This window comes from Alcaligenes sp. RM2 (assembly GCF_052931795.1).
The window spans coordinates 916,465-1,031,807 of sequence record NZ_JBRFIO010000002.1 but is presented as its reverse complement, the minus strand read 5'-3'; the positions used below and the strand labels follow the sequence as shown (position 1 = coordinate 1,031,807).

The window sequence follows — 115,343 nt, the reverse complement described above, 5'->3', positions numbered from 1 at the left end:
ACCGTGTCTATATCCCGCAAGACCTGCTGGCCCAATATGATCTGGATGATGATTACATCCAGGCCCGTACCCAGCTGCTGCGTCAGCCCGAGGCCGATGCCCGCTGGCAGGAAATGATGCAGTTGCTGGTTACCGATGCCCGTCAACGCCTGCAAGCCGGGCTGCTGCTGTCCAGCTATCTGTCCGGGCGCATCAGCCTGGAACTGAAAATGATGGTATTGGGCGGCCTGCGTATTCTGGAACGCCTGGAAGCGGTAAAGTTTGATGTCTTCAGCCATCGTCCCACCCTGTCCCGCCTGGACTGGCTACGCCTGATTACCCGCGGCTTGAGCCGTACCCCTTACCGACCCTGAACGTCCATGAGCCCAGACGAGTATTGTCAGAACAAGGCAGCCCAGAGCGGCTCCAGTTTTTACTACGCCTTTTTGTTTCTGCCGCCTGAACGCCGCCGTGCCATCACGGCGCTGTACGCGTTTTGCCGCGAGGTGGACGACGTGGTGGACGAGGTTCACGAGGAATCGGTTGCCCGCATGAAGCTGGTCTGGTGGCGCACGCAAGTGGCCGATCTGTACGAAGGCCGTGCCCATCACCCGGTCATGCAGGCTCTGGCGCCCCATATCAAAGCGTTCGACCTGCCTCAGGACGAACTGCTGGCCGTGATTGACGGCATGGAAATGGATCTGGACCAGGTGCGCTACCAAAGCTGGAGCGAGCTGGAACGCTACTGTTGGCACGCCGCCAGCGTGGTGGGACTGCTATCGGCGCGTATTTTTGGCCAAACCCAGGAACAGACCAGCGATTATGCCCAAAAACTGGGCCTGGCTTTTCAGTTGACCAATATCATCCGTGATGTGGGCGATGACGCTCGTCGTGGCCGCATCTACCTTCCCCAGGAAGATCTGGACAAGTTCGGTGTGTCACCTCACGAGATCCTGGATCAACAGCATTCGGAGCGCTTCGAGGCCCTGATGGCCTTTCAAACCGAACGCGCCCAGGACTTGTACCGCCAGGCCATGCGTGCCCTGCCCGCTGTGGATCGCCGGGCACAACGCCCAGGCCTGTTGATGGCCGCCATCTACCATGCCCTGCTGGTGGAAATTGCCAATGATCGTTGGCATGTACTGGAACAGCGCATTTCGCTGACACCCATTCGCAAATTCTGGTTGGCCTGGAAAACCTGGGTATCGGGCGGCCGCAGCTTGCAACGCAAACTGGGCCGATGAAAGTCGCGGTTATCGGGGCGGGCTGGGCGGGCTGTGCTGCCGCCTGGCGGCTGAAGACGCAAGGCCATCAGGTCAGTGTCTTTGAAGCCTCGCGCCATATAGGCGGGCGTGCCCGCCGCATCCACAGCCCCAATCTGGGGCGTGATACTGATAATGGCCAGCACATCATGCTGGGCGCCTACTCCGTCATTCTGGGGTTAATGGGGGAAATCGGACTGGACGAAGCATCCCGCCTGGAACGCAAGGATCTGGACGTGATCTCGGCCGATGGGCGCTTTCGCCTGCGCAATCGCCCCTTGCCTGCCCCCTTCCATTTATTGACTGGCCTGCTGGGCGCCCAGGGCCTGAGCTGGTCGCAGAAAATCAAGCTGGCACGTTTTTGCCGCTGGCTGATGAAACAGCAATGGCGCACCCCGGATGGTCTGACGGTTTTGCAGCTCCTGGAGCAGCATCAGCAAGACAGCCAGGTCATCCGTTTGTTCTGGCAGCCGCTCTGCGTGGCGGCCATGAACACGCCCATTGAGCAAGCCTGCGCCCAACTATTTACCCATGTCTTGCGCGACAGCCTGGGCGGTCCCCGGCAAGCCAGCCAAACCTTGATTCCCTTGATGGATTTAAGCCAGCTCTGGTGCGAGCCCGCCCTGCGTGACATTCAGCTACAGCTGGGCCACAGAGTACAAAGACTGGAACTGACAGAGTCAGGTGTACAAATTGACGGCCTGCAGTTTGATGCAGCCATTGTGGCCTGCCCTCCCGTCCAGGCTGCGCGCCTGCTGCATAGCCTACCCAGCAGCCCGGCCAGCGAACAACTGCTGGCCGATCTGGAAGCCTTCAGCTACATCCCTATTGCCACCCTGTATCTGGAATTGGAACAGGCCTGGAATCTGCCCCATTCCATGTTGATGCTGGACGATAAAAGCGGCAGTGGTGGCCAATGGCTATTTGATCACAGCGCCCTGAAACCGGGCAGCGGTGAAACGCTGGTGGGGATCGTCATCAGCGATGCTGTGCGCCTGCAAGCGCTGGACCGCGAGCAAGCCATTGCCGCGATCATCGAGCAGGTACGCTGCCAGACCCGGCACCTGAAAGCCATGCCTGCCATACGGGCCAGCGAGCTGATTATCGAAAAACGGGCCACGTTTGCGGCTGTGCCCGGTCTGCGTCGCCCTTCGGTAGCGACACCTTGGCCAGCTATTCGCCTGGCAGGCGACTGGACCGATACCGGCTACCCCGGTGTGCTGGAAGGCGCTGTGCGCAGCGGTCTGAAAGCGGCACATCTATAAGCACCAGCTCTGAGCGCATCACAGCTGGAAAGAATCTGCCGAGTAACCGTCTTCCCTGCCACCCGTTTATCCAGCTCTTGCTCTACCGCCGACTTAGCTCTGCTTGGCGTAGCCTGGCTTGAACCGTAGGCTCGGCTTTGGCAGCTATTCTGACTAGTACGGCATCCGCCCTTTGCAAAGCGGTCCTGCACAAACCAGCAAACGCTCACTACGCATCAAGGCAATCAAACAGAGTCATGCCCAGAAACCCGGCCATCAGCGAAGGCCTCGTTTAAGACACTCTAAACACAAGCGCTATTGAGGCAAAACACTATTGTGCCGACGGTGTCAGCAAAGTCTGCGCAGGCTTATGAGCGGCCAGAAACTCCGATTGAAACAGGCACATGCGCACCACATCCCGATATTGGCCGTTAATGAAGAACTCGTGCTTGAGCTCGCCTTCCACCTGAAAACCAAACTTCTGATAAATGTGAATGGCCTTGTGGTTTTCCTTGTCCACAATCAGCACGATCTTGTACAGGTTCAGCACTCCAAAGCCGTACTCGATAGCCAGCTTGGTCGCCCGCGAGGCAATGCCCTTGCCCTGGAACTCCGGCGCAATAATGATCTGGAACTCTGCCCGGCGGTGTACATAATCAATTTCCACCAGTTCCACCACGCCGGACGGCTGCCCTTCCCACTCCACAACGAAACGACGTTCACGCTGATCGTGAATATGCTCATCGTACAGAGCCGCCAGCTCGCCATAGGTTTCGTAAGGTTCCTCGAACCAGTAGCGCATCACGCTGGCGTTATTGTCCAGCAAATGCACAAAGCGCAAGTCTTCGCGCTCCAGCGGGCGTAATTTAACGTGAGTCGTTTTACTCATGATTTTTCTATCCTTTCTCTATGTTCGATAGACGAGCCGCCTATCTGCCTATACCAAAGGCCATAGACATCATGCCCGCATATCGTGTGTTTTTGATGAAGGCCTGATAGAAAAAGTTCAGTTGGCTGCAAAACCGCAGCCCGACCAGTCTTGCGGCAAAACCGGCCAAAAACGCAAAAACCCCGATTTCTGCTTTCCTGCATAGCAAACTGAACATCAGTCAGGCCAGCAGGAATATCAAAATCGGGGTTTGAAACTACTACCTAGCCGCTATGGCTGCGCCAGCCCGGAGCTAGCGCAGGTAGCGGGCATCAGGTTGGGGCGTGTTCCTCGATGTAGCGACGTACTTGAGCTACATCCGAATCCATCACCACCACCTTCTGTGGCAAGTCTGCCAGACCGGTCAGGTGCGCAGGCACCGGAGCGGGCTGACCAATCGCTTCTTCGATTGTCTCGGAGAACTTGGCAGGCAGCGCGGTTTCCAGCACCAGCATGGGGATGCCTTCTTCGCGGAAGTTCTGAGCCACCTTGACGGCGTCTGCCGTGTGCGGGTCGATCAGAGTCTGGTACTGCTTGTTCACCTGAGCAATGGTGTTCAGACGATCCTGGTGCGAGCTGGCACCAGCCACAAAGCCGAACTCTTCCTGGAAGCGTGGCAGATGCTCGCTCAGGTCGAATTGGCCTTCTTTGGCCAGCTGCTCCCACAATGCCTTGACCTTGCTACCATCACGGCCCAGCAGATCAAACACAAAGCGCTCGAAGTTGGAGGCGCGGGAAATGTCCATGGATGGGCTGGACGTGGCGTAAGTTTGCTCGGAACCACGGGGACGATAAATACCGGTGCGGAAGAATTCTTCCAGCACGTTGTTTTCGTTGGTGGCCAGAACCAGCTTGGCGATAGGCAGCCCCATCTGACGAGCAATGTGGCCCGACAGAATATTGCCGAAGTTACCCGAAGGAACGGCAAAAGAGACTTTCTGACCCGCCTGGTTCGTGCTGCGCAGCCAGCCCCAGAAGTAGTACACCACCTGAGCGGAAATACGTGCCCAGTTAATGGAGTTCACGGCGCCCAAATGCCATTTGGACTTGAACTCCAGATCACCCGCCAAGGCCTTGACGATGTCCTGGCAATCATCGAACACACCTTTCACCGACAGGTTATGGATGTTTTCGTCTTGCAAGGAGTACATCTGAGCGCGTTGGAAAGCACTCATGCGACCGTAAGGCGAGAGCATGAACACGCTGACGCCACGCTTGCCGCGCAAGGCGTATTCAGCCGCCGAACCCGTGTCGCCGGACGTGGCACCCACAATGTTCAAGGTGCTGTTGCGCTGTGTCAGCACGTATTCGAAAACCTGGCCCAGGAACTGCATGGCCATGTCTTTAAAAGCCAGAGTTGGGCCTTGGGACAAGCCCAGCAAGGAGAAACCGGGTTCCAGTTCCTTGACCGGTACCACCTGCTCGCTGTCGAACACGCCGGGGGCATAAGCACGTGCCGTCAAGGCGGACAGTTCATCAGCCGGAATATCGGTGACGAACAGGCCCAGCACTTTGGCGGCCAGTTCGGGGTAGCTCAGGGCGCGCCAGGACTCCAGCGTTTCTGCACTGACTTGAGGGTAGCTCTCTGGCATGGCCAAACCGCCATCCGGAGCCAGGCCTTCCAGCAAGATGTCCGAAAATGGCTGGGCCTTCATGCCGCCACGAGTAGAGATGTAATTCATTACAGGTTCTCCACGCGCAGACGGGTCACGGCAGACTGAACAAAAGGCAGATTCTGAATCTGGCTGATCGCACCATTGATGGCACCTTCACGCGCTTCATGCGTCAGGAAGATGATGTCAGCCTGTTCACCGGCTGGCTCCTGGAACATGGAACCGATCGAGATCGAGGCTTGCGCCAGAATGCGAGCCACATCAGCCAGAACACCAGGACGGTCATCCACACGCAAACGCAGGTAGTACGAGGACACCACTTCATCCATAGGCAGGATGGGCGTATCGGACATGGCGTTGTGCTGGAAGGCCAGGTAAGGCACGCGATGTTCCGGTTCTGCCGTTTGCAGACGGGTCACATCCACAAGGTCGGCCACCACCGCCGAGGCGGTGGGCAAGGCGCCGGCACCGGCACCGTAGTACACGGTCTGGCCCACGGCATCGCCATGCACCAGCACCGCGTTCATGGCACCTTGGACATTGGCCAGCATGCTTTGCAGTGGAACCAGTGTGGGGTGTACGCGCAGTTCGATACCTTCTTCACGGGCGCGGGTAATACCCAGCAGCTTGATGTTGTAGCCCAGGCGTTGTGCGTGTTGCAGGTCTTCCAGTGCCAGGCTGGTAATGCCTTCCACGTGAGCCTTGCTAAATTGCACGGGGATACCAAAGGCCAGGGAGGCCAGCAGGCTCAGCTTGTGCGCAGCATCCACACCTTCAATGTCGAAAGTAGGATCGGCTTCGGCGTAACCCAGACGCTGGGCATCGGCCAGGGCTTCAGCAAAGCTGACACCACGGTTGCGCATTTCGGACAGGATGTAGTTGGTGGTGCCGTTGATAATGCCGGCCAGCCACTGAATACGGTTGGCCGTCAGGCCTTCGCGAATTGCCTTGATGATAGGAATACCACCGGCCACAGCGGCTTCGAAGGCCACCATGACGCTACGCTCGTGAGCAGCGGCAAAAATCTTGTTGCCATGCTTGGCCAGCAGCGCCTTGTTGGCGGTGACCACGTGCTTGCCCTGGGCAATGGCTTCCATGACCCACTCGCGTGCCAGGGTGTCGCCACCCACCAGCTCGACCACAATATCGATCTCGGGGTTGCGCACCACATCCATGCCGTCTGTGGTCAGGGTCACCTCGTCCCCCACCAGCGCGCGTGCCTTTTCCAGGTCACGCACAGCAATAGCGACCACCTCAATACGGCGACCGGCGCGGCGAGCGATTTCATCTGCATTGCGTTTCAATACGTTCCAGGTGCCGCTGCCAACCACACCCAAACCCAGCAAACCTACTTTGATAGGACTCATTGAACAAATCCGTCCTTACGGAACATTTCTTTGATGCCGCGTACCGCCTGACGGGTACGTTGCTCGTTTTCGATCAGCGCAAAGCGCACATAGTTGTCGCCATACTCACCAAAGCCGATGCCGGGGGATACGGCTACTTTGGCATCGCTCAGTAAGCGCTTGGCAAACTCCAGCGAACCGATGTCCTTGTAGAACTCGGGAATCTTGGCCCAGATATACATTGATGCCTTGGGGACATCGACCATCCAGCCTGCTTCATGCAGGCCCTTGGCCAATACGTCGCGACGGCGGCGGTACTGCTCCACCACCTCGCTGACACAATCTTGTGGTCCTTCCAGCGCCGCAATGGCGGCCACCTGAATCGGTGTGAAGGTACCGTAGTCGTGATAGCTCTTGATACGTGCCAGGGCATTGACCAAGGACTCGTTCCCCACCATGAAGCCAATACGCCAGCCGGCCATATTGTAGCTTTTGCTCATGGTAAAAAACTCGACTGCGACATCGCGCGCACCTTCCACCTGCATGATGGAGGGGGCCACGTAGCCGTCAAAGGTAATGTCGGCATAGGCCAGATCGTGTACCACCAGAATATTGTGCTCGCGTGCCAGCGCCACAATACGCTCAAAAAAGGACAGTTCCACACACTGGGCCGTCGGATTGCTGGGAAAACCCAGAATCATCATTTTGGGCTTGGGAATGGACTCCCGCACGGCTTTTTCGATTTCCTCGAAAAAGTCCACGCCGGGGACCATGGGCACCGAACGGATATTCGCGCCGGCAATGACGGCACCATATATATGAATCGGGTAGCTGGGGTTGGGCACCAGAACGGTGTCGCCCTTGTCCAGGGTTGCCAGCATCAAGTGGGCCAGACCTTCTTTGGAACCGATGGTAACGATCGCTTCACTATCAGGATCCAAGTGCACATTGTAGCGGCGCTCGTACCAATTGGTCACGGCTCGGCGCAGACGCGGAATGCCTTTGGAGACAGAATAACCATGAGTGTCCGGGCGGGTGGCCGCCTCGACCAGCTTTTCCACGATGTGCGCCGGTGTCGCGCCGTCCGGGTTCCCCATGGACATGTCGATAATGTCCTCGCCACGACGGCGGGCGGCCATTTTCAGCTCGCCTGTAATGTTGAACACGTAAGGCGGCAAACGCTCGATGCGCGGAAAGCGAATCATGACATTCCTTGAGAAGAAAACAGCGAAGACCCAAACCAAAAGGTGCGAAGTAAATCAAAGAGTTTAATCCATGATTGACTTACTGAGAATCACTGCAAACAGATCAGGTGCCGCATCGTCCCTGACTCTTTGCGCTATCATCGACCCTGTAACGGGAGAGACTCATCGTGCAACTGCAACGCGAACACAATCCAGCCATGAATGCCATCACCGCTTACGGTGAGGACTATGTGGCAATCAACTTTCAAAACCACGATCATTCCATCTTCTTTAGCCCTGAAGGTCCTGTGCAGGACCTGGCCATTCAAAGCGCAACCGAGCTGACAGCCCCGTTGCTGCGCCGGATTGCCGGACTGGAATCGGTCAAGCAAGACCCCATGGCCTTTCTGGACGACGCCCCACCGGCGCGCCCTGACAACGCCCCCGAATTGATCTTGATTGGGACTGGCCAGCGCCAACACTTTCTGCACCCGGCTGTCACGCAGGAAATGCTGCAGTGGGGCATAGGTGTGGAAATCATGGATACCCAGGCCGCCGCCAGAACTTACAATATCCTCATGTCCGAAGGCCGCAAAGTTGTCGCCGCCTTACTCATACAGGAAAAAGCATGACAGCCCTACAAATTGGTGCCCCCATCCCCGACTTTTCCGTGCCCTCCACCCAGGGCGAGTTCAGCGCCGCTGACCTGAAAGGAAAAATGACAGTGTTGTACTTTTACCCCAAAGACAACACGCCAGGCTGCACCACCGAGTCCCAGAATTTCCGCGATGCCCTGCCCGAATTTCAGGCTGCAGGCGCACAAATCATTGGCGTTTCGCGCGACTCGCTCAGTTCGCACGAACGTTTTATCGACAAGCAAGCCCTGACTTTCCCTTTGCTTGCCGACACCGAAGAGCGCTTGTGCGAACTGTTTGGGGTCATGAAAATGAAAAACATGTACGGTAAACAGGTACGTGGCATCGAGCGCAGCACCTTTTTGATCGACGCCCAAGGTGTGTTGATTCAAGAATGGCGTGGCATCAAAGTGCCCGGCCACGTCCAAGCTGTATTACAGGCTGTTCAGCAAGCCGCCTGAAACCTTACCGTGCCGACTTGCAGGTCGGCACACAACCAGGAGTACGTGTTATATGCCGCTACCAACGTTGCCCACCAAGCTGGGAACCCTGCTTAGCGAAAAAGATGACAGTGTCATCCTTGCCGATCCACCCGTACCACTAGACGAACCCGACACTCCCCCCGCCAGCCCCAAAGCCGCCACCAGCAAAGCGGCTGCTACGCCACGCTCCAAAAAGCCTGCGCCCGTCAAAACGGCGCCCGCGGCCCCCGCAGCAGCGCCTGCGCCCGCCAGTGTGGCCAAAGCAGCTCCCAGCAAAAGCGCTGCCGCCAGCCCTGCCCAGCCCCCCAAGCCTGTCGCCGGCGCAGCCAGCAAACGCACCCGTCTGGCCCCCACCCAGCGCAAATTGTTTGTGCTGGATACCAACGTCTTGCTGCACGACTCCAATTCGCTGTTCAAGTTTGAAGAGCACGACATCTTCCTGCCCATGATGGTGCTGGAAGAACTGGATCACCAGAAAAAGGGCCTGTCTGAAGTGGCTCGCAATGCGCGTCAGGTCAGCCGCTCCCTGGAAGGTCTGGTGGGCGATCATGGTCTGGACAAGCCCATCAATCTGGATGGCATCGGCAATACCGAAGCGCGTGGCGCCGTCACCTTCCAGACCAGCGCTCTGGATACCACCCTGCCTATCCAGCTGCCGCTGGGCAAGGCGGACAACGCCATTTTGGCCGTGGTCAATGCCCTGACCCAGAGCATGCCCAAACGCGAAGTGGTGCTGGTGTCCAAAGACATCAATATGCGTCTGAAGGCCAAGGCACTGGGCCTGCTGGCCGAAGACTACCGCCACGATCACGTTCTGGATGACTCCGACCTGCTGTATGACGGTGTCATGCCCTTGCCGGACAATTTCTGGACCAAGCACGGCAAGAACATGGAGTCCTGGCAACAGGGTGGCACCACCTTCTACCGCATCAGCGGGCCGCTGTGCAGCCAGTTCATGGTCAACCAGTTCGTATTTACCGAAGGCGACGATCCCTTGTACGCCCAGGTACGCGAAACCGCTGGCAATACCGCCGTACTGGCCACCTTGCGCGACTACAGTCACGGCAAGAACAACGTCTGGGGCATTACGGCTCGCAACCGCGAACAGAACTTTGCCCTGAATCTGTTGATGAACCCGGATTTTGATTTCGTCTCCCTGCTGGGCCATGCCGGTACGGGTAAAACGCTGCTGGCCCTGGCCAGTGCGTTGACCCAAACCCTGGAGACCAAGCGCTACAACGAGATCATCATCACCCGTGCCACCGTGCCTGTCGGAGATGACATTGGCTTCCTGCCCGGTACCGAGGAAGAAAAAATGCAGCCCTGGATGGGTGCGCTGGAAGACAACCTGGAAGTCCTGCACCTGGGCACCGGCAAGTCCTCCAGCAACCTGAACAACCCACAAGGCACCGAGGCTCCGCGCAACTCCACCATGGAACTGGTGCGCTCCAAGATCAAGGTCAAATCCCTGAGCTTCATGCGCGGTCGTACCTTCATGAACAAGTTCCTGATCATCGACGAGGCGCAGAACCTGACGCCCAAGCAGATGAAAACACTGGTGACGCGCGCCGGTCCAGGAACTAAAATTGTCTGCTTGGGCAATATTGCCCAGATCGACACGCCCTACCTGACCGAGGGCAGTTCGGGGCTGACCTACGTAGTAGACCGATTCAAAGGCTGGCCGCATGCAGGCCACATTACCTTGCAACGTGGTGAGCGCTCCCGTCTGGCCGACTACGCCAGCGACGCACTCTAAACCGAATCGCTACTCACTCAAACCGGGTCCAGGACCCGGTTTTTTTTTACCGCCAGGCTGCATCAAGGCCAACAAGCACAGCAAAGACGCAGCGTGGGGGATTTTTATTGACTGTTATGAAACGTACTGCACAGCCCATCGGGCTTACCATGGGCGATGCCGCTGGCATAGGCCCGGAAATTATTGCCCGCCTGATTGTTGAAGGCCTGCCCCACCCCGCCGTAGTCTATGGCGATGCGGGTGCGCTGCGCCGTGCCCTGACACTGATTGGCGCCGACCAGGACTGGCACGTCGAGGAGGTGGAGCAGCCTGTTTGCACACCCAAGGGGCTCATTGCCGTCCTGAATCGCTGGCAAGCCCTGCCCGACGATCTGCCCTATGGCGAAGTTAACGCTCAGGCCGGACGCGGCGCCTACGAATACCTGTGCCACGCTATTGATGATGCCCAAGCCGGTCTGATCCGTGCCATCGTCACCGCCCCACTGAACAAGCTGGCCATGCAAAAAGGCGGTATCGATGCCCCTGGCCACACCGAGATTCTGGCCGAGCGCAGCCACACCGAGCACTACGCCATGATGCTGGCTAACGAACACTTGCGCTCCATTCTGGTCACCATTCACGAACCGCTGGCCCGTGTCCCCTCCCTGATTACTAAAGAACGCGTCTTGCAAACCATCCGGCTGGCACAGTTGGCCTGCACCCAGGCCGGGATCGCCAAGCCCCGTGTGGCGGTGGCAGGCTTGAACCCCCATGCCGGTGAGAGTGGCAAATTCGGCTCTGAAGATATTGAGCAGATCACACCGGCCATTGAACAAGCCTGCGCCGAAGGCATCCAGGCCAGCGGCCCCTGGCCCGGCGACACGATCTTCATGCGGGCTCGCCAAGGGGAGTTCGATATTGTGGTGGCCCAGTACCATGACCAAGGGCTGATTCCCATCAAGCTGCTGGGTCTGGACGAAGGCGTGAACGTGACAGTGGGCCTGCCCTTTATCCGCACCAGTGTCGACCACGGCACCGCGTACGACATTGCCGGACAGGGCAAGGCTGATGCCTCCTCCCTGGGCTATGCCTACCGTATGGCTCTTTCCATGAGCGCGCATCAAGCATGATCAAGCGCTTACCGATTGACCCGTTTTTGCTGAAGCTGTTTGCCACGGTTGCACTTGCCAGTCTGCTGCCTGCCCAAGGTTGGGGCGTGCCTCTGTTCCAACACATCACGCAGATCGCGATTGCCCTGCTGTTCTTTCTGCATGGTGCCCGCCTGTCTCGTGAGGCTATCTGGGGCGGCCTGTCCCACTGGCGTTTGCACCTGTTGATTCTGTCCGTCACCTTTGTGCTCTTCCCTATTCTGGGCAGCGGCGTGGCGGCTGTGCTGCGTCCCTGGCTAACCGACAATCTGTACCTGGGAATACTGTTTCTGGCTTGCCTGCCCAGCACCGTGCAGTCTGCCGTGGCGCTGACCGCAATGGCCAGAGGGAATGTGCCGGTGTCGATTTGCAGCGCCTCGGCCTCCACCTTGCTGGGCGTGTTCATCACTCCCTTGCTGGTCGGCATCATGCTGGCGGGTGCCACCAGCGCCCAGGCCACCGTGTCGCTGGAGGCGGTGGGCAAGATCATGCTGCAGCTATTTTTCCCCTTTGTCTTCGGGCATATGCTGCGTCCCGTGATCGGGGCCTGGGTCATGAAGCGTCAGCAACTACTGAAAGTCGTGGATCAAGGCTCGATTCTGCTGGTGGTGTATACGGCTTTTTCAGGCGCGGTGGTGGGCGGTCTGTGGTCCTCCACCCCATTGAGTGCCTTGGGACTGATTGTGCTGTCCAACGCCGTTCTGCTGACCTTGGCGCAAGTGCTGGCCTGGAACCTGGGGCGCTGGCTGGGCTTTTCTTTTGAGGACCGTGTCAGCCTGCTGATGTGTGGTTCCAATAAAAGCCTGAGCAGCGGCATCCCGATTGCCAATGTCATTTTCCCCAGTGCCATGGTCGGGCCTATCATCTTGCCGATCATGTTGTTTCACCAGTGGCAGCTACTGGTGTGTGCATGGCTGGCGAAACGGCTGGCGGCCCGGAGTGAAAACTAAGAGAACGACAAACCTCCTCGCCTGACTACCCATACACGCTGAACGATGAATAAAAAAGAGGCATACCAAGGTATGCCTCTTTTTTGTCCTGACATCTGGCAAACGGCCTCACAAGCCCGCGCACTGAAGCAGCCACTGTGCTTTTTAATTGGGCATGTAATCCAGAAAGCGCGTGCTGGCTCCGGCGAAGGTCAAGCGAACCGAACCAATAGGACCGTTACGCTGTTTACCAATAATAATTTCAGCCGTGCCTTTATCGGGCGAGTCCGGGTTGTAGACCTCGTCACGGTAAATAAACAAGATCAAGTCAGCATCCTGCTCAATAGCGCCGGATTCGCGCAAGTCACTCATCACTGGGCGCTTGTTGGGCCGTTGCTCCAGGCTTCGGTTCAACTGCGACAAAGCAATCAAGGGACAATTCAATTCTTTGGCCAGACCTTTCAAGGAACGACTGATTTCAGAAATTTCCGTTGCCCGGTTCTCGCCACCGCTTGAGGACATCAGCTGCAAGTAGTCGATGATGATCAAGCCCAGTTGGCCACACTGTCGTGCCAGACGTCGAGCCCGTGCACGCACTTCCATGGACGACAGGCCGGGCGTTTCATCAATGTAAATCTGGGCCTCCTGCACCTGCTGCACGGCATGTGTCAGACGTGGCCAATCGTCGGCTGTCAGCTTGCCGGTACGCATACGGTGCTGGTCCAGCAAACCGACCGAACCGACCATACGCATGGCCAACTGTACCGCGCCCATTTCCATGGAGAACACGGCAACGGGCAAACCCTGGGCAATCGCAACGTGCTCGCCAATATTCATGGAGAACGAAGTTTTACCCATGGAAGGACGACCCGCCACAATCACCAGGTCGCCTGGCTGCAAGCCTGACGTCATCTTGTCCAGGTCAATAAAGCCAGTTGGCACCCCGGTTACTTCCGAGTCGCCTTCGCGGTGATACAGCTCGTCAATACGTTCCACCACCTGGCTTAGCAGGGGCTGGATTTCCAGAAAGCCTTGCGAGCCACGCGCCCCTTCCTGGGCAATCTGAAACACACGGGTTTCCGCCTCGTCCAGAATCTGCCGGGCCTCCTTGCCCTGCGGATTGAAGGCGGCCGAGGAAATATCATCAGCCACGGTGACCAGCTTGCGCAGAGTGGAACGCTCGCGCACGATTTCGGCGTAGCGACGAATGTTAGCAGCCGATGGCGTGTTGTGAGCCAGCGCATTCAAATAGGCCAGCCCACCCACCTCTTCCTGCTTGCCTGCAACCGACAGGGACTCAAAGACCGTGACGACGTCAGCAGGACGGGCCAGACCAATCAAGCGGGTAATGTGTTGCCAGATCAGCTTGTGATCAAACCGATAAAAATCCTCGTCGGTGACAATATCGGCCACCCGGTCAAACGCGGCATTATCGAGCAACAAGCCACCGAGCACCGACTGCTCCGCCTCAATGGAATGAGGCGGGACCCTGAGGTAATCCAGCGTTGAATCGGATTTGGCTGACTTGCTTTCCATGCATATACCTTCAAATCAAGGAAAAAAATCGACGCCGCAGCCAACAGAATGTGTTGTGCGGGCTTGAACAGTATGTGTATCTGGGGTCAGAACAGTCAGGCTCAACAGCGTGCTGGGCTGACAGGACCGAATGCGGCAATACAGTCACGCCGCAGGCGTGCTGGCTCTCTTCAAACAGAATGAAGAGAAAACAAAAAAGCCGGCTTGCACCGGCTTTTTTGAGCTTGGCAGATACACTCCATGAAAGAATGTACCATGCGTCAACGCGCTAGTCTTAGGCTACGTCGCCTTGAACCACAACGTTGATTTCAGCGATCACGTCAGGGTGCAGAACAACCTGAACGGGGTACTCGCCAATGGCTTTCAGGTGACCGTCTGGCAGACGAACCTGAGTCTTGACCAGGTCGGCAAAGCCGGCATTTTGCAATGCATTGGCGATGTCCATGGTGGTCACGGAACCAAACAAACGACCGTCCACGCCGGCTTTTTGAACCAGGGTGAAAGCTTGGCCGTTCAACTTTTCGTTCTGAGCCTGAGCAGCGGCCAGCTTTTCAGCTTGCAGCTTTTCCAGTTCGGCACGGCGTGCTTCGAACTCTTGCAGAGCGGCAGCCGTAGCACGGCGAGCAACTTTGCGTGGCAGCAGGAAATTACGGGCGTAACCATCACGTACGCGCACAACGTCACCCAGATTACCCAGGTTGGCGACTTTTTCGAGCAAAATAACTTGCATGACTAAGGTTCCTCTGGATTATTTGTGGTTGTCGGTGTACGGCAACAGAGCCAGGAAACGAGCGCGCTTGACAGCGGTGTCCAGCTGACGCTGGTAGTGAGCTTTGGTGCCCGTCAAACGTGCAGGGATGATCTTGCCATTTTCCTGGATGAAATCACGCAGGGTGTCCAGATCTTTGTAATCAATTTCTTCAACGCCAGCGACGGTGAAGCGGCAGAATTTGCGGCGCTTGAACAGTGGGTTCTGTTGTGCAAATTTGCGTTTTTTGTCTTTGCCTCTACGGAAAGCCATTTTGTGCCTCGTTAGTAACCGGGCTATACCCGGAAGAATTCAGTGTGAAGCGAGGTGTTGAACACTTCGCGACGATCGAGCCAGACCAGTCAAACCGTAACAGAGCCTTGTCCCGGAAAGTGACGCTGATATTGCTGTACATGCAGCACCAGACGCGTCGAACCTTTACGGGCTGGGGCAATAAAACCTTGTAGCTGCAAACGGGCTCCCAAAGGAGTGTCTGCCAGACCCAATGCATTATTTCCCAAAGCCACTACCTGCATCGTCAAAGCGATTTGCCGGGAGTGACCGGCTTCCATTACGGAAGATTCGTGTTCCAGGACCAATTCCAGAGCTGGGACACCAGCCGGCGTATAACGCAAGGGCTTAATGTCGACAAGCTGACCGGCAAGAGAGAACTGGTTCACGTAGTCGGAGCTATTACTCTTCAGCTTGAGCTTCGGCTTCAGCGGCTGCAGGAGCGCTGGCTTCAGTACTTGCTTTACGTGCTTCTTCGCGTTCGACGGACTTCATCATGACCGAAGCGCCTTCAGGGGCTTTCTTCGTGCCAGCGATGAGGTAACGCAAGATAGCGTCGTTGTAGCGGAAGGAATGCTCCAGCTCGTCCAGGGTGGACTGACCGCATTCGATGTTCAGGCACACGTAGTGAGCCTTGACCAGTTTCTGGATTGGGTAAGCCAGTTGACGGCGGCCCCAGTCTTCCAGACGATGAATAGCACCGCCTTCGGAAGTAACAATCGCCGAATAGCGCTCGATCATGGCGGGCACTTGCTCGCTTTGATCGGGATGCACAATGAACACTACTTCGTAGTGACGCATGGAACAACTCCTTGTGGATATCGCCTACTACCCGCTGTAAAACCAGTCAGGCACCAAGCGCGACAGCCCGCCCATTCAATCCGGGTCGAGCAAGAAACCATAGATACTAGCACCAAGAAAGGCTGACTGACAAGCCAAAAGCCTTAGCCCTGCACGCTTGCGTAGGCAGAGTGATTATGAATCGACTCAAAATTCTCGGCTTCGATGCTATAACGCAACACTCCGGGCAAGCTGCGCACGCTGACGGCTACATCACGCACCAGATCTTCGACGAATTTGGGATTGTCGTACGCGTATTCGGTAACGTACTTTTCGTCAGTGCGCTTGAGCAAGCCCCACAGCTGACAGGACGCCTGCTCTTCAACCGATTTGATCAGCGTAGGCAAGTCCAGCGTAGCCGGATCCGCAAACACGGCCTGCACGGTAACGTGCGAGCGCTGATTATGCGCACCGTACTCCGAAATGGCCTTGGAGCACGGGCACAGGCTGGTAACCGGAACCAGTACGGACAACTCAAATTCGGGCTGGGCATCCACACCGACACGTGCTGTCCAGCTGACGGTGTAATCCATCAGGCTGGCCACACCGGATACGGGCGCCACTTTTTCCAGGAAAACGGGGAAGGTGGCTGTCATGTCGCCACGTCCGGCATTGAGCAAAGGCAACATGGCCTGGGCCATCTGCACAAAACCGGCGGGCGTCATGGCTTGACGGCGGTACTCTTCCAGCAAAGCGACAAAGCGCGACATATGGGTGCCTTTTTCTTCGGGCGGCAAGGCCACCGTCAACTCCCATTGCGCCACGGTGGGCACGGCCTGCCCCTGCAGGTCCAGCATCATCGGATGCCGCACCCCGCGCACACCCACGCGCTGAATCGCAACACGGCGTGTATCCGTGCTGCTTTGCACATCTGGCATGGCCAAAGGCGATTCCGACACTGTATTCATATCCATCAGGTTCAGCTACGACAGAGCCGCAACCGTAAATAAAAACAATAATGAATTATTATCTTACGCTTATCGCACACGAGGTTCGATAACCTTAATAAGAACGCGCATATTGGGGTATTTAAACCCTAAACTGTGCAGAAATTGCCTCACGCCTCAAGCAAACTTGAGAAACGTGCACGAATGGAGCGCTCGATGCCGGCGGCATCCAGACCCAGATCCTGAGCAATTTTCTTCTGATCGCCGTGGTCGATGAATTCGTCGGGGTAGCCCAGTTGCAATACCGGCATCACCAGCGCTTCACGACTGACAAACTCCAGCACCGCACTGCCTGCGCCCCCCATCAAACAGCCCTCTTCCACGGTAACAAATGCCTGATGGCCTTGTGCCAGCTCTTGCAGCAAGGCTTCGTCCATAGGTTTTACAAAACGCATGTCTACCACGGTGGCATCCAGAACCTCGGCTGCTTTCAGCGCCTCGTGCAACACGGGACCAAAAGCCAGAATGGCCAGATTCTTGCCCTGACGGCGCAGATTGGCCTTGCCCAGCGGCACGGTATGGAGCTCCTGATCCACTTCAGCACCGATACCCGCTCCGCGCGGATAGCGCACCGAGCTGGGCCCTGGGTGCTGATAGCAACAGGTCAGCAACAAGCGGGTTTCGTTTTCGTCCGACGGCGTGGCCACCACCATGTTCGGAATGCAGCGCAGAAAGGCGATGTCGTAATTACCGGCATGCGTTGCCCCGTCTGCGCCCACAATACCGGCGCGATCCAGCGCAAAAGTGACATCCAGATTCTGCAGGGCTACATCATGAATCAGTTGATCGTAGCCGCGCTGCAAAAAGGTAGAGTAAATCGCCACAACCGGCTTCTGCCCTTCACAGGCCAAGCCACCGGCAAAGGTCACGGCGTGCTGTTCGGCAATGCCCACATCAAAATAACGACGGGGGAATTGTTGCTCGAACTCCACCATGCCACTGCCTTCACGCATGGCGGGAGTAATACCGTACAGACGTTGATCCTGCCTGGCCATATCGCACAACCACTGACCGAAAATCTGTGTAAAGGTAGGGCGCGGCTTGGTCGTAGGCGTGACCAAACCCACAGAAGGATCGAATTTGCCTGGACCGTGGTAGAGCACCGGATCGGCTTCAGCCAGCTTGTAGCCCTGCCCTTTACGGGTCACCACATGCAGGAACTGCAAACCACCCAGATCACGCAGATTGCTCAAGGTAGAGACCAGCGCATCCAGATCGTGACCATCAATCGGGCCCACGTAGTTAAAACCCAGCTCTTCAAACAGCGTGGCCGGAGACAGAATCCCCTTGGCGTGGCCTTCAAACTTGCGCGCCAGTTCCAGCACAGGCGGGACATGCTGCAAGACAGTACGGCCTACATTCTTGGCAGCGGCGTAGAACCGGCCCGACATCAGGCGAGCCAGATAATGATTCAAGGCGCCCACCGGCGGCGAGATCGACATGTCGTTGTCGTTCAACACCACCAGCACATTTACATCGGGCGTTACACCAGCATTGTTCAGGGCTTCAAACGCCATACCGGCCGTCATCGCGCCATCACCGATCACGGCAATGTGCTGACGCTCGATCCCGGCATTGCGCGAGGCCACGGCCATCCCCAGTACCGCGGAAATCGAGGTTGAGGAATGCGCCGTACCAAAGTCGTCGTACTCGGACTCGGAGCGCTTGGGAAAACCGGAGATGCCATCTTGCTGACGCAAACCACTCATCTGATCGCGGCGGCCTGTCAGAATCTTGTGCGGATAGGACTGGTGACCCACATCCCACACGATACGGTCGTGGGGAGTCTCGAACACATAGTGCAAGGCAGTGGTCAATTCAACCGTGCCCAGATTGGACGACAAATGCCCACCGGTTTTGGATACGGATTGCAGAACAAACTCGCGCAGTTGTCGTGCCAGCTCGGGAAGATCACGTTGATCAAGCTGGCGCAAGTCGGCGGGAGACTGGATCTGCTCTAGGGAAACGGTTGTCATACTAAAGACGTCTATCCGGGCAAATAAGTGAAACGACTGTCTAAAAACAATCGCCAATCGGCTATTGTAAAACGCTTCGCGGCCTGTGCCAAAGTAGCACAGGCCCGCGTCGCTTAATGATTGCGACCCACGATGTAATCAGCCAGTTGTGTCAGACGTGCCGCAGCAGGTCCCAAAGGACGCAAGGCCAACTGGGCCTGCTCATTCAGAGCACCGAGCAACTCGCGCGATCCGTCCATACCCAGGATGGAGACATAGGTGGGCTTGTTATCGGCGGCGTCTTTGCCAGCCGTCTTGCCCAGCGTGGCGGTATCAGCCGTCACATCCAGAATATCGTCCACGACCTGGAAGGCCAGACCCACAGCCTGGGCGTACTCTTCCAAACCATTACGCACGGTAGAGGAAGCACCCGCCACAATACCACCCAGCAAAACGCTGGCTTGCAACATGGCGCCGGTTTTCATGCTGTGCATCTCTTGCAACTGATCACGGTCCAGGGCAATGCCCACGCTGGCGCAATCAATAGCCTGACCACCGGCCATACCGGCACTGCCAGCGGCCTGCGCCAACTGGGTAATGGCTTGCACAATCAGCGCAGGGGCAATCGGCATTTGTGCCAATAACTCAAAGGCCAAGGGTTGCAAGGCATCGCCAGCCAGCATGGCGCACGCTTCATCAAACTGAACATGAGTGGTTGGGCGACCACGACGCAATTTGTCGTCATCCATGCACGGCAAGTCGTCGTGAACCAGCGAGTAGGCGTGGATCAATTCCACCGCCGCCGCTGCCAACTCCAATGCTTTCAATTGGGCAGCGGCCATAGGCTTGCCTTGCAAGGCAGCCTCACCGGCGGCATACACCAAGGCAGCGCGCACGCGCTTGCCACCACCCAGCACGGAGTAGCGCATGGCTTCGTGCAAACGAGCAGGTTCCTGGCTGACAGGGGGCAGCAATTGTTCCAGTACGGTCTCAGTCTGCTCAACCCGCGCCTGCAGCCAATCAGAAAAACTGGTAGAACTCATCTTAACTATCTCCAACAGCTTCATCCCCGGACAAGGGGCGCAGCAGATTGCCTTGCAATACGCTGACTTGTTCTTGTGCAAGGTCCAGCTTGCGCTGACACAATTGGGCTAACTCCACGCCCTGCTCGTAAGCTTGCAAAGCCTGCTCAAGCGGCAATGCCCCGCTTTCCATGCGAGCGACCAGCGCTTCCAGTTGTGCCAGAGCGGACTCGAAATCCTGCTGGGCTGGCGCCTGGGCGCTTTGATTATCATCGCGAGATTTAACCATAACTATTCCTGATCAATGAGGGCCGTCAGGACTGGCTGAGACCCAATTGGAAGTGGCATTGTACGGGAGGCGGCGGCTTGCTGCCCTTCCCAAGGAGTACTTTCTACTTTGGGACCGCTCCACAGCAAAAAAGCCGCTCCGGAGCGGCTTTCTCAGCACCAGAAACTCAGGGCATTGAACTAGCTGCGCGCAACAGGTCGGCTGGCGTCACTCACCCATTCACTCCAGGAGCCGGGATAAATGCTGGAGCCAGACAGACCGGCCAACTCCATGGCAAAAAGATTGTGACAAGCTGTAATACCGGAACCACACTGGTGCACAACCATCTCTGCCGAAATCGCTCCCAGCAAGTCCTGAAACTCCTGGCGCAGCTGATCGGCCGGTTTGAAACGCCCCTGTTCACCCAGATTATTCAGATGCGACCGATTAAGCGCATCGGGGATATGACCTGCGACCGGGTCCATCGGTTCCACGTCACCGCGATATCGCTCGGCAGCACGTGCGTCCAATACGGTAAAGATAGGTTTGGACAGGTTTTTCAGTACCTGCTCGGTCTGCACAGTAGGCATGGCAGCCTGCTCAGGCACACTCAATTTAGCAGCTGCTGGTACAGGCTTGGCCGGGCCGCTTTCTTCGGCTCCGCCCAACTGCTGCCAGGCCTGCCAGCCCCCATCCAGAATGGCGACTTGAGGATGCCCCAACCAGCGCAGCATCCACCACATATGGCTGGCGAATACAGAACCTTGGGCGTCGTAGACCACGACCTGCATACCATCACGCAAGCCGTTTTTCTGCAAAAGCTGCGCCAGCTCCTGACGGCTGGGCAAAGGATGACGGCCATTCAGACCCGTCTTGGGTGCCGCCAGATCCAGCTCGTGATCCAGAAACATGGCACCCGGAATATGCCCCTGTTCGTAAGCGCGTCGTCCTGCCTGATGGTCGGCCAAATCATGGCGTACATCCAGAATCAGCCACTCCGAATTATTCAGATTGGCCTGGACTTGCTCTGCGCTAATCAGAAATTCAAACACGTTCTGCCTCCTTGACGGGAGCCTGCTCCGCTGTCGCGGCCTGACCTCGCAAGATACGATCCTCGCTGTAGGTACGCCAGGCCGACAACAGACCAGACCCAATAATCAATGCCATACCTGCCCAGGCTAACCAGTCAGGCACATCACCCCAGAAAGCAATGCCAATCAGGGCGGCGAAAATAATGGTGGTGTATTGCAAGGCTGCGGTCAACAAGGCCGAGCCCAAGCCAAAAGCGCGCGTCATGGTCAATTGCCCGAACAAACCGGACAGGCCCACGCCCAGCAAGGCCAGCCACGCGCGCCAGCTCAGCTCGCGCCAGCCTTCCCACAAAAGTCCAACCAGGCTGGAACAGACGACAAAACAGGAGAACAGCAGCACGGTGCGCCATTCCGGCTCGCCAGAGCGCCCCAGGGCACGTACCTGCATCATGGCCACCGCGCTCAAGGCGCCGGCACACAGGCCCAGCATGGCGGCCCACCATTGGTCTGGCGTAATGCTGGGGCGCAGGACACCGATCACGCCCATAAAGCCCAGCAACACGGCAATCAGACGCACAGGGTCACGCTGGGTGCCACCCCAGGCAAGCATCCAGAAAGCAATAAACAAGGGAGCGGTGTAGTTCAGGCTGACCGCGGTGGACAAGGGCAGATTAGCCAGAGCCAGAAAGCCCAGCCACATGGAACTGACCCCGGAGACATTACGCCGGATATGCAGTTTCCAGCTTTGAGGAGCCAGCCTCAAACCACGGCTTTTAGCCCAGAACACCAGAAGAAGAACCGAGGGCACACCCCGGAACAAAACAATTTGCGCCATCGACGCCCCGGCATCGGCGGACACTTTGACACAGGCCCCCATAATGGCAAACATGGCGCAGGCTACCAGCATCCATAATGACTGCATGTGATCAAACCAGGTTCAGTAATAAGGGAAAGCCACTACTATACTCCCCACCTTGTAAAAGTGGACCGGTAACCCCATATCCAGACCACTTACGCAACAGCAAGAACCTCGGCGCAAGAAACTATCTTGCCCGAAAGCTGACTAAAAGCTGAATATTTTATTTTAACGCCTGGAATCAAGGCTAAAATTCGCGCAGATCGTGTTCTCACGATCACGATTTTTTCTGTTACACCGGAATCCGCATTCATGAAACGAATTGTCCTTTTCTTAATCACCAACCTGGCCGTCATGCTGGTGCTCAGCGCCTCCATGAATATTTTGGGTGTGGGACGTTACCTGAACGCGCAAGGTCTGGACCTGACTCAATTGCTGATCTTCTCGGCTTTGGTCGGTTTTACCGGCGCCATTATCTCCTTGCTGATGAGCAAATGGATGGCCAAGCAAAGCGTGAACGCCCGTGTCATTGACCCGAATGCCCCCGCCAATGCCGAAGAGGCCTGGCTGGTCGATACCGTGCACCAACTGGCCGACCGTGCCGGTATTGGCCGCCCCGAAGTGGCCATTTACGAAGGCGAGCCCAATGCCTTTGCCACCGGCGCTTTCAAGAATGATGCTCTGGTCGCCGTGTCCACCGGCTTGCTGCGCGGCATGACCGAAGAAGAAGTCATGGCGGTGCTCGGCCACGAAGTTGCCCACATTGCCAATGGCGACATGGTCACCCTGACCCTGATCCAAGGCGTGGTGAACACCTTTGTGATCTTTCTGGCCCGTCTGGCCGGCTACTTTGTTGACCGCGTGCTACTGCGCAATGATCGCGACGTGGGCATGGGTTACTACGCCTCGGTCTTTGTGTTTGAGCTGATTTTTGGCGTGCTGGCCTCCATCATCGTGGCCTGGTTCTCGCGTCAGCGTGAGTACCGTGCTGATGCCGGTTCCGCTCAGTTGCTGGGTTCGCGTCAGCCCATGATTCACGCGCTGGCCCGTCTGGGCGGCATGGCTCCTGGCGAACTGCCCAAGAACTTTGAAGCCTCCGGTATTTCGGGTGGTCGTTCGATCAGTGCGATCTTCGCCTCCCACCCCCCTATCGCTGCACGCATTCAGGCTTTGCAAAGCGCTCAATCAGTCTAAGATCCCAGGCGGCCTGAACGGCACAGCCAAATAAAACGCCCCAAAAGCCCACAGGCTTTTGGGGCGTTTTTTATACCTTGGCGCAAACTTAGCGTATCGGCTGCCGGACAAAGGGCCACACACAGATCCAAACCTAATCAGCAAAGTGATATTCCAAAATATCGTCACCGAGCTCATCACGCTGGCCGCTTTCGGCCCAGCCTAAATGACGATAAAAACCATAGGAGCGCACCTGAGGATCACTATTACAAGCCAGGAACAGGCGCGTAAAACCACGCCCCTGCAAATCCTGCATCATCTGGGTCAGCAAACGACGGCCCAGACCCAGGCTTTCATAGTCGGGCAACAGCGCCAGCACCATGATCTCGCCGGTCTCGCTTTCACCGAAGCAATAGCCAGCCATCTGCTCATCGACCAGGGCCACATAGCCGGGGCAACTACCATCCTCAATACCTGCGGCCCAGCTTTCGGCGGTAATTCCCAAGGCGGCAAGATCCTCTTCAGAAAAAGCATTTTCACGAGTCAGTCCCCGGATACGCAGGCATTCGCGGGCGTCATCAGGCACTGCAGCGCGCAAGACTATCTTGCTCATTCACTACTCCAATATAAAAAGGGCAATGACGGCAAATCATCACGTCATCGACCATACAAAAGACTTAAGGGGTGTCAGTGTTGAGTTGGCTCAACCACTGGGCAATGTCGCCCACGACCTGGGGCATGGCCGAGCTGCCATCGGCCTGCGTCATGACGTGATCCAGATCGGGATAGCTGCGCCACACCACATGCGGGTTATCCACCTGTGCCACCATCTGGGCAGTGGCTTGCGGCGAGACCGAGGTATCGCGCCCGGACTGAATCACCAGAGTGGGGATAGCAATCCGTCGCAGCACCTCGGCCTGATCCAGATTCAGCATCTGCCGCCACCAATCACGTCCATGTCCGCTCATCCGAGTATCCAGGCCGGCCCTGGCCTGCCTCAAAAATTCGCCCAAGCCATCAAGCATGGCTTGCTTGTCGGCAGCCGGCATCTCTTGGATCGAGGCGCTATAGAGCACATCATCCTGGAACCAGCGCCCGCCGCCATTAAAACTGATGGCCGCATCCAGATGCGAAGTCTGGGCCGCCAGCAAATGAACAATCACCGCTCCCTCGCTGCCACCCAAGGCAAAAAGCTTGTCATAGCGGGTCTGACTTTGCAGCTGTTTTAAAACCGCCTCCAGATCAGCCACACGCTGTTGGGGCTGGTCGCGCTGAATATAGTCTGTCGGGCAGTCGCTACGCTCGGGATCGTCGCTATCAGGCAGCGCGGCCGTCAGCGCATATTTTTCCACCGCCAGCACCTGGGCTTGTGGACGAGCCTTGGCCAGGGCTTCCCAAACAACTTTCTTGTGCGCCACGCTATTGCAATCCGAGCCTTGCACAATCAGAAGCAGCTCATGCACACCTTCTTGAGGGGCGATGGCAGGCTGGACGTAATAATGAATGGTGCTGCCATCTGCACGCGCCAATTCATGTGGCTGCGCTTGAGCATAAGCCTGGCTGCCCACGACCCCAGAGATAGCAAGGCCCGCCAGGCGGGCCAGAGAAATTGAATAATCCATGCCGCACTGTGGCACAGAATGATGAAGATTTGATGGAGAAAAATGGCGGACTCGCCGCCATGAAAAGGGACCAGCCAGCAAAGAGCTGACCTGACCGGGGGAGACATCAAGCCATCACACCCTTTGCTGGCTGGTGTCCCGCCGCCGGTCGCCATTTGCCCAAAAAGACGACCGGACTGGCAAGACTCAAGGCTTCATGGGATTGGTCTTTTCCGGATTGATTTGATAGCGCTGCAAAGCATCGCTAACCAACGAGCGTGGCACCGAACCTTCGTCGGCCAAGGCCTTCAAGGCCGAGACCACGATAAAGTGCCGGTCCACTTCAAATCCGTGGCAACCACAATCGGGCCTGCATGCCCTTCCAGGCAAGACTGCACATAAGGGATACGCGGCTCGCTTTCCGGGTGCAAGGTGTTCCAGCGCTCCGTATCCAGGCCATCACGACGCAGTTGGTTCAGGCTGGGCGCATTCCACACATCGCTGGCCACACCAAAGTCCTCTTGCAGCAACTGTGCGGCAGCCAGCACCTCCATCAAGATAGAGCCACTGCCCATCAACTGCGCACGCGGGGCCTTGGCTTTTTGCTGCGGTCCCGCCTGCAAGAGATACAGCCCTTTGATAATGCCCTGCTCCACCCCTTCCGGCATCTCGGGATGCGGGTAGTTTTCATTGAGCACGGTAATGTAATAGAACACGTCCTCCTGATCCTGATACATGCGACGAACACCATCCTGCATGATCACGGCCAGCTCATAGGAGAAGGTGGGGTCAAAAGAGCGGAATCGTGGGCACACCGTGATTGCTGTAGGCCGTGCCTGCTGCAATCCAGGAGGAGATTGCCCCGGACTCATTCAGGCCTTCCTGCAAGATCTGCCCGTCCTTGGCTTCTTTGTAATAGCTCAACTGGCCAGCATCCTGTGGCGTGTACAACTGCCCTAAATAAGAGTGGATACCAATCTGGCGGAACAGACCTTCCATCCCGAAGGTGCGCGACTCATCCGGCACGATGGGCACAATCAATTTGCCCAGCACCGGGTCTTTCAACAAGGTGCTCAAAATACGCACAAAGGCCATGGTCGTGGACAGACCACGCTCGCCCGTACCCTTCAACTGTGCGGCAAAACTGTCCAGTGCGGGAACAGCCAAGGCCGGAACGGAAGTTCTGCGCGATGGCACAAAACCGCCCAGAGCAGCACGACATTGCTGCAAGTAAACCGCTTCCGGGCTGCCTGGCTCGGGGCGCAGATAAGGCAAGGCTTCCAGTTGCTCGTCCGAAACAGGTAGCAGGAAACGATCCCGGAAAGCACGCACGGCATCCGCGCTCATTTGCTTGAGCTGGTGATTGATGTTCTGGCCTTCACCGGCCTCGCCCATACCAAAACCCTTCACGGTTTTCACCAGAATTGCGGTCGGCCCGCCATGGCTGTTACGTGCGGCTTGGGCATAAGCGGCGTAGACCTTGTCAGGATCGTGACCACCACGGGCCAGGGCCCAGATGTCGTCGTCCGACAAATCCGCTACCAGTTCCAGCCACTCAGTCGTCTCTTGCGGGTCCTCATCTGCGATCTGCAAAGCGTGATTCATAACAATCTCCAGGTGGATAGGCCAGATCCGCCACGCGACGTCCTCACGGCCTGAACAAGACGCAGGGCAGGACAGACCCTCACCCATACGATTGCAATTGCAACTAAAAAACAAATTCCTGGGGGAAAGAACGATGAGTCGCTCCGACACTGATCTGTGGTTTTCCTTTGTGCGCGCGCACCGCAGCATCCTGAAAGAAATCGAACGCAGACTGGCTGCCGAAAAGTTGCCACCCTATGCCTGGTACGACGTGCTGTGGGGACTGGAAAGCGGACCGGAGGGGACCCGTCGCATGCATGAGCTGGCCGATCGACTGGTCATAGAACGCTATAACCTGACGCGACTGATCGACCGGCTGGAAGCCCAGGGGCTGGTCCAGCGCAGTCGTTCCTCGGAAGATGGTCGGGCCGCCTTTGCCAGCATCACGGATGAAGGCCGGGCATTGCGCAAACAGATGTGGTAGATCTACCAAAGCGCTGTGCAGGAACTGTTTCTGTCGGCCTTCTCCGATCAGGAACAAACGCAGTTTGCACACGGGCTGGATCAGGCTGCCCGACAAGCGCGGCAACCCTCCAACACCTAGATGTGTCTAACTGATACCTGAGGCTCACGCTTGTAAGATGCGCTGGGCTATTATTTAGCAATGAAAGAAATCTTCGCACTTCTCGATTTCGGGGGTTATATCGCCTTGCTCCTGTGGGGTATCCACATGGTGCAAAGCGGTGTGCAACGCGCCTTTGGTGCTGAGCTGGGCGTCTGGATGGGCCATGCCCTGGGCCGCCCCCGCCGCGCCTTTTTTGCGGGTGCGGCCATTACCGCCGCCATTCAAAGCAGTACCGCCACCGGACTGATGATTACCAGCTTTGCCGCCACTGGCATGGTTGCCCTGGTTCCAGCCCTGGCCGCCATGTTGGGCGCCAATGTGGGCACGACGCTGATCGTGCAACTGCTGTCCTTCAAAATGACCGCGCTGGCCCCGGCCCTGATTCTTCTGGGCGTCTGGCTGTTCCGCTCGCAGGAGCCTGGACGCCGTCGTGACCTGGGTCGCGTCTTTATTGGTCTGGGCCTCTTGCTGCTGTCCCTGCATGAACTGGTGGGCTTGTTCTCCCCCATTCAGGACGCCCCCCTGCTGCAAACCATTCTGGAAGCGCTGGCAGGCAGTCCCATGACGGGCATGCTGCTGGCCGCTCTGCTGACCTGGGCCGCACACTCCAGTGTGGCCATTGTGGTGCTGATCATCTCGCTGGCCAGTCACCAGCATATGGACCCGCAACTGACCTACGCATTGGTGTTGGGTGCCAATGTGGGTACCGCTATCAACCCGATTCTGGAAGGGGCTGGCGGCTCCAAGGACCCAGCCAACAAACGTCTGCCCATCGGCAACTTGGGCACACGTGTGTTTGGTTGTCTGGTCGGCATGATTTTGCTGCCCTGGATTCCGGATTTGATGAGCTGGTTCACCAATGATCCAGCTCGTGCTGTGGCCAACTTCCATACCTTCTTCAACCTGGCCGTGGCAGCCTTGTTCCTGCCTTTACTCAAACCCTATTCGCGTCTGCTGAGCCGTTATCTGCCCCGCCGCACCGACCCGGATGATCCCGGCCTGCCCTTGTATCTGGACCAGTCCGCCCAGGAAGTGCCTGCCGTGGCCTTGGGCAATGCAGCGCGTGAGGCGTTGCGTCTGTCCGATATGCTGCAGGAAATCCTGGATACGGCCCGTCAGAACATGCTGAACAATAGCGCCCAAAGCATTAACCATGCGCGCTATATCAGTAATGCCGTCAACCGTCTGGAGCCGCTGATCACCACCTATCTGGCCAGTATGGACCAGGAAAACCTCAGCAAGAAGGATACCCGTCGTCTGAACGATATTCTGACCTTCTCCACCAATATCTCGCACGCCGCCACGATCAGCGTCAATGGCTTGCTCAGCCACACGGCCAAGCTGCGTAAACAAGGCTGGATACTGCAATCGGAAGAACAGGCCGAAATCGGCAAAGTCATGGACAGGCTGATTCGCAACCAGCGTCAGGCAGCAGCCCTGTTTGTGGCCGAAGATGTAAAAACCGCCCGCTTCCTGGCCTTTGAAAAAGACTTCTTCCGCGAACTGGAAGTGGCGGCGGGAGACCGTCATATTCGCAAGATCAAGGCCGGACAGTTGGACTCCGCCGAGCAGGGCTCCTTGTACCTGGAGATTTTGCGCGACGTGCGTACCATCAACTCCTATCTGGTCAGCGCCGCCGCCTATCCAATTCTGGCCAAGCACGACGAGTTGCTGCCCAACCGAGTACGCTCCAACGAGGAATAAACAGGCTGCAGCCAGGCGGTGAAAACAAGCCGCTCTGCTGCTTAAAAAAAAGGCGACCATCAGGTCGCCTTTTCCTTTAGCTTGCCAGGAAGCCTTAGTGAGCCTGTTCCCAGTTATCACCCACGCCGACTTCAGCCACCAGCGGCACATCCAGCTTGGCGACATTGCACATCAGGCCCGGCAGGTTTTCACGCAGAACATCCAGCTCGTCTTCGGGTACATCGAATACCAGCTCGTCATGTACCTGCATCACCATCTGCGTGCGCAGCCCTTTTTCTTCCAGCCAGCGCTGCACAGCCACCATGGCCATCTTGATCAGGTCGGCCGACGTGCCCTGCATTGGCGCGTTAATGGCGGCACGCTCTGCACCGGCCATGCGTGGCCCTTTCGCGCCCTTCAGTTCAGGTAGCCACAGACGGCGACCAAACACGGTTTCCACATAACCCTGCTCATGCGCCTGCGCCTTGATGCGCGTCATGTAGCTGGCCACGCCAGGATAGCGGGCGAAGTAGCGATCAATATAGGCACGGGCTGCATCACGAGTAATGCCCAGATTGCTGGCCAGACCAAATTCGCCCATGCCGTAGATCAGACCAAAGTTGATCGCCTTGGCCGCACGACGCTGGTCCGAGCTGACGTCCTTGGCATCCACACCGAAGATCTCGGCAGCGGTTGCCGTGTGCACGTCCCCACCCTGCTCAAACACCTGCTGCAGATTCTCGTCGCCCGATACATGGGCCATGACGCGCAATTCGATCTGGGAATAGTCAGCCGACACCACTTTGCCCAGTTCAGACACGAAAGCGGCGCGAACACGGCGGCCTTCTGCGGTACGCACAGGAATGTTCTGCAAGTTGGGATCGGAGGAAGCCAGACGTCCGGTAATGACGGCAGCCTGTGCATAACGGGTATGCACACGGCCACTGTCCGGGTTCACCATTTTGGGCAATTTGTCCGTATAGGTGGACTTGAGCTTGGCCAGGCCACGATATTCCAGTAGTACCTGCGGCAAGGGGTAATCCTGAGCCAAACGGGTCAGCACATCCTCATCGGTAGAGGGGGCACCGCTGGCGGTTTTACGAACCACCGGAATACCCAGCTTGCCGAACAGAATCTCGCCCACTTGCTTGGGGGAGTTCATATTGAAAGGTTGGTCGGCCAGTTCGTAAGCCTTGTTTTCCAGTTCCAGCATTTTCTGGCCCAGCTCGTGGCTTTGGCGCGCCAGAGTAGGCACATCAATCTTGACGCCATTGCGCTCCACAATGGTCAGCACGTCTGACGCCTGCACTTCCAGCAAATAGATACGCTCCAGCCCCTCTTCCCTGGCTACTTGAGGGCGCAGGCACTGATGCAGACGCAAGGTGTAATCCGCGTCTTCACAAGCGTATTGCGAGGCCACAGGAATATCCACCTCGTCAAAGCTGATCTGCTTGGCACCCTTGCCGCAAATATCCTCGTAAGAGGCGCCTTTCAGACCCAGCCATTGCAAGGCCAGCTCTTCCATGCTGACACGCTTGTGCGATTGCAGAACATAAGCCTGCAACATGGTGTCCTCGCGAATACCGCGCAGGCTGACTTTTTCATTCAGCAGGACATGGGTATCGTATTTGGCGTTATGCAGGACCTTGGCCGCCTCTGTGCTTTCCAACCAGGGGCGCAGCGTTTCCAGCACATAGTCTTTATCCAGCTGTTCTACATCCAGCGAGCCACGATGAGCCACCGGCACATAAAAAGCCTGCCCCGCCTTGACCGACACCGACAAGCCCACCAGACGCGCCATCAAGGGGTCCAGGGAGGTGGTTTCGGTATCCAAGGCCACCAGCTCGGCCTTTTCCAGCAGGCTTAGCAGGGTCTGTAGTTGTTCTTTCGTCGTGACGGTCTGGTAATCCAGCTCGGCAGGCGCAGCAGGTGTTTCAGCCTCGACACGGGCATCCTGGGCAGGAACGCGCTTGGGATCATCTGTCAATTCACGCAACCAGGTGCGGAAACCGAAGGTCTCGTAGATATCCTGCAACACGGCGTTGTCGCGGGGCTCTGGCTCCAGCGCCTCGAAATCCCCCGTAAACCCAGGCACTTCGCAATCAAGTTTGACGGTGACCAGTTTGCGCGTCATTTCAAAGTTGGAGCTGAAGTCGCGCAGATTCTGGCCGGCCACCCCCTTGATTTTGTCGGCATGCTGCAACAGTTCATCCAGACTGCCATATTCGCCCAACCACTTGGCAGCCGTCTTGGGCCCCACCTTGGGAACGCCGGGAATATTGTCCGAGGTGTCGCCAATCAGCATCAAATAATCGATAATCTGATCTGGGCGTACCCCATACTTGTTGGTAACGCCTTCTACATCCAGCTTCTCGTTACTCATGGTGTTGACCAGCTGCACATGCTCATTGACCAGCTGGGCCAGGTCCTTGTCCCCGGTAGACACCACGGTCTCGATGCCATTTTCTGCCGCCAGACGGGAAAGCGTACCGATGATATCGTCGGCCTCTACGCCAGGCTGACAAATCAGATGCCAGCCCATGGCGCGTACCGCTTTATGAATAGGCTCTATTTGCACCGCCATATCTTCGGGCATGGAGGGCCGGTTAGCCTTGTATTGATCGTACAGATCGTCCCGGAATGTGCGGCCTTTGGCATCAAATACGCATACCATATAGTCCGCTTGATAATCCTGTAGCAGACGGCGCAGCATATTGATGACCCCGTACAAGGCGCCTGTGGGCTGGCCTTGCGCGTTTCGCAGATCGGGCATCGCATGGTACGCTCGGTACAGATAGCTGGAACCATCAACGAGCAACAAGGTTTTTTTCATGTCTAACAATAAAATCGTCCGTTTACCGGCCTCTGAGCAGATTCCTACCATCATGAAGGAGCTGCAAACTGCGGTCGATACATTAAAAGAAATGGGTGCTGGCGTTAGTGTTTTCGGCAGCGCACGCATCAAACCCGGTCATCCCTACTACGAACTGGCCCAGGAACTGGGCCGTCGTCTGGCCGAAGCGGGCGTCACCCTGATTGCTGGTGGTGGCCCTGGCCTGATGGAAGCCGCCAATAAAGGCGCGTACGAAGCAGGCGGGCAAAGTATTGGCCTGAATATACGCTTGCCTCACGAAACCACCAACAACCCTTACCAGACACAAAGTCTGCAGTTCGAGTACTTCTACTCGCGCAAGGCCACCTTTTTCATGCACAGCTGGGCCTACATTGCCCTGCCTGGCGGTTTCGGTACCCTGGACGAGCTGTTTGAAGTCATGACCCTGGTTCAAACAGGCAAAGTCCCACCCGCACCCATTGTACTGATCGGCACTTCCTTTTGGTCCGGCCTGATCGAATGGATTGGTGACCAATTGATGGAGATGGGCCTGATTGGTCCGAAAGACCTGAATTTGCTGGTCCTGACCGACGATCTGGACGAAGTCATGGGCTACATCAACCAGTGCTGCGTACTGCCTAGGGCGGAACCCGCATTGCCCCAGTAAGGCGTACGGGTTAAATTTGCAGTCTTTCTTCGGCCCTCCATCAGCAGGGCCGAATTTGTATTGAATGCCACAAGCTAGTCGATATTTGCCGGAGTCCTCCACATGAACAAAATGCTTGCCCGCCTCCTGATGGTGGCTTTTTGCAGTGCCTTGGTGCCCGCTGCTGCCCATGCAGCCGGGCCGTCCGAAATCCGTTTTGCCACTGAAGCGGGTTATCCCCCCTTCGAGTTTCTGGACCCCAGTGGCGAGCTGCAAGGCTTTGACATCGACATCGGCAACGAAATCTGTAAGCGCCTGCAAGCCAAGTGCGTGTGGATCGATCAGTCCTTTGACAGCTTGATCCCCGGCCTGCAAGCCCGCAAATTCGATCTGGCCAACTCCACCATGACCGCCACCGAGGCACGCGCCAAGGTGATCGACTTTAGCGAGCCCATGTATATCGTGCCGGTTCGCCTGGCCGCCCGCAAAGGCAGCGGTCTGGAGCCCACCGCCGAATCCCTGAAAGGCAAGCGTGTCGGTGTGCAGCAAGGCACCACCATGGAAACCTATGCGCGCCAGAACTGGGCCAACAACGGTGTCACCATCGTGGCTTACCCCAGCTACACCGACGCCTTCAATGACCTGGCCGGTGGCCGCGTGGACGCCACCTTCCAGGAAGCCCAGAACGCCGTTGAAGGCTTTTTGACCAAGCCTGCCGGTGCCGACTTTGAGCTGACTGGCAGCACCGTGGACGACAGCCCCATCCTGAACGAGCCTATCGCCATGGGTATTCGCAAGGGCAACAAGAAACTCAAGAAAACCGTTGATGAAGTTCTGCGTGAAATGAAGGCCGATGGCACCATGCAGACCTTTGCCGACAAATACTTCCAAAAAGAAAACATTCGCATCGCGCCCTGACCTGGATACCTGAACCATGTTGCTTTACGGTTATGGGCCGCAGTTGCTGGTCGGCACCTGGGAAACCATCAAACTGGCCGTGCTCTCGCTGCTGGTTTCCCTGGTGCTGGGTCTGGTCGCTGCCCTGATGAAACTGTCCCGCACCTCGCTGCTGCGATGGGTGGGCGGTTTGTATACCACCTTGATCCGGGGCGTCCCGGATCTGGTGCTTTTGATGTTGTTCTTTTTCAGCTTGCAAATCTGGCTGAACGAACTGACTGACTGGCTGGAATGGGACATGATCGAGATCGATCCCTTCGGAGCCGGGGTGGTCACGCTGGGCTTTATTTATGGTGCTTACTTTGCCGAAACCTTCCGTGGCGCCCTGATGGCTATCCCCAAGGGCCAAATGGAAGCGGGCAAAGCCTGTGGCTGGAGCGCCTGGCAAGTTCTGCATCGCATCCAGATTCCTCAAATGATGCGCTACGCCCTGCCCGGACTGGGCAATAACTGGCAAATCCTGCTCAAATCCACCGCGCTGGTGTCCCTGATCGGCCTGAGCGATGTGGTCAAGATTGCGCAAAATGCCGGTAACGCGACCTTCAACTCCTTCCTCTTTGTGGGCATCACTGCCCTGATCTATCTGGGCCTGACCGCCGTCAGCAATATTGGACTGGGCTACCTGGAACGACGCTACAACATTGGCGTGAAAGGAGCACAGTTCTAATGGATGTTCTGAACGAATTCTGGCGCGCCTATCTGTACCAAAGCAATGGTCAGCTCTCGGGTCTGGCCATGACACTTTGGCTGCTGGTGATCTCGGTTGCCATCGGCTTTTTCCTGTCGATTTTCATGGCCATTGGCCGTGTCTCGGGCAAGGCCTGGCTATCGCGCCCTATCGGTGCCTTCACCTACTTTTTCCGTGGCACCCCCTTGTACGTGCAGATCCTGCTGATCTACACCGCCATGTACAAGCTGGCCATCGTCAAATCCGTACCTGCACTGGAAGCCTTCTTCATGAGCGGCTTCAATTGCATGATTCTGGCACTGACCTTGAACACTGTTGGCTACACCACCGAGATTTTTGCCGGAGCCATCCGCTCCATGCCTCCCGGTGAAGTGGAGTCGGCCCGTGCGTATGGCATGTCCGGCTGGACCTTGTACCGCCGCGTGATTCTGCCGCAAGCCCTGCGTCGTGTGCTGCCTGCTTACAGCAATGAAGTGGTGCTGATGCTGCATGCCACCTCGCTGGCTTTTACCGCTACCGTTCCTGACCTGCTCAAGATCGCGCGCGATGCCAATGCGGCCACCTACCAAACCTTCACCTCCTACGGGATTGCTGCACTGATTTACCTGTGCGTGTCCTTCATTCTGGTGGGCATTTTCCGTATCGTGGAAAAGCGCCAAATGGCATTTTTGAATCACTGACCGCTGAGGTGCTGAGGTGCCGAACAAGAAAAAAGGGCCGCTTTCACAAGCCGCCCTTTTTTCTTTAGCGATACAGCGGCCGTGTCAGTCCCCCGTGTGATCCAGGTTCTGATAACGCATCTGGCGCCCCATCACACCGGCCATCATCAAAAAGAAAGTCAGGCCGCGACGCACTTCCGGCTCCTTGGCCAGTCGTATCAGGCCCATCAGGGTCGGTGTAGTCTCCGTGGCCCGCACCTGATCCGAAGCCATACGTGCCGCATTTCCAACCGACCAGGCGGCCCCTATGCCCTCCTCAAAGCCCTTCATAAGCTTTTCGAGCATATAGTCGTCCGTCATATCCACCAGATCGGCCAGCAGGGACACCGCATCCACCACCCGATTAAGGCGACCACCGGCCAGCAAAGGTTCGATCTTGCCGATCAGTTCATCCAGGCCCTTGATGCCCGGATCCTCTCCAAGCAGGCTTTCCAGGGCGGAAGGGGACTTCTGAGCAGCGCCCGCATCACCGGGATTCAAGGATTTATCCGATACCGAATTCATCTTTCTCTCCTGAATTAGACCAAGCCACGGGCCACGGCCCAGTAAATACCCCGGTTAAAACCCTTGCGCAGCAGTCCACCCAGTTTGGTGGGCGGCGTGGGATGCACATCCTCCTTGTAGTCGTACCAGAGCGGCATACCGCCCTCCAGACCCATTTGGGCTACCGCCACTACCCGGCCATCGTATTCGTCGCTGGTGCGCCCAAATCGCAACTCTGAGGCCAGGTTGTTGACCACTACGGGCGATTGGTTATGGCAGGAGCCGCCCGCTTTACTGATAGGCAGGTCCACCGTGTCACCCAGCACGTATACATTGTCCAGCCCCAGCACCTTCATGGTTTGGTGATCGGTGGGGACCCAGCCTTCGTTGTCGGCGGCTTGAGAAATCCCCGAGTCACGTACAGCAGGCACCGCCGTAATGGGAGGAGTCGCCATCAGGAGGTCGAACGGCTCTTCTGCGCCTTCTTCGGAATAGGCAATCTTGCGTTCAGGGTCCACACGGCTCAGGGTGAAACCGCGTTGATGCTTGATGTCACGATCCTCAAAAATGGGCGGCAAGACCTGACAAACCTCGTTCTGCATGAACAGACAATTACGCAAAAGCTGGGAGGTCGTGGGATAGGTATAAGCAATCTCTACCTTGTCGCGTACACCACGACGACGCAGGTACTCGTCCAGCATCAAGGTTGTTTCTACCGGTGCAATACCGCATTGGTGAGGGACGTTATGAGTTTTGGGGAAGGTGACCGTTACCAGCACACGGCCCTTTTCCAGCTTGCTCAGGCGGTCCGCCAATTGGCGCGCAGGCGCATGCTGATAGAAATGATCACCGCCCTCTTTCAAACCTTCAATTTTTTCCGGAGAGGGCACGCAGCCCGTAGACAGCACCAGGTAGTCATAGTCGATCTTCTTACCACTGGCGCAATGCAGGCGGCTGGCCTTGAAGTCAAAACCACTGACTTCCTCTAGCTGAAAATCAATTTCGGGGCGCAAAAGTGAAATTTGCGGACGTCGCAACTCATCCCGAAAAAAAGCATCAAACGCCACGTACATAAAAGCGGGCTTGTAATAATGCCAGGGAGAGTTGGACAGCATGGTAATGCGGACTTTACCAGAACGAATTTCCGGGTATAGCTTGGTCACTAAATGATTGGCGGTCATCGTACCGCCAATACCACCACCTACAATCACAATATGCTGCACCATCAGTATTCTCCTTAATGGGGGAAACTGCGCACCGGCTCTTGCAATGAAAAAATCTTTTCAAAAACAAGAAGATGCCCAGCTACAACTGAGACTTTGCAAAGCGAGCTTGGTAATGTGTCCAGCCAGTTTGTATCAAGCAGGTATTAAGCAGAAATTAAAGCAACTCATCAAATTCAATAAGCCACTTAATCAATTTTATTTATCCCACACCCTTTCTTGAATTTAAAAATCAAGCTGGGGTGCTTATGCATACACCCCAGCTTTTTAATACCGCGTTCTAAATCCGGCTGACGCCAACCATAGTAAGACAAAAAAAACGCCTGCATCAAGCAGGCGTTTTCTCGTATCGCTAAACCCGAAAAATTAACTTTCGCGTTGGCTGCGACGGCGCTCATGTTCTTTCAGGTAACGCTTGCGCAGGCGAATGGACTTGGGAGTCACTTCAACCAGCTCGTCGTCATCCAGGAAGTCCACGGCGTATTCAAGAGTCAGACGAATAGGTGGAACCAGATCAATGTGCTCGTCCTTGCCGGAAGCACGCACGTTGGTCAGTTTCTTTTCCTTGATGGGGTTAACCACCAGGTCGTTGTCGCGGCTGTGAATACCGATGATCATGCCTTCGTACAGAGCATCACCCGGGGACACGAACATGCGACCACGATCCTGCAGCTTCCACAAGGCGTAGGCCACGGCATCACCGTCGTCCTGGCTGATCAGCACGCCGTTACGACGCTCGCCAACCGTGCCTTCGCGCATGGGGCGGAACTCGTCGAAGGTGTGGCTCATCAAGCCGGTACCGCGTGTCAGCGTCATGAACTCGCCCTGGAAACCGATCAGGCCACGGGCGGGAATACGGTACTCCAGACGTGTACGACCACGGCCATCAGCAACCATATCCTGCAAGTCACCACGACGACGACCCAGTTCTTCCATCACGCCGCCTTGGTGGCCGTCTTCGACGTCCACGGTCAGCTGCTCGTAGGGCTCCATCTTGACGCCGTTCTCTTCACGAATCAGCACGCGTGGACGCGACACGGCCATTTCATAGCCTTCACGACGCATGTTTTCGATCAGAATGGTCAAGTGCAACTCACCGCGACCGCACACTTCAAATACGGTGTCGTCGTCGGTTTCGTTAACACGCAAAGCCACGTTGGACTTCAATTCACGGTCCAGACGGTCACGCAACTGACGGCTGGTCACGAACTTGCCTTCACGGCCTGCCAGAGGCGAGGTGTTCACCATGAAGTTCATGGTCAGCGTAGGCTCGTCAATGCGCAGCAAAGGCAGAGCTTCCTGGTGAGCAGGATCGGTCACCGTGCAACCAATGCCCAGCTCTTCAATACCGTTGATCAGCACGATGTCGCCGGCTTCAGCTTCATCTACCGATACACGCTCCAGGCCCTTGAACTTCAGAACCTGATTGATACGGCCTTTGATGACTTCGCCATCAGGACCAAATTTCACGACCACGTCCTGGGCAGCGCGCACGCGGCCACGGTTCACACGGCCTACACCGATCTTGCCCACGTAGGAGCTGTAGTCCAGCGAACAGATCTGCAACTGCAACGGTGCGTTGACGTCGTCCTCACGCTGGGGCACATGCTCCAGGATAGCGTCGAACAAAGGACGCATATCGCCTTCACGCACGTCTTCGGTCAAACCGGCGTAGCCCGACAGACCCGATGCGTAAATGATGGGGAAATCCAGCTGTTCGTCGGTCGCGCCCAGTTTGTCGAACAAGTCGAACGTGGCGTTGATCGCGAAGTCAGGACGGGCGCCGGGACGGTCAACCTTGTTGACCACCACAATCGGACGCAGACCCAGCTCCAGAGCTTTGCGAGTCACAAAGCGGGTTTGAGGCATGGGGCCTTCAACCGCATCCACCAGCAACAACACGCCGTCAACCATGGACAGCACGCGTTCGACCTCACCACCAAAGTCAGCGTGACCGGGGGTGTCGATAATGTTGATGTGGGTGCCTTCGTATTCAACGGCACAGTTCTTCGCCAGAATGGTAATACCGCGTTCTTTCTCGATATCGCCCGAGTCCATGACACGTTCGGAGATATGTTCGTTGTCACGGAACGTACCTGCCTGTCTCAACAATTGATCGACCAGGGTGGTCTTCCCGTGGTCAACGTGGGCAATAATGGCCACATTGCGCAATGCGCGTCTCATAACTCATCCTTCTGATTGAAGTTTTTTGGGCAAAATCTCGGTAGGCAAGCTCTCGATGGCCAGCAAGGCCGACATCGGGTCTTCCATCGCCTGCAACCCGTCCAGGGTGTAGGCGTCGTCGATATGAAAAGGTCCTAATTCTGTCCGGCGCAAGGCCGTCAGATGGGCAAAACACCCCAGAGCACGTCCAATGTCTTGCGCCAGGGTCCGGATATAGGTTCCCTTGCTGCAACGTACAAACAAACGCGCCGATTGCGGCGTAAAGTCTTGCACCTGCAAATCGTGAATCACGAGATGTCGTGCTTCACGTTCCAGCTCTATACCCTGACGGGCATATTCATACAGGGGCTTGCCATCGCGCTTGAGCGCGGAATACATGGGCGGCACCTGGGTAATGGGTCCTCGGAAAGCAGGTAGAACTGCCTCCAGCGCCTCGAGGGTGACACCGGCAAAATCTGCCGGAGCCTGGGACACCACATTGCCGGTCAAGTCACCTGAATCGGTTTCCTGCCCAAACTGCAAGGTAGCTTCATAGGCTTTGTCTGCTTCCAGCATCGTGGCGGAAATCTTGGTAGCCCGGCCAAAACAGCAAACCAGCAGGCCCGTTGCAAACGGGTCCAGGGTTCCAGTATGGCCAGCTTTGCGGGCATCCAGAGTGCGGCGGGCACGCTGCAAAGCGTGGTTGCTGGACATTCCGTCGGACTTGTCCAGTAGCAGCACACCATCAATCAACTGCCCGCGTTTTCGCGTAGCCATCGTGTGTCAATCCGTGAAGAAACAACAGCCGCGTCAGGGCTGCTCGTCTGGCTCGTCCGATTTGGAAGCAGAGCCAGTCAATTCGCTATCGGCCTGGTTGGCGCTGTCGATGAGCTTGGAGAGCTCCATGCCGCGTTCCAACTGTCGGTCGTGATGAAAATGCAGAGTAGGAACCGTGTGGATGTGCAGCAGCTTGAACAACAGCGAGTGCAACCAACCGGCCTTCTCGGTCAAAGCCGCCTGAGCGACTTCAGGCTCGGCGCCCAGCACCGAGTAATACACTTTGGCGTGTGCGTAGTCTGGAGACAGCTCCACGCCGGTCAAGGTAATCAGACCAGCGCGGGTCATGTCGATCTCGCGCTGGATCAGGACCGCCAGATCCTTCTGGATCTGGTCGGCCAGGCGCAGGTTGCGCCCCGGGTTTGGTTTGGACTTGTGTCGTGCCATAAATTACAGTGTCCGGGCGATCTCTTTGATCTCGAAGATCTCAAGCTGGTCGCCCACTTGGATGTCGTTGTTGCCACGCAGCGTGATACCGCAATCGAAGCCGGAACGCACTTCCTTGACGTCGTCCTTGAAGCGGCGCAGGGAATCCAGGTAGCCACTCCAGTGCACGACGTTGTTGCGCAGCAAGCGAACTTGCGAATCGCGACGGACCACGCCTTCGGTAACCATACAACCGGCGATATTACCAATACGCGACACGTTGTAGACTTCGCGGATTTCAACCATACCGATGACTTCTTCGCGCTGCTCGGGAGCCAGCATGCCGGACAGGGCTGCTTTGACCTCGTCAACTGCATCGTAAATGATGTTGTAGTAACGCAGATCAATACCGTTAGCTTCAGCCAGTTTCTTGGCGCTTTGCTCGGCACGGACGTTAAAGCCGATCACTACCGCGTTGGAGGCAATCGCCAGGTTGACGTCGCTCTCGGAAATACCACCCACGGCGGCGTGTACAACCACCACACGCACTTCGTCGGTAGACAGCTTGACCAGCGACTGTACCAGCGCTTCTTGCGAGCCCTGAACGTCGGTCTTGATGATGAGCGACAGGGTTTGCATGCCTTCGCCCAGGTTGTCGAACATGGACTCCAGCTTGGCGGCCTGTTGACGCGACAGTTTCACATCACGGAACTTGCCTTGACGGAACAGCGCGATCTCACGAGCTTTACGTTCGTCAGCCATCACAACCAGTTCATCACCCGCAGCGGGCACTTCAGTCAGACCCTGGATTTCTACAGGAATCGACGGACCAGCCGAATTCAGCGACTTGCCGGTTTCGTTCAGCATGGCGCGAACGCGACCGAAGGAGGCGCCGACCAGCACGCTGTCACCACGGTTCAAGGTACCGCTTTGAACCAGGATGGTGGCCACAGGACCGCGGCCCTTGTCCAGACGGGCTTCAATAACCGTACCCTTGGCAGGTGCGTCAACCGGAGCCTTCAACTCCAGCATTTCGGCCTGCAGCAGCACGTTTTCCAGCAATTCGTCGATGCCCTGGCCGGTTTTGGCCGACACAGGAATAAAGGGCACATCGCCACCGTATTCTTCAGGCACCACTTCTTCGGCTACCAGTTCCTGCTTGACGCGTTCCGGGTTGGCTTCAGGTTTATCAATCTTGTTGATCGCCACCACCAGCGGCACGCCAGCGGCGCGAGCGTGGTGAATGGCTTCACGGGTCTGGGGCATCACACCGTCATCGGAGGCCACCACCAGAATCACCACGTCAGTGGCTTTGGTACCGCGAGCACGCATGGCCGTAAAGGCTTCGTGACCGGGAGTGTCCAGGAACGTAGCCGTGCCGCGTTCTGTCTTGACGTTGTACGCACCGATGTGCTGGGTAATACCACCGGCCTCGCCCGAGGCGATCTTGGCGCGACGGATGTAGTCCAGCAGCGAAGTCTTACCGTGGTCAACGTGACCCATGACAGTTACCACTGGAGCACGGGGCTTCAGTTCGGCGTCGTTCTGAGCATCGGTATCGACCAGGAAGGCTTCAGGATCGTCCAGCTTGGCAGCAATCGCCTTGTGACCCAGTTCTTCGACCAGAATCATGGCTGTTTCCTGATCCAGAACCTGGTTGATGGTAACCATCTGACCCAGCTTCATCAGGTGCTTGATCACTTCGGCAGCCTTGACGGCCATCCGGTGAGCCAGATCGCTGACCGAAATGGTTTCCGGCACGTGCACTTCACGGGCAATGAATTCTGCCACTTGTGGTTCACGGCGCTCGGCCTGAGCGTTGCGGCCACCACGACCACCCTTGCCACGACCTGCCTTGGCATTGGCTTTCCAGCCTTCACGACCACCACCGGCACCGGCGGAAGCCACATCAGCCTTGGAAGGCTGCTTCTTGCGGCTGGCATCGCTGGTCCAGCCAGGGGTGCTGTCAGTCTTGACGGGTTTTCCCGGGGCCTTCTCGGTCTTGGAGCCTTTGGCGTCTTTCTTCTGAGCGCCCTTGGCACCTGCCTTGCTATCAGCCTCTGGCTCGGGAGCACGCAAGACCTTACGAGGACGGTTCAACATATCGCGCAACGCAGCGGCTTCGGCCTCTGCGGCCTTACGGGCGCGATCACGATCCTGGTCTTGCTCCACATCGGCGGCAACAGGAGGAATCACCGGGCCACGCACTGCACGGCGCTGACCAGTAGCAGCCATATCCCGAGGTTTTCCAGTCGAAGTGGGCGTTTTAGTCCCTTGAGGGTGCTGATTTTTATTCACAGAGTTAGCTTGACGGGCGTCGTTTACAGATTTAGTAGGTTCCACGGGCTTTTCTTGGGCCGTAGGAGAGGGAGCCGATTCGGCCTTTTCCTGAACAGGCGCTGCCGCAGCTTCGGATGGCTCCGTTGCAGCAGGTGCTTGTTCCTGAGGCTGAGGCTCGGGTTTCTTTGTATCTTCCTGAGCAGCCTCAACGGGCTGTGCAGGAGCAGCAGGTTCGGGCGCAGGCTCGGCAACAGGAGTCGGCTCGGGAGCAGCGACCACTTCGGGTTCAGGCTCTGGCTTGGGCTCAGGCTTGGACTCGACAGGGGCTTGCTCTTTCACAGGAGCTTCAGGAGTTGCTGCCACAGGATCTACAGGCTTGCTGACAGGCGCGGCAGGCGCCTGTTCAACAGCCGGCTTTTCCTGACTGGCCGCCTGGGCCTGAGCAGCTTGCTCCTTTGCATTTTCCTGTGCCAATGCCGCATTGGCTTCTGCCACCAGCTCGGAGGGATCACGCTTTACAAACACGCGTTTTTTGCGTGTTTCCACCTGAATCGTGCGGGAGCGACCCGATCCGTCATCCTGACGGATCTCCGATGTTTGACGGCGAGTCAGGGTGATCTTGTTGCCTTCCTGACTGCCGTGCGAGCGGCGCAACGATTCAAGCAGCTTCGCCTTATCCGAATCAGTGATGGCGTCATCAACTGATTTGAGCTCAATACCTGCGCTACGCAACTGCTCCAGCAGAACATTCGCAGGCATTTTCAGTTCTTGAGCGAACTGGGCGACAGTGTTACTCGACATTCGACTCTCTCTTGCTTTACTACAACTATTCTTAATGAATACAACGCGCGGGACCTAGCTAGACATATCAGGCCTCGTCGTCAAACCAGTGGGCACGGGCACGCATGATCAGTTCGCTGGCCGCATCTTGCGCCAGGCCGGTCATCTCGGACAGTTCGTCCGTTGCCAGTTCCGCCAGTTCATCCAGCGTTGTAATCTCGTTTTCGGCCAGTACGGCGATCAGCTCAGGCGTCATGCCCTCGACTCCTGCCAGTTCCTTGACCGCGGTCTGTACCAATTCTTCCTTGGCGATGGCCTCGCTCAGCAGCGCGTTGCGGGCGCGGGCACGCAGCTCGTTGACGGTTTCTTCGTCAAAGGCTTCGATGTCCTGCAATTCCTGCAGAGGCACATAAGCGATTTCTTCCAGACCGGTAAACCCTTCGTCGATCAGAATATCGGCCACGGCTTCGTCCACATCCAGACGGGACATGAAGGTAGCACGCAATTCTTCGCGCTCTTCGTCCTGACGGTTGCGGCTTTCTTCCGGTGTCATGATGTTGATCTGCCAGCCCGTCAATTCCGATGCCAGACGCACGTTCTGACCACGCGAACCAATCGCCTTGGGCAGGTTTTCTTCGTCTACCACCACATCCATGGCGTGCTTGTCTTCGTCCACCAGAATGGATTCGACGTGTGCCGGTGCCAGAGCACCGATCACGAATTCGGCCGGATCATCGGCCCACAACACGATATCGACCTGCTCGCCGCCCAGTTCGTTACGCACCGCAGTAACGCGCGAACCTCGCATGCCCACACAAGTACCGATAGGATCGATACGCTTGTCGTAAGCAATAACAGCGATCTTGGCGCGCACACCCGCATCACGGGCAGCGGCCTTGATTTCCAGCAGGCCCTGTTCGATCTCGGGTACTTCGTTCTCGAACAGTTCTTTAATGAATTCAGGTGCTGTACGCGACAAGATGACCTGCTGGCCACGTGCTGCGTAGTCCACCTTCTGTACCCAGGCGCGGACACGGTCGCCCACGCGGATATTTTCCTTGGGGATCATTTCCGAACGAGGCAAACGTGCTTCGATCTTGCCCATTTCGATAATGGCATCGCCCTTGTCCATGCGCTTGACCGTACCGGAAACGATGGTCTCACCACGCTCCAGGAAGTCGTTGAGCACTTGCTCGCGCTCGGCATCACGGATTTTTTGCAGGATGGCCTGCTTGGCAGCCTGGGCACCGATACGGCCAAACTCGATAGGCTCGAGTGGCTCTTCGATGTAATCGTCCACTTGCAGCTCGGGATCGATCTCCTGGGCGTCCGACAGCATCTCCTGCTTGTCGGGCTCTTGCAGACCGGCCTCGTCGGGCACGACCAGCCAGCGCCGGAAGCCTTCGTGGGCGCCGGTTTCCCTGTCGATTTCCACACGGATATCGACATCTTCCTTGAAGCGCTTTTTCATGGCCGAGGCCAAGGCGCTCTCGAGCGCGCTGAACACGACATCACGCGCTACGGATTTTTCACGCGCCAGCGCATCGACCAGCAATAGAATTTCGCGACTCATCGCTTCTTACCCTTGAAATCAAGAACGGGATCCAATTTGGCACGATCCACCTGGTCATAGGTGAATTCGACCTGCGTCAGCTTGCCCGATGCTTCGTCCAGTTCCAGCCTAAAAACGGTATCCAGCGGAACACTAGCCGGTAGCGCCCCTTCAGGAGCGTGGAGCGTACCCACAAACACTTTCCGATTGTCGAGCGCCTCGTGCAGGCGCACCTGCACCCGACTGCCCGCAAAGCGCACGTAATCGCCAATACGCAACAAGGGGCGATCTATCCCCGGCGAGGCCACTTCCATGCGCTTGTAATCCACGTTTTCCACTTCGAAAACGCGTGATAATTGTTTAGACACCCATTCACAGTGTTCGATACGCACCCCTTCCGGGTGATCGATGACGATGCGTAACAAGCCTAGCGGCGCACGCTCCACGTCCACCAGTTCGTACTCGGTACCCGCCAGGGTCTCTTGTGCCAAAGCTAGAATGTCTGCCATAAAATCCAAAAAAAATGGGCTGTACGCCAGCCCATGGTCACCATGCACGCTTGAGAATCAAGCGGGCCCTGGTCTTGCGCATTGCCAACGTCAAATCGGGATAGTTGCAGGCGCAACCGAACCGGATGATCCACGCGGTCTTTGCCTTGAAAGACCGCCCTATTCGCTGGCGCGCAGCATCAAAAAAGACCCAGCCGACACAAACGTCTCTGAGCCAAGTTCTATATTCTACCAGAAAACCGGAAAATACGTGCATTCACACGGCCTTACAGGCCCAAACCGCAGGGTTCGGGCCACAAACTCAAAGTCCGTGCGACTTGGCTTTACCGGCGCCCGCGTCCCAAGTGGGATTCATGGGCTGCCGAGCTGGCTGGCTGCCAGTCGTCATCACGACGGCTGACACGGCGCACCACCGTTGTTTTCTTCACAGGGGCCCTGGGCGTTTGCCCGGCACCGGCACGATCGGAGGTGCCGCGACGAGCCGACGGCGCACGTCCTTCCTGTGCCCCGCGAGCGTGACCACCACGGGCCTGCTCACCGCGCGCCTGATCGCCACGCACTGGACGGCGGCCATTGTGCACACGCGCACCTTCCTGCGAACGCCCCTCGCGACCGCGACCTTCATGCGCGCGTCCTTCCGAAGAACGCCCTTCCGCCGAGCGACCGCGTTGCTGGCCACCACGTACACCCTGACCGCTACGTGGAGCACCACGCCCTTGACCACCGTGTTCACGACGACCACCATCAGGATGGCCATTGGCCAGACCACCGCTAATGAACAAGGCACCGCTGACGGATTCGTTTACACGCACATTATTTGAGGAGCGACCGCGACCTGCCACACGACCACCACGCCCCATGCGAGCACCACTCAGACCGTTGTGCTCCAGCGTACCGAAACCGGGAGGCAAAGCGCTGTCGTGGGACAGAGGTTGACGTTCGCGACGCTGGTGGGTGCCTTCGTCATCCGATTCTTTCACCAGCCCCAGGCGCAGCATGAATGCCATCACCACATCAGCATCCAATTCTTCCCAACGGCCACGGCGCAGATTTTTAGGCAGACCCACATCCCCAAAACGGGTGCGAATCAGACGGCTGACCGTCACACCCATCGCTTCAAACATACGGCGCACTTCACGGTTACGGCCTTCATGAATAGTGACGCGATACCAACGGTTGCTGCCTTCGCCACCCAAAAATTCGATCATGCCGAACTTGGCCACACCGTCTTCCAACTGCACGCCATCGCGCATGGATTGCATTTGCTCTTCGCTCAGCTCACCCAGAACACGTACAGCGTATTCACGCTCGGCACCGTAGCGCGGATGCATCATGCGGTTGGCAATATCACCCGATGTCGTGAAGATCAGCAAACCCTCGGTATTCAAATCCAGTCGACCGACCGACAACCACTTGCCCACTTTCAGGGAAGGCAGGCGACCAAACACGGTGGCACGGCCTTCGGGATCGTCGTGCGTGACAATTTCGCCAGCCGGCTTGTGATACAGAATCACGCGCGGAGGACGCTTGGTGTTGGCACGATTGATCAGTTGACCATTGATACGCACCTTGTCATCGGCACTGACACGCTGACCGATATGGGCAGGTTCGCCATTCACGGAGACACGACCTGCAACGATCAGTTCTTCCATATCGCGGCGCGAGCCGATACCGGCTTCAGCCAGCACCTTGTGCAATTTAGGCTGCACCAAGTCGCTGCCCATGTATTTACCCAGGCGCTGCGACAAACGACTTTGCTTGTCCAGATGGCTGAATGCGATGTCATCATCACCATCCAGAATCACAACCGGAGCGTCGTCAGCAGGGTTGGAGTAACGAACGGCCTGGGTGTTGCCTGGTCGCTTGTTGGCGCCACCGCGTGTATCTGGACGACGACCAGCAGCCGCAGGTTTGCGTCGATTGTTTTGTGGGCGAGCTGGGCGGGCCTTGGCCTCACCAGGAGCGGCCGCCTGGACCTCTTCATTCTGGCGGGGAGCCGACTCTTGCGTGGCATCGCCACGACGGCGGCGAAACGGCGTGCGCAGCTTGCGCCCCTGGCCCTTCGCGCGGGGATTCTTGGGGTCGGCCGCGCCAGAGGCGTCCGACATGGAGGCTGTGTTCGTCTCGTGCGAATCAGTCATTTTTAATCATTTACTCCAGAGTTTTTTATTTCGTCCGGTACCTGTATATCCGATAGGCCAGCCGCAGCCTGGGCCTCATCCACGGGGTCCGGTGTCGTATTCACTTCAGCTTGTTCGGTTTGTGGCAGCTCCGCTTCTGAAACCGCCTCAAGCAAATCGTCCTGACTGCCTGGCTCGGAATCCAGTTCGGACTCCAGCTCAAGCTGAGCAACAGAGGCCTGTAGCGGCTCCATGCTCACTTCCAAAGCAGCGTCTTGCTCTGCTTCTAGTTCTATTTCTTGCCCTGCTTCGGAACCAGTTTGCTGCCCTGCCACAGATGCAGACTCTTGCTCTGCACCCTGCTCTGCCGCTTGCTCCTGGCTCTGATCCTGATGATCCCCGCCCTGCTGTTGATCTTGCTGTTGATCCTGTTGCTGATCCCGTTCTTGATCCAATTCTTTGTTCTGCTCCTGATCAGCCGACGCAGCTGCTTGCCCGTTTGGCAAGGAAGCCAAGGCATCCAGGGAGTCCAGAGTTTCAACCGAAGGCAACTCATCCAAAGAGCGCAGACCCAGATCATTCAGAAACTGACGGGTCGTTCCCAGCAATGCCGGGCGTCCGGGCGCATCACGATAGCCCAGCACTTCAATCCAGCCCCGATCCTCCAGGGTACGCACAATTTGAGTCGATACGCTCACACCACGTATGTCCTCAATATCCCCACGGGTAACAGGTTGCCGCCAAGCAATAATCGCCAAGGTTTCCAGCACGGCCCGCGAATACTTGGGCGCGCGCTCCAGACTAAGACGGGACAAAAACACTTGCATGGCTGGGCGACTTTGAAAGCGCCAACCCGAGGCAACCTGAACCAATTCCAGGCCACGCTCTTTCCAATCCAATTGCAAGATAGCCAGATAACGGCGCAGATCATCCGCGCTCAGCGGCGGGGAGACAAACATTTTGCGCAACTCGGCGCTGTTCATGGGCTGCTGTGCACACAGCAAAGCCGTCTCCAGGACTCGGATTATTTCACTTTCAGTCACTGCTGGGAAGCCTCACTTTCTGGCGATACTTGCATAAAGCAAAAATTCCATGTTAGTATTTATCTTTTCCGGCGCGGGGTGGAGCAGCATGGTAGCTCGTCGGGCTCATAACCCGAAGGTCGTAGGTTCAAATCCTGCCCCCGCAACCATCACCCGGAACTGCTTAGCAGAATCAAACAAGCCAGCCAATTTGTGCTGGCTTTTTTGTTGCCCGCTGTTTTGATCTGCAATCTTGCGCGCGGCGCAGCCCACAGTCAGAACACGCAGGCCAGCCATCAGCGCTATGGCAACAACCCCAGCCCAAGCAAAGGCCACTACAGCAGCCGCAGCACGCATCCGAATCACCATCGTCGCCATCGTCGGGCCTTTTTGCATCGGGCCGGACGCGCACGCAAGCCCGCCGCCCTGGCTCAAACCAGAAACAGCCGCTTTAAAAGCAATTAAAAATGTTGTGTAAGCACACATGCTGATGATGAGTATGTCCGCAAGCCCTATCGGACTGGATTTGAATTGGCGCTCCTGATTGGCGGAACGCGAAAACAGCACAACAACGTTTGGGGCAATAACTGATCGGGGCGACAGGTCTACATTGTCAAATGCCAACATCAAGGCACCAACAGACCACCGCAGGGCTTATCGATTGCCTAAACCTGAAGCAAAGCCAGAAACAGAGAAATTCGTTTTGCCGGGACATCCCGCCTAGTAGGGGAGCCGACTGCTATCAAAGCCAGATGCCAGCCATCAAGAACTGGTCGCTATACAGGAAGCCGCTTGCGCGTTTGAACTTTTTGAAATGCCAGTCCGGCTGAACCTGTAAGCACAGTTCGTATTACACCATTGCGACCAGCAAGACGCAAGAAAATTGAGGATCGTTTTATCCAGCCTTTATGCCCCTTCCAGCGGCAATCGCCAAATATTGATGAAATAAACACGCCACACTATGTACATAATCAAAAACTATGTTATAGTTACTTTTCTGACGCGGGGTGGAGCAGCATGGTAGCTCGTCGGGCTCATAACCCGAAGGTCGTAGGTTCAAATCCTGCCCCCGCAACCAAATTCATTTATCGGCTTCTTGCAGATAAATTTAAAAAAACCGGATTTATTCCGGTTTTTTTTATGCCTGTTATTTTTAAATAGTCCGGCTTCGTCAAAACAATAAACAAGGCGAACCCAAGACAAGCCCCCCCTTCCTGCAGTAACTCCCATCCCGCCAGTACGCACCCATCTACTTCAAGCACGAAATGTTCTTGACGACCGCAGTCTCACCGTGCGATAAACCTTCCCGTGCGGGTGATTAGCCAGCTTGAGCATGACCAGAACACAGAATAACAAGTCAGCTCCAGCCCCTCTAATCGCGCTTCAAATCCCGCCAATCAGCTTGTTTGTGCGTGAACACAGTGACGCCTCATGGGCGTGGTCTACGCTGCACGCTCACGCCTCACAGCCAAGCTGAGTTTCAAGAAAGACGAAATCCCTTACGAAAGCCAGGCCACCTCTTCTCCAGCGTTGGAGCCAAGTACGTGCCTGCGCGATCCCAGGATGAGTCGTACTTTTTGCAGTCACTCACACACAAGCAGAATCGGCTGGAGACAGCCGACTAAAGGATCAAGACATGAAACGAGTACCCGCAATCGCAGGGGCCGCTCTGGCCTTGCTGATGGCCAGCACCAGCACCTTTGCTGCCACCACCTATTTGACTTGCGAGTTTGCCGACCCGTCGGGCAAGCCCCAGGTTTTCAATTTCGCCCTGAATCAAGAGGCAGGAACATTTGGGGTCTACGTTCCTGCTTCGGGCAGCGAAAGAATGGAGCGAGGCACCTTTGCCGACAACAAGGCCAGCCTGAATGAAGGCGCAATTACCTGGGAGATTGACCTGGCAAGCGGCACCATCATCCGCGATCGCCGCATGGTAGGCGAAAAAGACCAGGGCAGCTGCAGCGCCATTTCTGCCGAGCGCAGTGGCTTCGAGCAGTAACCCCCCCTCCCCGAAAAGACCTGTCTCTGTCCCTTTCCCCAGGGGCAATGCAGCTTATCTCTACAGCGCGAAAATGAAGAAACTTACAAGTATTGTGATCCTGGGCGCGATCGGCATTGCCATCGGCGCCTACGCCAGCGGCCAATTCAACACCTGGCTGCCACAGGAAATGAAGGTCGGCACCTCTGGCAGTTCCCTTCTGGGCAATGGTGAAGTGAGCCTGCAAAAGCAGGATATGCAACTGGCCGAGAAACTGCAGCCAGTAATTGCCTGCCTGAATGACGTCGCCAGCCCCTTGAGCCAGCATGCCCAGAAATACATCAAGGAATATCAGAACCTTGTCGCTACCCCCGGCTCCACCCGCATTGCCGCCAGCTTCAAGATCAAGGTGTACGAGCAGAACAACTCCATCTCGCGCGAATGCATCACCCAAATGCGCAATGCCATCGCCATGCCGCCAGCAGACGCTGGACTGGACAAGCCTGGTCAAGTGTTTGCTGACACGCTGGAAAAGCTGATTCCCGTCATGAATGAAGCGGATCTCTATTACAGTCGCAAGGACAATATTGACGACCAGATGAAGAAAGGCCGCGAGCTGGACGAGCAGATCATGCCTCTGTTCATCAGCTTCTTTGATGCGGAAGACACGCTCAGACAAACAGTCTCGGAGCGCAATCACAGTCTGCGGGAAAAACAGCTGGTAGCGATTGAAGAGGCTTACGGCACCGAGAACTTTGCTTGGCACACGCTGAATGTCTCTCTGGCCGCCCGCCGCGCCGTTGATGCCATCAGCACGTTGGCAGAGTCCGAGCAGCTCACTGGCCAGTCCATCGAGAAAATCGAGCAAGCGTATCAAGCCGCCTTCGACAAGGCTGATGCCTTTGCCAAAGCACATCCCGACACCAAAACGCAGCTGGGCAACGCGCCCAAGTGGTTTGCCCTGTCCAGCAACTTCAATACCTTCCTGGTGGGCTTGAAGGATCTGCGCCGAGCCCTGGCATCGGACGCAAAGCAAGCCAATGTGGAGTACCAGCTCTCCAAGCTGGAGAACGACTACAACAGCATGATCAGAAACTACAACATGCTACCCGACGCCTGACGAAACCAGGCTAATGGCTGCGTTTTCCGTAAGCGGGAGAGCGCAGCCTGCGCACTGGCAATGGCAGACCCCAAGCAAGATGGGGTTGGTCCGGTATTACAGGGCCTCACGCCACCAGGGCCAAACGCTCATTAGCGCGCCGCGTCATCCTTGCGAAGATCGAAAAACCGCAAACCATCACGCAGACGATCACGCAGCCACACATAGACAGACGGGGCTTCTTGCCCTGTATTGAATCTGGCTTGCACCTTCATGCCAGACATCAATTTACGCACCTGATCCACAGACAAGCCAGACTCCAGACGTGCCGCTGGCCAAGGGGGATCCATTGTCATATTCAACGACAAGCGCCCCTGAGGCGCGGGTAGCTGAGCAATAAATGCCAGCAAGGCATCGCGGCTGTCCCGATCCGCCACCGAGTCAGGCATCAACTGCACGGAAGTGCGTGCGGCCAACAAGGCCTTCTCGATACCAGGGCGCGGGTCTTCGTACATGCTCATGTTCATCACCAACGCAGGCATGATCATGGACTGGATCAGATTCTGATTATCCAGGTACAGATTCAGACTTTTAAGCTCCGCCTGCTCAAGATCATCGGCACCCAAGGGGCGTCCTGCGGCCGACTCAATCCCGAATTGCGCCTGAGCACGAACCTCACGCAGGTACTGACTACGCAGTCGAACCTGCTCCAAATTCAATTGTGCCAAGGCCGAGTCCCACTTGTACTTGAAAGTAAAATCCATAGGCTTGGCTTGCAGGCGCATTACGTAGTCCTGCCCTGGCAAACGTCCCGTCAGAACATAGATCCCGCTTACTTGTAGATCCATGGAGTCTGGAATAACTTGCCGCTCGGACAAGGATGCCAAGCCCTCATCACGCAAGATCAGCTCATCAAAGGCCAGCAGCATTGACGAAAAACTGGCCGACCACTGTCCGTTCTGAACTAGACAAGCCCCCTCCTGATCCTGCATCTGCAGCTCGTCGCCGGATTGCGGCTGTAAAGCGACATAATTACGCAAATACTCACAGGCAGGACCCGCTTGAGCCGAACCCGCCAGCACCATCCACGTCCCCAGCGCCAAGGCAATTTTCTTCATGAATTCCTCTTATTGGGCAAGCGCTGGCAACAATACCAATCAAGCCTTCCCTTTGCATGAAACGCTGGCTAGTATACAAAGCCGTCAGGGTCTATGCCCTAGCCCTGTTTCAAGTTGAGCTTACCGACATACTCCCTGCCATGGTCAGCACTGAACCGATCCAATTTTCACTTTGCACACAACTGAGTCAGCTCGACGCAGCACACTGGGACGCGCTCTCTGGCCATCACCTGTTGCTCAGTCATGCTTTTCTGACGTCATTGGACGAAGCTGGCTGCGCCATTCCACAGACAGGCTGGTCGCCACATTACCTCTTGATGCATCGGGGACAGACGCTGTGTGGTGCCGTGCCCCTGTATCTGAAGCACCATTCGCGCGGCGAGTATGTGTTTGATCAGGGCTGGGCTCAGGCTTATCAACGCCATGGGCTGGACTACTACCCCAAGCTGCTCAGTGCCGTCCCCTTCACGCCCGTTAGCGGCCCACGTCTGCTGGCGCACACACAAGAGGATCGCATCCTGCTGGCCAGGCAACTGATCCAGCTGACGCAAAGTAATCAGCTGTCCTCTGTGCATGTCCTGTTCCCGAATCCAGAGGACAGGCAAGCTCTGGAGCAGGCGGGCTTCATGATTCGCCACGATGTGCAGTTTCACTGGCAAAACCAGAACTACGCCAGCTACGAGGACTTCCTGGCTTCCCTGACCCAGCAAAAGCGCAAAAAAATGCGACAGGACAGCCGCAAGGTTTACGAGCAGGGGCTGTCCTTTGAGCACAAACAGGGCCAGGAGATTAGCGAGCAGAACCTGGACTACTTTTACCAGTGCTATGCCAATACCTATCAGGAGCGCGGACAACGCCCCTATCTGAATCGGGATTTCTTTGCGCGCCTGCACGAACATCTACCCGACTCTCTGGTACTGATTCTGGCGCAGCAAGATGGGCAAGATGTAGCCTGCGCCCTGTCGCTGCGGGACGGGCATACACTTTATGGACGTTACTGGGGCTGTACTCGATACGTGCCAGGCCTGCATTTCGAGACCTGCTACAACCAGGCAATTCAGTTCTGCATTGCGCAGCAACTGCGTTTCTTTGAAGGCGGTGCTCAAGGGGAGCACAAGCTCTCGCGAGGTTTGCTGCCCACTCCCACCAGCTCGGCGCACTGGATTGCTGACCCCCGCTTTGCCCACGCCATTGAAGAGTTCCTGCATGAAGAAGCGGGCCATGTGGCCCGCTATCAGGAAGCACTAAACAGCCATACCCCGTTTAAAACGCTGGCAAGCTAAAAATCAGTCTTTCTTGTCTTTGCCTGGTGGCGCAAAGGGAAAGACCGAGAACATTTGCCGGGTCTGATCCTGCATTTGGTCCTGCATTTGCACGAACAGATTCTTGCTCTGATCGATATAGCTGTTCATGACGGTTTGCATCACAGGCGCCTGTATGCTCATGAACTGAGCCCAGGCTTCCGGGCCGAACTGACCGCCGTAGACGCCTTTGGACTGCTCAGTCATGCGCTCCTGGATTTCCATGAAGGCCTGAATGTTCTTTTCCAGATACGAGCCCATCACCCCCTGCATGGCATTGCCATAAAAGCGGATGATCTGCATCAGCACCGGAGTGGAGAACATGGGGATACCCCCGCTTTCTTCCTCAAGAATGATCTGCAACAGAATACTGCGCGTCAGGTCCTCGCCGCTTTTGGCATCGACGACCGCGAACTCCTCTCCTGACAGGACCAGTTGCTTGACATCGACCATAGTGATGTAAGCGCTGGCCTGCGTGTCGTACAAGCGACGATTGGGGTATTTCTTGATGAGTCGAGGGGATCCCATGCTGGTGCTTACTTCCTAATCAATAAATCAAAAACACGCGCTATGCACTGCAACAAGCCTTAGCTCATGTGCAAGCCACCGTTCAGGGAGAAATCCGCACCCGTGGCAAAGCCGGAATCACCCGAGGCCAGCCAGGCCACCATGGAGCCAATTTCATCCGGTGTACCCAAACGGCCCACTGGAATGGTCGCCACGATTTTCTCCAGAACGTCGGGGCGAATCGCACGCACCATGTCCGTACCAATATAACCGGGGGAAATAGTATTGACCGTCACCCCCTTATTGGCAACCTCCTGAGCCAGAGCCATGGTAAAGCCGTGGATCCCGGCTTTAGCCGTGGAGTAGTTGGTCTGGCCAAACTGCCCTTTCTGCCCGTTTACTGAGCTGATATTGATGATGCGGCCCCATTGGCGCTCTACCATGCCATCAATGACTTGTTTGGTCACGTTGAACAGGCTGTTCAGGTTGGTGTCAATCACCGCGCGCCAATCTTCCTGACTCATTTTACGGAAGGTGCCGTCGCGTGTAATCCCGGCATTATTGACCAGAACATCCACACGACCAAAATCGGCAAAGACTTTTTTAAAGGTTTCAACGGTCGAGTCCCAGTCTGCTACGTTGCCCACCGAAGCATGAAATGTGTAGCCCAGCTCGGCCTGCTCACCCAACCATTTCTGAAAATCGCGATTGGGGCCGCAGCCTGCAATAACGGTAAAACCGTCTTTGGCCAGACGCTGACAAATGACTGTCCCTATCCCTCCCATACCACCAGTGACGTAAGCTACTTTGCTGCTCATATACTTCTCCTGAAAGGGGTGACAAAGCTCGATCCCTGGGCCGGCCCGGACAATGAAAAAGCCTGGCGTCGGGATAATGGAAGCAGGCAGACCGCCCGGCTCCCGAAACCTGAAAAATTGAAAATTAACTGGCGCGCACTTTCACATAACTGCCGGGCGCATCCTCCAGCACGGGATAACGCGCATGGCCCAGACGACGTTTTGCGCGACGCCGCGAACCCGACAAAGGTGCAAGCCACGCAATCCAATCGGACCACCAGCTACCAGGTACGGACTGAGCCCGCTCCATATACTGCTGGGCATCCAGCGTGGCGACTGGCTCGCCATCTTGCAGCACCCAGTAATTACGGCGCTGCTTGGCAGGTGGATTGATCACGCCTGCGATATGGCCCGAAGCTCCCAGCACAAAACGATGCTGAGCCGCAGGCAGTGCCTGCAAGGACGCATAGGCCGACTGCCAGGGCACGATATGGTCTTCTTTGGAGCCATACAGGTACACGGGCAAATCCAGCTGGCTCAGATCGGCGCGGTGCGCCCCCACGGGAACACCACCTTTTTGAACCAGACGATTTTCCAGATAGGTATTGCGCAAATACCAGGTAAAGAAAGGACCGGGCAAATGGGTGCCGTCGGAGTTCCAGTACAGCAAGTCAAAGGCAGGTGGTTTTTTACCCTGCAAGTAGTTACTGTTCACATAGTTCCAAACCAGCTCGGCGGGGCGCAGGAAAGAAAAGGTACTGGCCAGCTCACGGGCATTGAGCAATCCGCCCTGCCCCAACTGCCACTCCCGAAACGCAACCTGTGCTTCGTCGATAAAGACATTCAGCATGCCCACATCGGTGAAATCCAACATGGTGGTCAGCAAGGTCATGGAAACGGCCGGGTCCTGACCTTTATCGCGTGCCAGAGCCAAAGCGCTGGCCAGCAAGGTGCCACCGATACAAAAGCCCAGCGTATTGATTTTTTCCTGGCCCGACAGCTCCTGGCTGACACGAATCGCTTCCAGCACGCCCTGCTCCAGATAATCCTGCCAACTCAGTGCATGGATATGGGCCGCGTCATTCGGCTGGGGATTGCGCCAGGACATCAGGTACACCGTCAGCCCCTGATCCAGAGCGTGGCGTACAAAGGAATTCTCCGGCTGCAGGTCCAGAATGTAGAACTTGTTGATGCAGGGCGGCACGATCAGCAAGGGCACGGCATGGACCATGCTGGTAGTAGGTGCGTATTGAATCAGTTGAAAAATATCGTTCTGGAATACCACGGCACCGGGGGTAGCACCCACGTTTTTCCCCAGTTGAAACTGGCTTTCATCCGTTTGTGTCAGACGGCCTTTTTGCCAGTCGTCCATAAAATTGGACATTCCTTCCAGCACCGACTGGCCGCCCGTATCCATCATGGTTTGCAGGGCCTGGGGGTTGAGCATCAAATAGTTGCTGGGCGACATGGCCTCAGCCCACTGCATCATGGAAAAGCTCAGGCGCTCACGCTGCGGGGCTTCCAGCTCCATCGAGTCCAGCATCTCGTTCATGGCCTGAACGCTAAGCTGCCAGATATGGGCATTGAACAAGGCGGTGGGATTGCTCTGCCAGGCGGCATCCGCAAACCGGCGATCCTGGGGAGGTGGCAAGGCACCGCGCTGGGCCTGGTCCCACAACTCCTGCCACTGTTGCATATAACGAGCTTGCAGTTCAGCACAGCGGGTGGCATCGATCGGTTTGCCAAAACCTTGAAAAGCTCTGTTGTTACTCGACATCTGCCACCTGTAAACGAATTGCAAATACGCTTAGAGCATGACGTTCGTAACAAAAGCAGTCAATTGGGGTAATTAATTAGGCTGGCACGCCAATAGACGGAATTAAAGATTCCATATCGTATTTAATACGATTAAAAAACCGTTAAAGCAGGTTCAAGCGAGCAATCGTGGCCTGTCGGCCGGTCAAGGGCGAGCGGCGGTAGGAATAAAACAATTCATTCTCTTGAAACGTACACAAGCCACTCAAGTGCACGGTCATTGTTCCAGGGCTTAATTTTTCCAAACGGTGGCGGGCAATACCGGGCAAATCCGCCTGCCATTTTCCAGGACGCTTTCCCTGAATAAAAAAGGCGGCCAATTCCGGCTCATCCTGAACATAGGCATCAAAGACTTCCTGCCCGACTTCAAAGTGTTCTTGACTGATTGCCGGACCAATCCAGGCTTGCCAGGATTGCGCTTGGGGACAACGGGCGGCCATCGCCTGCCAGGTACGCTCCAGGACTCCGGCTTGCAGACCACGCCAACCGGCATGGGCCACACCCAAGACCTGAGATTGCTCGTCCCAGATCACCACCGGCAGGCAATCGGCGGTCAGAATGGCCAGGGTACGGTCCCGGCGTGTAGTGATGGCAGCATCAAACTGTCTGGGCACGGCAGGCAAAACATCCTGATCTGCATCCAGCACATCTGTGCCGTGTACCTGTGCCAGCCAGACTGGCTCCGAACCCAGGAAGTCCGCCAGCCGCTGGCGGTTAACCTGCACCCGCTCCGGATCGTCGCCGGTATTCAGACCCAGATTCAGGCTGTCACGCTCGTCCTGGCTGACGCCACCGGCCCGAGTCGTACAGAAATAAAGCAGCCCCGCTTGTTCGGGGCCGCTAACACCAGGAATCAGCTTTGAGTGTGCCATTCAATCGCCTCTGCAACAGACTGATAGTCAGACGGTGGCTCCGCCGAGAAGCGACGGCGCTCGCCCGTATCGGGATCATCAAACTCCAGCACATGGGCATGCAGCATTTGGCGCTGCGCCCCCCCGACAACGCGGCCACCATATAAGGTATCGGCCAGCAGAGGATGCTTGATTGAGCTCAGGTGGACACGAATCTGGTGGGTACGCCCTGTCTCCAGTCGGCAAGCCACCTCGGTCACCGCTTCCTCGCCTGCATAACCCTGACGCAACATTTGATAATGCGTTACAGCATGCTTGGGAGCGACGGACGGCCCAGTACTCATGCGCACTGGCACGCGCAAATCGCGTCCAATCGGCTCATCGACCGAGCCCTGGCCCGGCAAGACGCCATGGACCAACGCCAGATACTGGCGTCCCATGCTACGCTCTTGCAGTTGTCGGACAAAGTGAGTTTGTGCGACTTCCGTGCGGGCCACGACCAGCAAGCCAGAAGTGTCTTTGTCCAGCCGGTGTACAACACCGGCACGGGGTACCTGACGCAGATTGGGGAAGCGAAACAGCAAACCATTGAGCAAGGTGCCACGCCAGTTACCCGCACCAGGATGCGTGACCAGACCCACTGGCTTGTTAACCACCAGCCAGGAGTCGCTTTGAGCCACAATCTCGAAGTCCACGTCATCAGGTTCGAAGGCCATGTCTTCTGGGGCCTGTTGCTCCCAGACCAGCACGGTATCACCGGGGTAAACCGTATGCTTGACCTTGACGGCCTGGCCGTTGACGAGAACATGCCCACTCTCGACCCAGGACTGTAGACGGCTGCGCGAATGCTGTGGCAGTAAACGCGCTAACGTCTTGTCCAGACGATCGGGAGACGCAGTGATGGGAAGGATAAAACGCAGTGCGTCGGAAGAAACAACACTATCTTTTTCAGTATCTGTGTCAGGCATGGCGACAAATCATATAATTGAGCAGCAATGCTAACACCAAGGACGCTTTTGTGACTCGCCTGAACCTGAACTTGCCACGTATTCGTGGTACCAAGCTGGCCCAAGTAGCCGCATTAATGCTGGCTGCCACTTTGCTTGCTGGCTGCGGCACTACCAAAAAAGAAGTTGACCCCACCTCGGGTTGGACCGCCGAGCGCCTGTATAAAGACGCCCGTGAAGAAATGTCCGCCGGCAACTGGAAAGACGCGCGTACCCGCCTGGAAGCCGTCGAGTCCCGCTACCCCTTTGGCACTTACGCACAGCAATCGCTGATCGACCAGGCCTATATCAACTGGAAAGACGAGGAGCCTGCCAAAGCCCTGGCCGCTATCGACCGCTTCCAGAAGCAGTACCCCAGCCACCCCGGTACCGACTACATGCTGTACCTGAAAGGGCTGATCTCCTTTACGCCTCCTAGCGCTGCCCTGTCCAACATTACCCAACAGGACCCCAGCGAGCGTGACCCCAAAGGTCTGCGCGAATCCTACGAAGCCTTTAACGATCTGCTGCAACGCTACCCCAATAGCCGTTACGCACCGGATGCCGCCAAGCGCTTGACCTGGCTGGTCAGCACCATCGCCCAGAACGAAGTGCACGTAGCCGAGTACTACTACAAGCGTGGCGCTTACGTGGCTGCTGTGAACCGTGCGCAAACCGTGATTACGGACTTCAAGGGCGTGCCTATTGCTGAACGCGCGCTGTACTTGATGTACCTGTCCTACGACAAGATGGGTCAAACCGAGCTGCGTGACACCACCAAACGCGTGATGGATCAGAACTTCCCGGACTCCACCTACTTCAAGGACGGTCTGGATGCCAAGGTTAACTACTGGAACCCGATTAACTGGTTCTAAACCTTGAGGCAAAGCAGCATAAAACACAGGCTGCCTTTGTGAAGCGACAATAAAACGCCTCACAGAACGCAGTCAAAAAAAGGCCGAATCCCATACAGGATTCGGCCTTTTCAGTTTTCCGGCTTCAAGCTGATATTCCTTACCAGTCTGCTCTGCCCTGCTCATCAAAACAGTAACGACAAGTCAGGTAGCTCCTTAGCCTGCAGCCATCTAAACACACCCCGCCCCCACAGGCCCCAGAGCATCCTGAATATCACCCCACCTTCTTGGCATTGTCCTTTTGCACGCTATACATACGCTCTGCAAAAGCCTTGGCCTTGGCTGGGTCCAGGGGCTGGCCTCCCAGAATCTTCATAGTGTCGTCCAGATACACCATGCGGTCTTCCAGCTCTTCCTGCAGGCCAATCAGGTAATAGCCAATCTGACAAAAGTACGTCGTCCGGGCTCGGGTCTGGGCTTCAATCTCTTCCACACCCATGCGCTGAAAGAAATTGGCCAAGGCATTCATGCAGGCCTTGTCCGCCCGCTCGACGGCTTGACGCACTCGCTCGGAGCGCCTTGCCCAATCCCGCATGGCCATATCCAGGCCCGGCTCAAAACGGGACACGTCCAACCAGGTAGAGAACAGGGACAACATGCCATCTTGCAGATTGTCCACATTCTCCAGCGCCAACATGGTGGAGCGCATATTCTTTTGTTCCCAGAAACCGACCAGCCCATCCAGCAGATCGTCCCTGTCCTTGAAATGCCAATAAAAACTGCCTCGCGTGACGGCCATCACCTGCGCCAGACGAGTGATGCGCACCGCCTCCACGCCTTCCTGCATGAACAGGCGAATGGCCGCCTCCAGCCAATCCGCCCGCGTCAAATGCACATTGGGCTCGGTCAGTGCGCCGGCCTGGGCCACACGTTCAATCAATTCCTTATCGCTCATATCGCCTGCTTGTAGAGTCGCTTTAGTCGCCAAAGTATACCGGCGCTCCTCTTATAACAGGCCCAGCATTCGTGGAAACGCCAAGGAAACAGCGGGCACGAAGGTGGTGATCAATTGAATCGGAATAGCCACAAACACGATCATGGCGATGGCCGGGCCAAAGGAACGATGTACCGTCACCTTGCTGATACGGCAGGACATGTACAGCACAGGTGCCATCGGCGGGCTGTTGGAACCCACAATCACCGCACACGCCACAATCGCGGCAAACTGTATCGGATTGACATCGGCCACGCCCACCAAAGGCAGCAGCAAGGGAGCCACCACCACGGTCAAGGACACATCGTCAATAATCATGCCCACCAGAATCAGGAACACATTGACCATCAAGAGAATGCCGATGGGGCTATCCACCAGACCCGTCACAAAGGCGGTCAGGTCCTGAGGCACGCCTTGCGCAACCAAAATACGGCCGATCAGAAAGGAGAACAGCAAGATCAGGATAACGGTGCCCGTAGTCTCTGCCGTGCGAACGAAGCTGTCACGCAGCTTGCGCAGGGTCAGTTCACGATACACAAAGCAGCCGATGCCAATCACCAGCACAACCGCCACCGCCGCAGCTTCCGTGGGTGTGAATACGCCCCCGTAAATACCACCCAGAATCAAGGTGGGAATACACAAGGCGGGCACGGCATAAAGCAAAGTCTTGAGGGAAGAACGACGGGATTTTTCATCAACAGCTTGTGCTGGCAGTTCCTTGAACCAGCGTCCAGCCACCACATAATTGAACAGCGTCAGCCCGACCATCAACAGAATCCCTGGCCCGATCGTGGCTGCAAAACACGCCACTACCGACTGCTGCGTCACCACCGCGAACAGAATCATGGTGATGGACGGCGGAATCAGAATCCCTAGCAAAGAGGAAATCCCCAGCAAGGCCGCCGAGTACTGACGCGGATAACCGCGCTGCTCCATGGGATCGACCAGAATGGTGCCAATGGACGCCACCGCCGCCGAGGCCGTACCCGAAATCGCCCCGAACACCCCGGAAGCCAGCACCATGCTGGCCCCCATGCCACCACGACGATTCTTGACCAGCATCTCGGCAAAGCCCACCAAACGGTGTGCAATCCCGCCTGCCTGCATCAAGTACCCCGCCATGATGAACAAAGGCAAAGCCAGCAGAACCAGGGAGTTCAAGGAACGGAAACCTTGCAACATCAAGGTGTTCAAGTTGACGTCATACACCAGCGTCAACATCAGCAGCGTGCCCGCAAAGGACCAGGCCACTGGCACCCCGACACCTAGCAGGAACAGGAGCAAGAGAACAGAAAATCCAGCATGCATAATCAATGGCCTCCATGGCGCAAGGCCATTAAAGACTGATAAACATCGCGCAAGGCATACATCAGGCTACCGGCGGCGTTCAGACCAATAGCGGCTTGCGGTACCCAGACAGGAATTCCCAGCTCGGCCATCGTGGTCGAGAACCGGGAACCCCACATGAACATGCGCAAGGTCCAATAGGCAAAAGCCACCACAATGATCAGCACCAGTACGGACACGATGAAACGATGGATAGCACGCGCCCGTGGGGTCTTCAAACGATGCGACAGGTAATCCACCACCAAATGCTGACGGGACTGGCTGGCGATCAAGGCCCCCGTCATGTACAGCCAGATCGCCGCCACCATCACAATGGTGTGCACACCGGCTGCCGGCCAATTCAGGTAATAACGTGCGGCCACCACATATGCCAAACCTGCCGCCACCACAACGCTGGACGCAATGGCCAGCCATTCCAGAGCGATCAGGGTCGGCCCTCGCTTGATCAGAGGGTCCTCACTCACATTCATACTCCCTTGTTCCAAGGTGTTCACTTGAGAGCCGAGGCGTTTTTCTCGATATGGGCCATGATGCTGTCGCCCACTTCAGCGTGCATCGCAGGCCAGACCTTGGCACGCACATGGGTGCCCAAAGCAGCCAGTTGATCCTTGTCGAGCTCAAGGTAGGTTTTACCCAGCGCTTTCCACTTCTCCACAATGGCCGCGTCCGATACCTGGGCCTTGGAAAACTGATCTTGCATGATGGTGATGGCCGAGGCCTGAATCACTTCCTGCTGCTCGGGCTTCAAGGCTTCCCAGGCTTCCAGGTTCATGGACAACACGCCGGTAATGAACTGCTGCTTGCTGCGCACGTAGTAATCCAGCGTGTCACGGAAATATTCGTAGTCGTAATAAATGACGTTGGCTGCATCGCCATCCACCACGCCGGTCTGAATTGACGTAAACACTTCGCCCCAGTCAATGGCTGCCGTCTGATAACCCATGGCTTGCACGGACTGCTGCATCATGGAGATTGGGGGGACACGTACCTTGATGTTCCTGGCGTCCTCTACCGTCACCGCATGTTTGCCTTTAGTGGCGACGCCATTGAATCCTTCAGGCCAGGCACCAAAGAACTTCAAGCCGTTCTCTTTGTAGATACCGTCCAGCGTTTCATTCAACCAGCCACCGGGCTGGTACGCGGCCAAGGCTTCTTCCCAGGTGGTGAACATGTAGGGCGTGTAGATCACCGCAATGCGCTTGTCGTAGGAAGTCATGGGCCAGTTCAGCATCAACTGCACATCACCGGCTACATGCTGGTCGAACACCTCTTCCTGACCACCCAACTGGTTTTGATAGAAAACGCGTGGCGACACCGCGCCTTGCGTACCCTCTTTGATCAGCGCAGCCCATTTCTCGATTGCATCACCGCTAGGCGAGCCTTGCGCGCCCGAGTCCGTTGCAATGCGCATGGTCTGTGCGGACACGGTGGCCGCGCTCAGGCTGAACATCACCGTCAGCAAGGTCTTGCTCAAAAGCTTCATAACTCCTCCTGGGTATGTCTTTTAAATTTATTGTTCAAACGTCGGCTATCAGGCTTCCGCCCGGTGCCGCCACAACTCCCAGCCCAAACGGGCCCGGACACCCACATCCAGAAACGGACGTGGCGGCAAGGCATCGGGTTGCCCCAAAGCTTGCATATCGGCAATCAAGGGATTGTCCACACCGCAAGCCAGATCGGCGACCAACATGCCGGAAATCGTGCCCTTGGTCAGACCCACCCCGTTCTGACACACCGCGGAATACACATGCGGTGCCACCTGCCCAAAGCCTGGGGAACCATTACGGGACAGGCAGATAAAGCCCGTCCAAGTGTGTTCCATCTCCACGTTCTTCAGATTCGGGAAACGCTCGTCAAACAGGGTTTTGTGCTCAATGCGCACGCGGCGGCGGCTTTCATCATCACTGCGCAAATTGGGCGCGTAAGTCATGTGCTGGCGGATCAGAATGCGTTGGTCATTGGTGCGACGCATGGTGATGCCCACAAAGGCATTGGCGGGCGTCAAACCCCAGCTGGGCAAACCACCCAATTCGCGCTGCTCGCTTTCTGTCAGGCAACGGGTCAGGCTTGCATGAGCCGCCATCGGCATCAGCTTGCCGCTGTAAAAACCGAACTGCTCGGCGAACACATTCACGGCCAGAATCATCTTGCCTGCACGAACCTTGCCACCGGGGGTTTCCAGCGTGACACCGTCGTCTTGCTGCAAGGACAGCACGGGCGTTTTTTCGTAGACGGTGACGTTGGAAGGCATATTGTCGGCCAGACCACGCGATAGACCCGCCGGGTTCAGCAACACCGTACCGGGGGTGTAAATGCCTGTGCGGAAATGCGTGAACCCCAACTTGTCGTGCAAGGCTTTGCCGTCCAGCCACTCATGCGGTTCCTTCAAGGACTCCAGCACTTGCAGCGTAGGCTTCAAGGTTGTGCGTACGCCTTCCTCCGAAACCGCTGCGTGGAATTTCCCGATGGGGCTCCAGTCGCACTCGATACCGTAACGCTCGACCTGGGTTCTTAGATAAGCAATCGCGGTACGCGCCAGGCGCACATGCGAGCGGGCGGCGTCCAGTTCGCCCATGGAACTGCCGACGTTATGAGGGCTATCAATCGCAAAGCCGGAGTTTCGGCCTTGAGCGCCCTCGCCCACCAGATCGGCCTCCAGCACCACGATGCTGTCACCGGGGCGGTTCTCTGCCAGGCGACGGGCAGCCGCCAAACCGGCCAGGCCACCGCCGACAATCACCCAATCAGCCTGCACGTCTTTGGCTAGAGCGGGCTTGGGCGTACGGGGAGCCAGGAGCCGACTCCACCCATTGGTCTTGTCGTTCTCCGGCAGACGCGTAATTTTCTTGATGCTCATGCCGTCGTCCGTGCGCTGGCCCAGTTGCTGGGATGCAGGCAGTAATGGATCAGAGCAGATTCTGCTTCATAGATCAGGGGCGTGCCCGCTGGCAACCACACACAATCACGTGGACCGGCTTCCAGAATGCCCTGCGGCGTATGAATCCGCATGCTGCCCTCGATCACCGTCACGACCTCGTCATACAGCACGGTCCATTCGATGCGGGCCCGGTTCAAGCGCGCATACCCCGCCCCCAAAGGCGTCCCATCTTCCTCACCCACGATTTCCGCCAACTGCGCCATCTCCGGTTTTTCCTGTCTGGGCTGAAAGACCAAATCGTCAAAACGTATTACTCGCGGCAAAGTTTTTTCTGTTGTCATGTGGATCACCAAACACAAGTGGTTTTAGAACATACATAGTTGTATGTTGTGATGGTAATGAGCCGAATTTGACGCGTCAATGCGTGGAGAGATGGGGATTACCCTGCGTTTCAGGCGGGAGAGCTTTATATTTAAATAATTAAATTAGCCTTGTGACGGGCTCTGCAAGCAGGGAGCTTCGTAGCGCTTTTGGCTGTTTTCTGCGCAACGCTTCTCCCAGCTTTTCACGCCCTTCTCCCATCAGCCAAGAACGCAGCGAGACAAGTTCAGGATTGATTTCTCGCATCAGACCGAGGTCCACCTGTTCTGCAAGAGGGCCATCCTCCAGACTTGACGCCATATGCCCCAAATCGGCGTTGGCAGCTAATACTTCATCAGGGAATCGGGCATAAGTGATAGAGCGACCTGCGGCTTCAGAAAAGGCGGCCTCCAGCTCCTGGCCGGTCACACGATCACTGGCGATCTTCAAGGCCATCCCGGCAAAACGTGCCCTGTCCGCAAACAGGGCGGCAACGATTTTCCCTATGTCTTGCACCGCAGTGAGTTGGATCGAATGATCACGGTGTATCAGAGAAACCAACCGTCCCTCCTCCAGGCCAAAGCCTGGACGTACGAGCATCTCCATAAAGATCATGGGGCGGATGATGGTTGCAGTCAGCGGCAGTTCGCGAATATGTGCCTCAATAAGAGGCTTGGCATCAAAGCGCGCAACACCTGTCAGTTTGTCCCCAGCGCTAGCCCCCGAGGAATAGATGAAATGCTCGACGCCATTTTTTGCCGCCAGATCAGCAAGGCGTGTGCCATAACAAACCTCCTCTTCTGCTGATAGGTTCGCAGGCATCACGCTGAATACGCCATACACATCCTTCATGGCCGACGCGATAAGATTGGCATCGTCCAATGACCCTTGCACGAGTTCAGCGCCTGCTTCCCGCAGAGCGATTGAAGCCGGTTTGGATAGAGATTGCACAAAAGCGCGGACAGGCCAGTGAGCCTCCAGAAGTGCTTTGGCCACCGATCCACCTTGCCGGCCTGTGGCTCCGAAAACCAGAATGGGACGAGGTGCTTTATTCATGATTCAGCTCGAAAAAAAAGAGAATGTCGTATTCTTTCCTCGATATCTGAATTGCGGAAGACGGCACTTTTTTGAACCTCAGGCACAAAAATGAAACCCATAGATCCAGCAGAGTCGGATGCTCTCAAGGAGAAACCCGACAGCGACTCATCCTTCCAGCCAATTCCATTGAATGGAGTCTGCACACGCCTTGGTGACAAATGGACCGTGCAGGTCATCTGGCGCCTTGCCATCGCGGGTGATCGTAGACTGCGATTTTCCGAAATCAAGCGTGAGGTAGAAGGAATCACACAGCGCATGCTGACGCTGACACTGCGAAACCTGGAACGAGATGGCTTGGTAGAACGCCATTATTTTCCCGAGGTGCCCCCACGTGTGGAATACGAACTGACGGAGATGGGGAAAAACATGCTCGATGCGCTGAAAGGCATCAATGTGTGGGTCAGAGAGAACCTTCCGCGTATACAGGAATCACGTCAAACGTACGATGCCAAAAAGCCTTGATGTAGAACGGAGAACGACGCGAAATTGAAGTCCAAGCTTATGATGCTGCGACTTTATACAATGTCGTGCCCCGTGCCTGGTACTGTGCAGCACCTAGCTCAAAACTCCACCGTGGCAAGCAATGGCTGAAACCTGTCCTAAGTTGTTGGCCCGTAAGACCCACTACTCCGCTTCCCGACGTCACAAGAACATGAAAACAGACATTTTCCAATGTCCAAGAATGCCCCTTTCATAAAACATACTCCATGAACCACGAACAAGCAGAAACACGGGTACTAGAAGCCATTCCTGTACTGGCAAAGGATCAAAGCATTGACGAATGCATCACTCAACTGCAAGCCAGCGGCCTGTCAGAAGTCCGTGCGACCAAGCTTTGCGTGATGATTCCCGAAGCCTTCGGGCTGGCACTGGCCTGGCGCCTGGGTGCAGCACTGCCTGATGAAGAGCAGATGTTTGATGTGCGCAATCGCGCAGGCGAGACGGTTCAGGTCCCCATGCTGGGCCAGCATGTGTTTTCCGTGGCGCTGGCAATGGCGGTTGCGGTGCTCAAAAAAGGCTGGTTTACGCCTATCACTCGGGAAGCGTTTGAGGCAGTCAGCAATCGCAGTGCCGTCATGTCCGTTCTTCAGCAGATAGAGGGCAGTCTGGAAGGCGCTGGCACACCCAGTCTGTTCTTATGGGGCTTGGTGGCAGAGGACATCGTCGCAGACGAGTCCTTGCCCTAGTTTTAATAGGCGGAGAATACAAGCAATACTTTCAAGCCTGCTCCGAGCTGTCGTTCAGTTCCACATCGCTGGCTTGAGCACTCTGCCGCCTGGCTTTCTGCTCCCGCAGAAACGCCAAGGCACGGGCAGGATCACGCGTACGGGCAAAGGGCGGCAAACCACGCCACAGCAATTTGCCATAGGGTTTCTCGACAATACGGGTATCGCCCACCATCAGTACGCCCCAATCACGTTCGGTACGGATCAAACGCCCTGCCCCTTGCTTCAAGGCAATGGCGGCTTCGGGCAACTGGTATTCCATGAAGGGATTACCGCCCCTGTCCTTGCACTCCTTGATACGCGCTTCCAGCACCGGATCATCCGGCGGAGCAAAGGGCAGCTTGTCGATAGCAACCAGCGTCAAGGCATCACCGGGCAGGTCAATCCCTTCCCAGAAGCTGGCGCTTCCCACCAAAACCGCATTACCACGGGCACGGAACTCGTCCAGCAGAACTTGCCGTGAACGCTCCCCCTGGCGCAACACATTGCGTTCGATGTCTTCCCGATCAAATCGGTCCCGCAGCATATCTGCAATCCGCTCGACCGAGCGCAAGGTGGTACAGAGCACCAGCACACCACCCTGCCCCGCCTTGATCAGCGGAATAAGCGCATCCACGAAGGCCTGATTGAAGTTGGGATGGCTAGGAAGCGGCAAGGTGCTGGGGACGTAGAACAGCGCCTGATTCGGATAATCGAAAGGCGAAGCCCAGGCTTCGGTGCGAGCATCAAACAAACCCAGTTGACGCTTGAAGTGATTGAAATCACCATGCACCGACAAGGTGGCCGAGGTCAGCACCCAGGACTGCTCCTTGCCTCGGTAGCGCGAGAAAATCTTGGCGACCGACAAAGGGGCACTGTGCAGGCGCAGATAATGCTGCCCACTTTCTACCCAACGCACGAACTCGTCGGGCTGGTCTTCGTCTTTTTCACTTTCTGGCAAATAGGCGTGACGGCCTTGACGATCCGGCTGGCTCCATTGGAACAAGCGCGCACGTAACTCCAAGGCGCTTTTATGCGCCGCCGTCAGATCAGGATGGCGCTCAGCCACCATGGCCAGCATCTTGATGACCTTGTCGAAGGTCTCCAGCAAATTCTCCAGCGCCTCGTCAAAAAGCTCGGGCTCAGGCAAGGCCTGAAAAGTGGCACGGCCACCTTGGGCGGCCAGCGACGCGGTGCGCAAATGCAAATCCCGAGCAGCTTGCTCCAGCTTGCGCGCCACCTGACTCCAGTCCACGGTCTCGCGCGCCTGGGCCAGACCCGCCGCTTCTATCTGACGACACAAATCCGTCAATTGATACAAGGACACGCTACTACCCAGAAAACGGGTGGCCACGTCGGGCAGTTGGTGTGCCTCGTCAAACACCACCAGATCCACGCTAGGCAGCAAATCCGTCACACCCTCTTCGCGCAAGGCCAGGTCCGCCATGAATAGAGCATGGTTCACCACTACTACATCCGCATCCTGGGCATGACGGCGCGCCTTCATCACAAAGCAGTCGCGCACAAAGGGGCAATCCTGTCCCAGGCAGTTATCGCGTGTGGAAGTGACTCGGTGCCAGATATCCGCGTCTTCCGGGACTTCGGCCAGCTCACCCTTGTCGCCGCTACGGCTGCGCTCCGTAAAAAGCTGGATGGCCCGCAGATAAGCAATTTCCGCACGGGACTTCAGGGCACGGTCATCCTGCCCCAATCGTTCCAAATGGTAATGACAAACGTAGTTGCTGCGCCCCTTGAGCAAGGCCACATCCACCGGCAAGGCCAGCGCCTTGCGCAGGTGGGGAATATCCCGACGGAACAATTGGTCCTGCAAGGTGCGCGTACCGGTCGAGACCAAGGCTTTGCCACCTTGCATGAACACAGGCACCAGATAGGCCCAGGTCTTGCCCGTTCCGGTACCAGCCTCGGCAATCAATACACCGGACTCGGCAACCGTCTCGCTGATGGCTTGGGCCAGCTCCAGCTGAGCCTGCCGCGGACGATAGTGCGAGACAGACTCTGCCAGAGGGCCTTGGGGAGAAAAGATATCGGAATAATCCTGCAACAACATGGGGCAAAACCGCTCAGGGAGAGGTGACGAATGACAGAACTGTCTACAATCACAGTGGAATACATACAAGATGATACCTGCCAATTCTGGGTCGCTGCCGGTCTTTATGGCAAAATGCGGCGCTTGCAGACCCTTTTACAACGATGGACCCATAACTGAAATGACTGTGGAAACCCTCGCCCAGCAACAGGATCACCAACAGATTCTGGCGCTACTGGCCTCTGAACTGAACATCCGCATCCAACAAGCCGCCTCTACGGTTGAGCTCTTGGACAACGGGGCCACGGTCCCTTTTATTGCCCGTTACCGCAAGGAAGCTACCGGCGGCCTGGACGATAATGTCCTGCGTGATCTGGAAGTGCGCCTGATCTATTTGCGCAATATGCAATCGCGTCGTCATGCCATTCTGGAATCGATCCGCCAGCAAGAAAAACTGACGCCCGAGCTGGAGCAAGCCATTTTGGCGGCTGACACCAAGCAGCGTCTGGAAGACTTATACGCCCCTTACAAGCCCAAGCGCCGTACCCGTGCCCAGATTGCCCGCGAAGCCGGCCTGGAGCCGCTGGCGGACGCCATTCTGGCCCAGAAGGATGCAGACCCTGTGGCGCTGGCCGAAGGCTATCTGAATGCCGAAGCCAAGATCGACACGGCCAAAGCCGCCCTGGACGGTGCCCGCGACATTCTGGCCGAACGCTTTGCCGAGCAGGCCGATCTGCTGGAAGCCATGCGCGACTATCTGTGGAAGTCCGCTCACCTGTACTCCAAGGTTGCCGAAGGCAAGGAACAGGAAGGCGACAAGTTCCGCGACTGGTTCGACTTTAACGAAGCGCTGCGCCAACTACCTTCTCACCGTGTACTGGCTTTGTTGCGCGGTCGTCAGCAAGGTGCACTGGACCTGCGCCTGGGCCTGAACCCCGAGCAGGATGCGCTTCTGCCCCACCCTTGTGTACTGAAAGTCGCCGAGCTGACCGATATTGGCGCTGACTTTTCCGCCGACGCCAGCCCACGCGACCATTGGCTGGCCGAGGTTTGCCGCTGGACCTGGCGCGTCAAGTTGCTGACAGCATTCGAATCCGAACTGATTGGCCGTCTGCGCGAAGAAGCCGAGCAAGAATCCACCCGCGTGTTTGCCGCCAATCTGCGCGATTTGCTGCTGGCAGCCCCCGCTGGCAATAAAGCCGTTCTGGGCCTGGACCCAGGTATTCGTACCGGCGTAAAAGCCGCTGTGATCGATGCAACCGGCAAGGTGCTGGATACCGCCACCGTCTACCCCTTTGAACCCCGTCGTGACCGCGAAGGCGCCATTCGTACCCTGGCCGGCCTGGCGACTCGCTACCAAGTTGAACTGGTGGCGATTGGTAACGGCACAGCGTCACGCGAAACCGAGAAACTGGTTGCCGACCTGCAATCCGCTTTCCCGCAGTTGCCTTTGACCCGCGTGGTCGTGTCCGAGGCGGGCGCTTCGGTGTACTCCGCCTCTGAACTGGCCGCACAAGAATTCCCGGATATGGACGTCAGCCTGCGCGGTGCCGTCTCTATTGCCCGCCGCCTGCAAGACCCACTGGCCGAGCTGGTCAAGATCGACCCCAAATCCATTGGTGTGGGTCAGTACCAGCACGACGTGAACCAGCGCGAACTGGCTCGCAGCCTGGACGCCGTAGTTGAGGATTGTGTGAACGCCGTGGGTGTGGACGTCAACACCGCCTCTGCTCCCCTGCTGGCGCGCGTTTCCGGCCTGAACAACACGCTGGCCAAAAACATCGTCACCTGGCGTGACGAAAACGGTGCCTTCCAAAGCCGCAAGCAGTTGCGTGAAGTGCCGCGCTTTGGTGAAAAAGCCTTTGAACAGGCAGCGGGCTTTTTGCGTATTCCCGGTGCAGCCAACCCTCTGGATGCCTCGGCAGTTCACCCCGAAGCCTACCCGGTTGCCGCCCGCATTCTGGAGCGCCTGCAAACCGAAGCCAGCGATGTCATGGGTAAATCCGGCGCATTGAAAGGCTTGTCGCCTTCGGACTTCACGGATGAACGCTTTGGTTTGCCCACCGTGCGTGATATTTTTAATGAAATTGAAAAGCCCGGTCGCGACCCTCGCCCTGAATTCACCACCGCCAAGTTCCAGGAAGGCATCAACTCCCTGAACGATTTGACGCCCGGCATGATTCTGGAAGGCGTGGTCACCAATGTGGCCAACTTTGGTGCCTTTGTGGACGTGGGTGTGCACCAGGACGGTCTGGTGCATATCTCGGCCCTGTCCGAGACCTTTGTCAAAGATCCGCGTGATGTGGTTCGCGTTGGGCAGACCGTTAAGGTTAAAGTCCAGGAAGTGGATGTAGCTCGTAAGCGTATCGGCTTGACCATGCGCCTGAACGACGACAGCGGCCCTGTGCGTGGTTCCAGCAACACCAGCAACGCACCCCAGCGCCGTTCCGGAAACAATCGCCCCAACCGGCAAGCTGAACCGGCACCGACAGGTGCTATGGCAGCCGCCTTTAGCAAACTTCGGAGATAAGCCATGACTGAGACCGAGCGCCTTTCCCAACTGACGCGTCTGCTCAATCTGCTGACCGGATTTGATCAGAAGGAACAGGATATTGCAGCCATCAGCCAGTCCGTGCTGACAGCCACCGCCAGCCCGACAGCGATGGGTGAGGCGTATGGCAAGCACGCCAAGAACTTAATGGAACACGATCCGGATGGCGCTCTGATCCTGGCCATCAGCTACGAGCTGGACGACTATCTGGCTCTGGCCGATACCGTGGACGAACTGTGGGAAGAGATTCTGGCTGCCTTTGAAAGCCAGGATCTGCCCGCCTTTCCCTACGACGACATGCCTTTTCAGGACGTGGACGGCTTTTTCCAATGGGCGAACGAGCAGTTGCAGGAGTTTCACCCCTCCTACTGCCTGCTGGAATTTGCCCAAAGCTATGACGAGGAATTTCAGCTGATCGTGGTCAAACGCGAGAACCTGGAGGAAATCCTGAGTCTGTGTGAAAAGTTGGATATTCCTGCCCAGCCAGCCGAATAAGGCCAGCAATCCCGGCCTAAACACACCAAGCCCTGCGTGAGCATTCATGCAGGGCTTGATGCTTTTGGCCCGCTTGAATGCCAAGCAGCTCAAAGCGCATTAGTCTAGTCCCGCCATCAACATCAGCAAGCGAGCCTCTTGTGCTCGCTTGGCTGCTTGGCCCAAACATGAACACCCACTTTGCCGGGACCGGCGCAAAGTCAGTTCCAGCGCGGCAAGGTCCAGAAGGAAAAACATGGAGCAAAAACACTGGTCGCAGGTCGAACTCCTGCACGAAACCGTATCCAACCCCAATATCCATGTGCGTGGCACGCACAGCTACTACAGCCATGCCTGGACCGGCAGTTTTGAAGAAAGCGTGGTGCGTTACCTGTACGGGGACGAGTACAGCCTCAAGGCATGGACCTCGCAATGGCCAGTGGACCAGCTCCACATCGGTGACTACGTCTGCATCGGTGCCGAGGCCGTCATCCTGATGGGTGGCAATCACACCCACCGCATGGACTGGTTCAGCCTGTATCCCTTCGTAGACAAAATTACGGAGGCCTACGTTGGCAAAGGTGACACCTACATCCATGACGGTGCCTGGATCGGTATGCGGGCCATGATCATGCCCGGCGTGGTCATTGGTGAAGGTGCCGTAATTGCCTCGGGTGCACTGGTCACCAAGAATGTGGCCCCGTATACGATTGTGGCAGGCAACCCAGCTGTGCCGGTGCGCAAGCGCTTTGAGGACGCAGCGATTGACCGGCTATTGGCCTTGAAGATTTACGACTGGTCGGAAGAGAAATTCACGGCGTTGCGAGATGTGATCTGCGCAGAAGATATTGCAGCATTGGAGCTGGCCAGCCAGGACTGGGATCAGAAGTCCAAAGCCCAAGGGCGACTGGCCTAGGCTCAAGTCCAGGTCTTAAGTCCGAATCCAGATTTCGGGCTCAGAATTCAGAGTTCACGTTCGAATCAGATCTGATTTGGCTTGGTTTGGCTTGGTTTGGCTTGGTTTGACCTGACCTGATTTCAAGAATGAATTTAAGGCCAAAGCCGATTACACGAGCAAGCTCAAGCCAAGCTCCAGCTTTGATCTTCTGCACACGTTCAATACAACGCAGAAAGAACAGCCCCAAAAGTGAGATAGGTCTCTCTTTTGGGGCTGCTCATTTTCAAGCAATCTTCAAGCTGAAGCGTTGCTGCTCAAAGAAGCTTGCTGCCTCCACTGCGGCATCAATCCTGAACAGCCGATCAATCCCACAGTAGACAAACCACTTAGTCGCGCATCGAATCCAAAGCGGCTGCAACGGCATCACGCAGATCTGCCGATACTCGTGCCACTTCTTCACCGGCACAATGGATTTGCAACTCCTGACCTTCCTGCTTGGCAACTTCGGCAAAAGCCGCAGTCTGCAGTGCCTTGATCGCCACACCAGCCTGTTTTGGGTCTGCATAAGAGCGAGACAGAAACAGCTCTTGTCCAGCAGCATCTTGCAGGCGGAAACGGAAGGTGCCGTCTTCGTCGCGGAAGTTCACAAAACGAGCTTTACGAGCCTTGGCTTCAGTCTTGCTAACTGCCACGCTCAAGGGGTCACGCAGGCCCACGGCCGCCTTCAATTCATGGATGAAGGGAGTAGCGTAGGCACGAGCCTTGCGCGCGCCGACTTGCAGCAAATCCTCAATATCCTGGGGACGAGCCATCAAGGCTTCGTAGCGATCACGCATGGGCGCAATCATGGCTTCCAGCAACTGATGCAAGGCATCCTTGGCCTCGCCCCAGGCCATGCCGTCGATCAACTGCTGACGAAAGGCCTGGGTCTGCTCGGGTGTCGCAAATGCCTTGTACAAGGCCGTCAGGTGCGAATCATCGGGATCTTTAGACTCGCCGGGACCTTTGGAGTCCGTCACGATGCGGGCAATGGCTGCCTTCAGTGCCTTGGCACCACCCTCGAACAGAGGAATCGTGTTGTCGTAGCTCTTGGACATCTTGCGGCCATCCAGACCAGGCAAGAGGGCCACGTCCTCTTCCACCTGCACTTCAGGCAATACAAACAGCTCCTTGCCACGGCCATACAGGTGGTTGAAGCTCTTGGCGATATCGCGTGCCATTTCCAGGTGCTGCACCTGATCCCGGCCCACGGGCACCTTGTGGGCATTGAACATCAGGATGTCGGCCGCCATCAGTACGGGGTAGCTGAACAGGCCCATGGTGACGCCATCATCAGGCTCTACGCCCGCCGCTTCATTCTTGTCGACAGAAGCCTTGTAGGCGTGGGCACGGTTCATCAAGCCCTTGCCGGTTACGCAACCCAGCATCCAGGACAGCTCCGGAATTTCCGGAATATCGGATTGACGGTAGAACGTTACTTTTTCCACATCCAGGCCGCAGGCCAGCCAGGTAGCAGCAATCGCACGGCGCGAAATGGCTACGCGCTCCGGATCGTCACATTTGATCAGGGCGTGGTAGTCCGCCATGAAGAAAAATGCGTCGACATCGGCTTGCTGGCTAGCACGGATAGCAGGGCGAATCGCCCCGGCATAATTACCCAAGTGTGGAATACCGGTCGTTGTAACGCCGGTCAGTACTCGTGTCGTCATGATAAAAAATACGCTTATAAAACTACGTGTCAGGGTTCAGGAATCAGACGCGTGGCCAGTGGCCGCGCCCAGCATCCTACAAAATAACTGCCTGGCGCCGTTCTGACTCCAGGTACTCCCGCGATTGCATTTCCATCAAACGCGAGACAGTACGGTGGAACTCATTGGCCATAGGGCCATCCACATACAATTCTTCTTCAGGCACCGCTGCGGACATGATGAACTTCACCTTGTGATCGTAAAAAACGTCGACCAGCCAGGTGAAGCGTCGCGCCGCAGAGGCATCACGCGCCGTCATGCGAGGTACGTCAGACAAAATCACGGTCTGGAAGCGGTTCGCCAGTTCCAGATAGTCGTTTTGCGAACGTGGGCTGACGCACAGGGTCTCGAAATCAAACCAGACGGCTGAACCGGACAAGGCGACCGCTTTTACATCCCGGTTTTCAATACTGAGCACCGGCTCTTGAGGGGCCGTGTCCGACAAGGCGGTGAACATTGATTGCAGCTCTGCGGTGGTCTGCGGGCCCAATGGCGTCAAATAGGTTTTCACCTGCTCCAGAGCACGACGGCGATAATCCACGCCCGTATCCACGTTCATGATATCCATGTTCTTCTGGATCAGCGCAATCGCAGGCAAGATGCGGTCGCGGTGCAGGCCTTCCGGATACAAGGTAGAAGGCTCATAGTTGGAGGTCATCACAAAGGACGTACCGCGCTCGAACAGACCCAGCAGCAGCTTGTACAGAATCATGGCATCGGCCACATCCGAGACGTGGAACTCGTCAAAACAGATCAGGCGATAACGCTTGGCGATACGTTTGGCGACCTCATCCAAGGGATCGCTCATGCCTTTGACCTGATTCAGCTCTTTGTGCACGCCGCGCATGAACTCATGGAAGTGAATCCGAGTTTTGCGCTTGAGCGGCACCGTCAGGTAGAAGGCGTCCATCAGGAAGCTCTTGCCGCGCCCGACCCCACCCCACAGGTACACACCACGCGGCACCTCCGGGCGGGAGAACATACGACGCAAGGCGCTGGAGCGCATTTTGCGAAACTCTACCCACTCGTCGTAATAGCGTTGCAGCCGGTCTATAGCTTGCTCCTGTGCCTGGTCGGCACGGTAGCCTTTTTCCGCTAAAGCCTGATGGTAATACTCGCGAACATTCATATCACTGAAAATAAAAGAACCTGTCCAAGACAGGTAGTAGTCTGCCAGCATGCACTGCGATCCACAGCAGCACCGCTTTTGATGCAGGGTCTGAGCATACTGCGCGGTCAATTATCTCACGCATCGCAACCGCTACGGACTGCTGTGATCAGCCTTTCGTGACGAAAAAAAGGGCGAGCCTGTGCCCGCCCTTTTCCAACAACACCCTGAAAGTCTATCAGAAGTTCAGAGCGCGTTTGTCCACTGCCAAGGCCGCTTCTTTCAGGGCTTCGGACAGGGTTGGGTGAGCATGGCAAATACGGGCGATATCTTCCGACGCGCCACGGAATTCCATGATTGCAACAGCTTCAGCCACCAGCTCGGAAGCCACAGGGCCCACAAAGTGCACGCCCAGAACTTCGTCCGTCTTGGCATCCGCCAGAACCTTCACAAAGCCGGTCGTGTCACCCAGTGCGCGGGCACGGCCGTTAGCCAGGAAGGGGAAGCTGCCAGCGCGGTAAGCACGGCCTTCGGTCTTCAGTTGCTGCTCGGTCTTGCCAACCCAAGCGATTTCGGGCGAGGTGTAGATAACCCAAGGTACAGTGTCGAAGTTGACGTGGGGCTGCTGACCAGCCAGACGCTCGGCCACAGCCACACCTTCCTCTTCGGCTTTGTGAGCCAGCATAGGACCACGCACCACGTCACCCACCGCCCAGATACCTGGCAGGCTGGTGGCGCAATCGTCGTCCACAACCACGAAGCCGCGCTCGTCCAGTTTCAGACCGATGGTGTCTGCACCCAGACCGGCAGTGTTAGGCACACGGCCGATGGATACGATCAGCTTGTCGGCTTCCAGCTTGTGCTCGGCACCAGCGGCGTCCACGTAGTTGATGGTGACCTGTTTGGCAGACTTCTTGATTTCGCCAACTTTCACGCCCACATTGATCTTCAGACCTTGCTTGGTGAAAGCCTTCAGGGCTTCCTTGGCAACGTCGCGATCCACGGCGGAAAGGAACTCGGGAGCACCTTCCAGAATGGTCACTTCGGCACCCAGGCGACGCCACACGCTACCCAGTTCCAGACCAATCACGCCGGCACCGATAACGGCCAGCTTCTTGGGAACCTTGGGCAGACGCAGTGCGCCGTCGTTGGACAGAATTTGCTCTTCGTCGAACTCGGCACCGGGCAAGGCACGAGCCGAGCTACCGGTAGCGATGATGACGTTCTTGGCAACCAGCTCTTCAGCGTTGGCACCGGCCACGTTCACCGACCAGCCGCCGTCAACCTTGGCGCCAAAGGAAGCGGTGCCGTGGAAGAAAGTGACCTTGTTCTTTTTGAACAGGTACAGGATGCCGTCGTTGTTCTGCTTGACGACCACGTCTTTGCGACCGATCAGCTTGTCCAGATTCAGCGATACGCCCTTGACGTCCACACCGTGATCAGCCAGATGCAGATTGGCGTGCTCGAAGTGCTCGGACGATTGCAGCAAGGCCTTGGAAGGAATGCAACCAACGTTGGTGCAAGTACCGCCAGGAGCGGGTTTGCCTTCAGCGGTGGACCATGCGTCCACGCAAGCGACGCTCATACCCAGTTGAGCAGCACGGATGGCGGCGATGTAGCCACCAGGGCCTGCACCAATCACGACAACATCAAATTGCTTAGCCATAAAAAATCCCATAAATGTGAAAAGGCACGCTGGACCGCCCGGAAGTCGGGCGGGAAAGTATCAGGTGGCGAACGCCAACCCCCAGGGCCTTAAACAAAGTCGGCCAAGGCTTAGAAGCAAGCACTTGGCCGTAAACATACTAGACCGAAACTACCGCGTGCTTAGACGTTCAACAGCAGACGCTGTGGATCTTCCAAGGCTTCCTTCATGGCCACCAGACCCAGAACGGCTTCGCGGCCGTCGATGATACGGTGGTCGTAGGACATGGCCAGGTAGTTCATGGGGCGAATCACGATCTGACCGTTTTCCACAACAGCACGGTCCTTGGTGGCGTGAATGCCCAGGATGGCGGACTGAGGTGGGTTGATGATGGGGGTGGACAGCATGGAGCCGAACACGCCACCGTTGGAGATCGAGAAGGTACCGCCTGTCATTTCTTCCAGGGTCAGCTTGCCGTCGCGGGCACGGGCACCGAAGTCAGCGATTTGCTTTTCGATGTCAGCGATGGACATTTGATCAGCGTTACGCAGGATAGGCACCACCAGACCGCGTGGGCTACCAACGGCCACACCGATGTCAAAGTAACCGTGGTAGATGATGTCCTTGCCATCAACCGAGGCGTTCAGTACAGGGTATTTCTTCAGGGCGGCAACAGCAGCCTTGACGAAGAAGGACATGAAGCCCAGTTTCACGCCGTGCTCTTTCTCGAACTGATCTTTGTATTTCTTGCGCAGATCCAGCACAGCTTGCATGTTGACTTCGTTGAACGTGGTCAGCATGGCGTTTTCGGACTGCGACTGCAGCAGACGCTCGGCGATGCGAGCGCGCAGACGGCTCATGGGCACGCGCTGCTCTGGACGGCCGTCCAGGGACAGGGTTGGAGGGGCAACAGGAGCAGCAGCAGGTTTAGCAGCAGCGGCGTTGGCTTCCAGAGCGTCACCCTTGGTGATGCGACCACCACGGCCGGAACCTTCCACGGAGCTGGCTTCCACACCCTTTTCAGCCAGGATCTTGGCAGCAGCAGGCGAAGCAACCGAAGAGGCGGCGGAGCTGGCAGCAGGAGCGGCAGCGGCTGGGGCAGCAGCAGGAGCGGCTTCTTGTGCAGCGGCGGCAGGAGCGGCAGCGCTGGCCTTGCCTTCGGAGTCGATACGGGCCAGCACGTCGCCGGAAGTCACAGTGCTGCCGTTGGCCTTGACGATTTCGCTCAGCACGCCCGAGGCAGGAGCGGGAACTTCCAGCACAACCTTGTCGGTTTCGACTTCGATCAGGATTTCATCAGCCTGGACCATTTCGCCAGGTTGTTTTTTCCACTCCAGCAAAGTGGCTTCGGAGATGGATTCAGAGAGTTGGGGAACCAGAACGTCGGTAATTGCCATGATTATATTTTCCGTATTTAAAATTTAGGGTGCGTTATTTGGTCAGCATGAAGCCTTTGCGAGCGCCGAAAGCCTGCTCCAGCAGCGCCTTTTGTTGTTCCTGGTGTTTGGCCAGGTAACCAACGGCAGGCGAAGCGGACGCGGCACGGCCGGCGTAACCCAGCTTCTGACCTTCGGTCATGTTCTCGTAGATGTGATGCTGAATGTAGAACCATGCACCTTGGTTTTGAGGTTCGTCCTGAACCCAGATAACTTCCTTGGCGTTGCTGTACTTGGCCAGCTCTGCCTGGAAGGCCTTGTGGGCAAACGGATACAACTGCTCCACACGGATAATGGCAATATCGTTGCGCTCCAGCTCTTTACGGTGGTTCACCAGATCGTAGTAAACCTTGCCCGAGCAAGCCAGAACACGTTTGACAGCGGCTGCATCAATTGCCTGATCGGTCTCGCCGATCACGGGCATGAAGTGACCCTCAGCCAGATCGCTCAGTGGCGAGGTAGCGTCTTTATTACGCAGCAAGGACTTGGGCGTCATGATGACCAAAGGCTTGCGGAAAGGACGGATCATCTGACGACGCAGCACGTGGAAGATCTGGGCGCCGTTGGTGGGCTGAACAACCTGGATATTGTTGTCAGCGCACAGTTGCAAGAAGCGCTCGATACGGGCCGAGGAGTGCTCCGGACCCTGACCTTCGTAGCCGTGTGGCAGCATCAGAGTCAGACCGCAATGACGGCCCCACTTGGCTTCACCCGACGTAATGAACTGGTCGATCACAACCTGGGCACCGTTGGCGAAGTCGCCGAACTGAGCTTCCCAGATAGTCAAAATGTTGGGCTCTGCCGAAGCGTAACCGTATTCAAATGCCAGCACGGCTTCTTCGGACAGAACCGAGTCGATCACCGTGAAGTTGGCCTGGCCTTCGGAGACGTTCTGCAAAGGAATGTAGGTGCCGTCGTTCCAGCGCTCACGTTTTTGATCGTGCAGCACAGCGTGACGGTGGGTAAACGTACCACGGCCCGAGTCCTGGCCGGTAATACGGATGGCGTAGCCGTTGTTCACCAAGGTTGCAAAGGCCAAGTGCTCGCCCATGCCCCAGTCCACCTGAGCTTCGCCACGTGCCATGGCACGACGGTCGTTCAGCATGCGGTTGACCAGTGGGTGAACCGTAAAGCCTTCTGGCACGGTGGTCAGTTTTTCACCAATGCGTGTCAGTTCGGACATAGGCAAGGCGGTGTCAGCCTGGTCAGTCCATTTGGCGCCCAGGAAAGCAGACCAGTCGGTGGCGTACTTGTTCTTGTAGTCTGTCAGAACAGGTTCAACCGTGCGCTTGCCATCTTCCATCAGTTGACGGTAAGCCTTGACCAGATCTTCGGGTTCGTTCTCGGACAGAATGCCTTGAGCAACCAGCTTGTCGGCGTACAGTTTGCGTGTACCGTTGTGCTGACCAATCTTCTTGTACATCAGCGGCTGGGTCATCGAAGGAGTGTCTTGCTCGTTGTGGCCCAGTTTGCGGAAGCAAACAATATCAACCACCACGTCGTGTTTGAACTCGCGGCGGAAGTCCAGAGCCAGCTGAGTCACGAACACCACGGCTTCAGGATCGTCGCCGTTCACGTGGAAGACGGGGGCTTCAATCATCTTGACCACGTCCGTGCAATACAGCGTGGAGCGTGTATCGCGAGGATCAGAGGTGGTGAAACCGATCTGGTTGTTAATAACGATGTGCAGCGTACCACCGGTACCGTAGCCACGGGTCTGGGCCAGGTTCAGTGTTTCCATGACCACACCCTGACCGGCAAAAGCCGCGTCACCATGAACCAGCACGGGCAGAACCTGGCTGCCGTCTTCGTCGCTACGACGATCCTGACGAGCACGGACCGACCCCTCGACCACTGGGTTAACAATTTCCAGGTGGGATGGGTTAAAGGCCAGAGACAGGTGAACCGGACCGCCACGAGTGGACAGGTCGCTGGAGAAACCGTTGTGGTACTTCACGTCGCCGTCGGTCAAGCCTTCAGCGTGACGGCCTTCAAACTCGGCAAACAGGTCACCGGGCATCTTGCCCATGATGTTGACCAGCATGTTCAGACGACCACGGTGAGCCATACCCACGATGATTTCCTGAACGCCGTTCTCGCCAGCGTGGTTGACCACTTCATCCATACAAGCGATGAAGCTCTCGCCACCTTCCAGGGAGAAGCGTTTCTGACCGACGTATTTGGTGTGCAGGAAGCGCTCCAGGCCTTCAGCCTCGGTCAGCTGCTGCAAGATGTTGCGTTTTTGCTCAACGTTGAAAGAACCTGTGCCATGCACCGACTCCAGGCGCTGCTGAATCCAGCGCTTGACGACCGGGTCGGAGATGTACATGAATTCTGCGCCCACCGAACGGGAGTACGTATCACGCAAGGCCTTGAGCATGTCGCGCAGCGTCATGGTGTCGGCTTTGGTGAAGTAAGTGTTGGTGGCGGAGTAGACCTGGTCCAGATCTGCTTCGGTCAAACCGTAGAAAGCAGGGTCCAGTTCAGGGATGCTGGGGCGTTCGGAGCGCTTCAGGGGATCCAGATCAGCAATGCGTGCACCCAGGGAGCGGTAAGCAGCAATCATGGACTGAATCGACACTTGCTTCATGGCAACTGTCAGGTCCGGTGCTTGGGCGCTGGTCAGGAAGGCATTGGCTTTGGCACGCTGAGCGAAGGACTCGACAATAGGAGCGTGAGCTTGATCGCGGGTGCTGTCGCGGCCGTCAGTCGCAGGCTGGTGCTGCAGCTGGTCGAAGTACTCGCGCCATTGGTCGGCGACGGAGCCTGGATTGTCGAGGTAGGACTCGTAGAGTTCTTCGACGTAAGGAGCATTGCTCCCGAACAAATAAGAGTTACTGAGCAGTTCTTTTTGCGATGACATTATTACGCTTCACCTATCCGAGTGTTTCACTCGTGTTGAGATGCAGGAAAACCTTCCGCGACACGGACCTCGCCGGTTAGCGGATAGCAGGAGCAGAAGGCAACGTGGGACGCCTTATACAAGCCGTATTGATCTAGTATAACGCCGCACACAAAAGGCGCAATTAATGACATCTAAAATGCTTGGCGACTGCGCCATACCGTTGGCATTAACAAACACATCGATCTATCACGAGGGCGAATTCTTACAAAAGAAGCGCTCCAAATCATGATTGACGCCCCTTGGCTGCCCCACATGAAGGAAAAATTCCGATATGCTAATCGGGTGCAGCAAGTACGCGCTTCGCGGGCCCCTTTTCCACCAAACCGAGCCCAGCCTGCCCTTGGTCACCTTGAGGCAGGCAACAAGCGTTGCCATGACATATGCTGCCTATAACAAATCAGCACCTACATGGCGACTGTATTTCTTATAAATTAGATTCACTTTTACACTAGAAAATCCTATCAGGAGCTTTACCAAAATGGATGCCAACGCCGATCTGGCCAAACTTGCGCTGGACTATCACGCGTATCCCACTCCCGGGAAAATCTCGGTGGTCCCTACCAAGACCCTAGCCAATCAAGATGACCTCTCGCTAGCCTACTCCCCCGGCGTCGCATCTGCTTGCATGGCCATCCACGCCGAAGGCGAAGAAGCCGCCGCCAAGTACACCTCGCGCGCCAACCTGGTTGCCGTGGTTACCAACGGTACCGCCGTGCTGGGTCTGGGCAATATCGGCCCCCTGGCCGCCAAGCCCGTCATGGAAGGCAAAGGCTGCCTGTTCAAGAAATTCGCCGGCATCGATGTGTTCGATATCGAATTGAACGAAACCGATCCGGACAAGCTGGTCGACATCATTGCCGCACTGGAACCCACCCTGGGTGGTGTGAACCTGGAAGACATCAAGGCCCCCGAATGCTTCTACATCGAGAAGAAGCTGCGCGAGCGCATGAGCATTCCCGTGTTCCACGATGACCAGCACGGTACCGCCATCATCTCGTCCTCCGCTGTTCTGAACGGCCTGAAAGTCGTCAACAAGAACATCGCCGACATCAAGCTGGTTTGCTCGGGCGCTGGCGCTGCTGCCATTGCTTGCCTGGACTTGCTGGTTGCCCTGGGAGTGAAGCTGAGCAACATTTTCGTGGCTGACTCGCGCGGCATCATCTGGAAAGGTCGCGACGAGAACATGGAGCCCAACAAGGCTCGCTACGCTCAGGAAACCGATGCCCGCACCCTGGCTGATGCCATGGTTGGCGCTGACGTGTTCCTGGGTTGTTCCGCTCCTGGCGTATTGTCCGCCGACATGGTCAAGACCATGGCCGACAAGCCCCTGATTCTGGCCCTGGCCAACCCCGAGCCTGAAATCCGTCCTGAAGTAGCCAAGGCTGCCCGCCCTGACTGCATTATCGCGACTGGCCGTTCGGACTACCCGAACCAGGTCAACAACGTGCTGTGCTTCCCCTTCATCTTCCGGGGTGCCCTGGACGTTGGCGCCAGCGTGATCAACGAAGAAATGAAGCTGGCTTGCGTGAAAGCCATTGCCGATCTGGCCCAGGTCGAGCAAAGCGACGATATGGCCACTGCTTACGGCGGCGAAGATCTGCGTTTTGGTCCTGAGTACATCATCCCCAAACCGTTCGACTCCCGTCTGATCGTTCAGATCGCACCTGCCGTGGCCCAGGCTGCGATGGACTCCGGCGTTGCCGCCCGTCCTATCGAAGACATGGACGCCTACCGTCAGAAACTGATCGCCATGACCTACCACACCGGCCCGCTGATGCGTCCGTTGTACATGCAGGCCAAGGCTGCGCCCAAGCGCATCATTTACGCTGATGGCGAAGACGAGCGCGTATTGCGTGCCGTGCAAACCGTCGTGGACGAGAAGCTGGCCCAGCCTATTCTGGTGGGTCGCCCCAGCGTGATCGACATGCGCGTCAAGAAAGCTGGCCTGCGTCTGGAAGCGGGCAAGAACGTGCAAATCGTTGATCCTGAAGACGACGATCGCTTCACCGAGACCTGGACTGCCTACTACAAGCTCAAGGCACGTGAAGGCGTGACTCCAGACATCGCCAAAGCCATGATACGCAAGCACAACTCGCTGATCGGCGTGATGCTGCTGCAACGTGGTGATGCTGACGGCATGATCTGCGGCGTGGCCAGCAACTACGACAGCCAGCTGCACTATGTTGAGCAAGTCATTGGCCTGAAGAAAGAAGCCCAGACTTTCGCCGCCATGAACGTACTGATGCTGCCTACACAAACTCTGTTTGTGTGCGACACCCACGTCAACGAGAACCCCACTGCCGAACAGATCGCCGACATGACGATCCAGGCCGCCGAGGAAGTTCGTCGTTTTGGTGTGGTGCCTCGCGTGGCTCTCCTGTCGCACTCGAACTTTGGCAGCCGCCAGACCGAGTCGTCCCGCAAGATGGCCAAGGCTCGTCAGATCCTGGCTGAACGCGCTCCCGACCTGGAGGTGGACGGCGAAATGCACGCTGACTCCGCCCTGTCCGAGAAAATCCGCCTGAAAGCCTTCCCCGACAGCACGCTGCGCGGTTCGGCCAATCTGCTGATTACTCCTAACCTGGACGCCGGCAACATCACCTACAACATGCTGAAGATGACAGGCAGCAACGGTGTGGCCATGGGCCCCATCCTGCTGGGTGCGGCTCGCCCCATCCACATCCTGACCACCAGCGCTACGGTGCGTCGCATCATCAACATGACAGCCCTGGCTGTTGTGGATGCACAGCAAGAAGCCCAGCAAAACAGCTAATCCTGTTTAGCTGAATAAAAACCGGATGCAGCGTAAAGCGGCATCCGGTTTTTTTTAATGATGACTTTGGCACCCAGTTTCGCTGAACAAAGCTGTCGCCTGATTCAACAGAGTATCGGTGCTCAGGATCCAGCTCATTTAGCCACAATGGATACAACACAGCCGCGTATCCTCTCTCAGGGTTGGCGGGTGCCCGGAATCTTGTGCAAGCTCGCTCCGTCAGCCGTGAAGTGTCCGAACCGGATGAGCAGACATCACACTCCAAGAGCGGCCTATTTCCGCACCCGCCCTGCCCGCACAGACAAAGGCCAGCTGATTCGGCGGTGATGGTCAGGATCACCCCACTGCTTGCGCAGCTCTACTTCCACTGCGCTCAAGGGACTGGCGCCCAGCGCTTTTTCAGCCGCTTTCACAGCCGACCAGGTTCTGATGTATCCCAGGAGCTGTGGCAAACTCCAATCCACCTCCATGGCCAAAGGCGGCAAGCTCAGCTCCTGAAAAGGAAAGGCCAGGCTGCGATACCCCTCCTCCACATGACGGCGCTCCGGTGGCCAGTAAGCGCCGACGGTTTCATAGTAGAAATGCTGCATGACGCTATCCACTGCACCCTCCACATGCAAGACGCCATAGGTGATCAAGGCCAGCAAGGCATCGGGGCGAGCGATACGCTGAACCTCGGCATAGAAAGGTTCCAGATCCAGCCAATGAGCCGCTTGCGCGACGGTGATCAAATCCACGCTGTTATCAGCCAGACCGCTGTTGTCAGCCAAAGCCGTGCGATAGCTCACACCCTCTTGCGGCTGCGCCTGAGCAATCTGATCGGCACTGCCGTCCGTGGCGATCACTTCCTTGAATCGCTTGGCCAGCAACACAGAAAGCTGCCCAGTCCCGCAGGCACAATCCAGCGCCCTATCCTGTGCGGGGCTCAGTTCGGCCAACACATCCGCCAGCTTTTGCGGATAGCTGGGGCGGTAACTGGCATAGTCGGCTGCAACTTGGGAAAAGTGATCTTTGAACTGGGAGTCTGCCATCGCTTCACCTTTGTCTCTTGATATCAAGCCATATAGTAGTTTGCTAAACGCGGAGCCTGGAAACCAGCGTAACAAAGAGACTATTTTTAAGCAGGCACATGAGGCATCCCTAGCCACTCGCTCACCGAGTGGCCGACTGACTGCCCCTGCTCAAACAGGCCGACGATGCTTGAACTTGCGATGACCCACACGTTGCGCATGATAGATCCCTGCATGTCCCGAGAACACATAGGCTGCTACACAAGCGATCGCCGCCCAAGGCCCCAGTTCGGTGCCAAACAGCTCCATCGCCATCAGCGTGCACGCAATCGGTACATTGGCTGCGCCGGCAAAGACGGCCACAAAGCCCAAGCCCGCCATCATGGAAAAAGGCATGTGCAGCAAGGGAGCCAAGGCATTACCCAGAGTCGCCCCTATGTAGAACAAGGGCGTGACCTCCCCTCCTTTAAAACCGGAGCCTAAAGACAGGACAGTAAACACCAGCTTGCCCAGAAAATCCCATGACTGCATAGGCTCGTGGAAAGCGCGCACTATTTCCGGAACACCCAGGCCAATGTACTGGTAGGCATCCAACGCCCAGACAGCTATCGCCACCACCAGCCCGCCCCAGAAGGGGCGCATGGGTGCGTACTTGATGATCTTTTTCATCCAGGCGGAAAGCTGGTGAGTCAGCATGGCGAACAACATGCCGATCAGGCCGAACAGAACCCCGGCGATCAACACAGCCAGCATGCTCCAGCCGCCTAATGGCACGACCTGCTCAACGACATAATGGGCATGCTGCACACCCCAGGCCAGGCCCACCTGGTCGGCAACAATCGCGGCGATCAGACAAGGGAACAAGGCGTTGTAGCGCATACGGCCTATCGCCAGCACTTCCATGCCAAACACGGCTCCGGCTAAAGGCGTGCCAAAGACAGATGAAAAGCCGGCACTCATACCTGCCATCAACAGAATGCGTCGATCGTCCCGGTCCAAGCGAAACACATGGGTTAGCTGGTCCGACAAGGCGGCACCCATTTGTACGGCGGTGCCCTCTCGGCCTACCGATGCACCGAACAAATGGGAAATCACGGTTCCACCAAGCACCAAAGGCGCCATGCGCAAAGGCACCACTTTCTTGGGATCGTGAATTTCCTCGATCAGCAGGTTATTACCTGCACTAACAGACTGCCCTACGCGTTCATACACCCAGCCTACGGCCAAGCCTGCCAGCGGCAGTAGCCAGATCAGCCAGGCATGGTGCATCCGCCAGGAGGTAGCCTGCTCGAGTGAAAAAAGGAAAAAAGCGGAAGCGCTGCCTGCCAGCACGGCAATCAGGCAAGCGAGCACAAACCATTTGCCGTAATAGGCCAGCAGGTTTAGCGAGAGTGAGGTTTTGAGTCTGTTCATGGGTCGTAAGCTCAATGGAATCGGGCTGACCACAAACAGAAGATGTAAACGCAGACGCCTACAGCCCCGACGGTGGTCAGGTCGCTGTAGACGTCATCAGCTGCTTCAGAACGAAACGGCGGTTAAAGGAGGAACGTCATCTCCAGGAAGAAATTGTACAACGACTCCTTTAAGCCGCAAATAAACAGAGCGAAATGTTCAAGCCATGGCCGGCGTCATCTGACGGCCTCGGGACAGGCTCAAGCCCCCTATGGTCAGTGCCAGGAAGACTGCGGCAGCTATCCACCAGCCCATGGCACCAGTAATCAAGGCCTGGCCGATCAGGCCTGCCTGAATGACGTAATACACCATGGGTATCAAGGTCTTGCGAACAATCTCGCCCTCACGTCCCAACATGCCGACAACCGCACCGGCAGCCACCACGTTATGGACGCAAATCATATTGCCAGCCGCTCCACCTACCGCCTGCAATGCAACCACAATAGCGGACTGGTCCACACTCAAGCCAATTTGCTGAGCGGTAGAGAACTGGAAGTACGAAAACATCATGTTGCTGACAGTATTGGAGCCCGCAATAAATGCCCCCAAACTACCCACCCAGGGTGAAACCGTAGGCCATGCCTGCCCAACCGCCGACGCGGCCCCTTGAGCCAGCACCAGCGGCATGCTGGCAATGGAACCATCAGCCGCTGCCGAGTTGATAAACACCTGCACCATAGGCACGGCCAACAACAAAGCAGGAGCTGCGCTGCCCATGGTACGCAGCGATGCTTTCACACCGACGACATACTGCTGACTGTTCATGCGAAAAATCGCAATGCAGGCCAGTGAGACCAGAATCAAGATGGCCCCGGGCGAGAAAAGCAACTGAGCCGATGTAGAAATACCAGTACCCAAAATACCTTCCACCTTGATTGTGGCCGAAGGCCCCGTCAACCAGGCTTTTACGGCAGGAACAGTACGAGTAAAGATCAAAAGTGCAACCACCAGCACATACGGCGAGAAAGCCCGCAATACCGAAAAGCGTTGCTGCGATTCCGTGTTATCCATCGCCACTGTGCCCAGCCAGTGGGACGGCCATTGACTGCGATCCGGGAAATCAAAGGTTTTGCGAGGTGCAAACCAGCCCTTTCGAGCTGCGCTCACCACGATTACCAGTCCGACCATCGAACCCAGCATGGAGGGGAACTCAGGGCCCAGGGTAATGGCAATCAGGTAGTACGGAACGGTAAAGGCCAAACCGGCAAACAAAGCAAACTTCCATGCCCCCAGCCCCTCGGCAAAGGAGCGGCGTTCACCGAAAAAGCGAGTCAACAAACCGCAGAGCAACAGTGGAATCACAAAGCCGGTCATGGCATGAATCAAGGCGACGTTCTCGACGATCTGCTGCAAATACTCAAGCGGCTGCAAGGGCGAAATGGCAGCTGCAACATCAACCTTGTTATCAATACCTGAACGCACTCCAACCAGCATGGGCGTACCAACCGCCCCGAAAGACACAGGCGTGGACTGGATAACCAACACAGCCATCACCGCTGCCATGGCTGGAAAGCCCAGCGCCAGCAGCAAGGGAGCCCCAACAGCGGAAGGCGTACCGAAACCCGACGAGCCCTCGATCAGGGAGCCGAACAGCCAGGCAACAATAATGACCTGAATGCGACGATCCGGCGATACATCCATAAAGCCCTGGCGAATCGCACTTAATGCTCCGCCCACCTTGAGCGTATTCAAAAGCAGCACGGCACCAAATACAATGAACAGCAGGGTCAATGCGGTAACAATACCGTTGATCGTGGCTGCAGCAATAACTTCGGCCTGGCTCCCCCATACAAATAAAGCGAGAATCGCCGTAACCAGATACGCGGCCCCCATCGATAGTTTGGCTGATCGCCCCATCACCACCATCAATAGAAAAACAACCAATAATGGCGTCAGAGCCAACAAGGTGTATAAAAGACTCATCCCGGATTCTCCTTTGTGTGACTGCACGTATAGGAGGAAGAGGTTTTGTTGGTGAACAAATGCGGCTATGAGCCCGGCCCTGGGCAGCGCAACCACTTCCCGTTTTGTATTTTTGAGCATCATAGCGGTATTACCACCTTTGCATTACCAGCAGAAACCCTGACTAGTTTGGCGCCTCAAGGCCTTAATACGATTAAAAAACCAAGAAAGTGGTAATACCAAATTTAAAGAAGCGTCTTATATGACTATGAATCCCAGCACTCGCCTATCGGACCTGGTTGCTGAAAAAATCCGGCAACTTATACAGGATGAACAGTTGCAACCCGGTGACCGAATCCCGTCCGAGCGTCAATTGGCTGAACGGCTGGATGTGTCGCGTGTACCGATACGGGAGGCCTTGCGCTCGCTAAGCTCTGAAGGCTTGCTGATTACCCGCCGTGGTGGGGGTACTTATGTTCAAGACAGCGAGTTGATCAACTGGCCAGCCCAGAGCATTGCGCCTCTGGAGGAGCTGATCAATGAAGACCCCTTGTATCGCTATGATGTTCTAGAGGCACGTCGGGCCTTGGAAGCCAGCACAGCCTGGCATGCGGCACAACGAGCAACAGATGCGGACAAAAAGCACATTGAACAGTGCTTCCAAGTGATGGTTCGGCATCAACAAAACCAGGATGCAGACCTGTCGGCACGTGCAGACGCCCAATTTCATCTGGCAATTGCCATGGCCTCTCATAATGTCGTGCTGGTGCAACTGATGAATGGCTTGTTCCAGTTAGTGTTCTCTACAGTGAAAGAGAACCGGCGCGCCATGTTCGAGTTCGACAATGCACGGGAAGTGGAAATTTTGACCGAGCAGCACGCGGGAGTTATGAAAGCTATTTTGGATGGTGATGCAGAACGGGCTCGCGAGCTGATCGGGCACCACCTGGATCATGTCCAGGCCAAAGTCCGATTTTCTGAAGAGAACAAAGCTCGTGAACAGCGGATTTTCCGCTTCAACAACCACCTGTCTCAGCCTTGAAGCCTAGCCTGTCAGACATTGGGGCTGCTGCATGTTGACGTGCATAGGGTGATGACAATGCCAGCGACAATGCCGGCGACTCTGGCGGTGCGGGCAGTGTTGGTGATCGCTGTGGCTGTGGCTGTAGCCATAGCAATAAAAAAATAACGGGCAAAAAAAAGTGCACCCAATGGTGCACTTGACCTTCCAGCTACTGCTTCATAACGCTACGGGCTACATGAACACCCGGGGCACGCCCCAGGGATCGCAGCCCGAAAGCATTAACGTTGAGCAGGTACGTCGCGCTGAGTTGGGCCCACGTACAGCTGACGTGGACGGCCGATCTTGTAATCTGGATCGGACAGCATTTCGTTCCACTGAGCAATCCAGCCTACGGTACGAGCCAGGGCGAAGATAGCGGTGAACAAGGACGTTGGGATGCCGATAGCGCGCTGAACGATACCCGAGTAGAAGTCTACGTTGGGGTACAGCTTGCGTTCGACGAAGTATGGATCTTCCAGAGCAATACGCTCCAGTTCCATGGCCAGCTTGAACAGAGGATCGTTCTCCAGGCCCAGGGCTTCCAGAACTTCCTTGCAGGTTTCTTGCATCAGCTTGGCGCGTGGGTCGTAGTTCTTGTAGACACGGTGACCAAAGCCCATCAGGCGCACGCCCGAGTTCTTGTCCTTGACCTTCTCCATGAACTCGCCAACCTTGTCGATGCCGCCGTTGGCTTGCAACTCTTCCAGCATGTTCAGGCAAGCTTCGTTTGCACCACCGTGGGCAGGGCCCCACAAGCAAGCAACACCCGCAGCGATCGCAGCGAAAGGATTGGTACCCGACGAACCGCACAGACGCACGGTGGAGGTGGAGGCGTTTTGTTCGTGATCTGCATGCAGGATGAAGATACGGTCCAGAGCGCGCTCAACCACTTCGTTGACCTTGTAGTCTTCGCAAGGGGTAGCGAACATCATGCGCAAGAAGTTGCCGGTGTAGGACAAATCATTCTTGGGATAGATGAAAGGCTGTCCCAAAGAATACTTGTACGCCATCGCAACCAGAGTAGGCAGCTTGGCGATCAAGCGGATAGCCGACACATGACGGTGATGAGGATTCGTGATGTCCGTGGAATCATGGTAGAACGCCGACAGGGCACCGACCAGGCCGGTCAGTATTGCCATGGGGTGAGCGTCCGGACGGAAGCCGCGCAGGAAGTGCTGCATCTGTTCCTGAACCATGGTGTGGTTCGTGACCAGGGAGTCAAATTCCTGCTTCTGATCTGCGTTGGGCAACTCGCCGTTCAGGATCAGGTAGCACACATCCATGAAATCGCACTTTTGTGCCAACTGGTCGATCGGGTAACCACGGTACATCAACTGGCCCTTGTCGCCGTCAATGTAGGTGATACCGGATTCGCAAGCCGCCGTTGCCATAAAGCCCGGGTCATAGGTAAACATACCTGTCTGACCGTAGAGCTTACGGATATCGATCACGTCCGGACCTACGGTGCCCTTGTGTACAGGGAACTCAACCGAAGGGCTACCGTCGGAGAAGGATAGCGTGGCTTTTTTATCTGACAATTCCATCACTTTTTTCCTCAATGGTTATAGCTTTCGCATAATGTCTACTAGTCGCTGAATGTCCGGTGTGGCGTACTGCCCTTCCGGCTCGGAGCGAGCCAGAAGGACATCCAGCAAAACTGTATCGTCCATTTCGAACAAGCGGGTCAGGGCCGAGACGTCCTGATCAGTCAGCTCGTTTTCGTATTGATCCAGAAAACGGGTGATCATCAAGTCGTTTTCAAGCAAGCCCCTGCGCGCACGCCAGCGCAGGCGCGCACGCTCCAATTCCGTCAATGTTCTCATCGGTACATACCCACCTTTTTAGATACTGCGACGCACCAGCATTTCTTTGATCTTGCCGATGGCATGCGACGGGTTCAGTCCTTTTGGACAGACGTCCGTGCAATTCATGATCGTGTGGCAGCGGAACAAGCGGTATGGATCTTCCAGATTGTCCAGACGCTCGCCCGTTGCTTCGTCACGCGAGTCGGCAATGAAACGATAGGCTTGCAACAAACCAGCAGGACCGACGAACTTGTCGGGGTTCCACCAGAACGATGGGCAAGAGGTCGAGCAGCAGGCGCACAGAATGCACTCGTACAGACCATCGAGCTCCTCACGTGCTTCGGGCGTTTGCAAACGCTCTTTCTCTGGAGGAGGAGCATCGTTGATCAGGAACGGCTTGACCGAATGGTACTGATCGAAGAAGTGGGTCATGTCCACGATCAGGTCACGGATAACCGGTAGACCTGGCAGTGGGCGCAGAACCACAGGCTCTTTCAAGTCGCGCATATTGGTGGTGCAGGCCAGTCCGTTCTTGCCATTGATGTTCATGGCATCGGAACCGCACACACCTTCACGGCAGGAGCGACGCAACGCCAGGCTGTCGTCCATGTCGTTTTTAATGCGCAGGATCGCATCGAGCAGCATCTTGTCGGTGGGCTCCAGCTCGACTTCGATCTTCTGCATGTAGGGACGCTCGTCCTTGTCAGGATCGTAGCGGTAGATTTCAAATTTGACCTTACGTTTTTGGCTCATGTCAGTATCCTGCTTAGAAAGTCCGGGCCTTGGGCGGAATCGTTTCGGCTGTCAGAGGCTTCATCTGGACAGGCTTGTACTCCAGACGGCTGCCTTCCGAGAACCACAAGGTGTGACGCAGCCAGTTTTCGTCGTCACGTTCTGGGTGGTCGTTCAGGGCATGAGCACCGCGACTTTCAGTACGATTGGCGGCCGACTTCGTCGTAGCGCGAGCCACTTCGATCATGTTGGCCACTTCCAGAGCTTCAATACGGGCGGTATTGAACACCTTGGACTTGTCTTTGAAGTAAATATCCTTGACTTCGGGAACCAGGGATTCGATCTGGTCGACACCCTTGTGCAACAGATCCAGGGTACGGAACACGCCGCAGTGAGCCTGCATGGCCACACGAATCTTGTTGCCCACGTCCTGTGCCTTTTCGCCCGATGTACGGGATTCCAGACGGTTAACGCGGTCCAGCGAGTACTCGATGGAGGACTCGTTGATTTCCTGGTGCGCGTGCGTTTTCTCGGGGTGCGAATCCACAATGTGGTTGCCGGCAGCGCGACCGAACACGATCAGGTCCAGCAGGGAGTTCGTACCCAGACGGTTGGCACCGTGCACGGAAGTAGCGGCACATTCACCGATGGCGTACAGACCGTTGACGATCTTGTTCTCGCCTGTTGGCGTTTGAGTCACAACCTGACCGTAGTAGTTCGTGGGGATACCGCCCATCTGATAGTGGATGGTTGGAACCACGGGGATCGGATCCTTGATCGGGTCCACGTTACCGAACTTGATCGCGATTTCGCGAATCGAAGGCAGACGTTTCTTGATGACATCAGCGCCCAGGTGATCCAGTTTCAGAACCACGTAGCTGCCGTCGCCACAACCGCGACCTTCCTTGATTTCCTGGTCCATGGAACGGGACACGAAGTCACGTGGGGCCAAGTCCTTCAGGGTGGGAGCGTAACGCTCCATGAAGCGCTCGCCGTCTTTATTGAGCAAGATACCGCCTTCACCGCGCACGCCTTCGGTAATCAGCACGCCAGCACCGGCTACGCCAGTGGGGTGGAATTGCCAGAATTCCATGTCCTGCAAAGGCAGACCGGCACGAGCAGCCATACCCAGGCCGTCACCCGTGTTAATGAAGGCGTTGGTGGAGGCAGCCCAGATACGGCCAGCACCACCGGTAGCCAGCACCACGCGCTTGCCTTCCAGAACGTAGATTTCGCCGGTTTCCATTTCCAGAGCGGTTACGCCCAGAACGTCACCCGCTTCGTTACGCAGCAAGTCCAGCGCCATCCATTCCACGAAGAACTGGGTGCGGGCAGCTACGTTACGCTGGTACAGGGTGTGCAACATGGCGTGGCCGGTACGGTCAGCAGCGGCACAGGCACGTTGAACAGGTTTTTCACCAAAGTTGGCAGTGTGACCACCAAATGGACGCTGGTAAATCGTACCGTCCTGGTTACGGTCAAACGGCATACCGAAATGCTCGAGCTCGTACACAGCGTGTGGAGCTTCACGGCACATGAATTCGATGGCGTCCTGGTCGCCCAGCCAGTCCGAACCCTTGACGGTGTCGTACATGTGCCAGTACCAGTGATCCTCGCTCATGTTACCCAGGGAAGCACTGACGCCACCTTGAGCAGCCACGGTGTGGGAGCGGGTTGGGAACACCTTGCTGAGCACGGCCACGGACAAGCCAGCCTGAGCCAATTGCAGGGAACAACGCATACCGGCGCCACCGGCACCGACCACCACTACGTCAAACTGACGGCGGGGCAAAGATTTTGTGATGGAAGCCACGGTTTAGAGACTCCAGATAATTTTTGCAAAAAAGACGACACTGGCAACCAGCCACAGCAAGGTCAACACTTGCAGGAACAAGCGCAGACCAGCGGGCTTGACGTAGTCCATCCAGATGTCACGCACACCAATCCAGGCGTGCCAGGACAAAGACAGGAAGAACAAGGTTGCCAGCAACTGACCCAAAGGCAGGGAGCCGACCGTGAACGAGAACAGGCCGCGCCAGGTCTCGAAATTCAGTTCACTGCTAAACAGGATGCCGCCGATGATGACCAAGGTGTAGATGGCCATGATGACTGCGGTGACACGCTGTGCCAGAAAGTCCAAGGTACCGTAGTGGGCACCCACTACCAGGCGGTTTGCGCCAATGCGCTCACGATTTGCCATTACCACACCCCAAACAGTTTCAAACCAAACACAACGGTCAGCGCCAGGCTGACCCCGAACACCATACCGGCCGACTTCTTGGCGGACTCTTTGTCGTTACCCAGGTGCAGGTCCAGTGCCAGATAGCGGATGCCGGCACAGAAGTGGTGCAGGTAGCCCCAGATCAGGACCAGAAGGATCAGCTTACAGACAGGGTTGTCGACGTAGCTGCGCAAGGTCTCGAAGGACTCTGGAGAGCTGACGCTCAAAGAGAACAGTGGCAATAGAACGAGCGGCAGGCAAAGAAACAGCAATGCACCACTGACACGATGCAAAATCGACGATTTTGCAGCCAGGGGCAAGCGGTAGCTCAATATCTGCGGCACGCTGATATTGCGATACTGCGGACGCTGCTTGGGTGCGGTATCAGACATGATGGCCTCGAAGTAGATAAAAAAAAGTCATAAAATTTTTAACCTTGGTATTTTCACCTATTTGACACTACGGCGCAGTATCAAATACCGTATGCCGCCGAACTAGCTGAGCGTGTTTCGGTAATGGAAGCGCTCAGTCAGGTACAAGCCCCGGCGCAACTCCATCGGTCGATCACCATAGGTATAGGACACGCGTTCCACGTGCAGGAGCGGCGAACCGGCAGCGACCTGCAAGACCGAGGCGGCCTCTTCGGTGGCACTGACAGCACCAATCTTTTCATCTGCGCGCACCATGCTCACGCCGAATTTGCTCTCGAACCAGGCGTACATCGGGCCCTTGTTCTGCTCGACGGCCTCCAGGGTCAAACCCTTGAAGACGGAGCCAGGCAGCCAGATATCGTCATAAATGGTCGGGACCTGATCAAAGGACAAAACCCGGCGCAGGTTCACCACCATGTCGGAGGTGCGCAAATCCAGCAGCACGGCAACATCCGTAGGCGCTTTCATTCGACGCACATCCAGAATACGGCTCTGGGAAGCCACAGGCTTGCCATCATCCGGGGCCAGGCGCAGGAAACGAAAGCGCACACGAGCTTCGTGATGGGTGGCCACAAAGGTACCCTTGCCTTGACGACGGATCAGGAGGTTGTCGGCGGCCAGCTCATCAATGGCCTTGCGCACCGTGCCCTGGCTGACCTGAAAGCGGGCAGCCAGCTCCAGTTCACTGGGGATGGCTTCGCCGGGCTTCCACTCGCCACGATCCAGCCCCTGCAGCAACAAAGCCTTGATCTGTTGATACAGAGGGCTATAGGCCGCGCTAGGAGCGGATTTTTCGATTTCCTGGGTGCGTAGCGGCGGCACGTTATCAGACATGGGGCTCATAAAAAATGCGCGGCAGATACAGCTTGAAACGCGCATTTGTTCATAAAATAGACAGTGCACTAATTTTCGCATGACCGGCCCCGAATGTCTAACGCTCTTATGTCTTATATAAGATATAAGACGTTTGACGCCGCTATCGTTTTGGTCTAGTCTGCGCAGTGAAAAAAGAGGCTTTTCCTCTTGCGAAAAACCGTTTTCCACGCCAGCCGCCCGGTCTGCAAAAGATTTAAACTGTGTTTTTCGTCACCGTCTTCAAACCCAAAAACGGAGTCTTACTCTCATGTCCAAACCCGCAATGCGCGTCGCCGTTACCGGCGCTGCTGGCCAGATTGGCTACGCCCTGCTGTTTCGCATCGCTTCCGGCGAAATGCTGGGCAAAGACCAGCCTGTAATCCTGCAGCTGCTGGAACTCGCCGACGAGAAAGCCCAAAAGGCCCTGAAGGGCGTCATGATGGAACTGGACGACTGCGCCTTCCCGCTGCTGCAAGGCATGTCCGCCCACAGCGATCCTGAAACCGCCTTCAAAGATGCTGATATCGCCCTGCTGGTCGGTGCCCGTCCTCGTGGCCCAGGCATGGAGCGTAAAGATCTGCTGGCCTTCAACGCCCAGATCTTCACAGCACAAGGCCGTGCCCTGAACAAAGTGGCCAGCCGTGACGTGAAAGTGCTGGTGGTCGGCAACCCTGCCAACACCAACGCCTACATTGCCATGAAGTCCGCTCCTGATCTGCCAGCGAAGAACTTCACTGCCATGCTGCGCCTGGACCACAACCGCGCCCTGTCGCAGTTGGCCACCAAGTCCGGCAAGGCTGTTGCTGACATCGAGAACCTGATCGTTTGGGGCAACCACTCGCCCACCATGTACCCTGACACCCGTTTCGCTACCGTGAACGGCGAGAAGATCGACGCGATCATCAACGATCAGGCCTGGAACCGCGAAACCTTCATCCCCACCGTGGGCAAACGTGGCGCCGCCATCATCGAAGCCCGTGGCCTGTCCTCGGCTGCTTCGGCTGCCAACGCCGCCATCGACCACGTGCGCGACTGGGTGCTGGGTTCGAACGGCAAATGGGTCACCATGGGTGTTCCTTCGGACGGCTCCTACGGCATTCCTGAAGGCATCATCTACGGCGTGCCTGTGACCACCGAAAACGGTGAGTACAAGCGTGTTGAAGGGCTGGAAATCGACGCCTTCTCCCGTGAGCGCATGGACCACACCCTGAACGAGCTGCTGGAAGAGCGTGACGGTGTGAAAGACCTGCTGGGTTAATTGACCCGCTAGTCTGCAAAATCCCCGCCTGAACGGCGGGGATTTTTTTTGCAGACCACAAAGAAGTGCCGGGCGCTGCATGCCAAAGGCCGAGTTGCAGATAGCGCAACCCGCCATCCCTGACTAAAAACCCAAGACAGAGCGCTGATCAGACGCTACACCGCGTCTACGTTCGCCTCATCCTGCAAAGACTGTGCATAGACCACCATCCGCAAATGGCGGCTTTCATCAATAATGAGCGAAGTCTGCTCGAACTCGCGCAGTTGCCCATCCAGGACCAGACTACGCAGGCCACTACAGGGCAAATGCACATCATGTTGATCCCAGTACTGCTTGAACTCCGGTGAGACCCGCTTGAGCTCATTGACCAGCTCCTGCATATCCGTACCCTCTGTCGCACGTGCGAAATCCCGCCGAAAGCCGGACAACATTTCTGCTGCCTGCTGTTCCCAAGATGCAAAACGCGTATGCAGCACCGGATCCGTAAACATCTGCCAGAGCAAATTACGCTGTCCTGGCTGATGAGCGCCAAAGCCCAGCAATTCATCGGCCATGTCATTGAAGCCCAAGACATCCCAACGGAGATTCAGAACAAAAGCAGGATGGGGCAAATCGTGCATCAAGCGTCGCACCAGAGGAGGCAAGACACACCAGGTGATACCCGGCTCAGCTGGCAGCCGCTCGTGAGCCAGCAAAAACAGATGACGTCGCTCGGCCGCGTCCAGCTTCAAAACGCGAGCCAAATTATCCAGAAAGCTGGCTGAGACCCCGATGTCACGGCCTTGCTCCAGCCAGGTATACCAGGTCAACCCCACTCCGGCCAAAGCAGCAACCTCCTCGCGCCGCAATCCGGGAGTACGACGTCGGCCACCGCTAGGCAAGCCTACATCCTGAGGCAAAAGGCGTTCACGACAGGTGCGCAAAAAAGCGGACAAATCGGGCCGCGTTCGTTCCAGCGTTCTCACTAATCAACCCCCCTTTACTTTCAGTAATAGCATAAACAGTTAAATTGTAATCGCTTAAAAAGAATTCAAGAATACAGATGTTTTCACCTCAGACAAGCATCATGAACTCGAATTCCTTCTGCTCTACCCCTTGCTCACACGCAGCAAACAACCCGCCCTGGCTCGGCCTTGCCGTCCTGCTTCTGGCCGGATTCGTCACAATTTTTGATTTATTCGTCGTCAATATCGCCATCCCCAGTATTCAAGACCAGCTGGGGGCCAGCTTTACCGAGATTGGCTTCATTGTGGCGGCTTATGAACTAGCCTTCGGCGTACTGCTGATTACAGGCGGCCGCTTGGGCGATCTATTCGGCAGGCGCCGACTTTTCATTATCGGCATGACCAGCTTCACCGTAGCCTCGGCTCTGTGCGGTGTTGCCCCCAATGCTCCACTGCTTATTGTGGCCCGAGTAGCACAAGGACTGGCAGCAGCCCTGCTCTTTCCCCAAGTTTATGCCTCCATCCGAGTCAATTTTGACGGAGACAACAGCCGCCGAGCGTTTGGGCTTTTAGGTATGACGCTGGGGCTGGCCGCCATCGCTGGGCAAATACTGGGGGGCTGGATGGTTCACGCCGATTTATTCCAGTTGGGCTGGCGCAGCATCTTTTTAATCAATATTCCAATCGGATTGCTGGCAATTGCCGCCGCCCGCTACATCCCTGAAACCCGTGCTGACCAAAGCAGCAGCCTGGATGGTGCTGGCGTCATGTTGATCAGCCTGGCACTGAGCCTTTTGCTCATCCCTCTCATCCAAAGCGCCGAGCATGGGTGGCCCCCATCCAGCCTGGCCAGCCTTGCCGCCGCTGCTGCCTTCCTAGGGGTCTTCTATCTGCACCAAGAAAAACGGCGCTGCACAGGTCACGCTCCTTTAGTGGACATGCAGCTTCTAACCCAGCCGCGCTTTGCTTTAGGGACTCTATTGGTGTTGTTGGTGTACTCCACCGCCAGTTCTTTCTTTCTCTGCTTTGCCCTGTTGCTGCAAAGTGGCTTGGGCTTAAGCCCTCTGTATGCGGGCAGCATCTTTGCCCCTGCCAGTGTGGGTTTTGTGGCCGCATCCCTGAGTGCTCCCCGCCTCGTCGCCCGCTACGGCACCCTAGCCATTACCGTTGGCTCTTTCCTCTACGCCCTCTCTTTTGCCTGGCTGATTGCTCAAATTGCGTCAAGCGGTACAGAGTTGACTCCCACATACCTGATTCCCGCCCTGACTCTTCTGGGAGCCAGCCAAGGTCTAATCATGACGCCCTTGCTGAATCTGGTTCTAGGCTTCGTCGATGAAACGCAAGCAGGCATGGCCTCAGGTGTAATCTCCAGCACCCAACAAGTCGGCGCAGCCCTGGGGATTGCCGTGGTCGGCCTGCTCTTTAATAACGGGCGCACTTCAGGCAGCGCCACCTCAACCATTGCAGAACAATATATCTCTGCCTTTGCAATGGGCATGCTCTATAACATGGCTGCTGCTCTGCTGATCAGTTTGCTATTACTGGCGTTAAGCAGAACCAGCCAACACTAGAAATAAGCCTTAACTGGTGGAAGTCTGCTCATTGGCTTCATTTAAGCGAGCTGAATACAGCCAAATACCATCAGCCTTTACGCAACTTCCGCCACAAGGTACTACGGCTAATTCCCAACTGCTGTGCCGCCAAGGCACGGTTACCGCCACACTCTTCCAGTACTTTGGCCAAATGCTCTTGTTCACTGCGCTCCTGCTGATCACGCAAGGCTGGCGAGGCGGGCTCGCTCACCACGGCCCGCAACTCAGGCGCAATATCTTCCAGCACCACAGCCTGATCGCCTTGCACTGTGCCCAGGACCATCAAGCGTTCGATCAGGTTTTCCAGCTCGCGGATATTGCCGGGCCATGTGTAGTGGCGGCCTAGTTCAAGCAACTCCGCCATCCACTGCGGGTTGAGCATGCTTGCACCACCCAGACGTTGGGCAACCTTGGCCAGTAAATGCTCCACCAACTCCGGCAAGTCCTGCGTGCGCAGACGCAAAGGCGGCAAACGCAGCACCAGAATGTTCAGTCGATAAAACAGATCCTGGCGGAACACGCCTTCTTTAACCTGCGCGGCCAGATCGCGGTGAGTAGCCGCAATCACGCGCACATCCACCGGCGTTGGCTCAATAGCCCCGATACGCAGCACTTCTTTTTCTTGCAGCACACGCAGCAAACGGGTTTGTAGCGGCAAGGGCATTTCGCCGATCTCGTCCAGAAACAGGGTGCCGGTGTGGGCCGCTTCCACCAGCCCCACCTTGCCACCTCGACTGGAGCCGGTAAATGCCCCCTCCACATACCCGAACAGCTCGCTTTCCAACAGGCTGTCCGGGAAAGCCGCGCAGTTCACGGCCACAAAGGGTTGCGCGCGTCTGGCGCTGGCGCTGTGAATGCCTTGAGCCAGCAATTCCTTGCCTGTGCCGCTTTCACCAATAATCAAGGTTGTGGCTGTACTTTGAGCGCAAGCCTGGGCTTGAGCACGCAGCTTGCGCATGGGCGAGCTTTGCCCCACCAGATCAGATAGCTCGTAACGGGCATGACGCGATGCGGCTTGCTGACTGCGTGAACGCAAGCTGCGGTCCAGTCGTTGAATCGCTGCCGGGTCCTGGCAAAGCAGCACTGCCCCGCTCAAGCGCCCCTGCTCCAGAATCGGCATGCGGGTCACGATCGCGGTACGGCCACCTACTTGCTGCACCGTATCCAACTGCACTTCCAGACTGCGCAGCGTGCCAGCCAGATCCAGCTCGGGATACAAGGAACCCAAACGACGGCCAATCATGGCTTGAGCCGGTTGGCCCAACCAGGCTTCCATCGCCGGGTTGACGGTTTCAATCCGCTCGTCCCTGTCCACTGACACCACGCCGTCACGCAACTGCGCCAGAATCGTATTCAAGCGATCCCGGCGAGCAGCCTCAGCGCGAGCCACACGAGCCAGTTCGATAGCGGATTCCAGGGCCTGTCGCACCGCTCCTTGTGAATACAGCAGCACGCCTTCCATCTGATTCTCGCGCGCCAGATCCACCACAAGACCGGGTGCCAGCACCCACTCCACGCCCAACTCTTTCAAATCCTGGACACAGCTACGTGCATCAGCCTCGCTGCGATAGCTGCGTAACTCCACAGGCAGATCAAAACGCTGCACGAACTCCATCAGCTCCAGCGGCATTTCACCATAGGTCACCACCGCTTTGCGCTCTGCCTGTGCCGAGGCCAGGCTGCCCATAATGTCGAAGCCACCGGGATGGACCAACACCACCGGCAAGTCCAGATGTTCGCGCAAATAACTGCCGTTGGAACCGGCGGACACCAGCACGTCGATTTCGCCTGTTTGTCGCAAAACCTGCACGGCCTCCACGGCCTCGCCATAGGCTTTGTCCACAATCAGTATTTCGGCCTGAGCGCGAAACTGCGGCACCAGCTCTTCCAATAGAGAACGCAGTCCATGCAAGCCAAAAGCTACCAGACGCAGACGCGCAGGCGGGGAGGAAGGATAAGGCATATGGTTTCACCCGGGCTTCAATAATGCGACATTGTTTCAAATTACGTTTCAATATTGAAACACAAAACAGAAAAAGACAATATTCCTGGAAGGGAGCGACGACATCGCTCCACGCGAGAAATCCCCGCCTCCTCTGGGTTCAGGCTTTTCATCGCCCCCATATTTGAACTTGGCACAGCATTTGCTTTCGTAGAACCAACCCATCGCAGCACTACGCTGACGACATTTTTATATCTTGTGATCTGGAGCCCCAAATGAGCCAAAACCAACTGACATCGGCAGGCGCCCGTTTCCGCCAGGCCCTGCGTGAAGAACAGCCTTTGCAAATCATCGGCGCCATCAACGCCAACCACGCTTTGCTGGCCCAACGCGCCGGCTACCGCGCCATCTACTTGTCGGGTGGCGGTGTCGCGGCTGGCTCTTTGGGCTTGCCTGATCTGGGCATCAACACGCTGGACGACGTGCTGACCGACATTCGTCGCATTACCGATGTGTGCGATCTGCCTTTGATGGTGGACATTGATACCGGCTTTGGCGCTTCGGCCTTCAACATTGCCCGCACGATCAAAAGCCTGATCAAGTTCGGCGCTGCCGCTTGCCACATTGAAGACCAGGTGGGTGCCAAGCGTTGCGGTCACCGCCCCGGCAAAGAAATCGTCAGCACTGGTGAAATGGCCGACCGCGTGAAAGCCGCTGTTGACGCACGTACCGATCCAGAATTCTTCATCATGGCTCGTACAGACGCGATTGCCGTCGAAGGCGTGGACGCTGCTCTGGAACGTGCCCAGGCTTGCGTGGAAGCGGGTGCAGACGGCATTTTTGCTGAAGCCTGCTACGACCTGGACACCTACCGTCGCTTTACCGAAACGCTGGATGTGCCCGTGCTGGCCAACATTACCGAGTTCGGTCAAACCCCGCTGTTCACGGTGGAAGAACTGGCTTCGGCCAATGTGGCCATGGTGCTCTACCCCCTGTCCGCTTTCCGCGCCATGAACAAGGCCGCCGAAACTGTCTACCAGGCGATCCGTCGTGACGGACATCAAAAAAATGTCATCGATTTGATGCAGACTCGTGAAGAACTGTACGATCGTATCGGCTACCATGCTTACGAGCAAAGCCTCGACAAGCTGTTCCAGAAAAACAAGAAGTCCTGAGCCACCACAGGCTCCCGCCCGGCCCGTGATCAGGGCCGTCGCGCGGGTAAAACCCCATTCAGCAGCCAGCCTCGTGCTGGCTGCCCAGCAACCAGGAGACCTTTATGAGCAGTACTGAGAACACCCCTAGCACTGGCTTCAAGCCCAAGAAATCTGTTGCCCTGTCTGGCGTTGTTGCAGGCAATACCGCCTTGTGCACGGTCGGTCGCAGTGGCAATGATCTGCACTACCGCGGCTACGATATCTTGGACCTGGCCCAGGCTTGCGAATTTGAAGAAGTGGCTCATTTGCTGATCCACGGCAAACTGCCCAACCGCGACGAACTGCGCGCGTATAAACAAAAGCTCAAGCGTCTGCGTGGCCTGCCTCTGGCCCTGCAAACCGCGCTGGAAACCCTACCTGCCCACAGCCACCCCATGGACGTGATGCGTACTGCCGTGTCGGTTCTGGGCTGCGTGCTGCCTGAAAAAGACGACCACAACCTGCCCGACGCACGCGACATCGCCGACCGTCTGATGGCTTGCCTGGGTTCGGCCCTGCTGTACTGGTACCACTACAGCCACAACGGCGAGATGATTGACGTACAGACCGACGACGACAGTATCGGCGCGCACTTCCTGCACCTGCTCCACGGCGAGAAGCCATCGGCCGAGTGGGAAAAAGCCATGCATGTCTCGCTGAACCTGTACGCCGAGCACGAGTTCAACGCCTCCACCTTTACCAGCCGCGTTATCGCCGGTACGGGTTCGGACTTCTATTCCGCGATTGCCGGTGCGATCGGTGCCCTGCGCGGCCCCAAGCACGGCGGTGCCAACGAAGTGGCTTTTGAAATCCAGAAGCGCTACGAGAACCCCGACCAGGCAGAAGAAGACATCCGCAAGCGCGTGGAAAACAAGGAAGTCATTATTGGCTTCGGTCATCCCGTCTACACCATCTCCGACCCACGCAACGAAGTGATCAAATCGGTGGCCAAAGAGCTGGCCGTGGCCGATGGCAACACTCGCATGTTCGACATTGCCGAGCGTCTGGAAAGTGTGATGTGGGAAGTGAAGAAAATGTTCCCCAATCTGGACTGGTTCTCGGCCGTGTCCTATCACACCATGGGTGTGCCTACTGCCATGTTCACGCCTTTGTTCGTGATCGCGCGTACGGCTGGCTGGGCGGCTCACATCATTGAGCAGCGCGTGGACAACAAGATTATTCGTCCTACCGCCAACTACATTGGCCCTGAAAACCAGAGCTTTGTGCCTCTGGACCAGCGCCCATAAGTCACAGATCCTGGGCTATTATTTGCCTGTGATCTAACCCACGGCCCCGCTGCATTGCGCACGCGGGGCCGTCTTGCTGGTGACTTCCATGCTCTCTGAATTTGTACGCTACGCCCTGCCGCTGGCCGGCACCTTGATGATTGCCTGTGCCTTGACCAGTCTGGTCTCCGGTGCGTATTTACTGCTTTTCAATCTGCGCCGCAGCAACCAGGTGTTGCGTCATCCCTATCTGGATCAGTACCCCTGGGAAAAACTCAGTTTTTCGCTGAAGGCAGGCGTACTGCTGGATTATTTTTTACGTCTGAATTTCCCCAAACGCCAAAGCTCGCTGTTTGGCAATGCCAATCGTCTGCTCAAGCACGTACAGCCCGACGACGTTCCCATGGGCGTCAAATGGCCCCTGATGGGACTGTGGGGCGGCTGCTTTCTGGGCATGATCGCCATGCTGGCTGTTTGGATTCTGATCGCCCTGCACTCCAACCCCACTTGAAGGAGCCTGCCATGACTACCGAGATCCACCACGACCCGCAAGCGCGTCTGTTTTACTGCGACATTGAAAACCGCCGCAGCGTGATCGAATACGAACTGGACGATGCTGTCATGAGCATCACCCACACCCGTGTGCCGCCCGAGCTGGAAGGCCGCGGCATTGCGGGGCAACTGACCCGCTTTGCGCTGGAAACGGCAAAAAACCAACAGTGGAAAGTACGCCCCATTTGCAGCTATGCCGTGGTCTATTTCCGCCGTCACCCTGAATACGCCGACTTGCTGGCCTGAGCCCGATAACAGTCAGCTTCTCGTAAGTCTTATATAAGATATAAGACCATTGCTTCGCTGCGCGCTTCAAATTACAATTGGGGCAACACGCGATTTATTGCATTTTCATATCAACCATTTACCGATAGGCACCCGCACTATGCTGGACTCTTACCGCGAACATGTTGCCGAGCGCGCTGCTCTGGGCATTCCCCCGCTGCCTTTGTCGGCTCAGCAGACCGCCGAGCTGATCGAGCTCATCAAGAACCCACCTGCCGGTGAGGAAGCATTTCTGGTCGACCTGCTGACGCACCGCGTCCCCGCCGGTGTGGACGATGCTGCCAAAGTGAAAGCCTCCTACCTGGCCGCCATCGCGCTGGGCACAGAAACCTGTGCTTTGATCAGCCGCGAGCGTGCCACTGAGCTGCTGGGAACCATGCTGGGTGGCTACAACATCAGCCCGCTGATCGATCTGCTGGATTCGCCTGAACTGGGTCAGATCGCCGCCAACGGCCTGAAAAACACCCTGTTGATGTTTGACTCTTTCCACGACGTTCAGGAAAAAGCCGAAAAAGGCAATGCCTTTGCAAAAGAAGTGCTGCAAAGCTGGGCCGACGGCGAGTGGTTCACCAGCCGTCCTGAAGTTCCAGAAAGCCTGACCGTGACCGTTTTCAAAGTCACCGGCGAGACCAACACGGACGATCTGTCCCCCGCCCCTGACGCCTGGAGCCGCCCGGACATTCCGCTGCACGCTCTGGCCATGCTGAAGAACCCGCGCCCAGGTATCGAACCTGAAGAGCCCGGCAAGAAAGGTCCTGTCAGCTTTATCGAATCCCTGAAAGAAAAGGGCCACCTGGTTGCCTACGTGGGCGACGTGGTCGGTACCGGTTCTTCGCGTAAATCGGCCACCAACTCCGTGTTGTGGTTCACCGGCGAAGACATTCCTTTCGTTCCCAACAAGCGCTTTGGTGGCGTGTGTCTGGGCAGCAAGATTGCTCCTATCTTCTACAACACCATGGAAGATGCCGGCGCTTTGCCTATCGAACTGGACGTTTCCAAAATGGAAATGGGCGATGTGGTGGAACTGCGTCCCTACGAAGGCAAGGCCTTCAAGAATGGCGAACTGATCTCCGAATTCCAGGTCAAGTCCGACGTCCTGTTTGACGAAGTGCGTGCCGGTGGCCGTATTCCCCTGATCATTGGCCGTGGCCTGACCACCCGTGCTCGCGAAGCACTGGGTCTGCCCCCAACCACCCTTTTCCGCCTGCCACAAAGCCCTGCCGACTCCGGTAAAGGCTTCTCCCTGGCCCAGAAGATGGTTGGCCGTGCTTGCGGTCTGCCTGAAGGCCAGGGCGTGCGTCCCGGTACTTACTGCGAACCACGCATGACTACCGTTGGTAGCCAGGACACGACTGGCCCAATGACTCGCGACGAACTGAAAGACCTGGCTTGCCTGGGCTTTTCGTCCGATCTGGTAATGCAGTCCTTCTGCCACACCGCCGCTTACCCCAAACCTGTTGACGTTAAAACTCACCACGAACTGCCTGCTTTCATCAGCACACGCGGTGGTGTTTCCCTGCGTCCAGGCGACGGTATCATCCACTCCTGGCTGAACCGCATGTTGTTGCCCGATACCGTGGGCACTGGCGGCGACTCGCACACCCGTTTCCCTATCGGCATCAGCTTCCCCGCTGGTTCCGGTCTGGTGGCCTTTGCCGCTGCTACCGGTGTGATGCCTCTGGACATGCCAGAATCCGTGCTGGTGCGCTTCAAGGGCGAAATGCAGCCCGGCGTCACCCTGCGTGACCTGGTTAACGCCATTCCTCTGTACGCCATCAAGCAAGGCTTGCTGACCGTCGAGAAAGCCGGCAAGAAGAACATCTTCTCCGGCCGCATTCTGGAAATCGAAGGTCTGCCCAACCTGAAGATCGAACAGGCTTTCGAGCTGTCCGACGCTTCGGCCGAGCGCTCCGCTGCTGCATGTACCGTGCGCCTGAGCAAAGAGCCCATCATCGAATACCTGAACAGCAACATCACGCTGCTCAAGTGGATGATTGCCAATGGCTACGAAGACGAGCGCACTATCTCCCGTCGTATCAAGGGCATGGAAGCCTGGCTGGCCAACCCGGAACTGCTGGAGCCCGATGCAGACGCTGAATACGCCGCTGTGATCGACATCGATCTGGCTGAAATCCACGAACCTATCGTGGCTTGCCCGAACGACCCGGACGACGTGAAGACGCTGTCCGACGTGTCCGGCACCGTGATCGACGAAGTGTTTATCGGTAGCTGCATGACCAACATCGGTCACTTCCGTGCCGCTTCCAAGCTGCTGGAAGGCAAGCGCGACATTCCAACCCGTCTGTGGGTCGCTCCTCCGACCAAGATGGACCAGCAACAGCTGAGCGAAGAAGGCCACTACGGCGTTCTGGGCGTAGCTGGTGCTCGTATGGAAATGCCCGGTTGCTCGCTGTGCATGGGTAACCAGGCACAGGTTCGCGAAGGCGCCACCGTCATGTCCACCAGCACCCGTAACTTCCCCAACCGTCTGGGCAAGAACACCAACGTGTTCCTGGGTTCGGCTGAACTGGCTGCCATCTGCTCGCGTCTGGGCCGCATCCCGACCCGCGAAGAGTACCTGGCCGACATGGGCGTTCTGCAAGCCAATAGCGAAGACATCTATCGCTACATGAACTTCGACCAGATCGAAGAGTTCAAGGAAATTGCTGACTCCGTAGGTCTGTAAGCCCTAGCGCTTGCAAAAAACGCCTTCGCCGCTTCATGCGGCGAAGGCGTTTTTCTTTGCCTGTTTGAAATGACTTCCCTCTCAAGAGGCCTGTAAAAAGCCTGTTCAGCACAGCCCACCCGTCGCTAAAGGTGCACTCACTCACGCTTATCTGCCCACGGGTATACCCCTATCATCATTGTGGTTACTCCTTATGTACGGCCAGTGTTCGAATCGCATATAAAGCTGAAAGCAAACTGAAAGAAAACTGAAATAACGCTGAAAAATCAGATTGCTGCAGTTTGCTCTCGAACGCTCACAGCCACTTCGGAGACACACCCAATGAGAAACAGGATCAAAAAAAGCACCGCGCCTCAAGCACAAACTGGCGCATCCCGGCGCAAGTTCCTGAGCGGTGCTGCAGCCGGCACCGCGGCTGCAGCAACGATGGGCTTTCCTGCCATCGCTCGCGCGCAGGGTCCCATCAACTTCCGCTTCCAAAGCACTTGGCCCACCGTCGACATCTTCCACGAATTCGCTCTTGATTTCGCCAAGAAGATCAACGACATGACCGGTGGAGATCTGAAAATCGAAGTTTTGCCCGCAGGGGCTGTTGTACCGGCCTTTGGCCTGCTGGATGCCGTCTCCAAGGGAACGCTGGACGGGGGCCACGGCGTGCTGGGTTACAACTACGGCAAGCAGAACGCCCTGGCCTTGTTTTCGTCAGGACCGGCCTTCGGCATGGACGCCAATATGGTCCTGGCATGGCACAAGTATGGCGGTGGCAAGGAGCTACTGGCCAAGCTGTACGATGCCATCGGTGGCAATGTCGTCTCCTTCCTGACCGGCCCGATGCCCACGCAACCGTTCGGCTGGTTCAAAAAACCTATCACCAAGACTGAAGATCTCAAGGGTTTGAAGTTCCGCACCAATGGCCTGGCTATCGACCTGTTCACTGAAATGGGCGCGGCCGTCAATGCTTTGCCGGGCGGTGAAATTGTTCCGGCACTGGACCGCGGCCTGCTCGATGGTGCGGAGTTCAACAACGCCGCCTCGGACCGCGCTCTGGGCTTTCCGGACGTGTCCAAGGTCTGCATGTTGCAAAGCTTTCACCAGGCTTCAGAAACCTTCGAGATCATGTTCAACAAGGACAAGTACAACGCCTTGCCGACACAGCTGAAGGCCATCGTCGACAACGCCGTGGAGGCCGCATCGGCCGACATGTCCTGGAAAGCAGTTGACCGTTACTCGCAGGACTACCAACGCCTGCAAAAGGAAGACGGCGTCAAATTCTACAAAACGCCCGACACCATTCTGCAGCAACAGCTGGTCGTGTGGGACCAGATCGTTGCCAAGAAGGCCGAGACCAACCCCCTTTTCAAGGAAATCGACGCATCGCAACGAGCGTTCGCGGCACGCGCCATGGCGTGGGACATGGACACCAACAATAACCGCCGTATGGCCTACAACCACTACTTCGGTCGCAAGGCTCCCCAAGCCAAGAGCTGACCCCTAACGGCAATTGCACTGCGTCATCCCGTCCAGCCGGATGTGGATGACGTCTCCTTCCCCACTCCAGGCCGGCCGCGCCCCAAGCCGCAGCCGACACGCATCAGACCCTTTCCGCGCTAGCAAGGTGAACCTACCATGCAGAAAATTCTGGTCTTTATCGACCGGTTCAATACGTGGATAGGCCAGTTGTTCGGCTGGCTAGTCCTGGCATTGACCCTGTTCGTTTCCTTCGAGGTCTTCTCTCGATACGTACTCTCCAACCCGCACGCCTGGGCCTTTGACATGATGAACATGCTGTACGGTGGCCTGTTCATGATGGCCGGTGCCTACACGCTCTCCAAGAACGGCCATGTGCGCGGGGATGTGCTGTACGGCTTTTTTCCACCCCGCCTTCAGGCAGCCCTGGATCTGATCCTGTACATCCTGTTCTTCATCCCTGGTGTGGTCGCCATGTTCTGGGCCGGTTACTACTTCGCAGCCGAGTCCTGGGCCATCACGGAGCACTCCAATATCACGGCCAACGGACCGCCCATCTACCCGTTCAAGGCCATCATCCCGCTGGCCGGTTTCTGCCTTCTGCTGCAAAGCTTCGTGGAAATGGTGTATTGCGTACGCTGCCTGCGAGACGGGAAATGGCCTTCGCGCGACAAGGACGTTGAGGAAGTCGATGTCGACAAGCTCATGGATATGGTGGACGTCAAAAGCGATGACATTGAGAAACTGGATGCCTTTGTCACAGGCGACGGCAAGAAAGGGAGTCCAACATGAGAAAAGAAATCTGGTTCGGGCTCACCCTACTGATCAGCATCGTCCTGAGCATTGCCATCCTCATGCCAGCGCCAGCAGACATGAGCAACGGCCATTTGGGCCTGCTCATGCTGGCGCTGATTGTCGTCACCATCATGCTGGGCTTTCCCACCGCCTTCACCCTGATGGGGATGGGGGTGATCTTTACCTGGCTGGCCTATCGCGACATGGGCACGCAGCAAGCAATCCAGCAGACCCTGGACCTGATGGTTCTGCGCACCTACGCCGTCATGACCAACGACGTACTGATTGCGGTGCCTCTGTTCATCTTCATGGGTTACCTGGTTGAACGCGCCAACCTGATCCAGAGCCTGTTCCAGGGCATGCACCTGGCCATGGCACGAATTCCAGGTTCGCTGGCTGTAGCCACCATTGCCACCTGTGCCATCTTTGCCACGGCCACGGGCATTGTGGGGGCCGTGGTGACTCTGATGGGGCTACTGGCCATGCCCGCCATGCTGCGGGCGGGTTACAGCGTGCAGCTAACGGCTGGCTCCATTACCGCTGGGGGCTGCCTGGGCATTTTGCTGCCCCCCTCCGTACTCCTGATCCTGTACGGCGCCGTCGCGGGTGTCTCGGTCGTGAAACTGTATGCCGGGGCCTTTTTCCCCGGCCTGATGCTGGCTGTCCTGTACGTGGTGTACGTCATCATTCTGGCCAGGCTCAAGCCCAGTGTCGCGCCTCCGCTTTCCGCGGAAGACCGGATCGTGCCTCTGCCAGCCTTCGCACAAACCATCAAGGAGACCATTACAGACCGTGCTGTACCCGGCCTGATCAACGCCATGAAGGGGCCTCGCAACGTCGACGTGCCCATGAAGCTGCTGGTCAAGAATCTGGCCGTGGCCTTGCTGCCCGCTGTGATCTTCATCGCTGTCATGGGCTTTAGCTATCAGTCGGTCACTGCACCCAAAGTAGCCGAGCACTACGAGCTGCAGGAAATGGGCGGCGGTTTCAATAACTTCGACAGTGACTACAGTGGCGGTGGGCTGGCAGAACCTCCGGGTGCTGGCGGTTTATCCGAACCTGAAGGCAGCGAGCCTCTCGTGGCGCTGGGTGCCAGCGAACCGGGCGCAGAAGCTCCCGCAGCTGCAGCAGAGGCAGCCGAAGAAACCACTACAGCAGAACGTCAGGCCGCACCAATGACATTCTGGATCTTTCTGGTCGTGGGCAGTCTGGCCTTGTTGTGCTACTACGCCATGCTGAACTTCGCACGGCTGGAAATCTTCAAGATGCTGCTCAGCTCCTTCTTTCCGCTGACCATGCTGATCCTTGCCGTGCTGGGCAGTATTATCGCTGGCCTGTGCACTCCCACCGAAGCGGCGGCCTTGGGTGCCTTGGGCGGCATCCTGCTGGCCTTCGCCTATCGCCGCTTGAATTTCTCCATGGTGCGCGAATCGGTGTACCTCAGCGCCAAGACCAGTGCCATGGTCTGCTGGCTGTTCGTCGGTTCCAGTATTTTCTCGGCCGCCTTCGCCCTGCTGGGTGGTCAGGAACTGATCAATGGCTGGGTGCTGTCCATGGATCTGACACCCATCCAGTTCATGATCCTGGCGCAGATTGTTATTTTCCTGCTGGGTTGGCCGCTGGAATGGACAGAGATCATCATCATCTTCATGCCCATCTTCCTGCCACTGCTGGCGCACTATCAGATCGACCCCCTGTTCTTCGGCCTGCTCGTCGCCCTGAACCTGCAAACCGCATTCCTGTCACCACCGGTTGCCATGTCGGCTTTCTACCTGAAGGGCGTCTCGCCACCCCATGTCACCCTGAACCAGATTTTCCTGGGCATGATGCCCTTCATGGGTATCCAGATCCTGGCGATCATCATCCTGTATCTGTTCCCCGGCATCGGCCTGTGGCTACCTAGCGTGTTGTACTGATCGCAACCTGCCAACATCGGACCGGGCCCGACACCTCCCCCGCTATCACAGGGGAGGCGCCGGGTGCATGGAGGCGGCCCCTCGCGTACATGCCTGATAAGTCACAAATTATCGCCAGCCTCTATTTTGCAAGCACCAGAACTCTACCAGCCATCCCCTAGGGGCTACCCTCATTCACACACCCCGGTCGTGGCAAAGGGTAAACTAGCTTGTCCCTCTCTCGGTTTTGTATGTCCATGTCGCAACTCAATTCCAAACTGCTCGCCCAACAACCCAAAGAAATCCAGCGTCTGATCAATTACACCGACGCACTGGTACGTTCCGGCTCGCAGATCGAAGATCGCTATTGGCAAGGGCTGACTGCTCAATTGCTGGACAAGCTCTATAGCGGACGCCGCAATACAGCGGTTGAACAGACACTGGAACTGCTGGGCAGCCAGCAACAAAACCAGCATTACGAAATCCTGATGGAGCTGGCCGAGTCCCACGCCGAATGCCAGCAAATCGAGCATGACGGCGTGCTGTACGACGCCCTGCTGTTTTCAGCCCCGCTGACCGCCTGGACACGCTATCAACTGCCCCAGGGAGTATTGAAACCCCAGCAACACAAGGAACTGGAAGAGGCCTTGCGCGCCACAGTTCTGGCCGAAGGCACGATGTGCGCTCTGCTGCCCAATCTGGTCAATTACGACGAGATGCCGCAGACCTACCAGCAGGCTTACGCCTGGACGCGCAGCCTGACCGCGCAAGCCCTGGGCCGCAGCCAGGAGCCTGCTCCACTGAACAAACCCGAAGAAGCCAGCAGCCTGTTGGCCGACGCCCGCTTTCTGGTTGGTGTGGTTATGGCTCCGGTCGGTCAGCCCCTGTTTCGCTGGCAGCAATCCAGCGACAATCTGCAAGCCGACCATCTGCGCTGGGTAGAGCAATGGGTGGAGCGTTACTCCGCCATCGTCACACCGTTATTTACCGGCTGCCAGCTGCAGTTCCTGGCTCCCAACGCTTATTACGTCAATAACCGCGAGTCGGACCGCGAGATTCGCCCACTGGCCCTGAAGGCCGGTATCACCTGGCTGCAAACAGCCGTGAAGCTCTCGCCCGACCATTTGCGTGCGGTCATCGTTGCTTGCGGTGAAGAACAAGTGGAAGAATATCGCGTGGGCTTTAGCACCATTTCCTCGCCCACCGTGATTTATGGCTGTATCTGGCCTGTATTGAGCCAGGAAGAGGCCGAGTCCTCTTTCCACAGCGACGACCATATCGACATTCCGGACGTGATTGCCGCCCTGCTCAGCACCCTGGGTCTGGTCCAGATTCAGCGCCTGCCCGGCCTGCACTCCACCGAGACCTGCGACGATTGCAACGCGCCCTTCTTCCCGGACATCAACGGCGAGATGCAGCACCCGGAACTGCCGGACGAAATCGATCTGGACCCCGTACAGCTGCACTAAATTGAACACCGCTACTGCTTCCCAACCTGTATCCATAGACCTGTTTTGCCGTGTTATCGACAATCTGGGGGATATAGGCGTGTGCTGGCGGCTGGCCCGTCAGTTGGCGGCCAGACCCGAGGTCGCCCAGCTACGCCTGTGGGTAGATGATCTGCACAGCTTCAGCCGTATCCAGTCCGAAATTCAAAGCGAACGGCAAAGCCAGCAACTGCAGGGCGTAGATATTGAGCATTGGCACGACGCGCGCCAAGAATACCCCGCAGCACATCCCTTCGTGATCGAGGCCTTTGCCTGCGAACCGCCCGAAGCCATGACACGGCAACTGACGGCAGATAGCCATGTGTGGATCAATCTGGATTACCTGAGCGCCGAACCCTGGGTACAGGGCTGCCACGGCCTGCCCTCCCCACAAGCCGGTGGTGCGAACAAATATTTTTTCTTTCCCGGCTTTGTCCCGCAAACAGGGGGGCTGCTGCGTGAAAGCGATCTGCTGGCCCGTCGCGATGCCTTTCAACAGGACGATGTCGCCTACCAGGCCATGCTGAGTCGTCTGGGCGTGGCGCAGGAGCACATTCAAGCCCTGCTCCAGGGCGAGATGCAGCAAATGTTCCTGTTCTGCTATCCCGATGCGCCCGTCCTGGCTCTGCCCGAAGTACTATCCACGCTAAAGCAGAAAACCCTGCTGCTGGTGCCCGAGTCTGTTGCCCAAGGTATCCCGGATCTGGAGCAAGGCCACTTGCAAGTTCAGCGCATCCCCGCCGTGAATCAGGCCGATTTTGATGCCCTGCTCTGGCGTAGCGCACTGAATATTGTACGTGGCGAGGACTCCCTGGTACGCGCCATCTGGGCCGCTCAGCCCATGCTGTGGCAGCCTTACGTACAGGAAGAACAGGCCCATCTGGACAAGCTGCAAGCCTGGCTGGATACCGGCAATTTGCCCAAGCCGGTTCAAGCCCTGCATCTGGCCTGGAGCAGTGCCGATCAGGCCGGTGCCGCCACTGCCTTGAGCCGCTGCCTGGAACCCCAGGTGTTGCGTCTATGGCAACAAGAAGCCCGTGCTTATAGTGAAAAACTGGCTGAACAAGCCGATTTGGCCAGCAGTTTGCTGAGTTTTTACACCCAAGTCGCCCGAAAACGCTAAAATAACGGATTACCTCTTAAAAGCTCCCTGACACTGCGTTTGGCGGAGCCTGTCCCATTCGGAGTTTTTTTAATGAAAACCGCACAAGAACTGCGCGTTGGTAACGTCGCGATGGTTAATGGCGACCCTCTGGTCGTTCAGAAAACGGAATACAACAAATCCGGTCGCAACTCCGCCGTTGTCAAATTGAAGTTCAAGAACCTGCTGACCGGCTCGAACAGCGAAGCCGTGCACAAAGCTGACGAAAAATTTGAAGTGGTTCAGCTGGAAAAGCGCGAATGCACTTACTCCTACTTTGCTGACCCCATGTACGTCTTCATGGACGAAGAGTACAACCAGTACGAAATCGAAGCTGAAAGCATGGGCGACGCCCTGGACTACCTGGAAGAAAACATGTCCGTTGAGGCCGTTTTCTACGAAGGTCGTGCTATCTCGGTTGAACTGCCCACCATCATCGTGCGCGAAATCACCTACACCGAACCTGCCGTGAAAGGCGATACCTCCGGTAAAGTGCTGAAACCCGCCAAGATCAACACGGGCACCGAAATCAGCGTGCCTTTGTTCTGCAACATCGGTGACAAGATCGAAATCGACACCCGCACTGGCGAATACCGCAGCCGCGTGATGTAAGAAAGACGTCGTGTCGCCCAGTGCGGTACGCGCAAAAAAAGGGGCTGTTTTTACAGCCCCTTTTTCCTGCCTGCTCGAATCACCACATCATCCTCAGGCCAGCAAGCCGGTGTTAACAAAACCACCGTCCACGCTGATGATCTGCCCGGTCATATAGGCTGTTTTTTCGGTATCCAGCAAAAAGCAGATCGCCTGCGC

The 115,343-nt window shown here is 56.7% G+C and carries 102 protein-coding genes, 2 tRNA genes, 2 pseudogenes and 1 riboswitch (2 of these 107 only partly in view); of the genes and pseudogenes, 42 read left to right on the top strand and 64 right to left on the bottom strand.

Going from position 1 to position 115,343, the window contains the following annotated elements:
• The 3 genes in view from hpnC to hpnE are tightly spaced (at most 6 nt apart) and all read left to right on the top strand, a layout consistent with a single transcriptional unit that may run on beyond the window.
• Positions 1-353 carry the final stretch of a squalene synthase HpnC gene (gene hpnC, locus ACU6HM_RS11545; RefSeq protein WP_251196127.1) on the top strand. 508 nt of this gene lie to the left of the window's left edge, so 353 of the gene's 861 nt are visible here — the last part of the coding sequence; its start codon lies off the left edge, out of view; the stop codon is at positions 351-353.
• Between the two features lie 6 nt (positions 354-359).
• Complete coding sequence (gene hpnD / locus ACU6HM_RS11540) at positions 360-1,223, top strand: presqualene diphosphate synthase HpnD (protein ID WP_009461634.1); 864 nt, start codon at positions 360-362, stop codon at positions 1,221-1,223.
• The gene (hpnE, locus tag ACU6HM_RS11535) at positions 1,220-2,506 is read left to right on the top strand and encodes a hydroxysqualene dehydroxylase HpnE (RefSeq protein ID WP_446763827.1); all 1,287 of its coding nucleotides are present in this window, start codon (positions 1,220-1,222) and stop codon (positions 2,504-2,506) included. Before hpnD ends, hpnE begins: the two co-directional genes overlap by 4 nt.
• 310 nt (positions 2,507-2,816) lie before the next feature.
• Here hpnE and speG read toward each other — a convergent pair whose 3' ends face one another.
• The 4 genes from speG to alaC all read right to left on the bottom strand — a co-directional run bounded on the left by speG (position 2,817) and on the right by alaC (position 7,577).
• Positions 2,817-3,374, bottom strand: coding sequence for a spermidine N1-acetyltransferase (gene speG, locus ACU6HM_RS11530; RefSeq protein WP_009461630.1), 558 nt, complete (start codon positions 3,372-3,374; stop codon positions 2,817-2,819).
• A gap of 311 nt (positions 3,375-3,685) precedes the next feature.
• Positions 3,686-5,095 (bottom strand): threonine synthase, encoded by a 1,410-nt coding sequence (gene thrC / locus ACU6HM_RS11525; RefSeq protein ID WP_009461628.1) that lies wholly within the window; start codon positions 5,093-5,095, stop codon positions 3,686-3,688.
• Positions 5,095-6,393 (bottom strand): homoserine dehydrogenase, encoded by a 1,299-nt coding sequence (locus ACU6HM_RS11520; RefSeq protein WP_022983573.1) that lies wholly within the window; start codon positions 6,391-6,393, stop codon positions 5,095-5,097. Before ACU6HM_RS11520 ends, thrC begins: the two co-directional genes overlap by 1 nt.
• A complete protein-coding gene (gene alaC / locus ACU6HM_RS11515) occupies positions 6,390-7,577 on the bottom strand; it encodes an alanine transaminase (RefSeq protein WP_026484343.1) in 1,188 nt (395 codons plus the stop codon). Before alaC ends, ACU6HM_RS11520 begins: the two co-directional genes overlap by 4 nt.
• A 167-nt stretch (positions 7,578-7,744) precedes the next feature.
• Between alaC and ACU6HM_RS11510 the strand changes: the two genes are divergently transcribed.
• The 5 genes from ACU6HM_RS11510 (at position 7,745) to ACU6HM_RS11490 (ending at position 12,506) form a co-directional block, all read left to right on the top strand.
• A complete protein-coding gene (locus tag ACU6HM_RS11510) occupies positions 7,745-8,188 on the top strand; it encodes an Mth938-like domain-containing protein (RefSeq protein WP_009457563.1) in 444 nt (147 codons plus the stop codon).
• Positions 8,185-8,652: a peroxiredoxin gene (locus ACU6HM_RS11505; RefSeq protein WP_009457565.1), complete on the top strand. Its 468-nt coding sequence runs from the start codon at positions 8,185-8,187 to the stop codon at positions 8,650-8,652. Before ACU6HM_RS11510 ends, ACU6HM_RS11505 begins: the two co-directional genes overlap by 4 nt.
• 52 nt (positions 8,653-8,704) lie before the next feature.
• Positions 8,705-10,429 (top strand): PhoH family protein, encoded by a 1,725-nt coding sequence (locus ACU6HM_RS11500; RefSeq protein WP_022983572.1) that lies wholly within the window; start codon positions 8,705-8,707, stop codon positions 10,427-10,429.
• A gap of 116 nt (positions 10,430-10,545) precedes the next feature.
• Entirely contained in the window at positions 10,546-11,538 is a 993-nt protein-coding gene (gene pdxA, locus ACU6HM_RS11495) for a 4-hydroxythreonine-4-phosphate dehydrogenase PdxA (protein ID WP_009457568.1), read from the top strand.
• The gene (locus tag ACU6HM_RS11490; RefSeq protein WP_022983571.1) at positions 11,535-12,506 is read left to right on the top strand and encodes a bile acid:sodium symporter family protein; all 972 of its coding nucleotides are present in this window, start codon (positions 11,535-11,537) and stop codon (positions 12,504-12,506) included. The genes pdxA and ACU6HM_RS11490 overlap by 4 nt, the downstream gene beginning before the upstream one ends.
• Positions 12,507-12,650: 144 nt before the next feature.
• Here ACU6HM_RS11490 and ACU6HM_RS11485 read toward each other — a convergent pair whose 3' ends face one another.
• From ACU6HM_RS11485 to ACU6HM_RS11430, 12 genes are all read right to left on the bottom strand, one after another.
• Entirely contained in the window at positions 12,651-14,021 is a 1,371-nt protein-coding gene (locus ACU6HM_RS11485) for a replicative DNA helicase (RefSeq protein ID WP_009457570.1), read from the bottom strand.
• A gap of 274 nt (positions 14,022-14,295) precedes the next feature.
• Positions 14,296-14,751 (bottom strand): 50S ribosomal protein L9, encoded by a 456-nt coding sequence (gene rplI / locus ACU6HM_RS11480; RefSeq protein ID WP_009457571.1) that lies wholly within the window; start codon positions 14,749-14,751, stop codon positions 14,296-14,298.
• 18 nt (positions 14,752-14,769) lie between these two features.
• Complete coding sequence (rpsR, locus tag ACU6HM_RS11475) at positions 14,770-15,042, bottom strand: 30S ribosomal protein S18 (protein WP_003802444.1); 273 nt, start codon at positions 15,040-15,042, stop codon at positions 14,770-14,772.
• A gap of 89 nt (positions 15,043-15,131) precedes the next feature.
• Positions 15,132-15,449, bottom strand: coding sequence for a primosomal replication protein N (priB, locus tag ACU6HM_RS11470; RefSeq protein ID WP_009457572.1), 318 nt, complete (start codon positions 15,447-15,449; stop codon positions 15,132-15,134).
• A gap of 13 nt (positions 15,450-15,462) precedes the next feature.
• Positions 15,463-15,861 (bottom strand): 30S ribosomal protein S6, encoded by a 399-nt coding sequence (gene rpsF / locus ACU6HM_RS11465; RefSeq protein ID WP_009457573.1) that lies wholly within the window; start codon positions 15,859-15,861, stop codon positions 15,463-15,465.
• Positions 15,862-16,004: 143 nt separating this feature from the next.
• Entirely contained in the window at positions 16,005-16,808 is an 804-nt protein-coding gene (folE2, locus tag ACU6HM_RS11460; RefSeq protein ID WP_022983570.1) for a GTP cyclohydrolase FolE2, read from the bottom strand.
• A gap of 149 nt (positions 16,809-16,957) precedes the next feature.
• Positions 16,958-18,823, bottom strand: coding sequence for a 1-deoxy-D-xylulose-5-phosphate synthase (dxs, locus tag ACU6HM_RS11455; RefSeq protein WP_022983569.1), 1,866 nt, complete (start codon positions 18,821-18,823; stop codon positions 16,958-16,960).
• A gap of 113 nt (positions 18,824-18,936) precedes the next feature.
• On the bottom strand, positions 18,937-19,845 hold the full coding sequence (locus ACU6HM_RS11450) for a polyprenyl synthetase family protein (protein WP_022983568.1): 909 nt from the start codon (positions 19,843-19,845) through the stop codon (positions 18,937-18,939).
• 1 nt (position 19,846) lies between these two features.
• Complete coding sequence (locus tag ACU6HM_RS11445; RefSeq protein ID WP_003802451.1) at positions 19,847-20,113, bottom strand: exodeoxyribonuclease VII small subunit; 267 nt, start codon at positions 20,111-20,113, stop codon at positions 19,847-19,849.
• A 179-nt stretch (positions 20,114-20,292) separates the two neighbouring features.
• Positions 20,293-21,144 (bottom strand): sulfurtransferase, encoded by an 852-nt coding sequence (locus ACU6HM_RS11440; RefSeq protein WP_446763826.1) that lies wholly within the window; start codon positions 21,142-21,144, stop codon positions 20,293-20,295.
• Positions 21,137-22,045 (bottom strand): DMT family transporter, encoded by a 909-nt coding sequence (locus ACU6HM_RS11435; protein ID WP_250756911.1) that lies wholly within the window; start codon positions 22,043-22,045, stop codon positions 21,137-21,139. The genes ACU6HM_RS11440 and ACU6HM_RS11435 overlap by 8 nt, the downstream gene beginning before the upstream one ends.
• A gap of 89 nt (positions 22,046-22,134) precedes the next feature.
• Positions 22,135-22,293 carry a hypothetical protein gene (locus ACU6HM_RS11430; RefSeq protein ID WP_446763825.1) on the bottom strand — a complete coding sequence of 53 codons (159 nt, stop codon included), beginning with the start codon at positions 22,291-22,293 and terminating at the stop codon, positions 22,135-22,137.
• On the opposite strand from ACU6HM_RS11430, the gene htpX reads away from it, so the two are divergent.
• The gene (htpX, locus tag ACU6HM_RS11425; RefSeq protein WP_009457574.1) at positions 22,292-23,173 is read left to right on the top strand and encodes a protease HtpX; all 882 of its coding nucleotides are present in this window, start codon (positions 22,292-22,294) and stop codon (positions 23,171-23,173) included. The genes ACU6HM_RS11430 and htpX overlap by 2 nt on opposite strands.
• A 133-nt stretch (positions 23,174-23,306) precedes the next feature.
• On the opposite strand, the gene ACU6HM_RS11420 is transcribed toward htpX, so the two are convergent.
• From ACU6HM_RS11420 to ACU6HM_RS11405, 4 genes and pseudogenes are all read right to left on the bottom strand, one after another.
• The gene (locus ACU6HM_RS11420) at positions 23,307-23,765 is read right to left on the bottom strand and encodes an N-acetyltransferase family protein (protein ID WP_446763824.1); all 459 of its coding nucleotides are present in this window, start codon (positions 23,763-23,765) and stop codon (positions 23,307-23,309) included.
• Positions 23,766-23,829: 64 nt separating this feature from the next.
• The gene (locus ACU6HM_RS11415) at positions 23,830-24,774 is read right to left on the bottom strand and encodes a serine aminopeptidase domain-containing protein (protein ID WP_446763823.1); all 945 of its coding nucleotides are present in this window, start codon (positions 24,772-24,774) and stop codon (positions 23,830-23,832) included.
• A 186-nt stretch (positions 24,775-24,960) separates the two neighbouring features.
• Positions 24,961-25,095 carry a hypothetical protein gene (locus ACU6HM_RS11410; RefSeq protein ID WP_446763822.1) on the bottom strand — a complete coding sequence of 45 codons (135 nt, stop codon included), beginning with the start codon at positions 25,093-25,095 and terminating at the stop codon, positions 24,961-24,963.
• Between the two features lie 41 nt (positions 25,096-25,136).
• Positions 25,137-26,316 (bottom strand): annotated as a pseudogene (locus tag ACU6HM_RS11405) (transketolase-like TK C-terminal-containing protein); the annotation flags it as partial.
• Positions 26,317-26,491: 175 nt separating this feature from the next.
• Between ACU6HM_RS11405 and ACU6HM_RS11400 the strand changes: the two are divergent.
• Together ACU6HM_RS11400 and ACU6HM_RS11395 are read left to right on the top strand one after the other, a co-directional pair.
• Positions 26,492-26,941, top strand: a pseudogene (locus ACU6HM_RS11400) (MarR family winged helix-turn-helix transcriptional regulator).
• Positions 26,942-27,001: 60 nt separating this feature from the next.
• Positions 27,002-28,666 (top strand): Na/Pi cotransporter family protein, encoded by a 1,665-nt coding sequence (locus tag ACU6HM_RS11395; RefSeq protein WP_026484327.1) that lies wholly within the window; start codon positions 27,002-27,004, stop codon positions 28,664-28,666.
• Between the two features lie 94 nt (positions 28,667-28,760).
• On the opposite strand, the gene polA is transcribed toward ACU6HM_RS11395, so the two are convergent.
• Complete coding sequence (polA, locus tag ACU6HM_RS11390; RefSeq protein ID WP_446763821.1) at positions 28,761-31,478, bottom strand: DNA polymerase I; 2,718 nt, start codon at positions 31,476-31,478, stop codon at positions 28,761-28,763.
• On the opposite strand from polA, the gene ACU6HM_RS11385 reads away from it, so the two are divergent.
• The 4 genes from ACU6HM_RS11385 (at position 31,477) to hisM (ending at position 34,449) form a co-directional block, all read left to right on the top strand.
• Positions 31,477-32,145, top strand: a complete 669-nt coding sequence (locus tag ACU6HM_RS11385; protein ID WP_009457591.1) for an LOG family protein — start codon at positions 31,477-31,479, stop codon at positions 32,143-32,145. The genes polA and ACU6HM_RS11385 overlap by 2 nt on opposite strands.
• A gap of 102 nt (positions 32,146-32,247) precedes the next feature.
• Complete coding sequence (locus tag ACU6HM_RS11380) at positions 32,248-33,042, top strand: ABC transporter substrate-binding protein (RefSeq protein ID WP_009457593.1); 795 nt, start codon at positions 32,248-32,250, stop codon at positions 33,040-33,042.
• A 16-nt stretch (positions 33,043-33,058) separates the two neighbouring features.
• Positions 33,059-33,748 (top strand): ABC transporter permease, encoded by a 690-nt coding sequence (locus ACU6HM_RS11375; protein ID WP_009457595.1) that lies wholly within the window; start codon positions 33,059-33,061, stop codon positions 33,746-33,748.
• Positions 33,748-34,449, top strand: a complete 702-nt coding sequence (gene hisM, locus ACU6HM_RS11370) for a histidine ABC transporter permease HisM (RefSeq protein WP_022983563.1) — start codon at positions 33,748-33,750, stop codon at positions 34,447-34,449. Before ACU6HM_RS11375 ends, hisM begins: the two co-directional genes overlap by 1 nt.
• Positions 34,450-34,533: 84 nt before the next feature.
• Here the strand turns inward: hisM and ACU6HM_RS11365 are convergent, their stop codons facing one another.
• From ACU6HM_RS11365 to scpB, 11 genes are all read right to left on the bottom strand, one after another.
• On the bottom strand, positions 34,534-34,992 hold the full coding sequence (locus ACU6HM_RS11365) for a DUF1641 domain-containing protein (RefSeq protein WP_035270768.1): 459 nt from the start codon (positions 34,990-34,992) through the stop codon (positions 34,534-34,536).
• A 14-nt stretch (positions 34,993-35,006) separates the two neighbouring features.
• Complete coding sequence (locus ACU6HM_RS11360) at positions 35,007-36,197, bottom strand: NAD(P)/FAD-dependent oxidoreductase (RefSeq protein ID WP_035275100.1); 1,191 nt, start codon at positions 36,195-36,197, stop codon at positions 35,007-35,009.
• Between the two features lie 185 nt (positions 36,198-36,382).
• Positions 36,383-36,592, bottom strand: coding sequence for a hypothetical protein (locus tag ACU6HM_RS11355; RefSeq protein WP_404831389.1), 210 nt, complete (start codon positions 36,590-36,592; stop codon positions 36,383-36,385).
• A complete protein-coding gene (gene typA, locus ACU6HM_RS11350) occupies positions 36,561-38,378 on the bottom strand; it encodes a translational GTPase TypA (protein WP_009457601.1) in 1,818 nt (605 codons plus the stop codon). The genes ACU6HM_RS11355 and typA overlap by 32 nt, the downstream gene beginning before the upstream one ends.
• A gap of 3 nt (positions 38,379-38,381) precedes the next feature.
• A complete protein-coding gene (truB, locus tag ACU6HM_RS11345; protein ID WP_022983561.1) occupies positions 38,382-39,134 on the bottom strand; it encodes a tRNA pseudouridine(55) synthase TruB in 753 nt (250 codons plus the stop codon).
• Between the two features lie 33 nt (positions 39,135-39,167).
• Complete coding sequence (gene rbfA, locus ACU6HM_RS11340) at positions 39,168-39,581, bottom strand: 30S ribosome-binding factor RbfA (protein WP_009457603.1); 414 nt, start codon at positions 39,579-39,581, stop codon at positions 39,168-39,170.
• 3 nt (positions 39,582-39,584) lie between these two features.
• Positions 39,585-42,641, bottom strand: a complete 3,057-nt coding sequence (gene infB / locus ACU6HM_RS11335) for a translation initiation factor IF-2 (protein ID WP_009457605.1) — start codon at positions 42,639-42,641, stop codon at positions 39,585-39,587.
• A 67-nt stretch (positions 42,642-42,708) separates the two neighbouring features.
• Positions 42,709-44,193, bottom strand: coding sequence for a transcription termination factor NusA (nusA, locus tag ACU6HM_RS11330; RefSeq protein ID WP_009457606.1), 1,485 nt, complete (start codon positions 44,191-44,193; stop codon positions 42,709-42,711).
• Entirely contained in the window at positions 44,190-44,681 is a 492-nt protein-coding gene (rimP, locus tag ACU6HM_RS11325) for a ribosome maturation factor RimP (protein WP_009457607.1), read from the bottom strand. Before rimP ends, nusA begins: the two co-directional genes overlap by 4 nt.
• Before the next feature lie 323 nt (positions 44,682-45,004).
• Positions 45,005-46,822, bottom strand: a complete 1,818-nt coding sequence (gene rluB, locus ACU6HM_RS11320) for a 23S rRNA pseudouridine(2605) synthase RluB (RefSeq protein ID WP_446763820.1) — start codon at positions 46,820-46,822, stop codon at positions 45,005-45,007.
• A 2-nt stretch (positions 46,823-46,824) separates the two neighbouring features.
• Positions 46,825-47,784 (bottom strand): SMC-Scp complex subunit ScpB, encoded by a 960-nt coding sequence (gene scpB, locus ACU6HM_RS11315; protein ID WP_235484337.1) that lies wholly within the window; start codon positions 47,782-47,784, stop codon positions 46,825-46,827.
• 132 nt (positions 47,785-47,916) lie between these two features.
• On the opposite strand from scpB, the gene ACU6HM_RS11310 reads away from it, so the two are divergent.
• From ACU6HM_RS11310 to ACU6HM_RS11290, 5 genes are all read left to right on the top strand, one after another.
• A tRNA-Met gene (locus ACU6HM_RS11310) sits at positions 47,917-47,993 on the top strand.
• A 58-nt stretch (positions 47,994-48,051) separates the two neighbouring features.
• Complete coding sequence (locus ACU6HM_RS11305; protein ID WP_274984793.1) at positions 48,052-48,288, top strand: hypothetical protein; 237 nt, start codon at positions 48,052-48,054, stop codon at positions 48,286-48,288.
• 536 nt (positions 48,289-48,824) lie between these two features.
• Positions 48,825-48,901: transfer RNA gene (locus ACU6HM_RS11300), tRNA-Met, on the top strand.
• 558 nt (positions 48,902-49,459) lie between these two features.
• Positions 49,460-49,822 (top strand): hypothetical protein, encoded by a 363-nt coding sequence (locus ACU6HM_RS11295; RefSeq protein ID WP_446763819.1) that lies wholly within the window; start codon positions 49,460-49,462, stop codon positions 49,820-49,822.
• Positions 49,823-49,895: 73 nt separating this feature from the next.
• A complete protein-coding gene (locus ACU6HM_RS11290) occupies positions 49,896-50,921 on the top strand; it encodes a DUF3829 domain-containing protein (RefSeq protein WP_035270781.1) in 1,026 nt (341 codons plus the stop codon).
• Positions 50,922-51,052: 131 nt separating this feature from the next.
• On the opposite strand, the gene ACU6HM_RS11285 is transcribed toward ACU6HM_RS11290, so the two are convergent.
• On the bottom strand, positions 51,053-52,018 hold the full coding sequence (locus tag ACU6HM_RS11285) for a hypothetical protein (RefSeq protein WP_009457625.1): 966 nt from the start codon (positions 52,016-52,018) through the stop codon (positions 51,053-51,055).
• A 140-nt stretch (positions 52,019-52,158) separates the two neighbouring features.
• Here ACU6HM_RS11285 and ACU6HM_RS11280 point away from each other — a divergent pair, with 140 nt between their 5' ends.
• The gene (locus tag ACU6HM_RS11280) at positions 52,159-53,301 is read left to right on the top strand and encodes a GNAT family N-acetyltransferase (RefSeq protein WP_446763818.1); all 1,143 of its coding nucleotides are present in this window, start codon (positions 52,159-52,161) and stop codon (positions 53,299-53,301) included.
• Positions 53,302-53,304: 3 nt separating this feature from the next.
• Here the strand turns inward: ACU6HM_RS11280 and phaR are convergent, their stop codons facing one another.
• The 5 genes from phaR to ACU6HM_RS11255 form a co-directional block, all read right to left on the bottom strand.
• Positions 53,305-53,847 (bottom strand): polyhydroxyalkanoate synthesis repressor PhaR, encoded by a 543-nt coding sequence (gene phaR, locus ACU6HM_RS11275; RefSeq protein ID WP_009457627.1) that lies wholly within the window; start codon positions 53,845-53,847, stop codon positions 53,305-53,307.
• A 59-nt stretch (positions 53,848-53,906) separates the two neighbouring features.
• The gene (phbB, locus tag ACU6HM_RS11270; protein ID WP_009457629.1) at positions 53,907-54,644 is read right to left on the bottom strand and encodes an acetoacetyl-CoA reductase; all 738 of its coding nucleotides are present in this window, start codon (positions 54,642-54,644) and stop codon (positions 53,907-53,909) included.
• A gap of 124 nt (positions 54,645-54,768) precedes the next feature.
• Positions 54,769-56,400, bottom strand: a complete 1,632-nt coding sequence (locus ACU6HM_RS11265) for a PHA/PHB synthase family protein (protein WP_009457630.1) — start codon at positions 56,398-56,400, stop codon at positions 54,769-54,771.
• Positions 56,401-56,542: 142 nt separating this feature from the next.
• Positions 56,543-57,310 carry a peptidoglycan editing factor PgeF gene (pgeF, locus tag ACU6HM_RS11260; protein ID WP_009457632.1) on the bottom strand — a complete coding sequence of 256 codons (768 nt, stop codon included), beginning with the start codon at positions 57,308-57,310 and terminating at the stop codon, positions 56,543-56,545.
• Positions 57,292-58,257: an RluA family pseudouridine synthase gene (locus tag ACU6HM_RS11255; RefSeq protein ID WP_446763817.1), complete on the bottom strand. Its 966-nt coding sequence runs from the start codon at positions 58,255-58,257 to the stop codon at positions 57,292-57,294. Before ACU6HM_RS11255 ends, pgeF begins: the two co-directional genes overlap by 19 nt.
• Positions 58,258-58,352: 95 nt before the next feature.
• Between ACU6HM_RS11255 and ACU6HM_RS11250 the strand changes: the two genes are divergently transcribed.
• On the top strand, positions 58,353-59,150 hold the full coding sequence (locus ACU6HM_RS11250; protein WP_026484309.1) for an outer membrane protein assembly factor BamD: 798 nt from the start codon (positions 58,353-58,355) through the stop codon (positions 59,148-59,150).
• Positions 59,151-59,403: 253 nt separating this feature from the next.
• Here ACU6HM_RS11250 and ACU6HM_RS11245 read toward each other — a convergent pair whose 3' ends face one another.
• From ACU6HM_RS11245 to ACU6HM_RS11215, 7 genes are all read right to left on the bottom strand, one after another.
• Entirely contained in the window at positions 59,404-60,084 is a 681-nt protein-coding gene (locus ACU6HM_RS11245; RefSeq protein WP_022983556.1) for a TetR/AcrR family transcriptional regulator, read from the bottom strand.
• A gap of 51 nt (positions 60,085-60,135) precedes the next feature.
• Positions 60,136-61,431: a TRAP transporter large permease gene (locus ACU6HM_RS11240; RefSeq protein ID WP_022983555.1), complete on the bottom strand. Its 1,296-nt coding sequence runs from the start codon at positions 61,429-61,431 to the stop codon at positions 60,136-60,138.
• Positions 61,432-61,433: 2 nt separating this feature from the next.
• The gene (locus tag ACU6HM_RS11235) at positions 61,434-61,940 is read right to left on the bottom strand and encodes a TRAP transporter small permease (RefSeq protein WP_009457636.1); all 507 of its coding nucleotides are present in this window, start codon (positions 61,938-61,940) and stop codon (positions 61,434-61,436) included.
• Positions 61,941-61,960: 20 nt separating this feature from the next.
• Entirely contained in the window at positions 61,961-62,953 is a 993-nt protein-coding gene (dctP, locus tag ACU6HM_RS11230; RefSeq protein WP_336972885.1) for a TRAP transporter substrate-binding protein DctP, read from the bottom strand.
• Between the two features lie 48 nt (positions 62,954-63,001).
• Positions 63,002-64,327 (bottom strand): NAD(P)/FAD-dependent oxidoreductase, encoded by a 1,326-nt coding sequence (locus ACU6HM_RS11225; protein ID WP_268380549.1) that lies wholly within the window; start codon positions 64,325-64,327, stop codon positions 63,002-63,004.
• Entirely contained in the window at positions 64,324-64,689 is a 366-nt protein-coding gene (locus ACU6HM_RS11220; RefSeq protein WP_446763816.1) for an ethanolamine utilization protein EutQ, read from the bottom strand. Before ACU6HM_RS11220 ends, ACU6HM_RS11225 begins: the two co-directional genes overlap by 4 nt.
• A 139-nt stretch (positions 64,690-64,828) precedes the next feature.
• Positions 64,829-65,764, bottom strand: coding sequence for an NmrA/HSCARG family protein (locus ACU6HM_RS11215; RefSeq protein ID WP_446763815.1), 936 nt, complete (start codon positions 65,762-65,764; stop codon positions 64,829-64,831).
• Positions 65,765-65,854: 90 nt separating this feature from the next.
• Here ACU6HM_RS11215 and ACU6HM_RS11210 point away from each other — a divergent pair, with 90 nt between their 5' ends.
• Both ACU6HM_RS11210 and ACU6HM_RS11205 read left to right on the top strand, forming a co-directional pair.
• The gene (locus tag ACU6HM_RS11210; RefSeq protein ID WP_446763814.1) at positions 65,855-66,268 is read left to right on the top strand and encodes a winged helix-turn-helix transcriptional regulator; all 414 of its coding nucleotides are present in this window, start codon (positions 65,855-65,857) and stop codon (positions 66,266-66,268) included.
• Positions 66,269-66,513: 245 nt separating this feature from the next.
• Positions 66,514-66,993, top strand: coding sequence for a hypothetical protein (locus ACU6HM_RS11205; protein ID WP_446763813.1), 480 nt, complete (start codon positions 66,514-66,516; stop codon positions 66,991-66,993).
• A gap of 31 nt (positions 66,994-67,024) precedes the next feature.
• On the opposite strand, the gene ACU6HM_RS11200 is transcribed toward ACU6HM_RS11205, so the two are convergent.
• Complete coding sequence (locus tag ACU6HM_RS11200) at positions 67,025-69,079, bottom strand: ATP-dependent DNA helicase (protein WP_026484303.1); 2,055 nt, start codon at positions 69,077-69,079, stop codon at positions 67,025-67,027.
• 160 nt (positions 69,080-69,239) lie between these two features.
• Between ACU6HM_RS11200 and ACU6HM_RS11195 the strand changes: the two genes are divergently transcribed.
• From ACU6HM_RS11195 to ACU6HM_RS11185, 3 genes are all read left to right on the top strand, one after another.
• Positions 69,240-71,588, top strand: a complete 2,349-nt coding sequence (locus ACU6HM_RS11195; protein ID WP_446763812.1) for a Tex family protein — start codon at positions 69,240-69,242, stop codon at positions 71,586-71,588.
• Between the two features lie 3 nt (positions 71,589-71,591).
• The gene (locus tag ACU6HM_RS11190; protein ID WP_446763811.1) at positions 71,592-72,104 is read left to right on the top strand and encodes a hypothetical protein; all 513 of its coding nucleotides are present in this window, start codon (positions 71,592-71,594) and stop codon (positions 72,102-72,104) included.
• A gap of 235 nt (positions 72,105-72,339) precedes the next feature.
• Positions 72,340-72,999 (top strand): CatB-related O-acetyltransferase, encoded by a 660-nt coding sequence (locus ACU6HM_RS11185; protein WP_009457660.1) that lies wholly within the window; start codon positions 72,340-72,342, stop codon positions 72,997-72,999.
• A gap of 368 nt (positions 73,000-73,367) precedes the next feature.
• Here the strand turns inward: ACU6HM_RS11185 and ACU6HM_RS11180 are convergent, their stop codons facing one another.
• The 5 genes from ACU6HM_RS11180 to ACU6HM_RS11160 form a co-directional block, all read right to left on the bottom strand.
• Positions 73,368-74,690 (bottom strand): tryptophan--tRNA ligase, encoded by a 1,323-nt coding sequence (locus ACU6HM_RS11180; RefSeq protein ID WP_022983551.1) that lies wholly within the window; start codon positions 74,688-74,690, stop codon positions 73,368-73,370.
• 76 nt (positions 74,691-74,766) lie between these two features.
• Positions 74,767-75,858: a cell division protein ZapE gene (zapE, locus tag ACU6HM_RS11175; protein ID WP_035271417.1), complete on the bottom strand. Its 1,092-nt coding sequence runs from the start codon at positions 75,856-75,858 to the stop codon at positions 74,767-74,769.
• Positions 75,859-76,075: 217 nt separating this feature from the next.
• Complete coding sequence (gene lpdA, locus ACU6HM_RS11170) at positions 76,076-77,503, bottom strand: dihydrolipoyl dehydrogenase (RefSeq protein WP_009457672.1); 1,428 nt, start codon at positions 77,501-77,503, stop codon at positions 76,076-76,078.
• Between the two features lie 161 nt (positions 77,504-77,664).
• Entirely contained in the window at positions 77,665-78,879 is a 1,215-nt protein-coding gene (gene odhB / locus ACU6HM_RS11165; protein WP_009457673.1) for a 2-oxoglutarate dehydrogenase complex dihydrolipoyllysine-residue succinyltransferase, read from the bottom strand.
• Positions 78,880-78,913: 34 nt separating this feature from the next.
• Positions 78,914-81,781, bottom strand: a complete 2,868-nt coding sequence (locus ACU6HM_RS11160) for a 2-oxoglutarate dehydrogenase E1 component (RefSeq protein ID WP_009457674.1) — start codon at positions 81,779-81,781, stop codon at positions 78,914-78,916.
• A gap of 520 nt (positions 81,782-82,301) precedes the next feature.
• Here ACU6HM_RS11160 and ACU6HM_RS11155 point away from each other — a divergent pair.
• On the top strand, positions 82,302-84,596 hold the full coding sequence (locus ACU6HM_RS11155; RefSeq protein ID WP_250756856.1) for an NADP-dependent malic enzyme: 2,295 nt from the start codon (positions 82,302-82,304) through the stop codon (positions 84,594-84,596).
• A gap of 272 nt (positions 84,597-84,868) precedes the next feature.
• On the opposite strand, the gene ACU6HM_RS11150 is transcribed toward ACU6HM_RS11155, so the two are convergent.
• The 3 genes from ACU6HM_RS11150 to ACU6HM_RS11140 form a co-directional block, all read right to left on the bottom strand.
• Positions 84,869-85,627 carry a class I SAM-dependent methyltransferase gene (locus tag ACU6HM_RS11150; RefSeq protein ID WP_251196104.1) on the bottom strand — a complete coding sequence of 253 codons (759 nt, stop codon included), beginning with the start codon at positions 85,625-85,627 and terminating at the stop codon, positions 84,869-84,871.
• Between the two features lie 150 nt (positions 85,628-85,777).
• Entirely contained in the window at positions 85,778-87,019 is a 1,242-nt protein-coding gene (locus ACU6HM_RS11145; RefSeq protein ID WP_324577935.1) for a voltage-gated chloride channel family protein, read from the bottom strand.
• A gap of 80 nt (positions 87,020-87,099) precedes the next feature.
• Positions 87,100-87,172: riboswitch (Fluoride riboswitch) on the bottom strand.
• 45 nt (positions 87,173-87,217) lie between these two features.
• Complete coding sequence (locus ACU6HM_RS11140; RefSeq protein ID WP_137431269.1) at positions 87,218-88,981, bottom strand: L-lactate permease; 1,764 nt, start codon at positions 88,979-88,981, stop codon at positions 87,218-87,220.
• Positions 88,982-89,222: 241 nt separating this feature from the next.
• On the opposite strand from ACU6HM_RS11140, the gene lldR reads away from it, so the two are divergent.
• Positions 89,223-90,002, top strand: a complete 780-nt coding sequence (gene lldR / locus ACU6HM_RS11135; RefSeq protein ID WP_009457683.1) for a transcriptional regulator LldR — start codon at positions 89,223-89,225, stop codon at positions 90,000-90,002.
• A gap of 260 nt (positions 90,003-90,262) precedes the next feature.
• On the opposite strand, the gene gltA is transcribed toward lldR, so the two are convergent.
• From gltA to ACU6HM_RS11100, 7 genes are all read right to left on the bottom strand, one after another.
• Positions 90,263-91,567 carry a citrate synthase gene (gene gltA, locus ACU6HM_RS11130; protein WP_022983549.1) on the bottom strand — a complete coding sequence of 435 codons (1,305 nt, stop codon included), beginning with the start codon at positions 91,565-91,567 and terminating at the stop codon, positions 90,263-90,265.
• Positions 91,568-91,585: 18 nt separating this feature from the next.
• Positions 91,586-91,846 carry an FAD assembly factor SdhE gene (locus ACU6HM_RS11125; protein WP_003802528.1) on the bottom strand — a complete coding sequence of 87 codons (261 nt, stop codon included), beginning with the start codon at positions 91,844-91,846 and terminating at the stop codon, positions 91,586-91,588.
• 18 nt (positions 91,847-91,864) lie between these two features.
• Positions 91,865-92,581, bottom strand: coding sequence for a succinate dehydrogenase iron-sulfur subunit (locus ACU6HM_RS11120; RefSeq protein WP_003802530.1), 717 nt, complete (start codon positions 92,579-92,581; stop codon positions 91,865-91,867).
• Positions 92,582-92,594: 13 nt separating this feature from the next.
• Complete coding sequence (sdhA, locus tag ACU6HM_RS11115) at positions 92,595-94,373, bottom strand: succinate dehydrogenase flavoprotein subunit (RefSeq protein WP_022983547.1); 1,779 nt, start codon at positions 94,371-94,373, stop codon at positions 92,595-92,597.
• Between the two features lie 3 nt (positions 94,374-94,376).
• Complete coding sequence (gene sdhD / locus ACU6HM_RS11110) at positions 94,377-94,760, bottom strand: succinate dehydrogenase, hydrophobic membrane anchor protein (protein ID WP_003802535.1); 384 nt, start codon at positions 94,758-94,760, stop codon at positions 94,377-94,379.
• A complete protein-coding gene (gene sdhC, locus ACU6HM_RS11105) occupies positions 94,760-95,173 on the bottom strand; it encodes a succinate dehydrogenase, cytochrome b556 subunit (RefSeq protein ID WP_009457694.1) in 414 nt (137 codons plus the stop codon). Before sdhC ends, sdhD begins: the two co-directional genes overlap by 1 nt.
• A 102-nt stretch (positions 95,174-95,275) precedes the next feature.
• Positions 95,276-96,046, bottom strand: a complete 771-nt coding sequence (locus tag ACU6HM_RS11100; protein ID WP_009457695.1) for a GntR family transcriptional regulator — start codon at positions 96,044-96,046, stop codon at positions 95,276-95,278.
• A 289-nt stretch (positions 96,047-96,335) separates the two neighbouring features.
• Between ACU6HM_RS11100 and ACU6HM_RS11095 the strand changes: the two genes are divergently transcribed.
• A complete protein-coding gene (locus ACU6HM_RS11095) occupies positions 96,336-97,325 on the top strand; it encodes a malate dehydrogenase (protein ID WP_022983546.1) in 990 nt (329 codons plus the stop codon).
• Positions 97,326-97,480: 155 nt separating this feature from the next.
• Here the strand turns inward: ACU6HM_RS11095 and ACU6HM_RS11090 are convergent, their stop codons facing one another.
• Complete coding sequence (locus ACU6HM_RS11090; protein ID WP_009457707.1) at positions 97,481-98,260, bottom strand: helix-turn-helix transcriptional regulator; 780 nt, start codon at positions 98,258-98,260, stop codon at positions 97,481-97,483.
• A gap of 131 nt (positions 98,261-98,391) precedes the next feature.
• Here ACU6HM_RS11090 and ACU6HM_RS11085 point away from each other — a divergent pair, with 131 nt between their 5' ends.
• The gene (locus tag ACU6HM_RS11085) at positions 98,392-99,840 is read left to right on the top strand and encodes an MFS transporter (protein WP_446763810.1); all 1,449 of its coding nucleotides are present in this window, start codon (positions 98,392-98,394) and stop codon (positions 99,838-99,840) included.
• Positions 99,841-99,910: 70 nt separating this feature from the next.
• Here the strand turns inward: ACU6HM_RS11085 and prpR are convergent, their stop codons facing one another.
• Positions 99,911-101,824, bottom strand: coding sequence for a propionate catabolism operon regulatory protein PrpR (gene prpR / locus ACU6HM_RS11080; protein ID WP_254499593.1), 1,914 nt, complete (start codon positions 101,822-101,824; stop codon positions 99,911-99,913).
• Positions 101,825-102,078: 254 nt separating this feature from the next.
• Here prpR and prpB point away from each other — a divergent pair, with 254 nt between their 5' ends.
• The 11 genes from prpB to efp all read left to right on the top strand — a co-directional run bounded on the left by prpB (position 102,079) and on the right by efp (position 115,145).
• Entirely contained in the window at positions 102,079-102,978 is a 900-nt protein-coding gene (prpB, locus tag ACU6HM_RS11075) for a methylisocitrate lyase (RefSeq protein WP_083054012.1), read from the top strand.
• A 104-nt stretch (positions 102,979-103,082) separates the two neighbouring features.
• A complete protein-coding gene (gene prpC / locus ACU6HM_RS11070) occupies positions 103,083-104,246 on the top strand; it encodes a bifunctional 2-methylcitrate synthase/citrate synthase (protein ID WP_009457712.1) in 1,164 nt (387 codons plus the stop codon).
• Between the two features lie 88 nt (positions 104,247-104,334).
• The gene (locus ACU6HM_RS11065) at positions 104,335-104,736 is read left to right on the top strand and encodes a hypothetical protein (protein WP_009457714.1); all 402 of its coding nucleotides are present in this window, start codon (positions 104,335-104,337) and stop codon (positions 104,734-104,736) included.
• A gap of 11 nt (positions 104,737-104,747) precedes the next feature.
• Positions 104,748-105,023 carry a GNAT family N-acetyltransferase gene (locus tag ACU6HM_RS11060; RefSeq protein ID WP_115634098.1) on the top strand — a complete coding sequence of 92 codons (276 nt, stop codon included), beginning with the start codon at positions 104,748-104,750 and terminating at the stop codon, positions 105,021-105,023.
• Positions 105,024-105,162: 139 nt separating this feature from the next.
• Positions 105,163-107,748: a bifunctional aconitate hydratase 2/2-methylisocitrate dehydratase gene (gene acnB / locus ACU6HM_RS11055; RefSeq protein ID WP_022983544.1), complete on the top strand. Its 2,586-nt coding sequence runs from the start codon at positions 105,163-105,165 to the stop codon at positions 107,746-107,748.
• A 321-nt stretch (positions 107,749-108,069) separates the two neighbouring features.
• Positions 108,070-109,236 carry a TRAP transporter substrate-binding protein gene (locus tag ACU6HM_RS11050; protein WP_009457721.1) on the top strand — a complete coding sequence of 389 codons (1,167 nt, stop codon included), beginning with the start codon at positions 108,070-108,072 and terminating at the stop codon, positions 109,234-109,236.
• Between the two features lie 138 nt (positions 109,237-109,374).
• Positions 109,375-110,007, top strand: a complete 633-nt coding sequence (locus ACU6HM_RS11045; RefSeq protein WP_009457722.1) for a TRAP transporter small permease subunit — start codon at positions 109,375-109,377, stop codon at positions 110,005-110,007.
• Positions 110,004-111,926, top strand: a complete 1,923-nt coding sequence (locus ACU6HM_RS11040; protein WP_446763809.1) for a TRAP transporter large permease — start codon at positions 110,004-110,006, stop codon at positions 111,924-111,926. Before ACU6HM_RS11045 ends, ACU6HM_RS11040 begins: the two co-directional genes overlap by 4 nt.
• Positions 111,927-112,162: 236 nt before the next feature.
• Positions 112,163-113,374, top strand: a complete 1,212-nt coding sequence (locus ACU6HM_RS11035) for a DUF2863 family protein (protein ID WP_250756849.1) — start codon at positions 112,163-112,165, stop codon at positions 113,372-113,374.
• 1 nt (position 113,375) lies between these two features.
• The gene (gene earP, locus ACU6HM_RS11030) at positions 113,376-114,515 is read left to right on the top strand and encodes an elongation factor P maturation arginine rhamnosyltransferase EarP (RefSeq protein WP_446763808.1); all 1,140 of its coding nucleotides are present in this window, start codon (positions 113,376-113,378) and stop codon (positions 114,513-114,515) included.
• A 72-nt stretch (positions 114,516-114,587) separates the two neighbouring features.
• Positions 114,588-115,145, top strand: coding sequence for an elongation factor P (efp, locus tag ACU6HM_RS11025; RefSeq protein ID WP_003802564.1), 558 nt, complete (start codon positions 114,588-114,590; stop codon positions 115,143-115,145).
• A 93-nt stretch (positions 115,146-115,238) separates the two neighbouring features.
• Here efp and ACU6HM_RS11020 read toward each other — a convergent pair whose 3' ends face one another.
• Positions 115,239-115,343: the 3' end of an SDR family NAD(P)-dependent oxidoreductase gene (locus ACU6HM_RS11020; RefSeq protein WP_446763807.1), read on the bottom strand. The gene runs 648 nt beyond the window's last position; only the last 105 of its 753 coding nucleotides appear in the window; its start codon lies beyond the right edge, outside the window; it ends in the stop codon at positions 115,239-115,241.

What these genes read in the sequence shown, in the direction of transcription:
- hpnD (WP_009461634.1), top strand. Translation starts at nt 360, where the DNA reads ATGAGCCCAGACGAGTATTGTCAGAACAAGGCAGCCCAGAGCGGCTCC.
- hpnE (WP_446763827.1), top strand. Translation starts at nt 1,220, where the DNA reads ATGAAAGTCGCGGTTATCGGGGCGGGCTGGGCGGGCTGTGCTGCCGCC.
- speG (WP_009461630.1), bottom strand. Translation starts at nt 3,374, where the DNA reads ATGAGTAAAACGACTCACGTTAAATTACGCCCGCTGGAGCGCGAAGAC.
- thrC (WP_009461628.1), bottom strand. Translation starts at nt 5,095, where the DNA reads ATGAATTACATCTCTACTCGTGGCGGCATGAAGGCCCAGCCATTTTCG.
- ACU6HM_RS11520 (WP_022983573.1), bottom strand. Translation starts at nt 6,393, where the DNA reads ATGAGTCCTATCAAAGTAGGTTTGCTGGGTTTGGGTGTGGTTGGCAGC.
- alaC (WP_026484343.1), bottom strand. Translation starts at nt 7,577, where the DNA reads ATGATTCGCTTTCCGCGCATCGAGCGTTTGCCGCCTTACGTGTTCAAC.
- ACU6HM_RS11505 (WP_009457565.1), top strand. Translation starts at nt 8,185, where the DNA reads ATGACAGCCCTACAAATTGGTGCCCCCATCCCCGACTTTTCCGTGCCC.
- ACU6HM_RS11500 (WP_022983572.1), top strand. Translation starts at nt 8,705, where the DNA reads ATGCCGCTACCAACGTTGCCCACCAAGCTGGGAACCCTGCTTAGCGAA.
- pdxA (WP_009457568.1), top strand. Translation starts at nt 10,546, where the DNA reads ATGAAACGTACTGCACAGCCCATCGGGCTTACCATGGGCGATGCCGCT.
- ACU6HM_RS11490 (WP_022983571.1), top strand. Translation starts at nt 11,535, where the DNA reads ATGATCAAGCGCTTACCGATTGACCCGTTTTTGCTGAAGCTGTTTGCC.
- ACU6HM_RS11485 (WP_009457570.1), bottom strand. Translation starts at nt 14,021, where the DNA reads ATGGAAAGCAAGTCAGCCAAATCCGATTCAACGCTGGATTACCTCAGG.
- rplI (WP_009457571.1), bottom strand. Translation starts at nt 14,751, where the DNA reads ATGCAAGTTATTTTGCTCGAAAAAGTCGCCAACCTGGGTAATCTGGGT.
- rpsR (WP_003802444.1), bottom strand. Translation starts at nt 15,042, where the DNA reads ATGGCTTTCCGTAGAGGCAAAGACAAAAAACGCAAATTTGCACAACAG.
- rpsF (WP_009457573.1), bottom strand. Translation starts at nt 15,861, where the DNA reads ATGCGTCACTACGAAGTAGTGTTCATTGTGCATCCCGATCAAAGCGAG.
- folE2 (WP_022983570.1), bottom strand. Translation starts at nt 16,808, where the DNA reads ATGAATACAGTGTCGGAATCGCCTTTGGCCATGCCAGATGTGCAAAGC.
- dxs (WP_022983569.1), bottom strand. Translation starts at nt 18,823, where the DNA reads ATGACAACCGTTTCCCTAGAGCAGATCCAGTCTCCCGCCGACTTGCGC.
- ACU6HM_RS11450 (WP_022983568.1), bottom strand. Translation starts at nt 19,845, where the DNA reads ATGAGTTCTACCAGTTTTTCTGATTGGCTGCAGGCGCGGGTTGAGCAG.
- ACU6HM_RS11445 (WP_003802451.1), bottom strand. Translation starts at nt 20,113, where the DNA reads ATGGTTAAATCTCGCGATGATAATCAAAGCGCCCAGGCGCCAGCCCAG.
- ACU6HM_RS11435 (WP_250756911.1), bottom strand. Translation starts at nt 22,045, where the DNA reads ATGCAGTCATTATGGATGCTGGTAGCCTGCGCCATGTTTGCCATTATG.
- htpX (WP_009457574.1), top strand. Translation starts at nt 22,292, where the DNA reads ATGAAACGAATTGTCCTTTTCTTAATCACCAACCTGGCCGTCATGCTG.
- ACU6HM_RS11430 (WP_446763825.1), bottom strand. Translation starts at nt 22,293, where the DNA reads ATGAATGCGGATTCCGGTGTAACAGAAAAAATCGTGATCGTGAGAACA.
- ACU6HM_RS11420 (WP_446763824.1), bottom strand. Translation starts at nt 23,765, where the DNA reads ATGAGCAAGATAGTCTTGCGCGCTGCAGTGCCTGATGACGCCCGCGAA.
- ACU6HM_RS11415 (WP_446763823.1), bottom strand. Translation starts at nt 24,774, where the DNA reads ATGGATTATTCAATTTCTCTGGCCCGCCTGGCGGGCCTTGCTATCTCT.
- ACU6HM_RS11395 (WP_026484327.1), top strand. Translation starts at nt 27,002, where the DNA reads ATGAAAGAAATCTTCGCACTTCTCGATTTCGGGGGTTATATCGCCTTG.
- ACU6HM_RS11385 (WP_009457591.1), top strand. Translation starts at nt 31,477, where the DNA reads ATGTCTAACAATAAAATCGTCCGTTTACCGGCCTCTGAGCAGATTCCT.
- polA (WP_446763821.1), bottom strand. Translation starts at nt 31,478, where the DNA reads ATGAAAAAAACCTTGTTGCTCGTTGATGGTTCCAGCTATCTGTACCGA.
- ACU6HM_RS11380 (WP_009457593.1), top strand. Translation starts at nt 32,248, where the DNA reads ATGAACAAAATGCTTGCCCGCCTCCTGATGGTGGCTTTTTGCAGTGCC.
- ACU6HM_RS11375 (WP_009457595.1), top strand. Translation starts at nt 33,059, where the DNA reads ATGTTGCTTTACGGTTATGGGCCGCAGTTGCTGGTCGGCACCTGGGAA.
- hisM (WP_022983563.1), top strand. Translation starts at nt 33,748, where the DNA reads ATGGATGTTCTGAACGAATTCTGGCGCGCCTATCTGTACCAAAGCAAT.
- ACU6HM_RS11365 (WP_035270768.1), bottom strand. Translation starts at nt 34,992, where the DNA reads ATGAATTCGGTATCGGATAAATCCTTGAATCCCGGTGATGCGGGCGCT.
- ACU6HM_RS11360 (WP_035275100.1), bottom strand. Translation starts at nt 36,197, where the DNA reads ATGGTGCAGCATATTGTGATTGTAGGTGGTGGTATTGGCGGTACGATG.
- ACU6HM_RS11355 (WP_404831389.1), bottom strand. Translation starts at nt 36,592, where the DNA reads ATGAGCGCCGTCGCAGCCAACGCGAAAGTTAATTTTTCGGGTTTAGCG.
- typA (WP_009457601.1), bottom strand. Translation starts at nt 38,378, where the DNA reads ATGAGACGCGCATTGCGCAATGTGGCCATTATTGCCCACGTTGACCAC.
- truB (WP_022983561.1), bottom strand. Translation starts at nt 39,134, where the DNA reads ATGGCTACGCGAAAACGCGGGCAGTTGATTGATGGTGTGCTGCTACTG.
- rbfA (WP_009457603.1), bottom strand. Translation starts at nt 39,581, where the DNA reads ATGGCACGACACAAGTCCAAACCAAACCCGGGGCGCAACCTGCGCCTG.
- infB (WP_009457605.1), bottom strand. Translation starts at nt 42,641, where the DNA reads ATGTCGAGTAACACTGTCGCCCAGTTCGCTCAAGAACTGAAAATGCCT.
- nusA (WP_009457606.1), bottom strand. Translation starts at nt 44,193, where the DNA reads ATGAGTCGCGAAATTCTATTGCTGGTCGATGCGCTGGCGCGTGAAAAA.
- rimP (WP_009457607.1), bottom strand. Translation starts at nt 44,681, where the DNA reads ATGGCAGACATTCTAGCTTTGGCACAAGAGACCCTGGCGGGTACCGAG.
- rluB (WP_446763820.1), bottom strand. Translation starts at nt 46,822, where the DNA reads ATGACTGATTCGCACGAGACGAACACAGCCTCCATGTCGGACGCCTCT.
- scpB (WP_235484337.1), bottom strand. Translation starts at nt 47,784, where the DNA reads ATGAACAGCGCCGAGTTGCGCAAAATGTTTGTCTCCCCGCCGCTGAGC.
- ACU6HM_RS11295 (WP_446763819.1), top strand. Translation starts at nt 49,460, where the DNA reads ATGAAACGAGTACCCGCAATCGCAGGGGCCGCTCTGGCCTTGCTGATG.
- ACU6HM_RS11290 (WP_035270781.1), top strand. Translation starts at nt 49,896, where the DNA reads ATGAAGAAACTTACAAGTATTGTGATCCTGGGCGCGATCGGCATTGCC.
- ACU6HM_RS11285 (WP_009457625.1), bottom strand. Translation starts at nt 52,018, where the DNA reads ATGAAGAAAATTGCCTTGGCGCTGGGGACGTGGATGGTGCTGGCGGGT.
- ACU6HM_RS11280 (WP_446763818.1), top strand. Translation starts at nt 52,159, where the DNA reads ATGGTCAGCACTGAACCGATCCAATTTTCACTTTGCACACAACTGAGT.
- phaR (WP_009457627.1), bottom strand. Translation starts at nt 53,847, where the DNA reads ATGGGATCCCCTCGACTCATCAAGAAATACCCCAATCGTCGCTTGTAC.
- phbB (WP_009457629.1), bottom strand. Translation starts at nt 54,644, where the DNA reads ATGAGCAGCAAAGTAGCTTACGTCACTGGTGGTATGGGAGGGATAGGG.
- ACU6HM_RS11265 (WP_009457630.1), bottom strand. Translation starts at nt 56,400, where the DNA reads ATGTCGAGTAACAACAGAGCTTTTCAAGGTTTTGGCAAACCGATCGAT.
- pgeF (WP_009457632.1), bottom strand. Translation starts at nt 57,310, where the DNA reads ATGGCACACTCAAAGCTGATTCCTGGTGTTAGCGGCCCCGAACAAGCG.
- ACU6HM_RS11255 (WP_446763817.1), bottom strand. Translation starts at nt 58,257, where the DNA reads ATGCCTGACACAGATACTGAAAAAGATAGTGTTGTTTCTTCCGACGCA.
- ACU6HM_RS11245 (WP_022983556.1), bottom strand. Translation starts at nt 60,084, where the DNA reads ATGAGCGATAAGGAATTGATTGAACGTGTGGCCCAGGCCGGCGCACTG.
- ACU6HM_RS11240 (WP_022983555.1), bottom strand. Translation starts at nt 61,431, where the DNA reads ATGCATGCTGGATTTTCTGTTCTCTTGCTCCTGTTCCTGCTAGGTGTC.
- ACU6HM_RS11235 (WP_009457636.1), bottom strand. Translation starts at nt 61,940, where the DNA reads ATGAATGTGAGTGAGGACCCTCTGATCAAGCGAGGGCCGACCCTGATC.
- dctP (WP_336972885.1), bottom strand. Translation starts at nt 62,953, where the DNA reads ATGAAGCTTTTGAGCAAGACCTTGCTGACGGTGATGTTCAGCCTGAGC.
- ACU6HM_RS11225 (WP_268380549.1), bottom strand. Translation starts at nt 64,327, where the DNA reads ATGAGCATCAAGAAAATTACGCGTCTGCCGGAGAACGACAAGACCAAT.
- ACU6HM_RS11220 (WP_446763816.1), bottom strand. Translation starts at nt 64,689, where the DNA reads ATGACAACAGAAAAAACTTTGCCGCGAGTAATACGTTTTGACGATTTG.
- ACU6HM_RS11215 (WP_446763815.1), bottom strand. Translation starts at nt 65,764, where the DNA reads ATGAATAAAGCACCTCGTCCCATTCTGGTTTTCGGAGCCACAGGCCGG.
- ACU6HM_RS11210 (WP_446763814.1), top strand. Translation starts at nt 65,855, where the DNA reads ATGAAACCCATAGATCCAGCAGAGTCGGATGCTCTCAAGGAGAAACCC.
- ACU6HM_RS11205 (WP_446763813.1), top strand. Translation starts at nt 66,514, where the DNA reads ATGAACCACGAACAAGCAGAAACACGGGTACTAGAAGCCATTCCTGTA.
- ACU6HM_RS11200 (WP_026484303.1), bottom strand. Translation starts at nt 69,079, where the DNA reads ATGTTGTTGCAGGATTATTCCGATATCTTTTCTCCCCAAGGCCCTCTG.
- ACU6HM_RS11195 (WP_446763812.1), top strand. Translation starts at nt 69,240, where the DNA reads ATGACTGTGGAAACCCTCGCCCAGCAACAGGATCACCAACAGATTCTG.
- ACU6HM_RS11190 (WP_446763811.1), top strand. Translation starts at nt 71,592, where the DNA reads ATGACTGAGACCGAGCGCCTTTCCCAACTGACGCGTCTGCTCAATCTG.
- ACU6HM_RS11185 (WP_009457660.1), top strand. Translation starts at nt 72,340, where the DNA reads ATGGAGCAAAAACACTGGTCGCAGGTCGAACTCCTGCACGAAACCGTA.
- ACU6HM_RS11180 (WP_022983551.1), bottom strand. Translation starts at nt 74,690, where the DNA reads ATGACGACACGAGTACTGACCGGCGTTACAACGACCGGTATTCCACAC.
- zapE (WP_035271417.1), bottom strand. Translation starts at nt 75,858, where the DNA reads ATGAATGTTCGCGAGTATTACCATCAGGCTTTAGCGGAAAAAGGCTAC.
- lpdA (WP_009457672.1), bottom strand. Translation starts at nt 77,503, where the DNA reads ATGGCTAAGCAATTTGATGTTGTCGTGATTGGTGCAGGCCCTGGTGGC.
- odhB (WP_009457673.1), bottom strand. Translation starts at nt 78,879, where the DNA reads ATGGCAATTACCGACGTTCTGGTTCCCCAACTCTCTGAATCCATCTCC.
- ACU6HM_RS11160 (WP_009457674.1), bottom strand. Translation starts at nt 81,781, where the DNA reads ATGTCATCGCAAAAAGAACTGCTCAGTAACTCTTATTTGTTCGGGAGC.
- ACU6HM_RS11155 (WP_250756856.1), top strand. Translation starts at nt 82,302, where the DNA reads ATGGATGCCAACGCCGATCTGGCCAAACTTGCGCTGGACTATCACGCG.
- ACU6HM_RS11150 (WP_251196104.1), bottom strand. Translation starts at nt 85,627, where the DNA reads ATGGCAGACTCCCAGTTCAAAGATCACTTTTCCCAAGTTGCAGCCGAC.
- ACU6HM_RS11145 (WP_324577935.1), bottom strand. Translation starts at nt 87,019, where the DNA reads ATGAACAGACTCAAAACCTCACTCTCGCTAAACCTGCTGGCCTATTAC.
- ACU6HM_RS11140 (WP_137431269.1), bottom strand. Translation starts at nt 88,981, where the DNA reads ATGAGTCTTTTATACACCTTGTTGGCTCTGACGCCATTATTGGTTGTT.
- lldR (WP_009457683.1), top strand. Translation starts at nt 89,223, where the DNA reads ATGACTATGAATCCCAGCACTCGCCTATCGGACCTGGTTGCTGAAAAA.
- gltA (WP_022983549.1), bottom strand. Translation starts at nt 91,567, where the DNA reads ATGGAATTGTCAGATAAAAAAGCCACGCTATCCTTCTCCGACGGTAGC.
- ACU6HM_RS11125 (WP_003802528.1), bottom strand. Translation starts at nt 91,846, where the DNA reads ATGAGAACATTGACGGAATTGGAGCGTGCGCGCCTGCGCTGGCGTGCG.
- ACU6HM_RS11120 (WP_003802530.1), bottom strand. Translation starts at nt 92,581, where the DNA reads ATGAGCCAAAAACGTAAGGTCAAATTTGAAATCTACCGCTACGATCCT.
- sdhD (WP_003802535.1), bottom strand. Translation starts at nt 94,760, where the DNA reads ATGGCAAATCGTGAGCGCATTGGCGCAAACCGCCTGGTAGTGGGTGCC.
- sdhC (WP_009457694.1), bottom strand. Translation starts at nt 95,173, where the DNA reads ATGTCTGATACCGCACCCAAGCAGCGTCCGCAGTATCGCAATATCAGC.
- ACU6HM_RS11100 (WP_009457695.1), bottom strand. Translation starts at nt 96,046, where the DNA reads ATGTCTGATAACGTGCCGCCGCTACGCACCCAGGAAATCGAAAAATCC.
- ACU6HM_RS11095 (WP_022983546.1), top strand. Translation starts at nt 96,336, where the DNA reads ATGTCCAAACCCGCAATGCGCGTCGCCGTTACCGGCGCTGCTGGCCAG.
- ACU6HM_RS11085 (WP_446763810.1), top strand. Translation starts at nt 98,392, where the DNA reads ATGAACTCGAATTCCTTCTGCTCTACCCCTTGCTCACACGCAGCAAAC.
- prpR (WP_254499593.1), bottom strand. Translation starts at nt 101,824, where the DNA reads ATGCCTTATCCTTCCTCCCCGCCTGCGCGTCTGCGTCTGGTAGCTTTT.
- prpB (WP_083054012.1), top strand. Translation starts at nt 102,079, where the DNA reads ATGAGCCAAAACCAACTGACATCGGCAGGCGCCCGTTTCCGCCAGGCC.
- prpC (WP_009457712.1), top strand. Translation starts at nt 103,083, where the DNA reads ATGAGCAGTACTGAGAACACCCCTAGCACTGGCTTCAAGCCCAAGAAA.
- ACU6HM_RS11065 (WP_009457714.1), top strand. Translation starts at nt 104,335, where the DNA reads ATGCTCTCTGAATTTGTACGCTACGCCCTGCCGCTGGCCGGCACCTTG.
- ACU6HM_RS11060 (WP_115634098.1), top strand. Translation starts at nt 104,748, where the DNA reads ATGACTACCGAGATCCACCACGACCCGCAAGCGCGTCTGTTTTACTGC.
- acnB (WP_022983544.1), top strand. Translation starts at nt 105,163, where the DNA reads ATGCTGGACTCTTACCGCGAACATGTTGCCGAGCGCGCTGCTCTGGGC.
- ACU6HM_RS11050 (WP_009457721.1), top strand. Translation starts at nt 108,070, where the DNA reads ATGAGAAACAGGATCAAAAAAAGCACCGCGCCTCAAGCACAAACTGGC.
- ACU6HM_RS11045 (WP_009457722.1), top strand. Translation starts at nt 109,375, where the DNA reads ATGCAGAAAATTCTGGTCTTTATCGACCGGTTCAATACGTGGATAGGC.
- ACU6HM_RS11040 (WP_446763809.1), top strand. Translation starts at nt 110,004, where the DNA reads ATGAGAAAAGAAATCTGGTTCGGGCTCACCCTACTGATCAGCATCGTC.
- ACU6HM_RS11035 (WP_250756849.1), top strand. Translation starts at nt 112,163, where the DNA reads ATGTCGCAACTCAATTCCAAACTGCTCGCCCAACAACCCAAAGAAATC.
- efp (WP_003802564.1), top strand. Translation starts at nt 114,588, where the DNA reads ATGAAAACCGCACAAGAACTGCGCGTTGGTAACGTCGCGATGGTTAAT.